Raw genomic sequence first — 115343 nt, 5'->3', positions numbered from 1 at the left:
ACCTACCCACAAATCCGTCATTCATCATTTGTAATTCTTCTTTCGTAATTATCTATTTAACCTGTAACAGGTCCGTTAAACTAACTTTGAAGGCATCCGCATAACGCAGCAGCATCTTTTGGGGAAGCCGTTTAAAAACACCGGGCTTCATGTGTCTTTTTACCTGCCACTGGAATTTTCCTACATAACTTGCCAGTAAGGGCAGGTCCATGAGGGTCTTTTCCATATAGTAGGCTACAGGACTTATTTCCCCGGCTTCTACGCGGGCCCGTGCCGCTTTCACCCTTTCATTTACTTCCTCCCAGGCCTGATCCAGTGCAATGTTTTCCGGTTCCCAGCCAGCACTCTGCACCTGCACATAATTGCCGGAGTTATCCACCGCATACATAATCTGCTTGAATGTACCTTCATGCAGGTTATCACTATCCTGCGGTACTTCCTCTTTTTTCATGATAGCAGTTTTTAGAAGTTACAGCCTATACCACCGTAATATGTGCATAAGCATAAGAAAAACGTGCGCTTTCCGGAACCATTAACACCACCTTCTGCCCTTTCTTAAAGCGGCCGGTATTCATCAGCTCCTCCAGCATCAGGTAAGGAGATGCGGTACCTACGTTACCCACATTGGCCAGATTGGTAAACCATTTTTCCAACTTAACGGGAACCCCTAAACGGGTAATTTCTTCGTCTATCTTTAACCTGAAAAACTCAGAGGAAAGATGCGGCAGGAAAAAGTCCAGCTCATCAAGATTGATGTTATGGCGCTCTACCAGCTCTTTCCACATTTTTGCTCCGGAAGGAACTATATTTTTACCCAGTAAGCGGGTATCTTGTTTAAAGGAGAAAACACTATGCTGTGCCCATTCTTCCGGCGTCATATCCACCCAGCCGGTGGTGCTGCCATCCGGTTGTTTGATCGCACCTGCATACATACAGGTTTCCAGTTCGTTGGCGTAAGATAAAATCTCCACCCAGTCTACCCGCAGCGATAAACCATCTTCATTGGGCTTATCCTGGAATAACGCGGCACTGGCTCCATCGGACAACATCCACCGGAGGAAATCTTTTTCAAAAGCGATGATCGGATTTTCATCCAGGCTTTTCAGGTTTTCTGCTTCAGGCTGGAATTTCTGTGCCAGCATCCAGGCAGAAAATTTTTCTGATCCTGTACTTACGGCATTGGAAGTATTGCCGCAGCGGATCGACATCCAGGCGTATTTAAACGCCTGCATCCCTGCTGCACAGGCGCCGGTGGCTGCGATGAGCTCCACTGGCTGGCATTTCAGGAGACCATGTACCATGGCCGCATGATTGGGTAACAACTGATCCGGAGAGGTAGTGCCGCAAGCCAGTAATTCTAATTTGCTGATTGGAAATTTCTCATCAAACAATTGTTCCACTGCTGTTGCCGTCATCTCTGCATTGGAATGGGTCGAATTTCCTTCCTTGTCCAAAGAGTAGTAACGCGTCTTGATTTTATTGTTACCCAGAATCTTCAAACGTGCACGGGAAGCCTTTCCATCTACCATGCCGAGAATACTCTCCATTTCATCATTTTCAACAGGCTTGTTAGGTAAAAATTTAGACAGCCTGGTAATATAAACTTCCTTCATTTGAATATTATTCGTCTTTTAAGGCTACATGTAAAACCTGGTCTGAACTGCCTTGCCTTACCAGCCAGCTCACAGTGATAAACATATTTATATTTAATATACGTTGTATACAGACGTAAATATAGAATTCTAATTGCAATTACAACTATTACGCCATAGCGCAAAGCTACTACAATGTGTGTTACCTCAGGGAAATACCCTTGTAGTAATCCACCTCACGACGCAGCTGGTTCTTTTTAAGGTTTAGCTGTATAAGAGAAGTGATCAGGGAGATGGGCGTTAAAACAAAAATACCCAGCAACAGCAGTCCCCGGTACATAGATACACGTCCCTGCCGGGAAGCGGCGCCCGGTCCGCCCTTGGCGCTGATGAATTTTGCCCAGAAACGGAATGCCTTTATGCCCTTGCCTTCTAACACCACCAGGTTGGGTAACAACTCCACCGCATCCAGGGATAACAGTTGCGGATGCAGGTCGTCCCAGCGGCGTTGTTGCAATGCACTCTCAATAGGAGCCGCAAAACGGCTGGAAGTAATGATCTCATTTTCCTGGACACCCGCCTGTGGTAAAAAGCGCGTAGCTTCCTTCTTTCCCTTAAATGCCCAACGGAGAATGGTGATAACGGATATCAGGTTGGGAGATTTATCCACCAACACAATATTACCCACTAAATCCGCTCCCGCCTGATGCAGGTAATTTTTTACTTTCTCCTGTGCATTCAGCCACATGTTCCTGCTACCCAGCAGGGTAAGCACCTTTTTACCCTTCAGTAACTGCCTGGCAGCCTCACTTTGCAGGAAGGCAGCCGTAGGCTGTGAAGGAGATAAAAACCAGGGCTGATAAGCCAGGATCACCAGGTCGAAAGAGGCATTCACATCCACTTTTATTGGCTGGATGCCCCGGGGAGTGGACTGAACAGTTTCGGGCATAGTATCATAAAACTGCTGTTTCCCCCAGGGAAATGGGAACGGTGTTACAGGCACCAATTGCTCGAACGTAATATCTGCTTTACCTTCCAATGGTGCCAGCACATGATCAATAATCCTTTTCAGTTGTCCGGTCTGGGTATAATATACCACCAGGATCTTCGGTCTTTCGTTCATAAAAGGAATAGGAGTTCAACAATTCAAAACGTAAATCAACAATTCAAATGGCAAAATCTACAATTCAAGCTGTAAACATACAAAAAAACAGCCATCATTCATGTCATTTAATGATAATTTGACGCGAAGTGTTGATAAGATGGGGTGTGAATAAAAGGGGTAAACACTTGTGCCCCAGCCAGGTACAGCATCAACCTATATAAACCAGCGAATGCTGTACCTGGACTCAAGGACTTGTTATGTTTTATTAAAACATTCTATAAACAGAAAACCAGGACTAAATATGATATCTGATTTGTTAAAAAAATGCAAATATTCATATCTATTTTTTCTGTATAGAACCAGAACCAGCTACAGAAGAAGAAATTTGCGGCGTGCCTTTATATCTCACATCTCCGGACCCCGCAATTTTTGCATTGAGTTTTACACTGGCATATACATCCGCATTGCCGCTGCCGGCAATATTAATTTCCGCATTTTCAGAAAGCAACTCGTCGCACCTGAAATTGCCGCTGCCGGCAATAGACAGGTTCACATCTTTGGTTTCGCCCTTCAGGATCATGTCGCCTGATCCGGAAATCGACGCCTTTACCACCGGCGCATTTATTTCTCCCTTCACATTTCCGGAACCGGATAAGGAAACCTTTACATCAGCGCCGGAGGTAAATTTATTTGTCAGCCTGATATCTCCCGAACCCGACAACGCCACCTCGCTGAGTTCAGGCATAGTCAGGTAAACACTCATATCTTTATGGGTGCTCACAGAAACGCCCCTTTTCAGCCTGACAATCAGCCGGCCCTCTTCTTCAACCATCTCTATCAGGGGAATAATATTGTCCTCTGCCTCAATAACAGCAGCTTTGGAAGGGCCCTGCTCCAGGTACACATTCATGCTGCCTTCCACCTTTACCCGGCGGAAAGTCCCTATCTGGCGGTCTTCTTTGATAACATGACCGCTCCCTTTCACACGATTCTGACCGATTACATCACAGGAATTTAAAAAAAAGGTTGCTACAAAGGCCACCATGGCCTGACATAGGAGTGATTTTGTTGATTTCATGGGTCTAAATTATAGCAGGAAGGTACACCAGTTTTCCGAAATTCGAATTTCAAAATCCGAAATTGACATAAGGACTTTATCTTTGCACCACCATGACAGAAAAGATACTCATCCTCGATTTCGGTTCACAGTATACACAGCTGATTGCACGCAGCATCCGTGAACTGAATGTTTATTGCGAAATTAAACCTTGTCTTCAGCCCATTACCTGGGACGAAACCATCAAAGGTGTTATATTATCCGGCAGCCCGTTTTCGGTGAATGACGAAAACGCGCCTATCATTGATATCGCCGCTATCGCCGCAAAAGTTCCTGTACTCGGCATCTGCTACGGTGCACAAATGATGGCCAAAGTGTTTGGCGGTGAAGTAGCTAAAAGCAATCTCCGCGAATACGGCCGCGCCTTTATGGAGCACAATGATAAAGAGGAAAAATTACTATATGATATCTCTGCAAAAAGCCAGGTATGGATGAGCCACGCAGATAGCATTAAACGTATTCCTGAAGCATTTGAAATCATTGCCACTACCGAAAATATCCCGGTAGCCGCATTTAAAAATACCACCCTGGCCGCTCACCCGATGTTCGGCTTACAGTTCCACCCGGAAGTAACACACTCCCTGGAAGGTAAACTGATCCTTCGCAACTTCCTGTTACATATCTGTAACTGCAGCCAGGACTGGACACCAGCCGCTTTTGTTCATGAAACGGTAGAAAGGATTAAAACACAGGTGGGCGATAAAAGAGTGGTAATGGCACTGAGCGGCGGCGTTGATTCCACCGTTGCGGCTGAACTGATCCACAAAGCTATCGGCAAAAACCTGTTCTGCATATTTGTGGATAACGGCCTGTTAAGAAAAGACGAATACGAAACCGTACTGGAATCGTATAAACATATGGGACTGAATGTAAAAGGGATCAATGCAAAAGACCTCTTCTACGGAAAACTGGCAGGCGTATCCGATCCGGAACAAAAACGCAAAATCATCGGTGGCCTGTTCATCGATGTTTTCCAACAGGAAGCCACCCACCTTACCGATATCTCCTTCCTGGGCCAGGGTACCATTTACCCCGATGTAATTGAATCCGTTTCTGTTAACGGGCCTTCTGTTACCATCAAATCCCATCACAACGTAGGCGGATTACCTGAAAAGATGAACATGCAGCTGGTAGAACCACTGCGCTTCCTCTTTAAAGATGAAGTACGCCGCGTAGGCCGCGAAATAGGTATCAGCGATATCTTCCTGGGCCGTCATCCTTTCCCGGGTCCTGGTCTGGCTATACGTATCCTCGGCGCCATCACCCCGGAAAAAGTACACATGCTGCAGGAAGCAGATAATGTATATATAGAAGGACTGAAAGAAGCCGGCTTATACGACAAGGTATGGCAGGCCGGTACCATCCTTCTCCCGGTACAAAGCGTTGGCGTAATGGGCGATGAACGTACCTACGAATTCACCGTTGCCCTGAGGGCGGTAACCTCGGTTGATGGCATGACGGCAGACTGGGCACATCTGCCTTATGAATTCCTCGCTAAAATGTCGAACGACATTATCAATAAAGTAAAAGGAATTAACCGCGTAGTATACGACATCAGCTCCAAACCTCCTGCTACCATTGAGTGGGAGTAAATAAAGAGCATTAAAAAATACTGAGCTATAGTTACGGAGTTGTGGATAGATAGATTTTTTTAATCTATCCATAACTCCGTAATGCTTTATTTCACATTCCCCGGAATGATTTTTGTAAATTAGCGCCAATTATGAACCATTTAGTTGCAATAAAACACCTGATATCCGGATTGGCTTTATTGGTATTGATCAGCTCCTGCTCATCATCCAGGAAAAGTACCAAACGGGTAGACGGACCACCGCCATCTTTGAGCAAACCTGCACCGGCCAAAAAACCGGAAGAAAAGACAAAAGAAGCTGCAAAAGCACCCTTTAACGTGCCGGCATTTGGTAAAGAAGTAAAGAAAGCTACTTATAACATCGCCTTCTTTGCCCCCTTATACCTGGATTCCGTTTTCGCCTCCTCCAACGATATTCCCGGCCGCACTATGCCAAGATATGTGTTACCCGGACTGGAATTCTACGAAGGCGCACAACTGGCTTTTGATACCCTGCAGCAACAGGGCTATAACCTCAAGGTGACGGTGTACGACAGCAAAGCCAAACAAAGCATACCTTCCCTGATCCGCAGCAAAGCACTGGAAGGCACTGATCTTATCATTGGTGCTGTCAGCAACCCTGAACTAAAAGAACTGAGCGACTTTGCAAAGGAAAAAGAAATAAACCTCGTTTCCGGTACCTTCCCTAACGACGCAGGTATCAGCGACAACCCGTTTTTATATATTTCCAACAGCACGCTGAAAACGCACTGCGACGCCATACAAACCTATGTACAGGACGCCTTTGCCAATAAAAACATTGTGCTGCTCCGCAGGAACACTACTTTTGAATCCAGACTGGCAGCAGATTTCAAGGCTTCCTATGAAAAAATGGAGAGCACCAAAAAGGTAAGGATTAAAGAAGTAGTATGGAACGACGCTACCACCACAGAGGAAATTTCCAAATACCTGCTGACAGACCGCACCAACGTTGTAATCGTAACTGCATTGGATGAAAACGGCGCCAAAAGCCTGCTGCGTAAGCTCAGCGTTTCTGCCACCACCTATCCTTTACAGATATTCGGAATGCCTACCTGGGATGTGATTAAACTAAAAGAGCCTGAGTTTAAAGGTTTACAGGTGTATTACTCCTCGCCTTACTATAACGACAAAACAGACGCCTACAGCCGGTATATAAGCGATTACTTCCGCAAAACATACAAAGCGCGTCCGTCTGATATGGCTTATAAAGGTTTTGACCTGACCTACTACTTTGTAAAACTGCTGCATACCAACGGTGTTTACTTTAACGGTATGGTAAGCGAATCTCCTAAAGTGATTACCAGCTATAACTTCCTGCCGGTATACCTGAAAGAAGGAGAAAAAACACCTTCCTACTTTGAAAATAAAAATATCTATATCATCCAGAAAGGGGATAGCGTAGATATAAAGATGAATAAATAGTTTCATCAGCACCTCTTTTGTATCGTGCCATGGCTCTTGTCATGGCACGATTTTTTTTGTGTATATTCAGTGATATGAATGTGTTGCAATTCACCGACAACGGCATCTACTGCCCCGCAGGCGATTTCTACATAGATCCCTGGAAACCTGTTAAGCGGGCAGTGATCACACATGCCCACGCTGATCACGCACGTTGGGGAAATGAATACTACTTATGTGAAAACGCCAGCGTTCCCTTGCTACGCCTCAGGCTGGGCAACGATATATCCGTACAGGGTGTTGCCTATGGCGAAACAATTTTTTTTAACGGCGTAAAAGTATCACTGCATCCCGCCGGACATATGATCGGCTCGGCACAGATACGGGTAGAGCAAAACGGGGAAGTATGGGTAGCAAGCGGAGATTATAAACCGGAGCATGATGGACTATCGGCCCCCTTTGAACCACTGCGTTGCCACACCTTCATCACAGAATCAACGTTTGGTTTACCCATCTATCGCTGGGCGCCCCAGCAACAACTATTCGACAACATTACCCAATGGATATACGAAAATCAGCAGGCCGGCAAAGCCAGTGTCCTCCTGGCTTACAGCCTGGGCAAAGCCCAGCGCCTGTTATATCACCTGAAAGATAAAGCGGACCATTTCCTGGTACATGGCGCCATTGCCATTCCGCATGATGTATTACTGCAGGAGGGCTGGCCATTACCACCCGTAGAAAGGATCACACCGGAAACGCCTAAGTCTGCCTTTAAAAATGCAGTAATTATAGCACCGCCTTCGGCGGAAGATAATGCCTGGATGCGCCGTTTTCATCCATACGCACTGGGCATTTGCAGCGGCTGGATGCAGGTGCGGGGAAATATGCGCCGGCGTAATGCCGATGCCGGCTTTGCGCTATCTGACCATGCCGACTGGCCGGGGCTGCTCGAAGCAGTCACCGCCACCGGCGCAGAACAGGTATATGTTACGCATGGTTTCAGCAGTGTTTTTGCCCGTTATCTTTCAGAAAAAGGCATCAATGCCAGGGAGGTAACCACCTCCTATGGCGATGAAGAAATGATTACTAATCCTGAAAATTAGCTCGTGCAACAATTTGCTCAATTGGTAAAATTATTAAGCAACAGCACCAAAACCAACGAGAAGCTGGAGGCGCTGAGCCGGTATTTTGCCACAGCCCCGGCTAAAGATAAAAGCTGGGTGCTGGCACTGTTTTCCGGCCGCCGCCCCAAACGAACGGTCAACAGCACACAGCTGAAAAACTGGTGCATGCAGGCCACCGCTATCTCCGGCTGGCTGTTTGACGAATGTTATCATACCGTTGGCGACCTGGCAGAAACCATTGCATTGCTATTACCTCCCGGTACCACTCCTCTTGCAGCACCGCTGCATTACTGGCTCGAACAATTGCAACAGCTGGAAAAAGCAGACGAAAGCACCAAACAATCTTTCATACTCAACGCCTGGAATGCCCTGGATAGCGGCGAAAGATTTGTATTTAATAAGCTCATCACCGGCGGGTTTCGCATAGGTTTATCACAGAAAATGATGGTAAATGCACTGGCAAAAACATATGATATTGAGCCAGCCACACTTTCCCATATGATCAGTGGTAACTGGGATCCCCGCAATGTAACAATAGAAGCATTACTGCATCAGCATACCACCGGCGCCGATGCTTCAAGACCCTATCCATTTTATCTCGCATATGCACTCGAAGGCGCGCCGGATGCGCTGGGCGCAGAGAAAGACTGGCAGGCGGAATGGAAGTGGGATGGCATCCGCGGACAAATCATCAAGCGGGAAAGACAACTGTTTGTATGGTCCCGGGGCGACGAACTGATCACAGAAAAATTCCCGGAATTCACCCCATTGCTGGCTATGCTGCCGGATGGCACTGTATTGGACGGAGAAATACTAACCTTTGCCAATGGTTTACCACTGCCCTTTCAAACACTACAAACAAGAATCGGCAGAAAAAATGTTACCCGCAAACAATTACAGGAAGCACCGGTGATCTTTCTCAGCTATGACCTGCTGGAATGGGAAGGCGCCGACATCCGTGAAAAGCCGCTGGCAGAGCGCCGCGCCTTACTGATACAATTGGTACAGCAAACCGGTATGTCGGTATTGCAATTATCACCGGAAATTGATTTTGATAACTGGGAACAGCTGACCCTATTACGTGGCCAATCACGTGATAAAGGCAGCGAAGGCCTGATGCTGAAAAAAAAGAGCGCCCCTTACCAGGTAGGCCGTAAACGAGGCGATTGGTGGAAATGGAAAATCGATCCGCTCACGATCGACGCAGTGATGATTTATGCACAAAAAGGCCATGGCCGCCGCTCCAATCTATATACAGACTATACCTTTGCTGTAAAGGACGGTGAACAACTGGTGCCCTTTACAAAAGCTTATTCCGGTCTTACAGACAAAGAAATAACCGAAGTGGACAACTGGATCAAACGGCACTCCCTGGAAAAATTTGGCCCGGTAAGAACAGTGCAACCGGAACTCGTATTTGAAATTGCATTTGAAGGAATTGCCAGCTCCAATCGTCACAAATCCGGTGTGGCACTTCGTTTTCCGCGTATCAACCGTTGGAGGAAAGATAAACCAGCAGCAGAAATAAATACACTTGAAGATCTGAAGGAATTATTGCGCATTAACGGCAACAACCCCGGCGCCTGATTTACCACGCCAATAAAATACCAGCAGCTGCCCAATCGCACCCAAAGCCAGTAACGCCAATACACCCAGTCCGGCGCCATACACACTCCATCCTTTTGTGGTAGCCACCTGCATCACCAAACTCACCAACGACAAGCCCAAACCACCACCCAGCGCATTGGCGGTACCATTTATACCCGAAGCCAGCCCTTGCTGCCGCTCAGGCACGGCCTGTACTGCCAGGATCGTTACGCAGGGAAAGCTAATCGCCATACCAAATGAATTGATACAGGCTATGGCGCATAAAATAAAGAAAAGTGTATAGCTGGTAAAGTAACTGCCTATAAAAAAAAGGATGCCGCAAAGCATACAGCTATTACCCAGCACACCCGTTTTTATCACGCCCAGTTTCTCAAATAAATGTGGTAATGCAAATTTGGAAATAACACCCGACAGTATGCTGAAAGGAAACAGCAGCAGCCCTGCCTGTGAAGAACTGAAATGAAGATCACGTTGCAGGTATAACGTTAACAAAAATACGTAACTGAGAAAGATGCTGCCCAGCATGAAGGCACCCATGTTTCCGGTAATAACACCGCGCAGCCTGAACAAACGGAAGTCAACTAACGGTGACGTATGTACGCGTTCACGACGTACAAAAAATACCGCCGCGCCGATAAACAAAATCAACAGGAAAAAATATTTCGTATAGTGTTGCCCGATATCACCCAGATCATGTATAAGCCAGGCTGCCAGCATCATGAGTCCGGTGATCAACAAGGCACTCAGGGTATTATTCACCTGCTTCACGGCATGCGCTTCATCGGCGGGAATATATAACGCTGCCAGCATCACAGCCAATCCTATTACAGGTACATTTATAAAAAATACCCATTGCCAGCCGAAATAATTGCTGATCAACCCGCCTATAGCAAGCCCTGTGGCAAAACCAATACCTGCCATGGCGCCAAAGATGCCCAGGGCACGGTTTCTTTCCGCTGGTATAGTAAAGGTGCAGGTAATGATAGCCATTGCGGCAGGAATGGCCAGCGCAACGCCGGCGCCCTGTAATGCCCTGCATACCAGCAACCATCCGAAAGAGCGGGAAAATCCGGCTGCCAGCGAGGCCAACACAAACATGATGGCTCCGGTCATAAACATTTTCTTTCTCCCAAGGGTATCAGCCAATCGCCCACCCAGTAATACAAGTCCTGCATAAAACAACACGTATACCGTTTGAACCCACTGAATGGCATCCGGCCCGAAATGAAAAAATAATTCCATTTGTGGAATGGCCATGTTAAGCACAGATACATCCAATGCTTCAAAGAATATCGCCATACAGGCTACCGTCAAAATAATTCGTTGCTGCTTCACGCCACAAACATATAAAATCACTCCAATAGTAATTTATTTCGAAAAAATTTGGAACAAACAGCCATTTTCAGGTAATAAAATAGAAATTTGTTCCAAATTAAGCCGACATGATCAGCAAAAAAGAACATCATACGGATACACCCCTGCATCTCGATGAAAAGGATATGGGTATCCTCCGCCTGTTGCAACAGGATGCTAAAATGACGATCCGTGATATTGCAGGTCAGCTCAACCTCAGCACCACACCGGTATATGAACGCATCCGGAAAATGGAACAGGCTGGCGTGATTAAACAATATGCCGCTATTGTTGACCCCAGGAAAATAGATAAAAGCCTCACAGTATTATGTTACATCACCCTTAAAGAGCACAATAAAAAATGCGGCAAAAAATTTATCCAGGAAATTTTAAACTTTACAGAGGTAACGGAATGTCTGAACATCTCGGGGGAATTCGACTTCATGATAAAAGTACAGGTAAAGGATATGGATGAATACCGTGAATTTTATGTAAATAAACTGGGAGAATTAGATAATCTGAGTCATACACAAAGTATATTTGTTATTTCTGTTATTAAAGCTACCCACCAGGTAGTTTTCTAGCTGATTATCTCTAAACCCTTTCTATACCTATGTTCAGGCTATACGCATTACTGTGTGCAGGATGCTGGCTGCTTTTACAAACACGTGGCAACGCTCAATCCCGGCTGTTCTCGCAGGCCATAGGCGGAGGATTGTTTGCAGGCAGCAACTACCTTGGCGGAGGACTGGTGTACTCGCCCCGGCTTAACTTTTTCTGCTTTTCTGATCATTCTGCGCTTTCAATAGGCGCCAATATTGGCCTGGGTACCACCATTAATGATAATTACAACAGTAACACCGGGGGCAATTCCACCAGTATTTTTATGACAAACGTACCATTCCTCTTAACCTGGAATTTTGGCAATGCAGCTACCAATAAGGCCTGTACAAAATGGGGATGCTTTGCAGGAGCCGGGTACGGATTTCAAAACGCTTCCCGCGGTGTGGAATATATCGACGATGAGGAAACAACCACCAACCAGGTGCATGTATCCGGACTGGTACTGAGCGCAGGGTTCCGGTTACCTGTTGAAAACCACTCATTGGGCATACGCGTTACTTACCTGTTTAATAACAACCGGTACAACCCCGACATAACTGGCATTACCGGTATTGGCATTGACTATAACATTGGCGTAAAGATCCATTGCGCCAGGTGAGCCGGCTGATAAAAATGATGGAATTTATTTTTCTGCCGGCTCCATCATATCAAATCCCACATGAAAATCCAGGTAGCCGGCTGCAGATTCCCCCGGATCAAAAATCACTACCATAGAGCAAACAGGGCGCTTGCTGCGTGTATTGGATGTTTCAAAGGCAATACCTGCTTTGGTATCTTCATATACGGCTATACGTCTTGCTTTGTTGGCAGACAGGTACGTTTGTACCAACCTTGCATCCGGATAAGCCTTCCTGATGGCCAACATGGAACTACCAGCGCCTACTCCCTTAACAGTTCTGAATCGTGGCGAATTTACACGGATCTGCTTTACGTATTGGGTATCCTGTGTGCGCATCGCCGTAAACACCGCCAGCAGATGTAAGGAATCAATCGTCTTATCTTTCTTTCTGCTATACCAGATACGCCAGGCCTTCATCATTGCTGCATCTCCTCCATCCGGCTTGCCTAATACTGCCAGGCTCTGCGCAGGCGCCTCCAGCTTGATTTGACCGATTGATTTACCGGGAACTATTAACCACGCAGTTTTCTGAGCATAGCCTGCCGATGCCAGCAGCAATGTAAAAAGGAGTATCGTGAGGTAACGCATATAACAACAATTTAAAACGTAGCGACAAAAATGCTGCCACTGTCACAGTAAAACTTCCCTGATCCGGGCCAAAAAATACTTTAATTTTGATAACATGTTACTCAAATTTCCAAAAGATCAGGACGGGCAACAGATCCTTAAAGCAGGCAATATGCACTTTGCCATGCTGAAGCAGCGCGGCATGGCCAGCAAACGCACCATTTTCCTGAAAGAAAACGTCATGATCTTTGTATTGTCGGGACACAAACTTTTGCATTTCGACCGCCATACGGCTAAAGTAGAGGCAGGTTCCCTGCTGCTGATGAAACGGGGCTTCTACGTTATGTCCGATTTTGTGGAAGGAGGACCGAATTTTAAAAGCCTGCTGATTTATTTTTCAGACGAACAACTGCGCAGATTTCTTCACAAATTCAATTATACCACACCCGCAAAAACAACAGCGGGCGATCATCTCACCTTACCCATCAATCCACTGCTGGAAGCATTCCGGGAGCAGTACCTGGCCTATTTTTCGCAGGAGCCATCCAACCTCGCGGCCTTGCTATCTGTAAAGCTGTACGAGGTATTTCTTTTATTACTGGCAACTCCGCAACAGGCATCCGTACTGGCTTTCATGCAACAGATCGTGTATGCGCAACCTTCCGATATTGCTTTTGTGGTGAAACAGCATCTATTCCAGCCACTCACATTACCTGAAATGGCGCGACTCTCCGGTCGCAGCCTGGCTTCTTTTAAACGCGACTTTCAGCAACAATACCAGATGGCTCCCCGGCGATGGATCAATGAACAAAGACTGGCTTTTGCGCAAACACTGTTGCAATCCACACAGAAACAGGTAGCCGAAATAGCCCAGGAATGCGGGTTTGAAAGCCCCTCTCATTTTATCCGCATTTTCAAACAGGTCTACGGCATCACCCCCAATAGCGAAAGAGCCAAAAAGGCTATTATCTGAGCCGTTTGCGTTATTCATGTACCTTGCCCCGGATGTAATTTTGTTGCATAAAAAAATATAGCATGCAAACATTACAGGAAAAGAATAAAGCGGTTGTAAAACGTTTCAACGAAGCATTTATCGTCAATGGCGACCTGCAGGCTTTTGCCGAAGTAGTAGCACCCGATTTTATTAACCACACCGGACCAGTGGGTAATAATGACGCCAATGCCACCCGCGATTTCATCATCAAACTACTGCGCCCTGCTTTTCCCGATATTCAGCTGGACATCTTTGACATGATTGCGGAAGATGATAAAGTGGTCACCTACAAATCCTTTACAGGCACTTTCAGTGCGCCTCTCCTTGGACAGGAACCTACCGGTAAAAAAGCTACTCTCCGGATTATCGATATTGTACAGTTAAAAGATGAGAAATACATCGCTCACTGGTCAGTACGCGATTTAATTACCACAAAATGATTTGCCAAAATATGCTTATTTTAAGCGTATGAACCGCAAACATTTTTTGTCGGCCCTCGTTACCGCAGGCGCAGGACTCCCGGCGCTGCAAACGCTTGCCGGCATAGGATCCACCGTTGTTTCAGATAAGAAAGAACCGCAGGTTCCTGCTTATCTGAAACCAGGTGACATTATCGGCATTACCTGCCCGGCCGGATATATCAGGAGAGATGAAATACAACCCGCTATCCGCATTATGGAAAGCTGGGGATTTAATATTCGTATAGGCAAAACCGTTGGTGCACGCGACTATAGTTTCGGAGGCACCGATGCGGAAAGACTGGCAGACCTCCAGGCCATGCTCAATGATGATAATATTAAAGCCATTATGTGCGGCCGCGGCGGGTACGGTACTGCGCGCATCATTGACCAGCTCGACTTTTCCAGGTTTCAGCGCAAACCCAAATGGGTGATCGGCTTTAGCGACGCCACGGTATTACATTGTCACATAGGCAGGCACTTTGGCATCGCCTCCCTCCATGCTAAAATGTGTAACAGTTTTCCCGACGATTTCAGCAGGGCCGAACCTGTTATCCAGGATACCATCATGTCTATTTACCAGGCACTCACCGGTAAAAAAATGCAGTATAGCACGGCTCCGGACAACCGCAACAGGAAGGGAAAAGCAAGAGGTATGCTCATCGGTGGCAACCTGTCTATCATCCAGAGCATGTCGGCCACTGATTCCGAAATTGATACCAATGGAAAAATATTATTCCTGGAAGAAGTAGGTGAATATCCGTATAGTCTTGACCGTATGTTGGGCACACTACAACGCTCCCATAAGCTGGATAATCTCGCCGGGCTTATCATCGGCGGGTTTAACCGTATCAAACCAGACGACCCCGGCGAAGAATTCGGCAGAACTGTGTACGATATGGTGCTGGAAAAAGTAAAGGATTTCAGCTACCCGGTTTGCTTCAACTTCCCGGTAGGACACCAGAAAAACAACTACGCCCTCAAGTGTGGTATGATGCATACCCTGAGCGTAGGCGATGATACTGTTACCCTGAAAGAATAATTACTTCACGAGGAAAGTAATGATAAATAACACCGACAGCACATACATCACAGGGCTGATACTTTTATATTGCCCTGTCAGCACTTTCAGCAATACATAGGACAACATACCAAACACGATACCTTCTGCGATACTATAACTATAGGGCATCATTACAATAGCCAGGAAAGCGGGAATGGCTTCCGTTACATCGTTAAAGTCTATTTTAGTCACCGCCCCCATCATAAGCATTCCAACAATGATAAGAGCCGGTGCAGTAGCTGCCTGCGGGATCATGGCAAACACCGGTGCAAAAAACAGGGATAACAAAAACATGATGGCAACAGTCAGCGCCGTCAACCCGGTTTTACCACCTGCTGCGATACCACTGGCACTTTCCACGTAAGCAGTTACCACGCTGGTACCCAGCAGTCCGGCTGCGGTAGTACCCACTGCGTCAGCCATCAATGCCTGCTTGGCCCGTGGCAACCGGCCATTCTCATCCAGTAAACCTGCTTTATTACATAACCCGATCAGCGTACCTACCGTATCAAAAAGATTAACCATCAATAGCGTAAACAGGATCATCACCATGTCCAGCGTAAATATTTTATCAAACTCCAGTTTAAAAGCCACCGGCGCCAGGGAGGGCGGCAAACTCACCAGGTGCCCGCTGGCCGGGAAATGCGTAATCCCCAATGGAATACCAACCACTGTAGCCGCCAGGATACCGATCAGCAAAGCGGCGTTTACATTTTTATACATCAGCACGGCACTTACAATCAAGCCTATCAGCGCAATAAGCGGCCCTATGCTGGTGATATTACCCATTTTCAGGATCACGCCATCCAGCTTCCCATCGCCTACATGATGCATCCCCGTTTCTATAATACCCGCATTGGCCATACCGATCAGCGCTATCAACAATCCAATACCCACCGAAATGGCATGTTTCAGGTTTTCCGGGATGCTGTTGATGATGGCCTCCCTTATCCTGAACATAGACAGGAAAATAAAAATGATCCCTTCCAGGAAAACTGCCGTAAGTGCAAACTGCCAGCTATATCCCATAGACGAAACAATGGTATAGGCAAAAAAAGCATTCAGGCCCATGCCGGGCGCCACGCCAATCGGCAACCTGGCATACAACGCCATCACCAGCGTGCCTATGGCCGCCGCCAGCGCAGTGGCGGTAATCAGCGCGTTGAAATCCATTCCCGTCCGGGAAAGGATGCTGGGATTCACCGCCAGTATATACGCCATCGTGGAAAAGGTTGTTAACCCTGCCAGTACTTCTTTCTTAACAGTCGTGTTGTGTTCGGAGAGCCGGAAATATTTTGCGAGCATGCTGCAAAAATAAGCGTTTCACGATTTATCATTTTATGCTAATTTCATCCCTATGCAACAACGTTCGGGTGGATGGAAAGTGATCAACAAATGGTTGGGCGAAAAAGAATTAAAGCCCTTTAAATTCCAGGAAGATGCCTGGAAAGCATACCTGCAGGGTAAATCAGGCATTGTAAACGCACCTACCGGTTTCGGCAAAACGTTTTCCCTGTTCCTCGGAACCGTGATCGCCTGGATAGATGCCCACCCGAAAGACTATACCAGCAAAACAAAAAATGGTTTACAGTTATTGTGGGTAACACCGCTCCGCGCGCTGGCCAAAGATCTGGGCAGGGCTATGGAAACTGCGTTACAGGAACTGGGCATACCCTGGCAGGTAGGCATCCGCAGCGGAGATACACCTGTGGCGCTGCGCGCCGCACAGAAAAAGCAAATGCCGGAAGTACTGATCATTACCCCGGAAAGCCTGCATTTGCTGCTGGCCCAAAAGGAATATCCCAAAGTATTTACCCACATGCACACCGTGGTGGTGGATGAGTGGCATGAGCTGATGGGCAGTAAACGCGGCGTAATGGTGGAACTGGCCCTCAGCCGCCTCAGAGGCTTGCGGAAAGAACACCTGAAAGTATGGGGTATTTCCGCTACCATCGGCAATCTCGATGAAGCCCTGGAAGTATTGCTGGGTCCTTATCATAACAACGGCATCATTATCAGGGCGCAGCTAAAAAAGAAAATTGCCCTGAAAAGCGTGATCCCGCATGAAATAGAAAACTATCCCTGGGCAGGACACCTGGGTATCAAAATGCTGCCACAGTCACTGCCCATTATCAATGATAGTCAAACCACGCTGATCTTTACCAACACCCGCTCACAATCCGAACTCTGGTACCAGGCACTGCTGCGGGAAGATCCTATGCTGGCGGGCGCACTGGCATTGCACCACGGTTCTATAGATATGGAACTGCGTATATGGGTCGAAGAAGCCTTACATAACGGTATTTTAAAAGCCGTTGTTTGTACGGCCAGCCTCGATCTGGGAGTGGATTTCCGGCCGGTCGACAGTGTTATCCAGGTAGGCAGCCCGAAAGGGGTAGCCCGTTTCCTGCAGCGGGCGGGCCGTAGCGGACATCAGCCCGGCGCCGTGAGCAAAATATTCTTTCTGCCAACACACGCCCTGGAGCTGGTGGAAGCCGCTGCCCTGAAAGCGGCGATGGAACAGGATCTTATCGAAAGCAAAATGCCGGTACTACTGGCTTACGATGTATTACTGCAATACCTGATGACACTCGCAGTATCCGATGGTTTCCATGGCAGTGAAATATGGGAAGAAGTAAGGCTGACCTTTTGTTTTCAGCATATTACGGAAGAAGACTGGCAATGGCTGCTCGCCTTCCTCACTACCGGCGGCGATGCGCTGGCCAGCTACGATGAATTCAAAAAAATAGAGCGGGAAGGTGATTTCTATATCTGCCGCAGCCGCATGATGGCCATGCGCCATCGTTTGCACATCGGCACGATTGTAAGCGATGCCATGCTGAAAGTAAAATTCATGAGCGGTGGTTATATTGGGGTTATTGAAGAAGGCTTTATTTCCCGGCTGCAACCCGGCGACTCCTTTACCCTGGCCGGCCGCAACCTGGAATATGTGCTGATAAAAGACATGACGGTACTGGTGCGTAAATCAACTTCAAAAAGATCTATTGTACCCAGTTACCAGGGCGGACGTATCCCGTTATCATCTAACCTGGGCCGCATGCTGCGGGAAAAATTCAATGAAGCGCTGTCGCGCAATACCAAAGATCCGGAACTGCTGGCATTACAACCGCTGTTTAATCTCCAGGAAGAACTATCCCATATTCCCAAAGCCAATGAGTTACTGATCGAACAGATACAGACCAAAGACGGCTATCATCTCTTTGTATATCCTTTTGAAGGACGGCTGGTACATGAAGTAATGGCGGCCCTGCTGGCCTACCGGATCAGCCGTATACAGCCCATTACATTTTCTATTGCCATGAACGACTACGGCTTTGAATTACTGTCTGATCAGCCCATCCCGCTGACCCTGGAAAATGCCAAACAGTTGTTCACCACCGAAAACCTGTTATGGGAATTGCAAACCAGCGTTAACGCCACCGAAATGGCCAGGCGCAAGTTTCGCGATATTGCCGTGATAGCCGGGCTTATATTCCAGGGCTATCCCGGGAAACACAAGGCCAACCGGCACTTGCAATCATCCGCTTCCCTGCTGTTTAATGTATTTGGCGATTATGATCCTCAAAACCTGCTGTTGAAACAAGCCTTCAATGAAGCCTTTTTTTACCAGATGGAAGAAGCCCGTTTGCGCGAAACACTGGAGCGCATTGCCATCAGCAAAATCATTATCACCTCCCCCCAGCGGCTAACGCCGTTCTGCTTCCCGATTAAAGTCGATAGTCTCCGTGATACGATGACCAGCGAAAAGCTGGAAGACCGCATCAAAAAATTGATCGTGAACGGTTAAGAATTCAATAATTTGCAGGGCATTAAAAAACAGTTGATCCAGTGGTCGGGGAAATATTTCACTTTCAGCAACAGCATTGGCACCTATTGCCCGAGCGGGCAATTTTTTGGGAAGAAGAAAAAGCGCTGATCCTTTCAGATCTGCACCTTGGGAAGGCTGCCCACTTTCGTAAGGCCGGCATTGCAGTGCCTGCAGGCATTGTACAGGAAGATCTTTTCCGTTTACAACAACTGATCACCCGTTACCTGCCCGTAAGGATCATCATTGTAGGAGATATGTTCCACAGCCGGGAAAACAATGAAGTGCAATATTTCAAAATATGGCGGCAGCAATTTGCCCATATTATCATAGACCTGGTAAAGGGTAATCACGATATTATGCCGGATACCGTGTATGAGCAATTGCAGATCGCGGTACATGATACCCTTACCCTTCGCAATATTCATTTTATCCATGAACCTTGTGAAGATAATAATGGCTATCAATACACTTTTTCCGGTCACCTGCACCCCGCCTTCGTGATGCATGGCGCCGGAAAACAACGGCTGCGTTTACCCTGCTTTTATTTTGGCCGGCATTGCGGCATTTTACCCGCTTTTGGACACTTTACCGGTTCCGCCAGTCTTGACCCCGCAGAAACAGAACCGGTGTTTGTAATCGCCGGAAAATCGATTATCCGGGCACAATGATGTTTTAGGAAGATGACCATTGCGGATCTTTTTTCCGGAGAGATGACCATCCGTCTTTTTAACAGCAGCCTGTAGCGAAACATTATTTATGAAGATTGCCTATCACGATATATATGCCCATCCTTTGCCGGAAGATCACCGTTTTCCGATGCTCAAATACGAGTTGATTCCGGCTCAGTTGTTACGGGAAGAGGTTATTATTCCCGAACAATTGTTTGCACCCGCCCCGGCCGAAGCAGCTGCTATCCTGCTAACACATACGGCCGGATACTGGCAACAGCTCACCGACCAGACCCTGTCTCCCCGCGAACAACGTAAAATCGGCTTTCCCCAATCGCCGGCGCTTACCTTACGGGAAATTGTAATTACGCAGGGCACCATCAACGTGGCGCTGCATGCGCTGGAACATGGTCTTGGTTTCAATGTGGCAGGCGGCACACATCATGCCTTTGCGGATCATGGGGAAGGGTTTTGCCTGCTGAACGATTTTGCGGTGGCTGCCAACTACCTGTTGCATCACCGGAAAATCAGCCAGGCGCTGGTGATAGATCTGGATGTACATCAGGGCAATGGCACGGCATCGCTGTTTGCCAATAACCCGCATGTATATACGTTCAGTATGCATGGCGCGCACAACTACCCCTTTCATAAAGAAGTTTCTGACTGGGATATTCCTCTCGCCGATGGCATGGATACCGCCACCTACCTCCGGCTGCTGGAACATGCGCTACCGGTACTGATTAACCGGGTAAGGCCCGACATCGTCTTTTACCTGTCTGGTGTCGACATATTGTCGACCGATAAGTTCGGCAAGCTGAAAGTAACGCAGCAGGGCTGCCGGGAGCGGGATGAGATGGTGTTCCAGGCGCTGAAAAAACATGACATCCCCTGTGCTGTAGCTATGGGAGGTGGTTACTCCACGCATATCCGCGACATCGTAAATGCACACTGCAACACGTTCAAAGCGGGGATAAGCATCTACGGGCATTAGGCCCGGGGCTAAATAATCCTGCCGTCCTTCATCACCAGTTGCCGGTCGCTCATAGGCGCCAGCTCTTCGTTATGCGTAACGATGATAAAGGTTTGCTGCAGTTTATCGCGAAGCTCCAGGAAAAGGTGGTGCAGTTCCCGGGCATTCCTGGAATCGAGGTTTCCCGTAGGCTCATCTGCCATCACTACATCCGGATCATTGATCAGGGCGCGGGCAACGGCCACTCGTTGTTGCTCACCACCGGAGAGGGCATTGGGTTTGTGTTCCAACCGCTCTTTCAGCCCCAGGGTTTCCAGCAGGAAATGAGCTTTCTCCCTGACCTGTGCTTTCCGGGCGCCGGCGATATAGCCAGGTATACATACGTTTTCAAGTGCAGTGAATTCCGGCAGCAGGTGATGGAACTGAAAAATAAAGCCAATATGACGGTTCCTGAAATCAGCCAGCGCGTTCCCTTTTAAACCCGTCAGATTGACATTATTAAGCCACACTTCACCGGCAGTAGGCGTATCAAGCGTTCCAAGGATATGCAGCAAGGTGCTTTTGCCGGCTCCGGAAGAGCCTACAATCGTAACAATCTCTCCCTTACTGACAGTAATGTCTACCCCTTTTAATATGGGTAAATTGGAATAATTTTTGGTAACATTGCGGGCGGTTAGCATAACCCAAAGAAAAGTAATTAACCGATAAAATAGTAAAAGTTGTTTATTTCAAATTAAATAATACTTTTGCGAAAAATTAAAAAGTAAAAATTTTAATAAGATGTACTGGACATTAGAATTAGCTTCATACCTGGAGGACGCTCCATGGCCAGCTACTAAAGACGAACTTATCGACTACGCCATTCGTTCCGGTGCACCGATCGAAGTAATCGAGAACCTTCAAGAGCTGGAGGATGAGGGAGAAATTTACGAGGGAATTGAAGATATCTGGTCTGATTATCCGTCGCAGGACGACTTCTTCTTTAATGAAGATGAGTATTAGCCAGCGTCGCAGCGCGCCTCCCGTTCATACTATGACAAAATATTTCTAAGCCACTTCTAGTTCGGAAGGGGCTTTTTTTTTGAGCTGCAGGCAAAAGGATAAAGCAAAAAGCTATTGAAGCGAATCACCAAAGCGATTTTATCTGCTTTAATCATTCGCTTCAATAGCTTTTTGCTTTATCCTTTCAGCTTTACGCCTATTTTTCCATCTGATCGATCACCGGTTTGGAAACGCCGGTAAAGGAGAATCCTCCATCATGAAACAGGTTCTGCATAGTCACCATCCTGGTGAGGTCTGAGAACATGGCTACTGCGTAGTTAGCGCATTCGTCTGCAGTGGCATTACCCAACGGGCTCATTTTTTCTGCATAAGACATAAAGCCATCGAAACCTTTAACACCGCCACCTGCTGTTGTTTTAACGGGAGACTGGGAGATCGTGTTTATACGTACGTGTTTGTGTGTACCATAGTGGTAACCGAAGCTGCGGGCAATTGATTCCAGCAGTGCTTTTGCATCTGCCATTTCACCGTAGTCAGGGAATACCCGCTGTGATGCGATATAAGACAATGCAATTACAGATGCCCACTCGTTCAGTGCATCCAGCTTGTAAGCTGTTTGCAGTACGCGGTGCAATGACATCGCAGAGATATCAAATGTTTTGTGATTGAAATCGTAATCCAGGTCGGTATAGCTTCTGCCCTTACGGATATTCATACCCATAGCCACAGAGTGGAGAACGAAGTCGATCTTACCGCCAAAGTGCTCCATGGATTTGTTGAACAGGTTAGTCAGATCATCCATGTTGGTAACATCCGCCGGAATTACAGGTGCTTTACAGGTTTCCGCCAGTTTGTTGATCTCACCCATACGCAGGGCAATAGGGGCGTTGGTAAGCACAATTTCAGCGCCTTCTTCCACACAACGCAGTGCAGTTCTCCAGGCAATGGACTTGTCGTCCAATGCGCCGAAGATGATACCTTTTTTCCCTTTTAATAAGTTATGAGCCATTTGGTCAAAAATTAATTTCGGCAAAAATAGTCGTTATAGTTGAAAAAAAAAGCTGTTAGCTATCAGCGATGCGCTTTTAGCAGGTGTTTACCCGCTAAAAGCCCGTCACCGAAGGCTAACAGCTGAAATCTGTGTACGGCCCCAATCGCTATATGCTGACTGCCAGCATTTCCCTGGCATTTTCCAGGGCGGCAGCAGTAGGTTTCTCTCCACTTAGCATTTGTGCAATCTTGTTCACCCTTTCTTCTTTCGACAGCAAACGCACACTGGTAGTCACTTTATCCGCTTTTGCGTCTTTATATACAAAATAATGGGCATCTGCCTTACCTGCAATCTGAGGCTGATGCGTAATACAAATGATCTGGTGGGATTTGGCCAGATCCTTCAGGATAATGCCTACCTGCCGGGCGGCTTCTCCTGAAATACCGGTATCTATCTCATCAAAGATCAGCGTTGGTAACGATACTGATTGCGCCACCAGCGATTTGATGCAAAGCATCAAACGGCTTAATTCGCCACCGGAGGCTACTTTCCCCACCGGCGCAAACTGGTTGCTCTTATTGGCATCAAATAAAAAATCAATGGTGTCCTGCCCGTAAGCATTCAGCTCTCCGGTTACAATAGCCACCTTTAACCGGGCATTGGGCATTCCCACCTGCGCCAACAGCGTATTCACATGCTTTTCAAAAGGAGCCGCCTGTTCCTGCCGCTGTGCAGTGATAACAGCCGCGGTCTTCTGCAGACTTTCTTTCAACCGGGTTTGCTCCAGTTCCAGCGCCGCCAGTTGTTCATCCAGGTTCAGCACATCTTCCACTTTAACTGCCAGCGCCTCTTTGATGGCGATCAGCTCAGCGGTGGTTTGAACACCATGTTTCTTAAACAACCGGTATCCCAATGCCATCCTTTCGTTTACGGTTTCAATGCGCTGCGCATCATACTGCACCTGGTCGTTGATACTTTCTACCTCTCCTGCGATATCCTGTAACTCCACGTAAGTAGACAACAGCCGCTCTGCGACGGCAGGCATCTCTTTATGGAAGCCTGCCAGCGCCTGCAGGGATGACTGCAGTTGTTTCAACTGTTGTAAAATAGGCTGTTCATCCTCCTTCAGCTGAAAGTAAACCCTGTTCAGCGTATTCTTAATCTCTTCCGCATGACTCAGGGTTTGCAGCTCAATTTCAAGGTCTTCTATTTCATTGGGGCTAAAACCTGCGTCAGACAGCTCATCCAGCAGGAAACGGTTATAGTCCAGTTCCTTATTGGCGCTGTCGCGGCTGTCAAACAACTGTTTGTATTTCTTTTGTACCTGTACATACTGTACAAATACCTGGTGATATTGCTGTAATACTGCCGGCTTGTTGACCAGCGCATCGATCACCTCACGCTGAAAGTCTGCATTGCCCAGGGCCAGTGTATCAAACTGCTGGTGCAGGTCTACCAGGTAGGTACTCAGTTCCGACAGCTGGGAAATATTTACCGGCGTATCATTTACAAAAGCCCTTGATTTACCCGCAGCGCTCACTTCCCTTCGTATAATGAGCTGATCTTCCAGGTCAAGTTCATGCTGCTCAAAAAAAGCCGCTACCTGGGATTTTTTCACTTTAAAAAAGCCCTCGATAATACATTTACCCGTTTTATCGAACAGCACCCCGGGATCTGCCCTTTCTCCCAGTATCAGGGAGATGGCTCCCAGGAGAATAGATTTACCGGCGCCGGTTTCACCGGTGATAACGTTGAGGTTTCCTGAAAAGTCTACTTCCAGGTGATCGATAATTGCGTAATTCTTGATCGTTAGTCGCTGTAACATAAGTAAGGAAATTCCTTTATGATGTTGAAAGCTTAGGTTCCGTTTACCCGCTGCATGCCTGCTTTGGCCCGCTGGTCAAGGGAATTCTTATAATCATGGCCTTTCATGCTCAGGCAACGCTGATAGCATTCAATGGCCTTGGCTTTTTCATTTCTCTTTTCATAAATGTAACCCATTTGAAGGGAAGCTCTTGCGGCATAATATTCCGGCCGGCTGCTCCCTACTTTAACGGTTACCTCATACATGGCAATCGCCTGGTCGTCTTGTCCGCTTTCATCATAAATACGTCCCAGGCGATAGGCATATTCCAGTTTATCTTCCATGGCCGGGAAATCGGCTGCCTTTTTTGTCAGCAGCATACTCAACGCTTTAGGAAAGTACCCGCCATCACTCAGCAGTCTTACCCTCAATAAAAAAGGATTGGGCCACTTTCCAGCTTTAGCTTCTTTCAGCGCCTGTTTATCCGCATCCGTTTCAAGGCCCCCTTTCGTCATAATCATTTCCCGGTATTTATCTGCCGCGGCCTGATTACCCTCCAGGTAATAATACCAGCTCAATCGCTGTAAACATTCCTTTACATAAAACTTGCCCTTGAAATTATTGACAAACCGCTCGAGGTAAATATGTGCATCCGGGTCCAGTTTTGTTAGTTTTAATAAGCCCATTACATAATTGTAATACTGGATATCCGCATATTCAGCAGTGTCGTTCCGCTCCTGTAGTACCTTTAAGCCAACGGCCGCCTTCTGGTTATTCAGCGACAGGTTCGCCACCATCAGGGCAAACAGGTAGTTGTTTTTGGTGTCCAGCTGTTTGCGCTGCAGGAATTCCCAGGTTTCTTCCGGTTTGTTCACAATAAACAGCATCAGGTAGCAATAATAGTAATAGGACTCCTCCCTGAACATTTTTGCTTCCGGCGCATTGCTCTCAATGAACTTATTCACATTCGCCATCCCTTCCTTCATACTGCCTTTCAGTCCCAGGATATTGGTAATCCACTTATACCCTTCGGGAATGGTGCCAAATACTGTTTGCATAGCACCCAGTAAAAGGTTGTTGGGCACAAAATTGGGAAAACGCTGTTGGTTCTCTTTCAGTATCATATAAGCTTTCCTGATCTCCCAGGTAGCATCCCACTTTTCATCAAACTTTATCTTTACCAACGCCCACTGGAATTTGATAGCAGCCTGCGTATACAGGTAATAAGGCGAATCAGGCGAGCCTTCCGCCATCTTATTCAGCCGGAAAGAACGCAGGCTCCTTTTCCGGGAGTATTCCGCAGGATCTTCATTAAAGAAGAGCGGGAAAAAATCCGCATAGTTATCCAGAAAATAAGGCGCCAGGTTATCCGGATGCTCTTTCTTTTCCGCTTCCAGTAAAGCCCTCCCGGTGTTAAGCCGCAACTGCATAATCGCGTCATATGCCTGCTCACAACGGGCGTTAAAATCATATACTTTCTGCCTGGCACTCACACTCCAACTTACACTCAGCAAAAACAACAAAGAAAAAATAATACGCATACGGGGAAAAATTCCAGAATTAAAGGCCAAATCTCACATATCATCTTCCAAATCCCAAATAACAATTCACATTTTTTAAAGTTGCATTGCCCCATCCAATTCCCTGCCACAAAATAAAAGAACTACTACGCAAAGTACCTGCGCAACGGCATCGCTCACAAAGCTAATATAATTAGTAAAACAAAACTAAATAAATTAGTATATTTTTTACGGCTATGCCTACACGAAAAAAGGACATCCGAAGATGTCCTTTAATGTCTTATACCTGTCGATCGTTCTTTTTAGATAGTCACAGTCGCTTCCAGGTCGTTGTCTACCAGGATACGGCCGCAATGCTCACAAACGATAATCTTTTTGTGCTGACGGATTTCCGCCTGACGCTGAGGAGGGATCGCATTGAAGCAACCACCGCAGGAATCACGCTCTACTGTTACCACAGCCAGACCGTTACGGTAGTTTTTACGGATCTTTTCGTAAGCCTGGAGTAAACGCGGGTCTACTTTTGCTTTTGCCTCTTCGCTCTCTTTACGGAAAGCTTTCTCTTCTTTATCTGTTTCAGCAATGATCTTTTCCAGTTCGCCTTTCTTGTGCTTCAGGTTTGCTTCTTTATCAGCAACTGCCTTCTTGGCAACTTCCAGGACACGGCTTTTCTCTTTAATCTCTTCGTTGGCATCCTTGATATGCTTTTCTGCCAGCTTGATTTCGAGCGCCTGCATCTCCATTTCCTTGGTGATCGCCTCAAACTCACGGTTATTCTTCACGTTGTCCTGCTGCTTCTCGTACTTCTTGATCAGCGCTTCGGCCTCTTTGATAGCGTTCTTCTTGCTGGCAACGAAGTCCTGTATACCTTTCATCTCATTTTCGATGTGAGACTGACGGGTGTTCAATCCTTCGATCTCGTCTTCCAGGTCCTTTACCTCCATCGGCAACTCCCCTTTCAGCACCTGGATCCCATCCAGTTTGGAATCAATCTTCTGTAATCTGAGTACAGACGCTAATTTTTCTTCAACGGAGTATTCTTTTACGGTTGCCATGTATTATAAATAATTTACCGGGTTTGTTTTAATCGTAGATTTAAGAGGCGCAAAATTACGGAATTTTTCAGTCAATATATGATAAAATAATTCCACTGTGAACTGCTCGCTCTCAAAATGTCCAATATCTGCTATAATTAATTGATTATCAGCATCAAAAAATTCATGATATTTAAAATCTGATGATATGTAGGCATCCGCCCCGGCCGCTATCGCCTGCTTTAACAGGAAACTTCCCGCCCCTCCACACAACGCCACCTTCTTTACGGCCTTCCCCCTCAATGGGGTGTATTTCACACAACCTGTTCGGAACTGATCCTTCACATATTGCAAAAATTGCATTTCTTCCATGGCCTCGGGCAAAATACCCAGCAACCCCGAACCTACCTGCTGGTATGCATTATCCAGACTCACAATGTCGTACGCCACCTCTTCATATGGATGGCTGTTCTGCAAAGCCTGCAAAATTTTACCTTCCAAATATACCGGAAAAATTACTTCCAACTTTATTTCTGCCTCAAAATGTCTTTTTCCCGGTGTTCCTACATAGGGGTCCGTTCCCTCGGCACCCTTAAAAGTACCCTGGCCGGCGCCGTTAAAACTACATTCGCTATAATTTCCGATATGCCCCGCACCCGCCTCAAACAAAGCCGCCCTTACCGCTTCTATATTCGCTTCAGGCACAAATGTGTATAACTTCTTTAACAACCCCCGCTTCGGCTGCAGTACCCGGCACTGCTCTAAACCCAGTTTGGCCGCCATCTGCGCACAAACGCCGTTCCTCACATTATCAAGGTTGGTATGTGCGGCATATACCGCTATATCGTGTTTGATAGCCTTTATAGCCACCCTTTCCACATAATTATTCCCATTGATCTTCTTAAGTCCTCCAAAAACGATCGGATGATGCGCAATCACCAGGTTACACCCTTTCGCAATTGCCTCATCTATCACCTCCTCCGTTGCATCCAATGTCAGCAAAGCGTTGGTTACCTCCTGGTCCGCCCTCCCAAATATAAGCCCGGCATTATCATAACTCTCCTGGTACTGCACAGGAGCAAACTGCTCAATAACCTGTATGATCTCTTTTATTTTCATATCTGCAAAAATTAATGGTTCATTCCCGGCATCAACTAAATTTGCAAAAAAATAAGTTTTATGCCCGGAAGCAAATCTACAGCAGAACTATATGCGGATTACAAAATAAAAATGCAAAAAATTGCAGATGTAAAAAATGCACTCGCAGTACTGGGATGGGATCAGGAAACCTACCTGCCGGAAAAAGGAGCCGGGTTCCGTGGTCAGCAAATTACCACCCTCAGTACCATCGCTCACGAACTATTCACCGCCCCGGAACTGGATGCCGTTTTACAGGCACTGAAAGGAAATACTGCCGGCGACGCCGTAGCACAGAAAAACATCCTGCTCTCCACCGAAGATTTTGAGAAAAATAAAAAATACCCGGCCGCTTTCGTCGCTGAAATGTCGACCGTTACCAACGAAAGTTATCATGCCTGGATAAAAGCCCGCAAAGCCAACGACTACAACCTCTTTGCGCCCGCCCTCTCCCGGATGATTGCCCTCAAAAAACAGGAAACAGATATCCTGGGCTATGAAGGCCACCCCTACAACGCCCTCCTTAATGAATACGAAAAAGGTGCTACCACGAATATGCTGGACACCATTTTCAACGAAGTGAAAACAGCGTTATCGCCACTGCTCACGCAAATATCGGAACAACCGGCCGTCGGTAAAGACTTCCTCCACCTCCGGTATAACCGCGACGCACAATGGAAATTCGGTATCACGCTGCTGGGAAACATGGGCTACGATATGAAAGCAGGTCGCCAGGATATTTCCGAACATCCGTTTACTACCAGCTTCAGCCCCCTGGATGTGAGAGTAACCACCCGCATCGATGAAAATGATTTTGGGAACATGACCTGGAGCTGCATCCACGAAGGCGGACATGCACTCTATGAACAGGGCCTGCCCACAGAACAATACGGGCTCCCTTGCGGAGAAGCCACCAGCCTGGGTATCCATGAATCACAATCCCGGCTGTGGGAAAACAACGTGGGCCGCAGCCTCCTTTTCTGGCAGCATCACTATCCGCGCCTGCAACAACTCTTCCCGGAAAACCTCGGCAATGTATCCCTGCAGGACTTCTACAAAGCTATCAATAAAGTACAGCCATCACTGATCCGCACCGAAGCCGATGAACTGACGTATCATTTCCACATCATGATCCGTTACGAAATTGAAAAAGGACTCATCGATGGCAGCATCGATGTAAAAGATCTGAAACATACCTGGAATGAATACTATCGTCAATACCTGCACGTAGAGGTGCCGGACGATGTACAGGGCGTACTGCAGGATATCCATTGGTCACATGGCAGCTTCGGCTACTTCCCCACCTATTCCCTCGGCAGCTTCTATGCAGCACAATTTTTTACCGCTGCGCAAAAACAGGTGCCCGGGTTAGATAACAACATCGCCGCCGGTAACTACCAGCCTTTGCTGGAATGGCTGCGTCATAACATCCATCCCTTTGGCAGATTTTATACGTCCAATGAATTATGTGAAAAAGTAACGGGGAAACAATTGGTATTTGGGGACTTCCTGGATTACGCGAAGAAAAAATATGGCGGAATTTATGGCCTTTAACAGTTTTTTTGTCTTGCCCAGGATTAACAGTGATTATGATGATTTTCAAGATTTTTTTCTTGTGATTATAACTTGATTTTAAAAGATTCGGGAAGATCTAAGCGAATTTATCAGCTTTAGATCTTCCCGAATCTTTTAAAATCAAAAAAGAAAAAATCTTGAAAATCATCATAATCACTGTTAATCCTGGGCAAGAAAAAAATCACAGTCCCGATAATTTCTCCAGTTCCGTCAATTCCATCACCCCTTGTTTCCTCCACACCTCCTTTCCATCTTTATAAAAAATAAAAGTTGGTAACGCCGCTGCATCTATGGCCTTCATTACGTCGAGGTCCTTCCCGCCATCCACAAATACTTTTTTCACCTGTGTATGCTTCCGGAAGAAGTTGGCCAGCACCGGTTCCATCTGCTTACACGGCGGACACCACGCGGCGCCAACATCTGTCAGTACCATTCCTTTTCCGCTAACCGCATTGTTATAATCTGTAAGGTTAAGCTGGGGTTGTTTTTCTCCGGCGCCTTCCAAAGGTTTACCGGCCTGTTTCCAGGCATTAATTCCGCCTTCCAGCTCCACTACCCGGCTAAATCCGTTTTCCCGCATCCATTTAGCAGCAGCACTGCTGCGACCTCCACTCAGACAATAAACATATACCGGCTTCTTTTTATCCAGGTATTGCACCCTGTCTTTGAACTCTGCTTTCCTGGTATAATCAGCCTGTAAAGCATTGGGTAAATGCCCTGTATTAAATTCGCCGGCTGTACGTACGTCAAATACCTGGATGCCAGGCTGTTGAATATCTTTGTCAAACGCCGCCGCATCTTCAGCCTGCTTTTGCTGCGCCATCAACGAAGATCCTGCAAACAACAGGGTAATGGTTAATAAGAATCTGCACATAGTCTTTTGAGTTTCGGCATAAAATTAATAAACAACTCACAACCTTGTCTGGCCGGATGAGAATTATAACAGGGATACAATGTTTTTATATCGAAATATGGTGTAAACAATTCCCGGTACTCCGCTTCCGAACCACCAAAGGGAGGTCCGGTTCTTTCAAAACTCCTGTTAAACAATACCCCGGCCAGGTGACCTCCCGGCTTGATCAGCGAATGCATATGCTTCACATAATCTGCTCTGCGTGAAGGATCTATGGCACAAAAAAATGTTTGCTCCAATATAAGATCATAAGTGCCGGTATGTGAAAAAAAGTCTCCCTCCAATACCTTCACACGGGTACGGGCAAACGTTTTTTTTAGTTGTTCCACCAATACCGGTGCAATATCAAGCACCGTTACGTCGCTGAAAGCCTGTCCCGCCAGGTAAGTCGCTTCATAACTGTTACCCCCACCCGGAATGAGTATACGAACATCCCGGTTATGTACCTGGTCAATATACTCCTTCAACGGGGGCGACACTGCTCCCATATCCCAACCGGTATCTCCATTTACATACCTGTTACTCCAGTATTGACTATCCATATCCAATATTCTTTTATGCTAAGTTACGGCCATTCAGCCACATACATAAAACCATCGCTATTCCAAACATTATTGCTATTTTTATACTTTGATTATACCTATGTCCGGCCCTTAACGCCAACCTATGCCATGAAAAGCCTACACTACTATTTACGGATTGTCATAAGACATATTTTCTATAGTCTGCTGCCTGTGATAACCATGGCGGTAACCGTCCATGCGCAATCAGTATCCATTAAGGCGGATAAGCTGGCTGGCTGTCCCCCGTTCCTGGTAAATTTCACTGCCACAGCGGACCCCGGCTATCAAAATATTGAATGGGACTTCGGCTTAGGCGCCAACGTAACCAACGATCTCACCCCATCAAAAACTTTTCAGAATCCCGGCATCTATCACGTTAAATTAACGACGACCTACGGGCCTTCGAATGTAATCGTCAAACAACTTGATATCCAGGTATATAATAAACCTAACGCCAAATTCACCACCACCAACCTCTCAGGATGTACGCCTTATATGGCTACTTTCCGGGATCAGTCAACACCCGGCGATGGCGTCATTTCAGATATCATCTGGGATTTTGGAGACGGTGGCGGCGCCACAGGAGCCAATGCCACCCATTCCTATACGCAGGCAGGTACCTACAATGTGATCACCGCCGTAACCAACAGCATGGGATGCTCTTCCACCGGCGGCCCCGTATCGATAAAGGTACAGAGTGCCCCTGCACCGGTATTTACGGCCGACAAAACACAAAGTTGTACTACGCCATTTACCGTTAATTTCTTTAACAACACAGTTAGTAACTCCCCCGATCCGGTTACCTACTCCTGGGACTATGGCGATGGCACCACCGGTACCAGTAACCAGCACACCTATACGAAAGAAGGAAAATATACGGTAAAGCTCACCTCCCTCACCAGCGGCAACTGCCCCGCTTCGCTGACCAAAACGGATTATATTGTTATCGCCAAAGTAAAACCTGCTTTTACTTTTTCCGCGCTCTGCGCGGGGCAGAATGTAACATTCAAAAATACCACACAACCAACGCCGGACCAGGTCACCTGGGCATTTCCGGACGGCACCACACAAACCACCACTGATGCCGTAAAACAATTTACAGCAGCAGGCGACTATATCATAAAAATGCAGGCTACGCTGGGTAGCTGCATGGAAGAAATACAACAAACCATCCATGTAAACCCGGCGCCGCAAATCGATCCGGTGGCAACGCCCATCAGTGCCTGTAACACACCTTTTACCACGCAGTTTAATGCACAGTATTCCAACGCCACCACCTGGAGCTGGACCTTTGGTGACGGCGCCACTGCCACCACAGAAAACCCTTCGCATACCTATACACAGGAAGGAAATTACACGGTGAGTCTCACCGCCACCAACGCGCTGGGTTGCACTAAAACAGTTACCAAACCGGATTATATTAAAATCGTAAAACCGGACCTTTCTATTTACCGCAGTGTAGCCGAAGGTTGTGTGCCTTTACCGGTTGATTTTTATGCAGAAGTAAATATACCGGACCCCATTGTAAGCTATCAGTGGGATTTTGGAGATGGAACTACTTCCACCGCAGCAAAACCTAACCATGTTTTTACGAAAGAAGGTATCTTCTTTGTCAACCTGAAAGTTACAACGGCAGGTGGTTGCGTGGCAAGCGGCCAAACGGTGATTACAGCGGGCATTAAACCGGTGGTAGATTTCAGCGCCACCCCGCTGAAATCCTGCGCAAAGGATCCGGTACAGTTTACCAACCTGTCTGTTCCGCGCGGCACTTCCTGGAACTGGACCTTTGTACAGGATAACAGCAACAGCGCCGACGAAAATCCCAGCCATCAGTTCAATGAAATTGGTTATCATGATGTGATCCTCGAAGTGAACAATAACGGCTGCCGCGTGCAACTGATCAAACAGAAATATATCCAGATTATACCACCCATCGCGAGATTTACTACTGCACCGGATTGTATCGATCCGTATCATCGTAAGTTTACCGATAATTCTACTTTTGGCCCTATTCCCACTGCAGTAAAAACCTGGTTCTGGGAGTTTGGTGAAAACGGCGCTACCTCCACCGATCAGCATCCGGATTTCAAATACCAGACCACCGGTATTAAACAGGTAAAACTTACGATCGATAACGGTATCTGTACCAATACCTATAACCTGTCGGTAAATATTATAGATGAAAAACCCGTTATCACTACTGATAAGCCACGAATATGTAAGGGGGAAAAAATAAACGTAACCCTGGGACCGCTGAACAATGATAATATTAATGAGTATAAATGGGATTGGGGAGATGGAAGCCCGGTACAGGCCATACCTGCCTATAACTTCGACCCGGCAAAAGGAATTGCGCACCAGTACAACAAAACCGGTACATTCAATATCAAACTGACGATTACCGATAAGAATGGTTGTATAAAAGATGCTCCTGTTGTATCGATAGATGTAAACGGTACTGATCCTGATTTTAGCTACACCGGTAAACGCTGCAAGGATGAAATCTTTTCTTTTACAGATAAATCAACCGCCAATGCCGGTAACCAGGTACTCAACTGGGAATGGGATTTCGGCGACGGCAGCACGAAAGAAAACTATACCGTACAACCGGTAGACATTAAACACACGTATACCAACGCAAATGACTATACGGTAATACTAACGGTAACCGACAAGTTCAGCTGCGTGTCAAAAACGCAGCAGGTAATTCGCTTCGACAGGGTAAAGGCCGACTTCATGGTGCCGTCTAACATTGCGTGTCTCGACAAATCCTTCACCTTTGTGGATCAGTCGCAGGGCAATGTGCAAAGCTACGCCTGGGATTTTGGGGACAACACCACAGGTACCGGCAACAGACCTACGAAAATATATAATGCGCCTGGTACCTACAACGTGGTGTTAAAAGTAACCACCCCCGCCGGATGTACGGATGAAATCATCAAAACCAATGTGATCCGGGTCCCCAATCCAAAAGCATCCTTCACCATTCCTGGTAACCTTGATTTATGTCCGCCGGTGAAAGTGTTATTCACCAATACATCTACCGATTTTAAAACTTCCGCCTGGGATTTCGGGGATAATGGTACTTCTACCAAAAATGATCCTGACGTGCACATTTATGTGCGCGCCAAAACCTACAATGTAGTTTTAACAGTATATTCCGAAGGCGGTTGTTCAAGTACTGCTACGTTACCTATTACCATCAAAGGTCCCGACGGAGAAATGAAAACCACGCCCACACAGGGTTGTGTACCACTGGCAGTTAGTATCACCGCTACTTCTTCAAAAACGGACAGCTATATGTGGGACTTTGATGATGGCACAGTACTTACGTCCACAACCCCGGTTTCACCGGCGCATACCTATGTTAAATCAGGCATCTATTATCCGCGCGTATCATTGCTGGATAACCAGGGCTGCGTAGTAAAAGCCCAGGGTAATGATAAAATCATTGTAGATAAAACAGTGGCAGATTTCAGCACCAACGATTTCCAGGTTTGTGGCGGAGGGGTGGTCACCTTTACCAATAAGAGCAAAACATTGACAAAAGATTCGCTGGCACTGGATTTCACAAATGCGTGGAATTTCGGCGTACCTGGTAATCCCGCGAATACCGCCACCACCCTAAATGGCTCGTTTGATTATCCGCAGCCAGGCACTACAAATGTAAAACTGGTGGTAACCAGTGCCTATGGTTGCATCGACGAAAAAACATTGCCGGTGGTTATTCCACCTCAACCGGTAGCCGTCATCGCACCTATATCGCCACTCTGCGTATCAGGAAAAATTCAGTTATCAGGTAGCGATACTAAAAATATACCCGGCACAAAATGGTTATGGCAGGTTGGCTCCGACAAAACATTCGACCAGCAGGTACCGCCGGAAATTGCATTAAACAGTCCGGGTACCATTCCTGTGGTGCTGACAATCACCAATAGTGATGGCTCCTGCCCGGCTTCCACTACCACGAATATGGTCGTAAATCCGTCGCCGGTGCTGAATCCGTCCCCCGGTTCTGCCGCCATATGCCGCGGTAAAACGCTTCAATTGCAAGCCAACACTACTGCCAATGTTACCGTACAGTGGACCAACTATAATATTTCAGATGCTACCAATGTTGCCCCGATGGTAAAGCCGGATATCGATACCGTGTACCATATCCTGGCTACTAACGAATACGGTTGCACGAACAAAGGAGAAATCCCGGTAACAGTTACACAGCCTTTTCGCATTTACGCCCAGGACGTAGAAATATGCGCGGGTGAAAGCGTTCAAATGCAGGCAGGCGGTGCATTACGTTACCAGTGGATTCCGGCGAGAGGGCTTAACCGTACTGATATTCCCAACCCGGTAGCCAGCCCCGATGGTAATATCACCTACCAGGTGGTAGGCTATAATAACAGTACCTGTTTTACAGATACTGCACTGGCAAAAGTATATGTTCGCAGCGCGCCGGTGGTAAATGCGGGTCCGGATATCGTAACCGCTACCGGCTCCATCATCCCGCTGCCGGTAAAAGGCAGCGATGATATTATCAGGATAGAATGGACGCCGGTAAAAGGACTCAACTGTTATGATTGTTTAACTCCTACCGCTACGCCAACAGATGACATCACCTATCATGTAAAGGTGACTAACCGGTTTGGCTGCATAGGTACCGACGATATTGCATTAAAATTGGTGTGCAGCGAAGGCAACATCTTCATTCCTAATACCTTCTCGCCCAATGACGACGGGCAAAACGATGTGTTTTATGTACGTGGACAGGGAATGCAAACCATTCGGCTTTTCAGGATCTTTAACCGCTGGGGCCAGCTCGTGTTTGAGCGTACCGGCGTTAATACCAACGACCCCTCCAAGGGCTGGGATGGTACCTATAAAGGTGTGAAACTCAATCCTGATGTATTTGTGTATTATGTTGAAGTGATTTGCGATAAAGGCGCGGTGAATCTGTTAAAAGGCAATATTACCCTGCTTCGCTGATGAGGCCGTTTAAACTCCCATATCACCCCCGTTTTATGCCGCTATGGCGGTATAGAGCGGATCTAATATCAAAAAATCCGAAAATCAAAAAATTTATATATGTAATTTTTGTTAATTTGTGGAGCTATTCAGTTAATGGAAAACCTGTGTACCCTATGAAATACCTGCAGGCAAAGTGTTTATGTACATTACTGCTCCTGATATCCCTATTACAGGCAAATTGCTTACTGGCACAGCAGGCAAACTTTACCTATACGGCTTCGCCTGGCAGTTTATGCACACCCGTAACCTTCACTTTGACGAATACCAGCACCGGTACGCCTATTGCCTATAACTGGGACTTTGGAGATGGCCGGACCTCTCACGAGGTAAATCCACAGGTAACCTATACCTCCGGGGGACCTGCAAAAATTACGCTGGAAGCACAGTACCGGGTATCCGGAGGCACCAATACCAGCACTTATTTCCGGACAATGGTGATAGGAAGCACCCCTCAGATCTCCTTTTCAGCCGACGTTACCAAAAGCTGCAAACTATACAGCGCCAATTTTACAGATGGCACTGCCGGAGCGGCCAGCCGCACCTGGGATTTTGGTGATGGCACCATTGTTACCACCAGTAATGCCTTTATTGCACATAATTATACGAGCGCCGGAAAATTTGATGTAACCCTCACCGTTACTAACAGCAACGGGTGTACGGCTACATTAAAAAAGGCAGCTTATATAGATATATCTCTCCCGGATATTATCCTATCGGCACCTTTGTCGGGCTGTGTGCCCTATACAGCAGCCTTTACGGCTACCTCTGCCAACGGTGTTAACGACCCTGTTATTTCCTGGGGCTGGAATTTCGGAGACGGTAATTCACAAACAACCGTTAATGGAAATGTCAGTCACGCCTATACGCAAACAGGTACTTATAATATAGGCGTTACCGTTACCACACAAAACCAATGCGTTGTCACAAAATCATTCGACAAACATATACATACCGGCAACCCGCCTTCTAATGTAAGCTTCAGCGTATCACCTGCCAGCACCTGTGCGGGAGACCCTGTAAGACTGCTGGCCAATGCCAGTTTTGCAGATACCTATAGCTGGGATTTTGGCGACGGTACTACCGGTGAGGGGAGCAACAACGATATCAGGCACTCATTCAATGCCAATGGTACGCTGACTATACAAATGAAAGCCGGCAGCAACGGTTGCTTCACCGCTGCAGCTCCTGCTACAGTAGTGGTAACCGGCCCGGTATCGCAATTTCATGTAGTGCGCGACTGTAACGATAAAAGCAGGTTTACATTCACCAACCAATCCATCGGAATTAACGCCAATACTACCTATCAATGGGATTTCGGCGATAACAGCCCCGTCGTAACTACCAAAGATGCTGTTCACAACTATACCACCCCTGGTAATTATACCGTTCGGCTTACCATCGGCGAAAACGGTAATAACTGCCAGCACAGCAGCTTTCAAACGATATATTATTTCAGGGCCGATTTTACTGCCGGTGTAAGCGCAATCTGTCGCGGCAGTAAAGCCACCTACGAAGTGCTGAATGTACCTTTGGGACTGGTAGCCGATTATACCTGGCAATTTGGTGACGGGGAGATATATACCACCACCAACCAAACGTATGTAAAAACCTGGGCGGCCACCGGCAGTTACAGTAATCAGCTGACTATTCATTATAAAGATGCGGCCTATTGCGACGACATTGTAACAAAACCGGATGATATCAGCATCCTGGCGCCACAAGCGGGATTCACCACCGGGCCGGTTACCTGCGCAGGACAGCCGTTGTCGTTTATCAATACTACCGTCACATCGCCCAATATCCCAATCACCGACTGGTACTGGGATCTGGGCAACGGCCAAAAATCTTCAGCACAAACGCCGCCAGCTGTAAAATATACGGTATCGGGTGGTCAGGCCGTAAAACTGGTGGTAACGGATGCGCGTAACTGCAGGGATTCCCTGAGTCAAACAATTAATATCCACCCTACACCTTTTGTAAAAGCATCGGCCAAACAGGCTAAAATATGCGAAGGTAACAGCGTTGATCTCAACGCATTATCAGACGGTACCGTACAATGGCTTTCCGGCGGTAATCTGAGTTGCATTTTCTGTAATGATCCTGTAGCCACCCCGGTTGTCAGCACGCGCTACCAGGTACAATCAACTAACCAGTACGGCTGTACGGTTTTTGATTCTACTGATATTGTGGTAGTGCCAAAGGTAAATCTCACTGTTAGTAAGGATACCATAGTATGTTATGGTTCTTCAGTACAGCTGAATGCCACCGGCGCTGCTATTTACAACTGGACACCGGTAACAGGCTTAACAAATAACAACATTGCCAACCCCTTTGCAACACCGGAAACGGATATTACTTACCAGGTCACAGGCACCAACGATGCTATCTGCCCGATGAGCACACCACTTGCTGTAAAAGTAACGGTGAAGCCCGTTCCCGATGTCAGCGCCGGAAAAGATCAGACAGTAACGGTAGGCGAGGTCGTAAAACTGATGGCCAGTGGTACCGCCGATGTTGTTAGCTGGAAATGGAGCCCTGATGATTACCTGGATAATACAACCTCTCCTTATGTCACCGCCGCTATACGTAAACCCATTACCTACAGCATTACAGGCACCAATCAATATGGTTGTAAAAAAACGGATGTGGTGAATATAGATCTGATTTGCAATACGGATGTAGTATTTATACCGAATACATTCAGTCCGAATGGCGATGGACAGAATGATATTTTCTATCCGCGTGGAAAGGGCATCAACTTTATTAAATCGTTCCGCATTTTCAATCGCTGGGGACAGGAAGTATTTCATCGCGAGAAGATTAATATCGACGATATCAGCGCAGGGTGGAATGGTTCTTTCAACGGGCAGCCGCAGGCTGCTGATGTATACATTTATTTCATCGAGGCATATTGCGATACCAATGAATTTTTTCAGTTGAAAGGCAATGTAACCTTACTAAGATAATTATTTAACCTGGCTACCATGAAAATCGTATTCCGCATATTACTGACAATAGTTTGCATAACCGGTGCAACACCATTGTATGCGCAGGATATACACCTGTCACAGTTCTATGAAACACCTATTCTGCGCAACCCTGCGCTGATAGGCATTTTCAATGGGGACGTGCGCGTTCAGGCTGTATATCGCAATCAATGGAACAGCGTTACTATTCCTTACCAGACAGGTACGGTGAGCGGCGAAATCAAGTTTCCCATTGGCCGTGGTAACGACTATATCACTACCGGGCTTCAACTCACCTACGACCGCGCTGGTACTTCTAAACTCCAGTCTACACAGATCTTTCCGGCGATCAACTATCATAAATCGCTGAACGAAGATAAGAGCAGCTTCCTCTCGCTCGGTTTTATGGGAGGACTTGTACAACGCCAGTTTGATCCGGCCAACATGACGTTTAACAACCAGTATACCAACGGCCGCTTCGATCCTGCGATGCCCAGCGGAGAAGAAGGCAAACTGGCATTTAAAGGTTACAGCTACCTAGATGCAGGAGTAGGCCTGAGTTACAACAGTGTGATCGGGGAAGATGTGAATTACTTTATTGGCGCCGGGTATTTTCATTTTAACCGGGCGAAGATCTCTTTCTATCGTGATCAGAATATTGAACTGCAACCGAAACTGACATTTAATGCAGGTATTACCATACCCGTAGATGAAAGGGTAAAAGTGATTGCCCATTACAACCAGCTTCACCAGGGTACCTATTCTGAATACATTGGTGGGGCACTAATCGGGTATGGCTTAATGGACCAGGGACTGGAATCAACAAGGGCCATCTATGGCGGACTCTTCCTTAGATGGAATGATGCTATTATCCCCACTATTAAAATAGATATGGATAAATATGAGATAGCGATGAGTTATGATACCAATATTTCGAAACTAAGAACAGCCAGCCAGACCTTTGGCGGCTTCGAAATATCCCTGGTTTTCAAAGGTTTTTTGAACAGCCGGAACTCGACACTGGAAAGTGTGAATTGTCCGAGATTTTAAATAGTTAAAAATCAATTGTTTATAAAAAAGCTTGTCAAGCGTTAAAATTTAGATAAAAATGGATAAAAAGCTAACAAAATGGCGTGTGGTTTGTTATTTTTATGTAGAAGACAGGGCTTGAATCAGCTGAATTTATCAAACAAAAATTAGGAAATATTTGAAAAAAACTTTATTTTTATAACACTATGTGGAAAACCTCTACCCTCATTTTCATAATGGTTTTCAGCTTGCTATCCATTACCGGCAAGGCTCAAAGCGATAGATCCCAACCTGCACAGGACGGGGGTAATAAAAACGTGAGCAAAATTGTGAAGCTGTACCCCAATCCCGCTACTACGATCATAAACTTTGAAATTCAACAACATAATAACGACCAACTATACGATCTTATTGTATATAACTTCCTCGGAAAAAAAATAGATCAGTTAAAGGGCATTGGTACACGTACCACTATGAGCCTGGATAATTACTACAATGGTATTTATATCTTCCAGTTGCGTGATCAGCGCGGCAACCTGGTGGAGTCGGGGAAATTCAATGTCGTCAAATAGTTTACACCTGGCACCAAAATAAAAAGAAAAGTCACGATTCACATCGTGACTTTTTTCTTTTTATATTATTCGTACTGATCAGGAAACCTCCACGATCAGGAACTTCAGGTAAGTTGTATTCTCAATATTTCTAAGGATGGGGTGATCCTGTGCCTGGGTTTGGAATGTTACCTGGCGTAATTTCTTTTTCGCGTCTTTGGCAGCGGCATCAATGGTTTGCAGGAACAGCTCCGGTGATACCAGGTTGGTACAGGAAGCTGTAACCAGAAACCCGCCCGGTTTCAGCAGCTTCATACCACGCAGGTTGATCTCTTTATAGCCGGTAACCGCTTTCTGGATATTTTCGCGGCTTTTGGTAAACGCCGGCGGATCCAATATTACCACATCAAACTTCTTTTCTTCTTTTGTCCACTGTTTCAGCTGATCAAACGCATTAACCGCCTGGAATTTACAGATATCCTGCAGGTTATTTAACTCCGCATTTTTACGGGCCGTAGCAACAGCCGTTTCTGAAATATCCAGTCCCAATACGCTCTTAGCGCCGTAAAAACCAGCATGACAGGAGAAAGTACCGGTATAGCAAAATGCTTCCATGACATCTGCTCCTTTTACAAGATGTTTGATTTCGCGACGGTTGTCCTGCTGATCCAGGAAATAGCCGGTTTTCTGGCCATTTACAACATCCACATGGAATTTAAGCCCATTTTCATTGATGACCAAGTTGGTGTCGAAAGCCGCACTCAGGAAGCCTTTCTGTTGGATCATGCCTTCCAGTTCCCTTACCGGCACATCATTCCTTTCGTATATTCCCTTTGGTGAAAAAATGCGATTGAGCGCGTCTACAATGGCGCCCTTCCACTTCTCAATACCCAGGGCCAGTGTTTGTATAACGAAGTAATCGTTGAATTTATCAATCACCAGCGCAGGCAAGTCATCGGCTTCTCCGAATACCAGGCGGCAGTTTTCCACATAGCCCAGCTTTTGCCGGTATTCCCAGCATTTCAGGAGGCGGCGGTAAAAAAATTCGGGGTTTATTTCCTCATTTTTGTCGCGGGTCAGGAGGCGCACCAGGATCTGGGATTGAGGATTTATATAACCACGTCCCAGGAAAAAACCCTTATGTGTGTATACATCTACAATATCACCGGCATTTACATCTCCTTTAATTTCGGCTACTTCATTGCCAAAAATCCAGGGATGCCCTTGTAATACCCTGTTTTGTATCTGTTTCTTTAAAAAAACTTTAGTCATTTATTGTATTTCGAGGGGCAAAGGTACTGAATAGGAATTACGAATCAGGAATTACGAATAACGGATTTATAGGAAGATATGGGCAAATACAGCTCTTTTCGCTGGTATCCGGGCGCAAATCCGTCATTCGTAATTCATCATCCGTAATTCTCACTTTTTCTGACTTTTTGTCGCCTAAACCGCTGTTGGCAAAGAAATTGACTGGTTACCTTCGCAGACAATTATTACTTATTATGACAGAAAACGAAAAAGACATGCAGACAAACGGACATGCTAACACTGGTAGCGAAAACGAAAAAGGCATGCCAGAAGAAAATATAAGCGATAGTTCAAATACGAATAATGAGTCAGATGAAGTAACGGAACTTGAAAAAAAGGAACAGGAAGTAAACGAAATACGCGATAAATATCTCAGGCTGCAGGCGGAATTTGACAATTACCGCAAACGCACTGCCAGGGAACGTATAGAGCTGATGCAAACTGCCAGTAAAGAAGTTATCATATCTTTGCTGGATGTACTGGACGATAGCGACAGGGCAGCCAAACAGCTGGAAAACACCACGGATGTAGCCGCCATCAAAGACGGCGTAATGCTGGTGTTTAACAAACTGAGAAGTACCCTGCAGGCAAAAGGGCTGAAGCAAATGGAGAGCATTAACACCCCGTTTGATCCTGATTTACAGGAGGCTATTACCGAAATACCAGCACCCACACCGGACCTGGCAGGAAAAGTAGTAGACGTATTACAGCCGGGTTATTACCTGAGTGACAAGTTGATTCGTCATGCCAAGGTAATTGTCGGCAAATAAAATGACGATGTGGCATAATCTCTAATGATTGCCTATGCTATGCTGACGTAAAACAATTTTTTTACCGAACAAAAGCTGATGCCTGCATCAGCATTAAGTGATTACTAGAATGTCTACCAAAAGAGATTATTACGAAATACTGGTTGTTGCCAAATCTGCTTCCCAGGATGAAATCAAAAAGGCCTACCGTAAGGTAGCCATGCAGTTTCACCCTGACCGCAACCCGAATAACAAAGAAGCAGAAGATAAATTCAAAGAAGCAGCTGAAGCTTATGAAGTATTAAGCGACCCTGATAAAAGGGCGCAATACGACCGTTTTGGCCATGCAGGCATGAATGGCAACCGTGGCGGTGGATTTGGTGGTGGTGGAATGAACATGGATGACATCTTCTCCAACTTTGGTGACATATTTGGTAACGATGATATTTTCGGAAGCTTTTTTGGCGGCGGTGGCGGCCGTGGTGGTGGAAACCGCCGTGGACGCGGTACCCGTGGTTCCAATCTCCGGGTAAAGATCCGTCTTACCTACGAGGAAATTGCAAAAGGCGCCAACAAGAAAATAAAAGTAAAAAAATATGTACCCTGCCAGCACTGTGGTGGCCTGGGTGCTAAAGATAAAAACGCATTCCAGTCATGTAATACCTGCGGTGGTTCCGGCCAGGTAAGGAAAGTAACGCAAACTTTCCTCGGACAAATGCAAACCGTTACCACCTGCCCCACCTGTCATGGTGAAGGCCAGATCATTACCAGCAAATGCGGCCACTGTAAAGGAGAAGGCCGTATGTATGGTGAAGAAATGGTAAGCATCGACATCCCGGCAGGCGTACAGGAAGGTATGCAGCTGAGCATGAGCGGAAAAGGTAATGCAGGTGAAAGAGGCGGCGCCCCCGGTGATCTGCTCATCCTCATCGAGGAAGAACCACATGCAGAACTGCAGCGCGACGGACTCAATGTTGCCTACGACCTCTACATCTCTTTCCCCGATGCTGTATATGGTACCTCCCTGGAAGTGCCCACCATCGATGGTAAAGCCAAAATAAAAATCCCTGCAGGTACACAAAGCGGCAAAATATTCCGCCTGAAAGGCAAAGGGTTCCCTTCTGTTAATTCATACGAAAAAGGCGACCAGCTGATCCATGTAAATGTATGGACACCGCAAACCGTATCAGCAGAAGAAAAAGAAATGCTCGACAGATTACAATCGTCCGATAACTTTAAACCCAATCCCGAAAAGTCTGAAAAAGGATTTTTTGAGAAAGTAAGGGATATTTTTAGTTGAGCGGAAGACTGAAAGCATAAAGCTAAAAGCTATTATAGCGAAGATAGAAGCGGATAAAAATTTGGGTATACGCTTTTAGCTTCGCTATAATAGCTTTTAGCTTTATGCCTTCAGCTTTATGCTCTCATTCAAATGAAGCAATGGACTCTAAACTGCAGATGTTCGAAAACCGGCTCACGAAAGTATTCCGGCATATTTCCAAACTGGCCCGCCGGCAAAATATCACCTGCTACCGGGTGTATGACGATGATATTCCTGAATTCCCTTTCAGCATTGAAATGTATGAAGATCATGTATACATCGCTGAATATAACCGTAAACATGGTATGGAAGAAGATGCCCACGAAGAATGGCTCGATACCTGCCTGGAACTGATCAGCAAAGTACTCGGCGTACCACCCGGCAAGATTTGGGTAAAACAACGGCAGCGCAAGGAAAACAGGCAAAGCCAGTACGAAAAGCTCAGTCTCGAAAGCCATATTATGACGGCCCACGAAGCCGGACTGCAGTTTAAAGTAAATCTCTCCGATTACCTGGATACCGGTTTATTCCTCGATCACCGCATTACACGCAGCATGGTAAGGGAAGAAGTAAAAGATAAAAAAGTACTCAATCTCTTTTGTTATACAGGCTCCTTTTCCGTTTATGCCGCAGCCGGCGGCGCCGCAGAAGTAACCTCCGTTGATCTCTCTAAAACCTACCTGGCATGGGCGGAAGAAAATATGCAGCTCAATGGATTCAACAGCCCCGCCTATACGTTTGTTCACGCGGATGTATTACAGTATCTCGATACACTAAAACTGAATACCTACGATGTGGTGATCATCGATCCTCCTACCTTCTCCAACAGCAAGCGGATGAAGGATTTCCTCGATATTCAGCGGGATCATGCCGATATGCTTAATAAAGTATTGCTGGCTACCAAAAAAGACGGTGTAGTGTATTTCAGCAACAACTATCGCAGGTTTGTACTGGAATCCGATAAAATCAATGCTGCCAGCATAAAAGATATTACCAAACAAACGCTCCCTTTTGATTTTCAACAGAAGCTGATCAGGAAGTGCTACCGGCTCACCAAGTAAAGCCTAATGCTTTGCTTTGCGTACCATTTTTATCATCTTTAAAAACTCGTGCCGGTAATACCCGTTATCATTCCCCAGGGCATTCCGGGCTATCTGCATCACCATATCCATATTGCCGTCACCGCAATACGACGACTTACGCAGCAGCATACCAAACAGTGCTACTGCCGCTGCAAAGCGGCAATCATCGGAGGCTTTGTCAAAGCTTTTCAAGCCGGGCGCCATATCACCTGCCAGGTATTGTACAGTAGTATCCTGCGGCAAACGATAGGCAATACGCACGCGTGCCAGCAATGTATCAGCGGGGTTTTGCACCGCTGTGGGCACAATTTCGTATAATGCCACCGAACAGTGGCCACTGCCAATTATCCCGCCACTGTATTCGCTTTTAATGGAAGTATCTGCAGGCAGTATTTTATTTTCATAACCAATAAGCCTATACGATTTTACCAATGCCGGGTTAAACCATACTTCCGATTGCACATCGCGGGCAATTGTGAACAGGGTGCTGCCAAATTCACGGGCAAATATTTTATTGGCTTCTTCCAGGTCATCTATATACGCGAAATTACCATTTCCTTTGCTGGACAAGGATTGCAACTTGGAATCCTTATAATTTTTCATGCCAAATCCCAGGCAGGTAAGTAATACGCCACTTTCCTTCTGTTGAAGGATCAGCTGCTCCATTTCTTCGTCGCTGCTGAGGCCCACGTTAAAATCGCCGTCTGTAGCCAGTATCACCCGGTTGTTGCCGCCGGGGATGAATGCTGCTGTTGCAATATGATAAGCCATTTTAATCGCTGCCTCTCCTGCCGTAGCGCCACCGGCATTGAGATTATCAATAGCATTGAGGATCTTTTCTTTCTGATCACCGGCGGTTGCCGGCAACATAACACCCGGCTCACCGGCATAAGCTACAATCGCTACTTTATCGGCCGGGCGCAGGTTATTCACGAGTATACGAAAGGCTGCCTGTAACAGCGGCAGCTTGTTGGAAGTACCCATGGAACCGGAAACATCTATCAGGAAAACAAGATTGCTGGGAGGAAAGCTATCCGCTTCCAGGGCCCGCGCCCGGATGGCAATCTGCAACAGGCGATGATTATTTTCCCAGGGACAGGAAGTATAGTTGCTGTACAATGCCATTGTATTACCCGCTAACGGTAACGGGTAATCGTAATGAAAATAATTAATCATTTCCTCGATGCGTACGGCATCTGTGGGAACCGGTTCTTTCAGGCGCAGAAAACGACGGATATTGCTGTAGGCCGCCCTGTCCACATCTATGGCAAATGTGGAAGAAGGATGATTATCCGTACGCATAAATTTATTCTCGTAAGTGGCGCCATAAGTTTCATTGTAAAAAGAGTGGATACCCATCCCTGTATTGCCGTAATTGGGGTTACTGCTGTGCAGCATTTTTGACCTGGCTTTGGCCATGGCAATAGGGTCCGTATCTTTTCGTACAGGCGATAACGTTATTAAAAGTCTGTCGGATTTATTAACCGTTACCTGTTTGGGGAGATAACCGTTTTGCGTAAACAACAGTGTGGCAGTAGCCCCGGGGATGACAATTTTAAAAAGACCGAAAGCGTTCGTGAGCACATTAGTTGTGTCGTCTGTCACCTTCACCTGTACACCGGAAATGGGGCGGTGTGATATGCTGTCTTCTACCGCTCCCGACACCCAGCCTGTTTGCGCTTGCAGCCCTCCACCCCAAAGGAATAAGAGTAAAAGGAACTTCCGCATGTATTAAGTTAAGATTTTTTCCGGGCAAGCGCCCGGAAAAAATAGTTACTTCTCAGATTCCACCAGTTGATATATTTCGGGCAGATTCCGGCCCAGGCCATCATAGTCGAGGCCATAGCCCAACAGGAACTTATCCGGAACGGAAAAGCCCAGGTAGTCGATTTGGATAGGATGTACCATGGCTTCCGGTTTGGTGAGCAGGGAAGCTACAATCAGTTTTTTAGGTTGCTGGTGTTCCAGTTGCGGCAGGAACTGGCTCATGGTTTTACCGGTATCCACAATATCTTCCAGGATCACCACTGTACGGCCAAAAAGATCTTCATCCAGGCCAATGGCCTGCACTACATTACCGGTAGATTTGGTGCCCTTATAAGAAGCCAGCTTTATAAAAGAGATTTCCGCCTCAATAGTGAGGTGTTTAAACATATCTGCGGCAAACATAAATGAGCCGTTCAGAATGGCAATAAATAAAGGGCGTTCTCCCGCCAGATCTTTGTTAATCTGTTCCGCCATTTCCTTAATACGCTGCTGCAATTCTACAGCACCGATATACGGCTGGAACTGTTTGTCATGCACCTTAATTACGGACATAATACTTCTACATTTCCTTATTTAACAATCATAAGCGCAAAAAGATCACTGCTTATTTATTTACCAGGAGTCGCTGACCTATTTTTATATCAGCACCCTGCAAATTATTCCATTCCTGTAACTGTGTAACAGATCTGTTGTACATTTTAGCGATACCATACAGTGTTTCTTTGGGTTGCACTTCATGATAGCGGTTGCCTGCCTTCTGCACCGGCGTGGGGGCAGGTTTGGGAGGGGCAGGTGAAGGCTGTGCAGCTGGTTGCGGAGCAGCTGTTCCGGATCCGGCGGTAGTTGTTACCTGACCTGTTTTTTTCAGGTCCTCGATCATGGCTACCGGAACACCACCTGCAGGCCGGGAGGCCGGTTGAGCGTCCGGCACCGTAGTTGCAGCACCGGTATTTTTAGCTACTTCCTCTTTAATATCTTCCACGGCCTTACGTGGGGAGAAGTCTTCCGGTGGTTCCTGGTCTTCTTCCTTCAATACCCGGGTATTTTTTGCCAAACGGGGAGCGCTGTTAGCGAAACCGTCCAATGTTAACCGCTGGCCGGCAGCCGGTTCTTCCCCTTCGTTCATTTTGTTACGGCGGCGCAGCCATCTTAGCTGTACCCCTTCGGCCTGGGCCACATCGTGCATGGTTTCACCATTCACTACCGCATGAAATTCTTTGCCTCCTCTCTTACTTTTCTTTTGTAAGAAGACAATCATATCTTTTTTGGGCGGGTTATCATTTTCCAGGTCGTTAAAGCGTACCAGCTTACGTAGACGCATATTGCGCTGATCGGCCAGCTGGATAAGGGAAGTACCCGCCTTTACAAAAACCGCCTTGCGGCCGTTGATTTCAAATATACCTTTTGGATAGTTAGCGGTAGCGGGTTTGGAGCGGTTGTGATTATTTTTTCCGGGAGAAGTTCTGGCCTCTTCCTTTGGAATTACTTCTGCATACTGCGTTCCGTCGGTTTCGATGCCGCCACTGCCCGGATCTTTACCCATGGCAATCAGGGTATACCGTTGCAGGTCATAGTCTTCAATAACCTTGATCAACTGCTGCGGATAAGTTTTGTTGGTGGCATATCCCGCCTGTTTCAAACCAAATGCCCAGGATTTATAATCATCCCCGTCAAACTGGAACAGGAAGGCATAACGCGGATTGCTATGTAAAAAATCGGAATGATCCCTGTAGGAATCGCGGGCGGTTTCATATACCCGGAAGCACTCCTGTGCGGCATCATCATCGTACTTAATGGTTTTCCCGGTCCAGGTATTTTTACATTTGATACCAAAGTGATTATTTGACTGTAAGCACAGCGTACCGTTGCCAGACTGTGTTTCAACAATCCCCTGCGCCAGTTTAATGGCGGCGGGCACACCTGAGCGGCGCATTTCCTCAATGGCTAAGTTTTTATAGGTGGCAATATACTGCTGGGTGCTCATTGTTTGAGCCTGCAGTATGGTAACGAAGCCAATAAGAAAACTGACTACCAACAAGAATTTTCTTACTTGCATGTATTTTCGGATTTAATGGGCGTTTTATTTTTTCCTGATCAACAGTACACCATCGCGGATGGTGAGTAATACCTGTTCGGCACGATCATCTGCCAATACCTTCTCACAAAAACTAATCATAGCCTTTGCCTGACGGCCCTGCTCATTTTCAGGCAACAACACCTGTCCATGATACAACACGTTATCTGCCAGGATAAAGCCCCCAGGACGTAACTTATCCCATACCAGGTCGTAATACTGCTCATATCCTGACTTGTCTGCATCAATAAACACCAGGTCAAATTCTTCGTCCAGTTGTTCAATGATTTCAGCAGCCTTGCCTATGTGCATCTTAATTTTATCTGCTTGTCCGCTGGCCTCGAAATACCGCTGACAAAGGGTTTCCAGCTCTTCGTTGATATCCACGGTATGCAACAGACCGTCTGCCGTTAGCCCTGCAGCCAGGTAAATGGCCGAATACCCGGTATATGTACCCAGTTCAAGAATACGGCGTGGACGAATCATATGACTCACCATGCTCAGGAACTGTCCCTGTACCTGCCCGCTCAACATATGCGGAAGCTCCACTTTCAGATGTGTTTCCCGGTTCAACTGATACATTAGTTCAGTTTCCGGGCTGGTATATTTCTCTGAATAGGCCTCTACTGCTGCCGGTATGAGCATATATTAAAATTTCTGCAAAGCTACGGAAAAACCGTAAAGCAGAAAGCAGAAAGCAAAAAGCGATTACAGGGAATGAATATAGCGGCCAACTGCCATTTAATATATTCATAAACGTTATTTGCGGGTATTTTATTCTCCTTGAAATAACCGCATTCGTTCGCTGTAATTGCTTTTGCTTTCCGCTTTTAGCTTTAGCCTCCTTAGAAATTAGGCCTTAATTTATTGGTGGTATAGAACACCCGGAAGTATTCCACTACTTCATCAGCCGTATCAAACAGCTGTAACAGGTCGAGATCCTGCGGGTTAATATTGCTTTCTTTTTCCATCATCACATTACGGATCCAGTCCAGTAAACCACTCCAGTATTCACGACCCACCAGTACCATGGGCGTTTCCTCCATTTTTTTGGTTTGAATAAGGGTGGCTACTTCAAAAAACTCATCCATGGTGCCAAATCCGCCGGGCATCATCACAAAACCCTGGGAATATTTGGTGAACATCACTTTGCGCACAAAGAAATAGTCAAAATTCAAGCTGTTTTCCGGATCAATAAAAACGTTGGGATGCTGTTCGTGTGGCAAAGTAATATTGGCTCCTACCGATTTACCATGTGCTGCCTGTGCGCCTTTATTCGCTGCTTCCATCACGCCCGGGCCGCCACCCGTGATAATACCAAAGCCTTCTTCCGCCAGTTTGGTGGATATTTCCTGGGCCAGGTCATAGTAACGATTGCCCGGCTTTGTACGCGCCGAACCAAATATAGATATACAGGGTCCTATTTTAGCCAGCTTTTCAAAGCCTTCAACAAACTCCGCCATAATCTTGAATATCTGCCAGCTGGAATGCGCTCTTGTTTCTGTCCAGTCCCTTTCTTTCAGGTTCTTTATACTACTGTTCATGCGATTGCTTTTTGTTATACCATAAAACACTTTCCGCCTGCATGCACGCGGAACAATGTAATTTATATAATAATTGGCTTATCGCCGCTGCACCAAAAACAAAAAAGCAGGTAACTATAAAGAAACCTGCTTTACATTTAACACGTTATGAACGTGCAGCGTCGTTTATTAAACATCGCTGCAGAAACGTTGCTAATGCTGGCAATTAAAAAGTAAATATTGTTGAAAATGATTCGAATGCTACTATCGTTTTAATCAACAGGTGTTTTCATAACGCTTAATCTGAATTTAATTTATCGATTATTTAAGCAATAACCTAATTTAAATTTATCGAGATTACGCAAAGGGTAAAACCTTGCTGTCAGCAGCGTGCAGAGAAAGCAAACGTTTTCCAAAAAACACCCTTGTACCACCTATTTCACCAGTTCTTCCGCCAACCCAAATGACAGCGTCATTCCGGCCCCACCCATTCCATTTACGATGGTTACATTTTTCTCCGGAGAAAATACCAGGTCTGTTTCTCCGTTGGTCAGTTTAGGATAGATGCCATGCCACTGTTCCTGTATGGTATATTCCGGCGCCTGCAGAAAAGTATGCATATACTTCAGAATAAGCTCATTGATGCATGCTTTATCAAATGGTTCGAAATCCGGACCATATTCATGCGAGTCCCCAATGGTGAGTTCTCCGGCCCCATTCTGTGAAATGAGCAAATGAATGCCCCATTTCACATAGTCGGGCATTTCAGCGGCAAAACGATCTTTCAGCGGGGCCAGGGTTTTACAGCTTTCGAATGCGGCGTAATGTGCCAGGGTTAAACCGGCACATAATGCAGGTCCCAGCTGCCAGTTGCCTGGTTGCGGGATAGTACGCATCATCTGCAGCTTGCATTTTTTTAATGGCGCAGCCGCAAACTGTGCAGGATAAAGCGTTTCGAAGTCGGCGCCACTACATACATACACTTCATCTACTTTCCATTGCTCATCTTTTGTTTCAATATGCGGTAAACTGATGCCATTCACCGCAGTGCCAAAACGCACCGTAACATTCATCTTTTCTTCGAGGTGTTTTGCGATGGCTGCGCTGGCCTGTCGGGGGTTTACTGTCATTTCGGTAGGACTCCATAACGCACCCTTCAGTCCGGCTGTTTTTATTGCCTGGGTATACTTACCTATTTGTGCCGCCGGAATCAGTTCGCAGTCATATCCATTACCGGGAGCTGCCTGCGCAAATTCTTCCAGTACCGCCAGCTCATCTTTTTCGTATGCCAGGTGCAGGGAGCCGGTTTCCTGGCATTGCAAACCGGTAGCAGCAGCCAGCTCTTTCCAGGTACGACGGCTGCGCATAGCGCGATCATACATTTTACCAGCGGTTTGTCCTACCGGCCACACCAGCCCGAAATTGCGGATAGATGCACTAATCGCTTTGCTGTTCCGCTCAAATAAAACTACCTTCTTTCCTTTGGATGCCAGATGATAAGCCATGGCTAAACCCACAATACCAGCGCCTATTACAGCTACATCCGCCTGTTGTTGTTGCATGATCCGAATAATGTATTGTAGTTAAAGAATAGAAAGCAGTTCGTCTAAGGTGGCTACCAGGTGGGTATGCGGACCTTTCTCCAGCTCTTCGCGCGTGTAAGCCCCGGTAGTTACACCGATTACATAACGGCAGCCTGCATTGGTACCTTCTTCCAGGTCCGAAATAGTATCCCCTGCCTTTGCCACCGACTGTATACTGCGGATCTCCAGTTCTTCCATAATATTATAGATCATATAAGGATAAGGACGTCCAAAAGGCACCTGGTCGCTGGTGGCTACCGCATCAATCAATCCCTGTTGTTGCCAGCCTACCCTTTCCAGGATCACATTGGTAATGGCACGATCAAAACCTGTATCCAGCGCCACTTTGATGCCCTTCGCCTTTAATGCGGCAAATACAGCCGATACTCCTTCTTTTTCCCTTACTGCCGGATGCGTGGCATAATAGGTTTTCATGTCTTCCACAAAACGGTCGTGCAGTTGCGTAATAAAAACCTGGTCACTGTAACGGTTATCCTGCTTTTGCTGCAACAGGTAACGGATCGCATAAGGTTTGGCGTATCCCATTACTTCATTTACTTCTTCTACTGTTACCGACACACCCGCCAGCTGAATGGTTTGCTGCAGCACTTTTGCCACATTGGATTCATCATGTAGTGTAGTACCTGCAATATCAAAAACAACTAATTCTATTCCCACCTTTACTGATTATTAATGTTCCGCAAAGATAGGTACTGGTTAAAATAAAGTTTAGCCTTTATATACATTTAACATGCGGATAATATTGGGGGCGTGTACAATCCGCAGGTATTCAAAAAGAAAACCGGATCAACTATTAAATAGCTGATCCGGCCTGCGAATAAAATATCTTACAAAAATCAGAAACCTAAACCGGCGCCCACCCTGTATACCAAACTATTCCGATAGGGGGAGCGATTGTCCTGTATCACATCATACAACACGGAAATGCCGATCCCTACTCTTCCGCCCACACTTTGTGTATACCCGGCACCCAGCAGCAAGCTAGGTACACCATAGTTGGTTTTAATAGTTTGTTTTACATTGTCATTCTGATAGTAGGTAGAAGTCTGGCTTATAAAATTATACTCCGGCTGAATATGTATAAACACCATCGGAAGCGGGTATACACGCCCCCATACCCCACCGCCGAAAATGGTATACTTATCGCGCCGGATCGTGTTCCCGGTGTAAAAATCGCGGGATTTGAACTGTCCGTACTGCGCATTCAGGTTGATACCCGCGGCTATATAGTCAGAAAAACGGTAACCTACCAGCGGGGAAATATCCACATTCGTATAATCGCCAAAAACCATTCCCAGCGATCCTCCCAGCACCAGGCGCGAAGGATCAAACCCCTTACGCGTCAGCGTATCTGTTTTGTAATACTGGGCATTCGCCAGCTGTACACCCGCCAGGAAGAAAAAGCATATCAATAAGCGTTTCATGTTCAGATTTATTAAGTTTAACTATTTACCCGGAGAAAGGTTTAACAATCAAAAATTTTACCCCGGTTGAGGATGTTTTTCGGATCAAATATCTGCTTTATTTGCTTCATCAGCTGCATGGAAGTCTGATCAAAAATAATATCCATATAGCTCTTTTGCACCAAACCAATACCATGCTCACCGGAGATGGTACCGCCCAGTTTTTTCACCAGCTGAAATATTTCCCGTATTCCTTCCGTGAGTGTACCATTCCACTGTTCTTCCGTAAGCGTACCCCTGATAATGTTTACGTGTAAATTACCATCGCCGGCATGCCCATAGCACACAGAATGAAAGCCATAGCGCTGTCCTATTTCCTTTACGCCCTTCAGCAACACGGGCAGCTCCGCCCTTGGCACCACCGTGTCTTCTTCCTTATACACCGAATTTGCTTTTACCGCCTCAGCTACCCGTCGGCGCAGCCTCCAGAGTTCTTCTTTTTGCTGGGCATCTTCTGCAAACAGTATTTCTCCGATATCGAAAGCTTCCACCACTCCCGCTATTCCTTCCATTTCCTGCATCAGTACCTCTGGGTGATTTCCGTCTACTTCTATCAGCAAATGGGCCTGTACATCATCTTCAATTTTAATCGCGCTGCTCTGTACATATTGGGTTACCCATTCAAGGGCATCCCTTTCCATGAACTCCATCGCGGAAGGGGTATACCCTGCCCTGAAAATCGCGCTCACCGCGGCACAGGCGCTTTCTGCCGAACGGAAAGGCACCAGCATCAGCAGGTCTGTTTTAGGCAATGGAATAAGCCGTAGTACTATTTTGGTCACAATACCCAGCGTTCCTTCACTACCTACTACCAACTGGGTGAGATTATAACCAGTGGCATTCTTCAGTACATTGGCGCCTGTCCAGATCACTTCCCCATTGGGCAGCACCATTTCGAGGTTAAGCACATAATCCTTTACCACACCATATTTCACGGCTTTTGGGCCACCGGAATTTTCCGCAATATTCCCCCCGATAAAACAAGTGCCCCGGCTGCTTGGATCCGGTGGATAAAACAACCCTCTTTCCTTTACGGCATTCTGCAATTCTTCCGTAATAACGCCGGGTTCAGTGATCACCTGTAAATTCCTTTCATCGATCAGGGTGATGCGGTTAAACCGCTCCATAGAAATCAATACTCCGCCATACTGCGCCAAAGCGCCCCCACTAAGCCCGGTTCCGCCACCACGGGGCGTTACCGGCAACAGTTCTTCATTACACAAACGCATGATGCGACTTACCTGTTCTGTGGTATCCGGTTTCACCACCACTTCCGGCAGGTAATGGAGATCTTCCGTTTCATCCTGTGCGTACCGGCTCATACCTTCTTCGTCGGCCAATACATATTGCGCTCCGGCTATTTCGCGTAACGCCGCTATGTGGGCAGCCGTTACTTTATTGAACGTTGTCATGTAACAAAAATAATCATAATGCCGGTTAGGTGGTAATATCCGGCGGGTTAAAAAGAAGGGCAAATAGTAGATCGCCTTGCATTACTAAAGGTACGGTTGGTATATAAACCGGTAAATACAACTCCAAGTTCATAGGCTCCCCGCCGGTTATTGGCGGCAGATAATCCGGAGGTTGTAATGTCATAGTTAAACATCAGCTTTATGCCGTTTAGCTGGTAGCCTACCAGGAAAATGGCAGCGTCATTGGCGCGGTAATACAGGCCTCCGAACAACTGTTGCACACCGTCTCCGGAAAGATTATACGCCGCATTGCCGCCCACCATCAGCTCCCTGGCGCCCGCCTGGGTAGCATAGTATGCCGCAGGATTCAGAATTACCTTATCACTCATTTTGATACTTGCATTCAGGAAACCAATATATCTGCGCGGAATCACATTGTTTCCGTCATAAAATGTTTCCCTTGGCGTATTGATATGCTGCACGGAAAAACCGGCGTTAACATATATGTTTTCAGTAGGGAAATAAGCGTAGTTCATGCCCGCCTGCAGGTCAAAATAACTAACGCTGGACTGGGTAATAGGCTCACCGGTCGGGATCTGCGAATCAAAGAATTTTCCATTCCACTGATCACCAAAAGTCAGCTTGGTAATATCTACCCGCTTACCGGCAGAACCGGCGTTAAAACCCAATGATAACAAACTGCTTTGTCCAAGCAGCTGGTGGTAAGCTATAGACGCATATCCTTTGGTAGAAGTGAGATTACCGGCGCCTGCCACATCGCGGAGCAACACTCCGCCAATACCTACCCAGCCATATTCCAGCCGGTCGCGGAATAACTGGAAATCGCCGTATGCCGACATTGTTTTATAAGGCACCGGGATACTGGTCCACTGATCGCGGTAATTGATACCGATACGGTAGTTACCATCGGGAATGAAACCTGTATTGGCAGGATTAGTCGTCAATGGCGAATTGAAAAATTGTGAAAAGTGAAGGTCCTGTGTATAACCTCCCATAGCAACAATTAACAATATTGCCAGGCATGTTGATAATTTAACAATCTGATTCATGGCTCATCATCTTAACAAGGTTACACTTCCAGATCGGCTGCCTTTTGTGCCATCCGTAAACTCAAGGTTTACAATATAGGCGTAAGCATCCATGGGTTGAATATTTCCTTTAAACCGGCCATCCCAGCCAATTCGGGGATCCGAACTTTCAAATACCAATTGTCCCCAGCGATTAAATATTTTAAGATTGAATTTAACAGCGCCAAATGCTTTTACATAGAAAATATTATTTTTTCCACCGGGTGCGAAGGCATTCGGCACATCGAACAACGGTACCACTATAGCGCTGATTTCCTTACAGGTAGTTTCTGTACAACCTTCCCTGTTAGCCGCGGTCAAACAAACATTATAAGTGCCTGTTCTCAGGTATTGATGTGATGGATTCATAACCGAGGTGGTATCTCCATCTCCAAAATTCCAGAGGTAGTGCGTAGCATCGGGCGATGATGTATTCACAAACTGCACCGGGGTATTTTCCATTGGTTTAACCGGCGAAAATTCGAAATCAGCTTTTGGCGGATCAGCCACCAGTATATATTTAGAGCTGCTGTCTTTTTTATTACAGGTGTTTGGATCCAGCACCAGCAGGGATACTTTCCATCTGCCGGATTTCTTGAAAGTATGCAGTGGATAAGGATCAGAAGAAGTAGTGTTATCGTCCTCAAACGTCCAGGTAAATGCTTCACCCCCCTGTGTGGTATTATCCATTTTCAATTCTGTACCGGCGCAAATGGTATCAGGCAGGTTAAATGCCGCCACCACGTTAATGGCTACACGCAAAGCCTTGGTTTGCGTTTGCGGTGCATTACAGAAGTTGGTATCCACCAGTGTCAGTGTGGCGTTATAGATACCTGCTGCCTTGTAGTAATGGATCAGCGGGAAAGTATCCAGCCCTGTATAGAAAGGAGGCGTACCGTCACCATAGTCCATGATAAAGGAACTATCTCTGAACTGATTAGCCGGTGTAACCGAGGTATTGGTAAAAAGGTATTTCAGGCTGTCGCAAGGATCCTGTCTTCTTGCGTCAAAATTGAAGTCGGCCTTATTATCGCCCAGCTTTACAATCACATAGGCGGTATCAGACACATTACAGCTTTCCGGATCAATCTTCACCAGTCTCACCCGGTAAGTACCCAGCTTTGTAAACGTATGTGACACGGTATCCAGTTCTGCTCCTCCTGATACTTCGGCGGAGCCGTCACCAAAGAGCCATTTATATGTTTTACCCGGCCGGCCGGTAGTGTCTACAAAGGTGATGGTTTCCGGTACGCAGTAGTTCTGCCGCCGGTCCAGTGTTTTAGCGCCGGCCCTGATACCATCCAGGTTAAAGGCAATTTTCAGCGCACCATAGTTGCAACCTCTTGGCGGGGTACTGGAGTAGGCCCCCGGGGTGGTTGGGTATTTGGGTTTGAAGCCATTGGCATTTACGCTACACCAGGCGCAGATGCCCTGGTAAATAATCCCATTTCTGTCAAAGCGGCTGGTACCGCCATCCACGTGTTCAAAAAGCCCGTTTCCTCCGAAAAAGCTGCCATACAGCTGTTGGGTACCATCCCGTTTCATGACGAAGAAATAAAAATCCATCCCGTCGGTAGTGCGCTGTAATGCATCGGGTGTGGTACGCAAACCACCGGTACCTGAATTGGGATATTTCAGGCTGATATTGATACCGCCACCCCAGCCGGAAACATATACGTTTTCACAGCGGTCTACCAGGAATGCGGTGGGCGAAATATTCGGTGCTGTAATCACGGTTCTGCTGCGACCAAAAGTGGTAGAATATATAAATGCGGAAAGGTCCGGTTGTAGTTTACAGATGAACTGCAGGCCGTTATCGTTGTAGTTACCCGGCGCCAGCAGTTTAATGGGCCAGGCTCCTTCTGTGGTACCCATTGCATATACAAAGCCATTTTTATCGAGCTGTATACCATACACCTGGTCGGCGGATGCATTGTCTGACCCCAGGTAAGTGCTTTGCAGCATTGTTTTGCCGTCGTTGGAAATATGGGCAATAAAACCATCGCATACGCCATTGCGGTAATTAGGGTACAACGGGGCCGTTCCCTTAATCGGGAAATCGTTGCTGGCGGTTCCGCCGGCAACATACAAGGTATTCAAACCATTTAGTGCAAGTACATAGGCAGCATCTTCTTTTGAGCCACCCAGGTAGCTGGCCCATACAATGTCACCACACATTGGATTTATTTTCATTACCACGCCATCCTGTGAACCCGCGTTGTTAGGTTGGAAAACGCCTGACGTTACCGGAAAATCGGTAGAGCGGGTACAGCTGGCCACATAAATGTAACCGGCATCATCTATCACCACTTCGCTGCGTGCGTCGTCGCCATAGTTACGTAATAATACAGATGGTCCCTGGAAACGGTCGGCTCTTATATTCACGCCATCGTCAGCAGCACCGCCAATTACCAGTGAGCCAATAATGGCAGTGGCAGTGGCATTTAGCTTAGTGATGGCAATATCCCATCCTCCGCCGTTACCTTTCTTGTTGGTGGAAGGATAGTCCGCGGAATTGGTTCTACCGGAAATAACCAGGTTACCCTGCGGATCCACGAATAAACTATGCGGCTGATCCAGTCCGTTGCCGCCTACATAGGTAGCATAGATCAGCCTGTTACCATTTGGATTGAACTTGGAGATACCGATATCGAATGAGGTACCGTTATCAGCAGGTCCATGGAACACGCTTCCTACCACGCCGGGTGTTACCGGGTATCCACTTCCGAATACGATACCGCCCCCGTAAAAGTTGCCTGCATCATCGTAAGTAGCGGTAAAGCCCCAGTTATCAGAGCGGGAACCGGATACTGTAGAAAACACGTACACCGGGTCTATCACCAGCGGATATGCGTTGTTATATTCTCCTGATACTTTAAATCCGATTTTATTACCCGTAAGCCGGTAAGCTACCTTTACGGATACACGTTGATTGTTAATGTACTGATAAGCAAAGGGCAATTGTTCGATGACGTCTCCTACAGAAGTATGCACATACAGCTGTCCTTTTTTCAGTTCAAGCCCGGTAGTACCCACATACTCCAGTTGTATATCGTTAGGATTGGCGCCGGGGTGAATAATGAGATCATATTTTAGCTGGGAGGCATCGGAATACACGTGCGCATCTATTCCGCTGTAGATGCCGTTGTAGTTAACGCCCTGGAAGGTTTTAACGTCAGCGGCCCATTTGCTGGGATCGTTTCCGATAAAATAACTGGATTTTGCTTCCTGTTCTTTTTCAGGAATGATGTCCACGTTTTCCCGGGCATTGAGAAAGTTCACATTATAGGCATGTCCTCTTACATCGGGAAATCTGCCCGGCCTGGGAGGTGGTTGTTGCCCGCCGGGTGTTACCGCTGCGTTAACGGCTACTGTGCTGCCTCTGGGAGAAAGAATGGTATCGGCGGGATTAGGATGGCCATGTACGGCATCATCCAGCGCAATCATATCTTCTTTGTTATACACCAGGAAAGTGAAGCCGGTTTTTTTCAGGAAAACGGAGGCTCCATCCAGTTCAGATTTATAAATAACATCTTTATTCCATTGACCTTTATTCTGAATAAAATTCAGTGGCGAATAGTTCACATACTGCTGCTGCGCCCGGGCTGTTAGTCCTGGAACTAAAAGGCAAATCATCCATCCAATAAGGCCGGTCGGGAAGGTAAATTTCAACGGGATTAGATTTATTTTATACTGAATAACTAATATAATACTATAAACGCAGAAGCCTGTCAAATTGTTACGGTCGGGAAAAACACAAAACTTCTGATGCGAAGAAAACAGGTTAAATGGGACTTAGGCGACGTCTCTGCTTCAGAAGCTGCTGGCGTTACTCCTTTATTAATTAATAAACGTTAAAATCCTCAGGAAATTTTACTCCAGATAGATTTACTTCGCTGGGCTGCCAAAAATTCTTTTAGTGCCTGATTCTCAGGCAACAGTAAATCGGTATCTTCTGCGAGGATCTTTTCTGCGCTGGCACGGGCGGCATCCAGGATGGGTTTATCGGCGATAATGTCGGCCAGTTTAAAGTCGAGCACACCGCTTTGCCGGGTGCCTTCGATATCGCCGGGCCCCCTGAGTTCCATGTCTTTTTCAGAAATCAGGAAGCCGTCGTTGGTTTGCACCATTACATTGATCCGTTCTTTGGAATCCTGGCTCAGTTTATTGCCGGTCATGAGTATGCAAAAAGATTGTTCTGCGCCGCGGCCTACCCTGCCCCTCAACTGGTGAAGCTGCGACAGTCCGAACCGCTCAGTACTTTCTATCACCATTACAGAGGCGTTGGGTACATTTACCCCTACTTCAATTACCGTGGTGGCCACCATGATCTGCGTATCACCGGAAACAAAACGCTGCATATTGGTTTGCCGCTGTTCTGCCGGCTGACGGCCGTGCACCATACTGATATAGAACCGCGGTTCCGGGAAAAAGGCCTTCACCTCTTCATAGCCTTTCATCAGGTTTTCGTAGTCCAGCTTCTCTGAGTCTTCGATCAACGGGTAAACGATATAGGCCTGCCGGCCCTTCCTGACTTCTTCCTTTATAAAATCCATGACCTGCGGCCGCTGATATTCGGTGCGGTGTACAGTGGTAATGGGTTTACGCCCCGGTGGCATTTCATCGATAACCGATACATCGAGGTCGCCGTAGATGGTCATTGCCAGTGTTCTTGGTATAGGCGTTGCCGTCATGACCAGGATATGCGGCGGTATATTATTTTTTTCCCATAGCCGTGCCCGTTGTGCCACCCCGAAACGGTGCTGCTCATCCACGATGGCCAGGCCCAGGTTTTTAAACTGTACCTCTTTCTCCAGCAGTGCATGGGTACCCACCAGGATATCGATGCTGCCATCCAGCGCTCCTTCCAGTATCTGCCGCCGCGCTTTGCCTTTGATGCTGCCGGTGAGCAGTGCCACCTTTACATTCATGCGCTCGAGCAATTCGGCGATACCTTTAAAGTGTTGCTGCGACAGGATTTCAGTAGGCGCCATCAAACAGGCCTGGAAACCATTGTCTTTCGCCAGCAGCATGGATAGCAATGCTACCATGGTTTTTCCGCTACCAACATCGCCCTGCAGCAAACGGTTCATCTGGCGTCCGTGTATGGTATCTGTCCTGATTTCCTTCAGTACTCTTTTTTGTGCACCTGTTAAAGAAAAGGGGAGATGGTGATTATAGAATTCATTAAATGATTCACCCACTGCGCCAAACACATAGCCATGCGACTGCTTGTGTCTTTTTAATTTCAAACGGCAGATGCGTATCTGCACGATAAACAATTCTTCAAATTTCAGTCGCCGCTGCGCCAGTCTTGCATCATCTTCATTAACAGGCTGGTGTATCCTGAAATAAGCCATGGACCGGGGCATGAGACGATACTGCTGCAATACTTCCAATGGAATATTTTCCCTGATTTCCAGCGGAGATAATTGCTCCAGTAAATTCTTAGTCAGTTTTCCTATAGCCTTTGCCGTTAGTCCGCGGGCTTTCAGTTTTTCGGTCGTATAATATACCGGTTCGAGGAATTGTTTACCGGTAGCAATTTCTTCGGTGAGCAGATCCAGTTCAGGGTGCGCCAACTGGGAAACGCCATTGAATACGGAGATGCGGCCAAATACCAGGTAGCCTACATTTTCACGCAGCGATTTCTGCATCCACTGCCAGCCCTGAAACCATACCAGGTCGATGGTTCCCGTTTCATCTTTAAACGTGGCCACCAGTCTTTTCGCCCTGTTTTCGCCCATTACCACCATGTTCACGATCTTGCCCCTGATCTGCACAAAATCTTCGTACCCGCTCAGCGAAGCAATCTTATCTATCCGGCTGCGGTCTACATAACGGAAAGGAAAATACTGCAACAGGTCTCCAAAGGTATATACCTTGATTTCCTTACGGAGCAGTTCTCCTTTCTGGGGTCCTACACCTTTCAGGTATTCTATCGGGTTGGATAATATGGCGGTAAAAGTAGAAATGGCAATGTTGTTTTTATGAGCAACAAAAATAAAAAAGGCAAATGGTAAAAATTCACCACTTGCCTCTTTTAGTAAAAAACAATTATAACTATTCGGCTATTGCATCCACTTTACCTTCCACAAACTGTTTCATCCACTCGGTAGTAACAGATTTTGGTCTTTCCAGGGAAAGGCCCAAAGCTCTGTCCCAGCAGAGGGAAGCCAGTACGCCCAGTGCGCGGGAAACGCCAAACAATACAGTGTAGAATTCATATTCTACCAAACCGTAGTGTACCAGCAATGCACCGGAATGCGCATCTACGTTAGGCCATGGGTTCTTTACTTTACCCAGGTCCTGCAAAATTGGCGGAACGGCTTCGTATACCATCCACACAATTTTCACGAGTTCGTCGTTCGGGAGATGTTTTTTTGCAAACTCCATCTGCGCAGTAAAGCGGGGATCGGTTTTGCGTAATACGGCGTGACCGTAGCCAGGTACCACTTTACCTTCAGACAGGGTTTTGCGTACGTAGGCTTCGATTTGTTCTTTGGTTGGTACACCACCACCCAATTCTTCACGCATTTGCAGGATCCACTTGATCACTTCCTGGTTAGCAAGACCGTGCAGCGGACCAGCTAAACCATTCATACCTGCAGCGAAAGAGAGGTAAGCATCGCTTAATGCGGAACCTACCAGGTGCGTAGTGTGTGCGCTCACGTTACCACCTTCGTGGTCGGCGTGAATAACCATGTAAAGGCGCATCAGTTCCTTGAATCCTTCATCAGAATAACCCAGCATATGTGCGAAGTTACCTGCCCAGTCCAGCATGCCGTTAGGTTGTATATGCTGACCGCCTTTATATTTACGGCGATATACATACGCAGCAATACGCGGCAGGCGGGCTATCAGGTTCATGGTATCCTCATAGGTGTAGCTCCAGTAATCTTTCTTATTCATTCCTTCTGCATAAGCATGTGCAAAAGAAGATTCAGTTTGCAGTGCCATGATACCCACATTGAACATGGTCATGGGGTGGGCAGTAATAGGCAAGGCTTCAATAGCATCAAATACGTGATTGGGTACATGAGAACGGCGACCCCACATGCTGGACAGGTATTGTACATCTGCTTCTGTAGGCAATTCTCCTATCAGCATCAGGTAAAATAAACCTTCCGGCAGTGGTTCTGCACCTCCCGGCGCTTTTGGCAAATGATCTCTCAGTTCCGGAATAGAATATCCGCGAAAACGAATCCCTTCATTGGCATCCAGTAAGGATGTTTCAGTTACCAGACCGGTAATACCACGCATACCCTGGTAAACCTGTGCCAGTGTTACATCTTCAATTTTTTTAGTACCATGATTCTTTACCAGGTCTTTTACTTCAATGTTAAGTTCATCTGCTTTAACCTTGAATTTCTCTTTTATGTACCCCATTTTACTGCTATTGTTATTAATGAAAACAAAATCGATCAATAGTCAAAAGTAATGATTTGTTAACGAAGTTACCACCATTTCATGGTATTTAATGCCAAATTAACAACGATCCGCCCTGCCATAACTACGGAAATATAGCCGCAGTTTACCAGTATAATTATCTCACTTAAAATTTATTAAATAGTGTAAATAATAAATATATATACAGACGTTAAAGAAATGTAAAATTTTCAGAATGAATTGAAAATATTGAAAGAAAAATCTGCGGAAAAATAATTATCCGGGGTAAAAAACGGGCGGGAAAAAGCGTAAAATGGGAGTGTACAGTAAAAAAGGCTGCACCACCAGCGTGATACAGCCTTTCCAATTATTTTTCCCGGGGTATCATTTTGGTGCGCGACGGTACAGGTAAAACGCCAGGCCACCAAACAAAATATTGGGAATCCACACAGCCAGCAAGGGATTCAGGTCGGCCTTCACCGAAAATACCGTGGCAAACTGCAGGAAGATAATATAGCTTGCACTGATCACAATCCCTACCGCCAGGTGTAAACCGCTTCCGCCCCTTACCTTTTTAGCGGCAATGATGCCACCAATCAGCGTGAGGATCACCACAGCAAATGCCGCCGCCGTTCTGCGATAATATTCCACCCAATAGGTATTCAATCCTTCTGATCCACGGATACTTTCACGGTTGATAAATCGCCGCAGATCCGGTGTGGTCATAGCTTCCTGCAGATTCTTTTCATCTACCAGGTCTTTAGGTAACAAGGCCAGTTTCATCAGGGTATCCTGTTTGCTGCTCCAGGTTTCCTTTAAACCATGCATAGTGCGTAGTGTCACGTAATCCAGCCGCCACTTTTTGGTGGTGGAATCCCAGGTGATACGGTCGGCCTTCAGTTTGAAGGTCATGTCCTGTTTATCGATGCTGGACAGGGTAAAGTTGCTGCCACTCTTATAATTGGGATCGTAGGTACCGAAGGTAACGTAGGTGAAGCTGTCTATTCGGGTAGTACGGTTGTATTGTGATTTTTCATCGTCATGACTGTGCAGGTACTTGTTTTCAAAGCTGGTACGGATGCGGTTTGCATTGGGAACCACCCAGTAGTTGGCCAGCCAGAGAATACCCCCGAACAGGAAAGCCCCCATCCAGTAGGGACGCAGGAACCGGCGGAAACTCACGCCCGCGGCAAGGATAGCAATAATCTCTGAACGATACGCCATCTTGGAAGTGAAAAATATAACAGACAGGAAGATGAATAAAGGAAACAATAACGCCAGGATATGCGGAATAAAACCGAAGTAATAGTCTACAATGATTTCATGCAGCGACAGATGATGTTTCATAAAATCATCTACCTTTTCTGTTGTGTCGATCACAACAGAAATCAATAGGAATATCATCAGGGAGTAAATGAAAGTACCTATGAGCTTGCGTAAAATGTACCAGTCAATCTTAGTCATGACCCCAAAGATATTAGTTTATTTTATAGTCCGAACTTTTACAGGCGTGTTTTCAACTGATTGACCATACCGGTTTTCCAGGTGGCAAAAGTGCCGGCCAGTATTTGTTTACGGGCTTCCTGTACCAATTCCAGGTAAAATGCCAGGTTGTGGATACTGGCCAATGTCATGCCTAAAATTTCGCCGGCCACAAAAAGGTGGCGCAGGTAGGCTCTTGAATATTGGCTGGTGGCAAAGCAGGGGCTATTTTCATCTACCGGGCTAAAATCAGTAGCCCATTTTTTATTGCGGATGTTCATCACCCCGTTCCAGGTAAACAGCATACCGTTACGGCCATTACGGGTAGGCATCACACAATCGAACATATCTACTCCCAGTGCGATATTTTCGAGGATATTCCAGGGCGTACCCACCCCCATGAGGTAGCGGGGCTTATCGACCGGCAGCACTTCGCATACCAGTCCGCACATTTCATACATCTCATTTTCCGGCTCTCCTACACTCAATCCCCCAATCGCATTACCGGCGCAGTTGCGGGAAGCAATGAATTCGGCGGAAGCCTTGCGGAGATCCTTATAGGTACTCCCCTGTACAATAGGAAATAACGTTTGTTCGTGACCGTAGGCCGGCTGCGTATCCCCGAGGCGTTGAATACAGCGGTCGAGCCAGCGATGTGTCAGCTCCATCGATTTACGCGCATACCTGTATTCAGATGGGTATGGCGGACACTCGTCAAAGGCCATAATGATATCTGCACCGATGGTGCGCTGTATATCCATCACATTTTCCGGTGTAAAAAGGTGACGGGAACCGTCGATATGGGATTGGAACACCACCCCTTCTTCCTTGATCTTACGGTTGGCTGCCAGGGAAAACACCTGGTACCCGCCGCTGTCGGTCAGGATAGGACGATCCCAACCATTAAACTTATGCAGTCCGCCGGCAAGAGACAATACTTCCAGGCCTGGCCTTAAATATAAATGATAGGTATTACCAAGAATAATCTGCGCCTGCACAGCCTCCTTCAGTTGTTCCTGTGTTACAGCCTTTACGCTGCCAACAGTACCAACCGGCATAAAAATGGGCGTTTCTATTTCCCCGTGGGCGGTAGTAATTTTCCCGGCCCTGGCATTACTGCCGCTATCTGTAGTTATCAGTTCAAAATTCACTCAGCTGTATTTGAGGCGCGAAGATAAGCAGAAAGCATAAAGCGGAAAGCATAAAGCTATTGAAGCGGGTGGCTAATTCGCTAAGATCATCCGCTACAATAGCTTTTTGCTTTCTGCTTTCTCCTTTCTGCCTAAACAATAATTATTCTTTTACAGATAATAAAAATATTATATTTTTGCGGGCATTATGCTGGACCATCTAGGTGAAATTGCCTTATACTTTTTTGCTGCCATCGCGGGGATACAGATCATTTATTTTCTTTTTATCTTCTCCAGGGTAGCTTTTTATAGACGTAAATTTGACCTGGACCATACACCGGACGGGCCTTTTTCAGTCATCATCTGTGCCAAGGATGAAGAATTAAACCTGCAGAAGAATCTGCCGGGTGTATTGCAGCAGCGCTATCATGACCACATGAAGCCCGAATACGAGGTAATTGTGGTGAACGATAACTCTGAAGACGATACGAAATACTACCTCCGCTCCATAGAACCGGGTTATCCACATTACCGTCATATTGAAATTAAACAGGCTGCGAAATTTATTCCCGGTAAAAAATATCCTTTGTCGATCGGTTTAAAAGGCGCCCAATATGAAACGGTATTGCTCACCGATGCTGATTGCAAACCCGGCAGCACCTATTGGTTATCCTTTATGAGCCAGGGCTTTACTGATCAAAAAGAAATTGTGCTTGGCTACGGCGCCTATCATAAAAAGCCCGGTTTCCTGAATAAGATCATCCGGTATGAAACCTTTTTCAGCGCCCTGCAGCACCTGTCGTTTGCCATGAGCGGTATGCCTTATATGGGCGTAGGCCGTAACCTGGCCTATAAAAGAGAGCTTTTCTTTAAACATAAAGGCTTTACCAGCCATCAGCACATTGCCAGTGGCGATGATGACCTGTTTATCAACGTTGCCGCCACCCGGAAAAATGTAGGTGTGGTAATTGACAAACAGGCATTTACCTACTCCGAGCCCAAACTGAGCTGGAATAGCTGGTTCAGACAGAAAACCAGGCATATGTCGACCGGCAAACATTACCGTTTCGGGCATAAGTTTGTACTGGGACTGTTTTCGCTGACACATTTCCTTTTCTATCCTGCCTTCATTTTCGCACTGTTTTTCCCGCCGCCGATCCTCTGGTATGTGCTGGGCATTTTTGGGCTTAAAGTATTGGTACAATCTGTCATCACCTATTCAGCCATGCGCAGGCTCGATGAAAGCGACCTGTTTAAATTCAGCTGGCTGATGGATATATTTATGGTGTTGTACTATATTATATTCACGCCTGCACTACTGTTTAAGTCGAAGACGAATAGATGGTGACAGCAGCTTTTAGCCTTTAGCTTTTAGCAAAATGCAGCGGATTTTTTCTTGCCCAGGATTAGACTGATTTTGAAGATTTATAGGATTTTATTTTTTTGATTTTAAAAGATTTTGGCAGATATGAGCGGAAAAAAATTCGCTGATATCTGCCAAAATCTTTTAAAATCAATTAGATCATCAGAAATAAAATCCTATAAATCTTCAAAATCAGTCTAATCCTGGGCAAGAAAAAATTCGCGGTAATCCGTTTAATCCTGGGTATTTTTGCGGCATGGAAATTATTTTAAAGTATTTCAGCGACTTCACACCGGAGCAGTTGTCGCAGTTCGAGGCATTGAAGGGACTGTACGAGGAGTGGAATGAAAAGATCAACGTGATATCCCGTAAAGATATTGATGCCTTGTATGAAAAACACGTATTACATTCTCTCAGCATAGCCGCCATTGCGGATTTTCAGCCAGGTACGCAAATCCTGGACCTCGGCACCGGCGGTGGCTTTCCCGGTATCCCCCTGGCCATTTTCTTTCCTGAAGTACAGTTTCACCTTGTAGACTCTATTGGCAAAAAAATTAAGGTAGTGCAGGGCGTGGCAGAAGCGTTGCAGCTAAAAAATGTAACCGCAGCCCACAGCCGTGTGGAAGATATAAAGAACCGGAAGTTTGATATTGTGGTATCCCGGGCGGTAGCTCCCCTGGGGGACCTCTGGCGCTGGAGCAAGCCGGTATTGAAAAAATCGACTGTTCCGGGCAAGCAATTCGAAAAGGGCCTGATTTGCCTGAAAGGCGGCGACCTGGCGCAGGAAATATCCGATAGTGGGCTGAAACCAAGGCTGCTGAAAGTATACGATATTTTCCCGGAGGAAAGTTTCCAGGAGAAGTTCGTGGTACTGGCCAAAAGCTAGCCGCAAACATGGGATCCGCCCCCGTTTAAGGGCCAAGCTTATCAGGTATCCGTAATAGGGGATATCCGGGCGCCCGCAATAAAGATTTAAGAGGAGGATCCTGCCTCCTGTCGATCCCTGCCACCCGTCAATAACAGCATCCTGTTAAAGAGGGAAATAAGTATTGTATTTTTGCTGTAGCTGTAAGTGTACCCGGTGTTGGAAGTTTTTTTCCGTAATCGTAAAATATCCGCAGCCTTGTTTCGTCATCCTTATTAAGATGAAACAACTGGTCCTTACAAATAACATCATGGCCATAGAGCAAAACGAACGCATACAGGCAACTGTGAAGCAGGAACGCAAGCGGCTGCTTCATTTTATCCGGCAACGGGTAAATAATGCGTCCGATGCTGAGGACATTTTACAGGATGTTTTCTATCAGTTTACCGAATACCTTAGACTGGGAAGCCAGGTGGATTCTATCACGGGCTGGTTATTTGCTGTGACCCGTAATAAAATTACCGACTGGTTCCGTAAAAAGAAAGAAACTCCTTTTTCTGACTACACGCGCGAGATAGAAGGCGAAGAAGTGCTATTTCTTCCTGAATTACTTTCCGATAAAAACCAGGAGGCCGATACGCCCATGATGCAAAAAATCATGTCTGAAGCTATTATGCAGGCCATAGACGAGTTGCCGGCAGACCAGCGGCAGGTATTTCTGCAGCATGAACTGGAAGGAAAATCCTTTAAAGAAATGAGCGAAGAAACGGGCGTGGGCGTAAATACCCTGCTGTCGCGTAAACGCTATGCAGTACTCTTTCTGCGGGAACGCCTGGCAGAACTGTACAACGAATTATTAAACGACTAAGTTAAATTATTAAAGATATGAGAAACGAATATGGCAGAAGAAAAGGTTGGCATGTAGCCAAGTTCCTTGTTTTGGGAGTGGTATTTATCACTGCCATAGGATTTGCCACCATGACGTTATGGAATTGCCTGATCCCTGAATTATTCCATGGCCCCATCATTACTTTCTGGCAGGCCATAGGCCTCCTGTTACTGGGAAAATTACTTTTTGGTTGGCATAACCACCACAAAAGCTGGGACGATAAATGGGCCCGCGGCCGGGAATGGAAAGCCAAACTACGTGAAAAAATGGCCCATATGACGCCGGAAGAGCAGGCCAGGATGAGAGAACAACTGCGTAACCGCTGCAGACCCGGATTTGGCAGAGACAGACGTGAAGCCTGGGAAAGATACTGGGATAATCCTTCTGCGAAAGACACTGACCAGGACGATCCTAAAAATGAAGAAAAAGAATCACACTAAAAATTCCGTGCGATGATAGGTATATTCAAAACCAATATAGGCAGCCTGGAAGAACGCCAGCAAATGATCCAGGCTATAGCGTCCAGCTTCTCCGTTGGGTCCTGTCATGTAGACCTGGACGATTGCGATAAAGTGCTCCGTATCGCAGACCTCCAGGTGGAAGAGAATATTATTATAGAATTTGTACAAAAACAAGGGTTTGAATGCCAGGTACTGGAATAATTTAAGTTTTTATTAACAGTACATCAATATTCCCGGGCTAACAGGTCAAATTATTATACATGTAATTCTTTTATATGCAAAATGCTATTGGCCGCCTCGCAAATCTAACGTAACTTCAAAGAGAATGCAGTGGCCCGGGTATATTGAATAAAACGCCAGGTAATGTGTTTTTGAACCCTCTAAATTTCATTTCCTATGTACCTGAACCAGCACGAGATCAAGTCTCTCCTTAACAAAAGCTTTGACAACTTTGTGGATTTTGTCAACACGTTACCGGATATACGTTTTACCGCATCCCCGTACGGTAAGTGGTCCGCTGGTCAGCAACTCGATCATCTTACCAAATCCATCAGACCCATCAGCAGTGCACTGGGATTTCCAAAAGTAACCCTGCGCTATTTTGGCATCAGTCAAAGACCTTCGCGCTCCTTTGATCAACTGGTAACAGACTATCAGCGGGTATTGAATGGCGGCTTTAAAACTACCAGGGCCTATATGCCCGGTGTGATCTATCCTTCGCAGCGGCCGGCACTACTACAGAATTTCCTTCTTCAGAAAAATAAATTAACCGTAAAACTGCTTGGCTGGTCAGAAAAGGACCTGGATAAATATCGTTTGCCACATCCGCTGTTGGGGAAAATTACCGTCAGGGAAATGTTGTATTACATTGCACATCATAACGAACATCACCTGGCAAAATTAAAGGACCAGGAATTGCAGGGCTATACCTGGCAAAATCAATTACAACAACTGATCTTCTAACTGGTATTAAAGCATTAATCCGACATAGCTATGCCATAAAAAAGGCTGACCACTTGGTCAGCCTTTAAAATCTTATCAGGAAACAGCTTTGTTGTTACTTCTGTCCACATCTGCCATTCGCTGGCTGGGATCTATTTCCAGCTCTTTAACATCCGATAACGGAATATCCAGCTCTACCTCGTATACCGGGTTAGTCCAATACCAAACGCTGTTGACTATACGTTTTACACCGGGATATTCGTTCGGCTTTTCACCATACATGATGGACAGCGGGATATAATGCAACACTTTATTCCCGTTTTTATCCGTCACCATAAAATCAACGGGCATAGGCATATAACCTACCCTGCGCAGGCGCACCACCGTTTTATTACCACGCTCACACACACTGTCGATACCATAGTCAATATGCTTGGTTGAATTGATAAAGTACTGTTTATACCAGTCCAGCTCAATACCGCTTTCTTTTTCCATTACGCGGATAAAATCGTTCACATTCGGGTGCTTGAAACGCCATTCGTTGTAATAGCGTAACAGGCCAGCATCGCGGTTGGCAGCTCCAATCACATAGCCCAGCTGCTCCAGGAATACAGCGCCTTTTGAATAAGCAGTAAGACTATACCCGTAGTTGGTGTTATAGTGATCAGCATGCGTAGTGGCTGGCTCTTCGAAAGGACTTCTGGCCAGGGCAAAATAGCCGGCATAGGAATCCTCCAGCGCATTGCGTCCTTTCAGCGAATCGATGGTATTATGGATCACATTTCCTTCGGCGAAGGTGGTAAAACCTTCATCCATCCATGGATACAGGCTTTCATTGGTAGCCAGCATTCCCTGGTACCAGCTGTGCATCCATTCGTGCATAGCTACACCGTATAAACCATCCATTTTCCCATTACCCATAATCAGCGTGCCCATAGGGTATTCCATACCGCCGTCGCCCCCCTGTATAAAGGAATATTGCTCATACGGATAAGCGCCATAGTGTGCTTTGATATAGGCATAGGCAGCAGGGATCATTTTAGCCAGCTGAGGCCAGGTATTGTGCGTGTATTCATTATCGATATAGAAGAAGTGTGCGGTAAAGCCATCAACTTTCTGTGTAATGTGCTTGTAGTCCGGATCTGCCGCCCACATAAAGTCGTGCACATTGGGAGCAATAAAATGCCAGGTAAGCATTTCACCTGCAGGCTTGTTCACCTTAGCGCCAGGTGCTTCATAACCATGCCCAACCTGGTTGGGATTCTGCAGGTACCCAGTACCGCCGATCACGTACTTTTTATCGATGGTGATTTTTACATCATAGTCGCCCCAAACACCGTAAAACTCACGGGCAATATAGGGGGTGGCATGCCATCCTTCGTAATCGTATTCGCACATTTTAGGATACCACTGCGACATGGAAAAATCCACTCCTTCGGCGTTATTGCGGCCACTGCGGCGTATCTGTACCGGCACCTGCGACGCAAATTCCATATCAAATACTGCTTTGGAATGAGGCAGGATAGGTTTATCCAACGGCACTTCCAGGATGGTTTCCACTACTTTGAAAGTCTGCGGCTGCCCGTCCCGTTTCAGGGAAATAATTTTCTGATAGCCAATTTCATCCGGCTTCAGCTGGGAAATACGATCGCGTACGCGGTTATCCCAGTCACGGCGTTCGTTGCCTTTCCGGTCCTTCCCAATCACTACTTTGCCCAGTTCCCGGCTGCGGACATCCATCATGCTGTTTGGCTGAAACGCATTCCAGTAAAGGTGATAAAAGACTTTCTTTAATGTATCGGGGGAGTTGTTGTAGTATTCAAGATGTTGCTGACCTTTGAACTGGTTGGCTGGCGCATCTACCTTCACATCCATCGTATATTTCACTCTCTGCTGCCAGCGATCTGATTGTGCGCTTAGCTGTAACCAGCTGCCTGCCAGCATAGCAATGGCCAGACAGCATCCTGTTGTAACCCGGTACTTCATTCCGTTTCTTTTTGTTTAAACAGCTAAAATAAACATCATTTGGATATTTTGATGTTTTGGCAACCGTTATTTCCCTTCTTTGATCAGCTGAACGCAGCGAGCGTAAGACCGGTGAAATCGGCATATTGTTGCGCCGCCGGCTCAAAGGCTTTAAGATCAGCCTTCTTGAGGGGTTTAAATGATTCGGTGACAATGGTAACGCTGTCTTTCTTAAACGTCCGTTTCCAGGTACCGATCACCTGCCCGTTGCGTACCATTATAGGATTGAAGATACCGTTGACCGTCATTACCTTTTTGGCAAATGCCATGTCTATCAGCATGCTGCGATCTTTGTAGCCAATAAAGTATTCATCAAAGGCAGGTAATAGCAGATGGGTATCCGGCACGGCTTTTTTCTTTCCCGGCGCCATCCAGTAAGTACTATCATTGATTTCCAGTGCCTGTAAATGTGGCTGTGCGCCCGTGAGTCCTGTTTTGGCCTCCGTGATAGACAACCCTGACCACTGGGCAAAATCGTGTATGGTAGCGGGGCCATGACTGGTAAAATAACGTTGGGCCAGCGTAGTTAGGGCGGTTTCCCTGCTGAGTGTTGCCGACGATGGTAACCATTCATCCAGCAGGGTATAGGTAAACAGTTTGCCGCTGAGAGGGCCATTACAAATGATACCGTCTACCGCAGCATGATAAATGATATGGTTCATGCGATGATCATCTGTGGCAATTCCTTTTTCCTCCAGGTGGGTGGTGAGTGCCTTGCGGGTAAGGTGATTACCTCCTTTCAGCGCTTTGATGATGAGCTGATTGGTTTTGGCGAGCAATGCATCGTCCATACCCATTTTCTTTTTCATGCTGTTCATGCGGGTCTTCACCGTGGGTGCAACGAGTTGGAGCATCCATCGGATATCTGCTGCGGCTACGAGATGCAGCGTTCCCCGGAATACGGTGGTACGGATAAGGGATTTATTGCTGATGGCTTTTTCTATGTCGGCGTCTTTGATGCCGGGCAGCCGTACGCCAATGCCCCATTTGCTGTTGGCATGTTCCTGCGCCTGCATGGCGCCAAAGAAGGCCACTATTTCAGCAGGTTTTTTAAAAGAGGTTTTGATCAGTTGCTGATGGAGTAAGCGCTGGGTGGCAAGATCAGGGAGCATAGCTTTTAGCAGTTAGCTTTTATAGATCGGGTTAGCGGTGGACTTTCACCTGTAGGTCGCGTGCTTTCGGCCAGGCAGCGCTTAGGCTACGCCCTGCACTACTACCACAATTTCTCCTTTAACACCTTTTTCGGCGTAGTAATCGTGCACTTCCTGCAGGGTGCCCCGTTTATTTTCCTCGAACATTTTAGTGAGTTCGCGGCTTACGCAGCAGGGGCGGGCCGGGCCAAAGTACTGGATCAGGTCGGACAGGGTGCGTACCAGTCTCATGGGCGACTCATAAAAAACGATGGTCCGTTCTTCCGTGGCCAGTTGTGTAAAAAGTGTATGGCGGCCTTTTTTCAGTGGAAGGAAACCTTCAAAGGCAAAGCGGTTCATGGGGATACCGCTGTTTACCAGCGCTGGCACAAAGGCGGTGGCGCCGGGCAGGCATTCTACCGGTACGCCGGCCCGGCTGCATTCTCTTACCAGTAAAAATCCGGGATCAGACACACCGGGAGTTCCGGCATCGGTGAGCAGTGCCATGGTTTTACCACCCTGCAGCTGTTGCAGCAGGTGTTGTACAATCTTATGCTCATTGTGCTGATGATAGGCGGTAACTGGCTTGCTGATCTGGTAGTGCTTCAGGAGCACGCTGGAAGTACGGGTATCTTCCGCCAGGATCAGGTCTGCTTCTTCGAGTACTTTTACAGCCCTATAGGTGATATCGGCCAGGTTGCCGATAGGAGATGGAACGAGATATAATTTCATAATTTAATTACGAATTACGAATTACGAATTACGGACCAGCGGGAGATGATGGAAGATAATATCGTTTTACCATCTCCGACCAATCCGTAATTCCTACCTCGTAATTCGTAATTAATTATTGTATTTGTACTTCAAAAGATTCCATTACCTGGTTTGCCAACAGTTTCTGGCAAGCGGTTTCAGCGATCTGCCTTGCTTCTTCCTGGCTGGCGGCTTCAATTTGCAGAGTAATGTGTTTACCAATACGTACATCTTGTACCTGGCCCAGGCCAAGGTTCTTGAGACCACCCATTACCGCTTTTCCTTGCGGATCTAATAATTCTTTCAGTGGCATCACATTGATATGTGCAGTAAAAGTCATTGTGCTAGAAATTTTGCCGCAAACCTACATCAAAAATTACGAATTAAGAATTACGAATTGCGGATTTATGGGAAGCCAGGCTTAAACTCCCTACAGGTCCGTAATTCGTAATTCTTAATTTGCAATTTTAGGCGGTACTGCCACTGATAATATTACGTAACAAATAAATATAAACGGAACGGCTGCAAATTTCAGGAAAGGTATGCTTAGTATGGTTAATCCGATCAACAGGAAGCGCGTCCAGTTGTCGGCCAGCCGTTTGGTTTTAAATTTCAGGCTGATCATGGGAATTTCTGCTATCATGAGGTAACAGAGCACCGCAATGGTGATATAGAGTACCCAGATATTCTGGAACCAATGTGCCAGGTTAAAAGGGTTGAATAGCAGGATTAATGGGAAAGATGCCACCAGCAGGGCTACCGCAGGGGTAGGCACACCGATGAAATTTTCCGACTGCCGGGTATCAATATTGAATTTAGCCAGGCGGTAAGCGGCAAAACAAGGTACCAGCAAGGCCGGCGCAAGGTTTATGATAGAAACGTCAAATACATCCGGTTGCTGAAAATAAGCGCTGCGAAGGAGTCTGTACAGCATCATACCGGGTACTACGCCAAAAGTTACCACATCAGCGAGGGAGTCCAGTTCCTTACCCATTGGCCCGGAAACACCCAGCAGACGGGCTACCATACCATCAAAAAAATCAAAGATACCTGCCAGCACTACCAATGCGGAAGCCCAGTAAACCGGTTCCGGTGTAATAATCGTATAGTCGGTGCCGTTAATTTCTGCACGGTATTCAGGAGCATGCAGTATGCAGATAATGGCCAGTGCACCACAAAAGAGGTTACATAGGGTAAGAATATTGGGTAATTGCTTCATGTACTGTGATTAATATGATTACGATGATTATCCTGATGAGCGAAGATAGAATATTGATAATTATGTTATATCAACTATATGATAATCTTCTATATTTCATCTTCGCTCATCAGGATAATCATCGTAATCATATTAATCATAGTTAAATCAATGTCCCATCAATGCTTCGATTTCATCGGCGGTGATCGGAATATTCTTCATCAGGTCTATATTACCGGCGGCAGTGATCCAGATATTGTTTTCAATGCGTACCCCCATTTTTTCTTCTTCAATATAAATACCCGGTTCAACGGTCATCACCGCACCCTCCGGAATAGGCTGATGGAAAGAAGGGCCCAGGTCATGCACATCCACACCAAGATGATGGGAAATACCATGATACAGGTATCTGCGATAGGCCGGTGTTTCCGGATCCTGGTTTTTTACTTCTTCTTCTGTCAGCAAACCAAGTTTTATAAACTCTTTTGTTGCTTCCAAACCTACCATTTCATGGTATTTGGCGATAGTGATACCCGGACGGAGGATGGTTTTCGCATAATTATGCAAATGCAGACAGGCATCATATACCTGGCGCTGACGCGCAGAAAACTTACCATTTACCGGTACGGTACGGGTAAGATCTGCATTATAACCGCCGTATTCCGCACCAAAGTCCATGAGGATCAGCTCTCCATCTTTACATTCCTGGTTATTGGATACATAATGCAGGGTACGGGCACGATCGCCGGAAGCGATGATAGAGCCATAAGCCTCTCCAGCAGAGCGGTTGCGCAGGAATTCATGCATAATTTCCGCATGAATTTCGTGTTCCCATACAGCAGGCTTAATGAATGTGAGTAAGCGACGGAAAGTTTTTTCTGTGATATCAATTGCTTCCTGTATCACTTTGACTTCTTCCGCTGTTTTCACTGCGCGCAATTCCTTGAAGATAACTGCCGCACGCAGGTAGTTGTGCAGCGGATAACGCTCCTTCATTTCCTGTGCATAGCGGTAATCCCTTACCGGCACCAGGTTGGCCTTGCGGTTATTTTCGTTGGTATTCAGGTAGATGTTGGCCGCATCGTTTATCCATTGCTGTAATACGGCATCAAGGCTATCCAGCCATACTACGGTTGACATACCGGAAACAGCAAATGCTTCATCTTTACGCAACCTGTGACCATCCCATTTTTCCTTTAACTCGTTAGGGCGCACCAGCACCAGTACCTCACGGTACTTGGGATCCGGGTTATCTGGAAACAGTACCACCATCGTATCCTCCTGGTCAATACCTGTGAGCCAATACAGATCTGAATTCTGTTTGAACTTGTGCAAGGCGTCGCCATTGGTGGGCAGTTCATCATTGGAGTTGATAATAGCTATAGACTGTGGCTTCATTTTAGCCACAAAACGCTGGCGGTTGTTTATAAACAGCTGCGGATCTAAGGGCAGATTCTTCATATCTCTAAATTTCAAATAAGGCTTCAAACCTATGTAAAATTTCGGAGGTAGAAATACCCGGATCGCGTTGAATTCACAAATTGGTTAATATCTGCAGTGTTAAATGACAAAATCATACTAATATTTCCTTGCAAATAATCAATATTATATTATCCTGATTTTAGTTTGATAATACTGCAAGGAAATCCGCTCATATTGAAGATATCGCAATAATCACCCTAAAAGCGGTGACCAATTTCTAAATTTCAATGGTATAACACCTATAAAATTTGACAATATCAAAAAATCGCTAGTTTTGCTTTTACACCAAAACAATCTTGCTTTTATGCAAATGAGTAGCGTAAGGAATCCTGTTGCTGACTTACGGGAACTTGGCATAGAGAACGTATCTAACGTCTACTACCAACTTTCACCGGAGAAGCTGGCGGAACAAACCATCGCCCGTAAACAAGGGGAATATGCGGACACAGGGGCATTGGCCGTCAACACAGGCGAATATACAGGTCGCTCCCCCAAAGACAAATTCATTGTAAAAGACAACATCACAACGGACACTGTTAACTGGAACGATTTTAACCTCCCCATTTCTGCAGAAAATTTTGATCGTTTATACAGCAGGATCACCCGTTATTTCAGTGGTAAAGATGTATGGGTACGTGATTGCTATGCATGTGCTGACCAGGACTACCGGGTCAACATTAAGGTGATCAGCGAACTGCCGTGGGCCAGTTTGTTTGCGTATAACATGTTTCTGCGTCCTACCGAAGAAGAGCTGGAATACATGCACACCGACTGGACGGTAATTCAGGCGCCTGGCTGCCTGGCAGATCCGGCTACTGATGGCACCCGGCAGCAAAATTTCTCGGTGGTAAACTTCACCAAAAAAATGATCATCATCGGTGGCAGCGCCTATACCGGTGAAATCAAAAAAGGCATCTTCACCATTCTGAACTTCGTTTTACCGCACGATAAAAATGTGCTGAGCATGCACTGTTCTTCCAACATCGGTGAAAAAGGCGATACTGCTGTTTTCTTTGGACTGAGCGGTACCGGTAAAACCACGCTGAGCGCAGATCCTGCCCGTAAACTGATTGGAGATGATGAGCATGGATGGACTTCCACCGGCGTATTCAATTTTGAGGGTGGTTGTTATGCAAAATGTATTGATCTTTCCGAAGAAAAAGAACCGCAGATATTTCATGCCGTACGCGAAGGTGCACTGCTGGAAAATATTAAATTCTTTCCCGGTACCCATACGGTGAATTATGCAGATTGCTCTATTACAGAAAATACCCGCGTATCCTACCCGCTGTACCACATTGATAATGCGCAGGAACCTTCTGTAGGAGGTATTCCAAAAAATATATTTTTCCTGACCTGCGATGCTTACGGTGTATTGCCCCCTATTTCCAGGCTTAGCCCCGGACAGGCGATGTACCAGTTTATTTCCGGGTACACCGCGAAAGTAGCCGGCACCGAAGCGGGCATTACTGAACCTAAATCCACTTTCAGCGCATGTTTTGGCGCACCTTTCCTTCCGCTGCATCCGGCACAATATGCACAAATGCTGGGAGAAAGAATGCGTAAATACAACGTGAACGTGTGGCTGATCAACACCGGCTGGACAGGCGGCGCCTATGGTACCGGTAATCGTATTAAGCTGAGTTATACACGCACCATGATATCTGCTGCCCTGAATGGTCAGCTGGATAAGGCTGCTTTCCATGCGCATCCTGTATTTGGATTTCAAATCCCGGATAATTGTCCTGGTATACCGGATCATATCCTGGATCCGCGGAATACCTGGGAAAACAAAGCTGCCTATGATGCGCAGTTAAATGATCTTGCCGGACAATTTATCCGCAATTTTGAAAAATATGCCGGTGCTGCGGATAAAGAAATACTGGATGCCGCACCAAAAATCTGATAAAAGTACTGTGATCTGATGCTTCCGCCATACACATTAGCAGGAAGTTTTATATTTGAGTTTTGCCTTATAATTTCCACTGATCAATACGTACGTTCCTGGCAGGCGCAATGCCTGAGCAAAGCAAGTTCCTTTACCGGAACTTGTTTTGCGGGGACTATGAAACTATGATTATATAATTTTTTATGATGTCCCTGAAATGGGGAAACAGGCACTGTCAGGAAATTACCCCATGAAAATCCGGGTTTTCCTTACCTTTGCACATGCAAATTTTAGACGGTAAACTAGTTTCTGAGGCTATCAAAGCCCAATTGGCCGCTCAGGTGGCTGAATTAAAGGCCGCCGGTAAAAAAGTCCCTCACCTGGCAGCCATATTGGTAGGTAACAATCCGGCAAGTGAAACCTACGTAGCATCCAAAGTAAAATCATGTGCTGAATGCGGGTATAATTCTACCCTGCTTCGCTTTGATGCACAGATCTCCGAAAAACATCTGCTGGACCAGATCACCCTGCTGAATGAAAATCCGGATGTAGATGGCATTCTTGTTCAGTTACCTTTACCAAAACATATCAACGAAGAACTGGTCATCAACACTATTGATCCCAGTAAAGATGTAGATGGTTTTCATCCGATGAATGTGGGTAAAATGGTAAGCGGCTTACCCGCTTTTATTCCGGCCACGCCTTATGGCATTATGCTGTTGCTGGAACATTATAATATTCCTACCAAAGGCAAACACGCCGTGGTCATTGGCCGCAGCCATATTGTGGGTACTCCTATGAGTATTTTACTGAGCCGGAACACTAACCCGGGCAATTGCACTGTTACGCTCACCCATTCGCATACCCATAACCTGTCAGAGATCTGCCGTGAGGCCGACATCATTATCGCAGCTATCGGCAAACCCGATTTTGTGACTGCGGATATGGTAAAAGAAGGTGCTGTCATCGTGGATGTAGGCATTAACCGTGTGGAAGATGCCAGCAAGAAAAGCGGTTTCCGCCTGAAAGGAGATGTGAAATTTGATGAAGTAGCACCGAAATGCAGCTACATCAGCCCGGTTCCGGGAGGTGTGGGTCCGATGACGATAGCGGCGTTGCTTAAAAACACCTATCACGCCACCATTGGCCTGAAAGGAAGTATGAACTGAACCAGTTGTTAGCGGTTAGCTACCAGCTTTTAGCAAGCGAAGGGAGAAAGTTGTTATAAGCGTTTTTTTGTTTTTTGCTTTTTTGAAGGAGTGAGTATGGAAGAAACATATTGCTTTTTGCTTTCAGCCTTTAGCTTTCCGTTCAAAAAGCGGATCTTTGTAAATATATCATGTCTGTAATAACTACAAATATTAATACTATTACGCTTCCGCTGATGGAACGCTTTTACACTATACAGGGTGAGGGCTTCCATCAGGGCAGGGCTGCGTATTTCATCAGACTTGGCGGCTGCGATGTTGGCTGCGTATGGTGTGATGTAAAAGATAGCTGGGATGCCGACAGGCACCCACAGGTAGCTGTGAATGAAATCGTCACCGAAGCGGCTGCTCATCCGGGCCGCATTGCGGTAGTTACGGGAGGAGAGCCACTGCTCCATAACCTGGACGCATTGACAAAATCACTGCATAAGCAAGGCTTTCAAACCCATATAGAAACATCCGGCTCCTCCCCGCTTAGCGGAAAATGGGACTGGATTACTTTATCTCCCAAAAAATTCAAAGCGCCATTACCGGAAATCTGTAAAGCAGCGCATGAACTCAAAGTGGTCATCTTCAACAAAACTGATTTTGCCTGGGCAGAAAAGTATGCAGCACTTGCCGGCAAACACTGTAAACTATACCTGCAACCCGAATGGGAACGCAGCGCTGAAATGACACCGCTCATCACAGATTATATCAAGGATCACCCGCAGTGGACAATGTCGCTGCAGATCCATAAATACATCAACGTTCCCTGATGCGGATTTTTTCTTGCCCAGGATTAAACTGATTTTGAGGATTTGCAGGATTTTTCTATTTTGATTTTAAAAGATTTGGGAAGATAGAAGCGAACCGCTTTCATCTTCCCAAATCTTTTAAAATCAATTTATCACAAGAAAAAAAATCTTGCAAATCCTCAAAATCAGTTTAATCCTGGGCAAGAAAAAATCCGCTGCACTATTTCTGGCAGGAAATTCGTTAATTAGAGAACGAATACATTCTATGAAAAAAACCGTTCTGTTAATACTGGTTTGCCTGTCAGGCTGCTGGCTGCATATGCAGGCCCAGACAGTTACCTATGAAACCGCTCCTAAAAAGGCCAAAGCCAGTTTCGACCGTGCTATAGATGCCGTAAGAGTGTACCAAACGCAAAACGCTATTGGGTTTCTCCAGGAAGCCATCAAAGCTGCCCCCAACTTTACAGATGCGTACGGACAATTAGGATTGTGCTATGTGGAACTGAAAAACTACGCTGCTGCCATTACTGCTTTCGAAAAATTAAAGCAACTCGATAGTAGTGGTCTCCGGCCTGTAATGGTTCCTTATTCCAGGGCAATGGCCGGCACTGGTAACTTCGTAGGCGCGTTACAGTTAATCAATGAATACCTTGCCATAAAATCAAAAAGCACTGCCGCTGAAAAGTTGAAAGCCAATTATGAATTTGCAGTAAATAACAAACGCCAATCCGTACCCTTTCACCCGGAAAACCTGGGCGATCCTATCAACAGTAAAGATCCTGAATACTTTCCGTCCCTCACCATTGACAGCAAAACATTGATTTTTACCAGACGGGTAAACGGTCGCAATGAAGACTTTTATATTACGTACCGCGGCGATGACAATAAATGGTCAGCGGCACAAAACATGGGTGAACCCGTAAACTCCTCTTTCAATGAAGGCGCACAAAACATTTCACAAGATGGTACCATGCTGGTATTCACAGGCTGCGAATTTCCAGAAGGCAAAGGCAGCTGCGATCTGTATTACTCGGAAAAAACACCACAGGGCTGGACACCACCAAAAAATTTCGGATCACCTGTCAACACACGTGACTGGGAATCACAACCCTGCCTCAGCACCGATAAACAAACACTTTATTTTGCACGTGAAACACCAGATAATGGTGCAGATATATTTGTAACCAATCGTTTGCCCAACGGGCAATGGAGCATTCCGCAACGGCTTGGCCCCAATATTAACACCTCCGGCAGGGAAACAACCCCTTTTATTCACGCCGACGGACAAACGCTTTACTTTGCCTCTAACGGCCATCCCGGCTATGGCGGACTGGATATCTTTTATTCCAGGCGACAACCGGACGGCAGCTGGGGGCCTGCCACCAACTTGGGTTACCCGATCAACACCATCGATGAAGATGCCTCCCTCGTAGTGGAAGCAGACGGTAAAACCGCCTATTTTGCCTCTGATCGTTCAGATACCCGTGGCAGTCTTGACATCTACAGGTTTGAACTGTACCCGGAAGCAAGGCCGCTGCAAACACTCTATGTGAAAGGCTACGTATACGATAGCACCACGCATGCCCGGTTGGCTACCAGCATTGATGTAATAGACCTGCAGGGCGGGTATAATATTGCTACCGTTAAAACAAATGATAACGGTGACTACCTTGCTCCTTTGCCGGTGGGAAAAGATTATGCACTGCATGTAAACAGGAAAGGTTATCTCTTTTATTCAGATAATTTTTCACTGAAAGATCATAATCCGGGCGTACCGTTTGAAAAAAACATTCCACTGCAACCTCTTGCTGCCAATGCCAGCATCGTATTGCATAATATATTCTTCGACAGCAAACAGTATACACTGAAACCGGAGTCTGTTACAGAACTCAATAAGCTGGTAAACCTGCTGCAGGATAATCCGGCTATAAAAATTGAGATCGCCGGGTATACGGATAATGTGGGTACTGATAAGGATAATCAGCTCTTATCTCAAAACCGTGCGAAGTCGGTGGTGAGCTATCTGACAGAAAAAGGTATTGCGGCCAATCGCCTTACTGCAAAGGGATACGGAGAAAATGACCCGGTAGCTTCCAACGATACAGAAGAAGGGAAAGCAGCCAACAGACGTACTGTATTCCGCATAGTAAGTCTATAGTTATTTAAGCAGCTATTATTGTAACAGTAACAACATAAAAAAAGGGAAGACTTGCGGTCTTCCCTTTTTTGGTGATTCTATTTAGTAATTACGTAGTCTGCTTTTCATGATTGAATCTTTCTGCTGATCCGACAGCTTATACTGAAAATTATACAATGCTCCTTCCCAGTCGCCATACATCGGATTTGGCAAAACGATGAACCGGCTACCGAAACTGGCCGCAGATTGCAGCACTGCGGCATTTCTTTCGCCGACCGGCTTTTTATCGAAGATGGCAGCAAAATCGCCCAGGTTATCACCGAAAAGCATCACGATCTCATATTGCTGCAATACCTGCTGGCGGCGGGGTTCTTTGCCGGAAGTGGTTGTTTTCAGGAACAGGTGCTGATCATCTGCATCGGGAAACTGATAACGCTGTAAATTTTGCAGGGTAACAGCTCTTTCACGCTCATCCCTGTTGGTGATATAAAATACTTTTACCCCCCTGGCGGCTGCGTATTTAAAAAAGGACGGCGCCCCGGGAACCGTATCTGCCGCCACTTTAGCGGTCCAATCCATCCAGCTTTTGTCATCATACCCTTTGCCTGCCAACGCCTGGTGTACGGAGTAAGGACTGTTATCCAACACCGTTTCATCGATATCGGTTACCACTGCCAGTGGCTTACTGCCTTTGGCGGCGAGGTATTGATCGAGTCGTAATGCCGCCAGCTGATAGGCCTGCAGGCACAGTGCTTTATATTCGCCGGATTGCTGTTGCCACAAGGCGGCCCAGGCCGGACCACCGGGAATCAGCGTGGTAGCAGTATTTTTTTCTGCCACGGGGCGGGTTGTTTTACAGGCAAACAAACCTATTATCAATGCTGCTGTGAATATCCTTTTCATCTTCATAAATTATCCGTTAATGGCTGCAAAAATAATTCATGCGGGCCACAAAAAGTGCCGCAGGAAAATTGTAAATTATGCGGAAATATTGTTTGTTATGCCCCAGGAATTAATGTATCAGATTGCATTAACCCGGATCCCCCTGATCGGTGATGTTATCGTAAAAAAACTGCTGGAACATTTCGGCAGTGCAGGAGATATATTCAGCGCCAAAAAACATGCGCTGGAGAAAATAGAAACAGTGGGTACAGTGAGAGCAGCCGCGCTTTGCAGCTTTCGTGATTTCGGCCCGATTTCCGAAGAAATAGCTTTCATGGAAAAATACAGGATTCAGCCGTTATTCTGTACAGATCCTGCGTATCCGCAACGGCTGCTTCATTGCTACGACAGCCCAGCTATGCTCTACTATAAAGGCAATACTACCCTTAATCCTGCCAGGATAGTGAACATCGTGGGCACGCGGCACCCTACCGCCTACGGACGGTCGGTATGCGAAACGCTGGTAAAGGAACTTGCCGCGGCCAATATTACGATTGTGAGTGGTCTTGCTTACGGCATCGACATTATCGCCCATAAAACCGCCTTAAAAGCACAAACGCCCACCATTGGCGTACTGGCACATGGCCTCGACCGAATTTACCCGCCGGCACACAAGCAGATCGCAGCAGATATGCTGGAACAGGGCGGTCTCCTGACGGATTTTACCAGTCAAACCCAGCCTGACAGGCAAAACTTTCCCAAGCGCAACCGGATTGTGGCGGGCATCTGCGATGCCACCATTGTAATTGAAAGTGGTGACCGGGGTGGCTCTCTTATTACAGCTGACCTTGCAAATGGCTACAACCGGGATGTGATGTGTATTCCGGGGCGGTTACACGATCCCCAGTCGGCCGGCTGCAACGCCCTGATCAGGCAAAACAAGGCTGTACTGCTCACAGGAGCGGGCGACTTGCTGGAGCTGATGGGCTGGCAGGAAAAAAACGGCGCGGAAGCGGCGCCGGTGGCGCAAACCGGGTTGTTCCCGGTATTGACTGCTGAAGAAGAACTGATTATGGCGCTTTTCCGGGAAAAATCGCGGCGGCACCTGGAAGAATTGTACCTGCAAACACGGCTGTCCGGCAGCCAGGTGGCTACGGCCGTGTTTAACCTGGAAATGCAGAGTGTGCTGAGGAGTTTGCCGGGGCAGTTATATGAATTGGTTTAGCGGTTAGCTGTTAGCTTTTAGCTTTTAGCAAGCGGAGGGAGGGACTGTTTTGTTGGGTCGATTTTGGGGTGGGTTAATTGTCAGGGTTTTGTTAGACGTTTTGCTGACATTGGGTTCGCTCTGTGCTTTGCCTGCCTGGTTTTTCAGCGATTGATATTACATTTTCTGCTGGTTGTTAATGTTATATTAACAAAATGTACACTTAAGCTAGCAGCGAAAAGCGGTAGTGTCTCAGTTTGAATAGGCCACTATTTTGATATTTAGGAATTATTTAATAAAAGTAGTATTCTTTTGAATCAATTAAGAAAGGGAAAACAACATAGCCTAACAGATTCTATTAAAATACATAACCGTTCTGATCTATTCCAATCATTTCACGGCCCCCTGCGTAGCAGGTATTTTAGCTTTAATCTTGGCTATGTTGCTTTCCCTTTTAAGTTATTTTTAGGCGTCAATCATATAATCAGAAAATAAATATGAAATGCCGAAATATTTAAAGAGAAAAGTTAAATGGAAAACAAAGAAAAGGAATTACAGTCTGAGATTTTAAAATTATGGAATGAATTATATTCAGATTTTCTTGAAAAGGCGAAAACTCTTAATGCAAAATATGAAGCAGAAAGTAGTGGTGGATATAATATACGCATACGTGATGAAATCAACCGTTGTATAGGTTTAACAGGACTTCGATTAAGGATTGAAGAAGATCATCCGCAGGAATATTACTTATGAGCTATTTTTCATAAGGTTTTCCTACTACTGCTTCCCAATTACTACTTAACTCATTTGCAAACATTCTTTCGATTTTTGCATAACACTTTTTTGCAACATCGAACAGATCATTTTGGGCTTTTAAGGGTTCCGTATCAGGTTTCCAAAGAGTAGTATTAGGTAAATAATAGACCGTATCTTGATATACAAAATGATCATCATAGCCCAAAGTCTTCATACCATTCTTTACTTCATCATTTTTAGGGTTAAGGGGATTGTATTCAACATCATAAGTAATAATAGCATCCATAGTATAAGTGTTGAGGTTAATAATAAATGAATTTAGTGATTTAATGACTAAAGATTGTTAATTCAGGATAGAATATTGGGTAGGGAGATTAGCAATATCCTGAATTTTCCATGGCTTTTTTGATAGTTTAGCTTCCATTGCAGGCGTAACCCTTAAAGTTGAATGGATTCTAGCAAAGTTATAATATACAAAGTGAAGGGCTACAGCAAAACAGTGATTTTCCACCTTTTTTGAGAATCCGTTAGTTTTTCTAGTAAACCTCTTGATTCCTGTTCTCATAGTTAAATTCTGCCTTTCAACATGGCTAGTAGTCACTTTCGCTAAATCTGGTTTTCCAGAAATTACCCTTTTTTCTGCACCGATATACCGTTCTCTTTTATCTGGTTTACCATCTTTATTTAGTGATTCCGTGCTGTATTGCTTCACTAATTGAGCAAAATGAACCTTACCCCCAAAAGAATCTGCAACAGCTTCTATATAGGGCTTAAAACCATCCGTAGTAAGTTGTGTAATGGATTTAAGACGGCTCCATAAATCATTCATAAATAGGTTTGTTGATGTTTGATTTCTCAGCCCTACAAGAAAAGATATTATAAGTTTGGTATCGGGATCAATTGCGGTAAAAGTCCACACATCGCCAGAATAGCCATTGACGTGAGTTTTGTTTCTTTCTTTGGCATATACGAAAGACCAAATTTCATCGCATTGAACACGTTTGCATTTGAGATTGACTACAGTTTCGCTATGGAATTTGTAACAAGCTTTACCAACATCTACAAGCAATTTTGTTACGGTATTAATTGAAACATCTGCTATTCTGGAACATGCTCTAAGGCTATTTCCTTCAACAAGTAATTGAAGGATATGACAACGTTTTTGGAGGGGTAATTTATTCAATCATTGAGGTCGTTTGATACATGTAAAATTACCGATTCATAAGCAAACTAATTATCATATTTCTTCAATAAAAACGGCTCTTTGAATTGTTTCTTTGGCTATTTTCTGAAAGGGATAAAAATTTCAATTCATTTATCCCTATTTAAAGAATATAAAGTTAATAACAATGGAAGATAATTCTAGTATATACATTCAGGGTAGATTATACAATCCTCTTGCATTAAATGACGAGAAAGATATACTTGTTATCAATACTCCAAATGGGGAAGCTAGATTCACACTACAAAGGTTAATAATTCTGGCAAAAAGATATGGAGATTCTTTCCATTCCTCTTTGGTAATTAATGGTGAAAATGTTTTAATCAGTAAAATTTAATTCGATGGATGCAAAAGTTGAAATGCAAAAGCACTTAATTGATGTTGCTATAAGACTATTAGAAAAAGGGTATTGGCACACAAAAGAAGATGGTATTACATACAAACTCAACTTATCGGTACCTAATATTGCCTTTCTTTATGAATTTTTAAGAACAGAAATTAGATTAGAGGAACTACTATCAGGAATCTGAAGCCAGAGTGAGTTTATCTTCAGAATAGTCTGTAACATCACCATTGGGAAGTTCGCAGTCATAGGAATACCTTAGAAACACATGCCTATTTTTCTGAATTGAAAATTGCATATCTCTACGTACTTTCTTTACAATCATAATATTCTCGTTTTTCACAAAGGTTGATTTAACCTTTTGTCCAACCTTATATTTAGGTTCATGAGTACTGATTATGAGAACTTGTTTATCAGGTCTAGTAGAGTAATTAACATAAATAGGAAAGTCGGGGTCATCATCAATTTCAATTGTTACATTTTCAAAATTGTCATAAGGGGTAGGTAATTGTTTGTCAAATTTCCTATAATTTGATAAAATTATTTTGAAATGTTTTGGAAGTGTATCTGATTCAATAATATAATCAGCAACAATATCATTCTCATTATAAATCACACTATCTATAAAACGAAAATCATAAGGTCCAAATGGCGGTTGTACTGTGAATTTAAACTTAGATTCCAGTTTTTCCTTTAGCTGTTCAGGGGTCATAAAATCAATTTAGGAATGTTTTGTTTTTTGGGGTGTTACAAAGAAATGTCAGGGAATCCAGAAGCATTCCAATTAGTAATAGTTGAACGTCTTATAACATTAACATCTGTACGTTCACGATCAGCATAGTGAACATCATAAACTTCGAAAACATAGCCTATTCCATCAATATCAAGAACCACCTTATCTCCTTTTGTAGGAATTGATGATAGTTCAAGTGATTGAAGAAATCGAAAATGCCGCTTATCTTCATCAAACTCCATTATTGCTACCTTTGCCATTTTACTGGTTTTTTAGTGGATTAAAATAATATTGTATTAAGTAATTTAATAAATTTTTTTCAAAAAAAAAGCCGTTAAATTAATAACGGCTTGAATATTCACATCATTAATTAAGCCTAAAAAAGGAGCATGACGTACAAAGCTCTCATGCTCCTTTATCGTTAAGCCTTATTATATTGCAATTCATCAGCTTCGTCAGAAAGCTTTTTGTACCTATTCCACGAATATACACCTATAGCTATCCAAAATATTACAGAAAGAGAGGCTAAATATTCACCAGATATTAACGCTATCACTGGAACCAAGCAAAGAAGAAAACAGAAATAACTAAACTGCTTCCAATTTTTAGCTTTTCTTATTAGTTTGTCATAACGTGCTTGCCTTAGTAATTGTTTTCGGATATTAGAATTTGAGTTGGTTATTTTTGATTGTTTTTGGGTAATGCCATTCTTAATTTCTGTTTCATAATTAGCGACACTATCCTTAAAGTTATTCAATTCGGAATGGCTTTGAATAAATAAAAGGACATGAGTTTTTATCTGCTCAATCAATACTAAAATATATTGTTCATTAGAATCTATTTTTTCGTTGTCGGAGAAATAATAGGCATGAAGAATATGGATCATTTCTAAACTTTTCCTCAAAACAAAATCATCTACATCAATAGGTGTTTCACGATTACCTTCTTTAGCTCTTTTAAAACAATCAAAAATTTGATCAATAGTCAAATCTGAATTAAATAATAAAAGCCTATATTTTACTAAACCTAAACCACACCAAGCTGTAGAAGAATTTGGATATTCTTGAAGTATAGAAATATATTTACTTTCAGCAGCAGTATAATGTTTATCCAAAAATTCCAAATGTGCTGATTCCAATTCAGAGAACAGATTATCATTCATAAATAAAGGGTTGAACTAAAAATGAGAAAAAAATAGCCGGGATGTAACTCCCGGCCCCTATTTAATTAACCTTTGAAACAGTTCTAACACTAGCATCGGGGTATTGGGCTTCTGCAATCCTTCGGGCTTCTGTGTCGGTTGAGGCTTCAATGATTGGCGTAATAGTACGAGAAGCACCGTGTTTGTCCTTAATCACTACCATTACGGAGAATTTGTGTGTTTGCGCCATAGATATTGAGGTTTTTATTTCTACAATAATACGACTGTTGTCTTAAAAGACAACAATTGAGACGGAAAATTATCACAATTTTCTGCCTATGGTGCCAGAGGACGACAAAAAAGTATTTATTGAAATAGGAAAACGTGTAAAATCTCTTAGAGAATCTAAGGGGTTAAGCCTACGCCAATTAGCAGCTATATGTGATGTAGATCATGCTAAAATACACGCTCTTGAAGCTGGAAAACTCAATTTCACCTTCTCTACCCTTATCAAGATAGCTAAAGGACTAGAAACACAAGTTGGCGATTTTATTAAATCTTAGTATTAAAATGAACTTACCAATGACTTTCATTAAATACCCCTATTTAAAGTTGGTAGAAATAAAAAAAAATACTAATTTTATTAGCAATAATTCAAATTTATAAATCTAATTAACATATAATATAATGCCAAATGAAGTTAACATAACAGATTATTCAAATTTTGTTATTTACTTTTTGAATGCAAAAGGAGTTGAAATAACCCCTTTAAAACTTCAAAAGGTATTGTACTATACTCAAGCATGGCATTTAGTCTTTTTTGATAAACATCCACTTTTCAACGAAGTGCCAGAAGCATGGGTCAATGGTCCAGTTTATCGCACCATTTATACTAAATATTCAAAGAGTTGGTTCAAGAACAATGCCCTGATTCCGGAACTTCCTGAAGGTGCGAAATTTCTTGATGTTGCCAATGAAATGTTAGATACTTTACACTTAGATGAGAAACAAACGTCCTTCGTGAATGCAATACTTACCAAATATGGTTTTATGGAGCCGGAAAGGCTTGTATATTTAACTCATGCCGAATTACCGTGGAATGAAGCAAGAAGTGGTGTTGGCTTATTGGAGCGAAGCAATAAGGAAATCTCTTTAGATACAATGTATTCCTATTATAAATCAAGAGTAGAAAAAAATGGATGATTTTTTTCGTTCAATTATTGAAGATATTAATGAAGAAGAACTATCTCTTAAATTTAAGGTCGGCCAATTTGATCCTCAATTAATAAAAATTTCAACTGATCAAACGCCATTCTTTGCCTATGACTATTTGAATTTTAAAATTGAAGAATTTAGTTTTCATCATCTTGATTTTCTCCATGAGGATTACAAAATCTATTTTTCCCAAGTTAAAAAAATATCTAAAATTCCTTTGAATGATTTGATTAATTATCACAAGCATTCAGAGCATTTTCATATTAGCCCACCTAATTCTAGGATGAGAGAACTTTTAAAGGAAATTTTTAATAAAAGCAGATTAAGGCCAGAGGAAACACCTGATGTTGGTCAATTTCATTTGTATACTCCTAATGATGGAAGTAATAAGGCTCCACGAATCCACTTTTTTGTTGGACCGTTAGCTGTTTTTTATATTATACTTTATGATCCATATCATCAGATCTACCCAATAAAGAAGGTTTAGCAAATGTAATTACTGGTAATTTTAATTAATTAACCTTCTTTTTTGAAGGCTTTTTTACAGGAACGGGTTTTTCAATAGCTTTTTCTTGATCTGTAGCTTTATCTACAATCATTTTGGCTATCTGGTTTATATCCATTTTTGATACTGTTTTCTTTCTCACTCCCAAATTTAAGAAATTTTGCTCAAATCAAAGCCTCTGCTGGACTTGATTTGAAACTGAGACACTACCCGAAAAGCTAATATTTTTTCTAATCGCTAAAAAGGTGTACATTTGCGTGCAATTATTTTTTAACTGATTAATAGTTGCATCATGCCTTCGGGAAAATCTAAACCCAAATTTGTAGCTGACGGACTTACATTTGATGATGTGCTCCTGGTACCGGCCTACTCTGAAGTTCTGCCTAAAGAAGTAAATCTCTCTACGCAATTAACAAAAAACATACGTCTGAATATACCAATGGTATCTGCAGCGATGGATACTGTTACAGAAGCCACGCTGGCGATTGCATTAGCGAGAGAGGGTGGAATAGGTATTCTCCACAAGAACATGAGCATCGAACGCCAGGCCGAGATGGTAAGACGTGTGAAGCGTAGCGAAAGTGGTATGATCATGGATCCCGTTACCCTTAAAGGGGACGCCACTATTGGTGAAGCGCTGAGGCTCATGAAGGAAAACGGCATCGGTGGTATTCCCATTATCGACGATCACACCAAGCTTGTAGGCATTCTCACCAACAGGGACTTACGGTTTGAAAAGAATAAAAAGCGCCTGGTAAAAGACGTGATGACCAGTGAAAACCTGATCACCGCTCCGGAAGGCACCGACCTCAAAAAGGCGGAAAAAATTCTCCAGCAATATAAGATTGAAAAATTACCGGTTGTTAACAAACAGGGTAAACTGGCGGGGCTGATCACTTATCGTGATATCCTCCAGCTGACCAGCTATCCAAACGCGGTAAAGGACGAATTTGGTCGTTTACTTGTTGGGGCAGCACTCGGTATCACCGCAGATCTGCTGGATCGGGCACAGGCACTTATCAATGTAGGTGTGGATGTAGTTTGCCTGGACAGCTCCCATGGTCATTCCATCGCTGTATTAAACAACCTGAAGAAATTAAAGAAAGCATTTCCAAAACTGCAGGTGATTGCCGGTAACGTAGCTACCGCAGAAGGTGCGCTGGCACTGGCGCAGGCGGGTGCAGATGCTGTAAAGGTGGGTGTAGGACCAGGTTCAATCTGTACCACCCGTATCGTAACAGGTGCTGGTTTTCCACAGTTATCCGCTGTAATGGAAGCTGCTGACGCATTGAAGAAACTGGGTATCCCGGTAATTGCTGATGGTGGTATCCGCTATACCGGGGATATGGTAAAGGCCCTCGCCGCGGGTGCATCTACCATTATGGCCGGATCTATCTTTGCCGGTGTGGAAGAAAGCCCCGGGGAAACCATCATCTACGAAGGACGTAAATTTAAATCCTATCGTGGTATGGGTTCTATTGAAGCGATGCAGGAAGGTAGTAAAGACCGTTACTTCCAGGATGAAGATGATATTAAGAAATTGGTTCCGGAAGGTATCGTTGGCCGTGTTCCTTACAAAGGTATGTTGTCTGAAATAGTACAGCAATTTGTAGGCGGTTTACGCGCTGGTATGGGTCTTACCGGTTCTAAAGATATCAAAGCACTGCAGGGTGCGCAGTTTGTAAAAATCACAGCTGCTACTGTAAAGGAAAACCACCCGCACGATGTGGTGATCACCAAGGAAGCACCCAACTATAGCAGATAAAAAAATTACGAATTAGGAATTACGAATTACGTGTAAAAGTGAAGTTGTAATAATAATTCTAAATTAACGCCTGGTACTTTGGTGCCGGGCGTTTTTGTTTTCAGGTATTACGCGCTTATCTTCGCTATGTTCCGTAATTCGTAATTTGTAATTCGTAATTTTTAAATGAAGAAGCCTTACCTGTTGTTAAGTATGCTGAGTGGCCTGATACTCTGGCTTTCCTGGCCCACCATGCCGCTTACGCCGCTTATTTTCATTGCACTTACACCATTGCTGTATATCAGTGAAAAGGTGCAAAACCGCTGGAAATATTTTGGTCTTATCTTCGGAACTTTCCTGGTATGGAATGTGGCTTCCACCTGGTGGGTGGGTAATACCACGCTGCCGCTAAGCGGCGTATTTGCCAACTGTTTCAACGCCCTGCTCATGAGTATTCCATGGCTGGCATTTAAAAATAGCCGGAGAAAATTGCCGGAACCCGTCGCTTATTTTGCCCTCATCGTATATTGGTTAACGTTTGAATATATTCACCAGACCTGGGAATTCAGCTGGCCCTGGCTGGTGCTCGGCCATGCCTTTGCCCTGCGGCCGGGATGGATACAATGGTATGAATTTACCGGCACCAGTGGCGGCACCTGCTGGGTGCTGTGCGCCAACATCCTGATTTACAATGTGTGGAAACGTGCCAGGCTATACGATTTTTCATGGAAACAGGTACTGCGTGAAATCTGGAAACCGGCATTGGTAATAGGCGTACCGCTGATCATCTCCGCGTTTACCAGCCCCACTCCGGATGATCCCGCACGCAAAACGGAAGTAGTGATTGTGCAGCCCAATATAGATCCGTATGATGAAAAGTTCAGCGCCGGATCCGCCATGGAACAACTGGGCAAATTGCTGCGCCTTACACAGGAAAAAGCGGACAGCAACACCCGTTATATCATCTGGCCGGAAACTGCATTGTTTCCGCAGGGCGCCTGGGAACATGAACTAAACTATCAACCGGAAGTAATGGCCATCCGGGACATGCTCCGCAAATGTCCCAAAGCCAGATTAATCAGCGGCGCCGCTACCATGAAACTTTACAACGGCACCGACGAAATACCTCCAACCGCCAGAACATTGAATGATGGCAGTCGCTGGGATGCCTATAACAGCGCTATACAGATAGATACTTCTCACAGCATACAGATATACCATAAGTATGAACTGGTGCCCGGTGCAGAACTGGTGCCCTATGTGCGCTACTTATCGTTTATGCAAAGTGTGGCGCTGGATTTCGGCGGTATTTCGGGCAGCTACGGACGTATGCCTGGTGTGGAACTGTTTACCAACCCGGCAGACAGCATCAATGTATTCCCCGTAATATGCTATGAGTCAGTATTCAGTAACTATATGGCCACGCATATTAAACCTGGTGCTAATCTATTAGTCATTATTACCAATGACGGGTGGTGGGGAAATACAGAAGGGCACCGGCAGCACCTGCAATACGCCAGGATACGGGCAATTGAAACCCGCCGCTGGATTGCCCGCTGCGCAAATACCGGAATATCAGCCGTTATTGACCCCGCAGGCAATATTTATCAGCCGCAACCCTACTGGCAGGAAGCTGTTTTTAAAGCAAGTGTAACACCAAGGACCGGGAATACGTTCTATGTAAAAAATGGCGACCTCGTGTCGAAAGCAGCATTAATATTTTGTATCTTGTTTCTGGTACATGCTTTTATTTCACGATTTATTCCCGGTTTAAAACATGCGGAAATCAATCAATAACGGAAACATCACCTGGCTGGATGAAGGGCAAGGTGCAACGATAGTATTTATTCATGGCTTTGCAGAAAATTCAGGCATCTGGGATCAACAGGCAACACAACTGAAAACAAGTTACCACGTTATCATTCCAGACTTACCGGGAACAGCAGCGACACCACTTTCTACGCCACTCACCATCGAATCTATGGCGGAGTACGTATATGCCATACTGTTAGCCGAAAACATCAGTAATGCAGTAATTATAGGCCACTCTATGGGAGGCTACATTGCATTGGCGCTGGCGGAAAAATATCCCTCCCTGATAAAAGGCCTGGGACTTTTCCATTCCACCGCCAAAGCAGACAGCGAAGAGAAAAAAGAAGGCCGGCGCAAATCCATTAAACTGATGGAACAATACGGTGCTGAAACATTTTTAAGGCAAACATTGCCTAATATGTTCAGTCCCGTTACCAAAAGTAAACTGCCTGCAGCAGTAGATGCATATGTAAAAATGGGCATGCAGTGCGAGCTTCCGGCGCTGATAGCCTATTACGAAGCAATGGCTGCCAGACCGGACAGAACAGCCGTACTGAAAACAATACAGGTACCCGTGTTATTCATGATCGGGAAAGACGATAATGCAGTACCGTTAGATAACGTGTTACCGCAGATAACTTTACCCCGCGTCAGCAGCATACATATTTTTGAAAATGTGGGTCATATGGGTATGTGGGAAATACCAACTGAGAGTAATGTGATATTGGAACAGTTTATAGCCTTTTGTCAACTATAATCAAAAAAAACCGCTTGTTGTGAAAAAACTGCTTGTCATCCTGCTATGCATGGTGTGCGCCCTGGCGGCGCAAGCCAGCCATATCATAGGCGGACAGGTATATTACAAGTTCGTAAGCCGTACTGGCAACTCGCTCACCTACACCATCTCCCTCAAACTATACCGTATTTGCACAAACGGACCCAGGATCGCCAAAATGCCTGATGCCGTATACCTCTCCGCTTTCGACAAAAGCAATTATGGCAAACTGGCCGATTATAAAATAAGCCGTACTTCATTTGAGGAAAAAAACCTGGGACAGATAGATCCCTGTATTATGAATCCTCCAACCATCTGTTACCAGATAGGCACCTATACCACCACCGTTACCATACCCGCTAACAACGAAGGCTACACCATCGCCTTTCAAAGCTGCTGCCGTGATCCGTTCATGCTGAATGTAGTGGCAGAACCCATTCCTGATGGCAGCGGAGACCTTGGTACCGGCGCTACCTATTATATCGACATTCCCGGGCAAAATGTAAACGCACAGCAAAACTCCAGCCCGATGTTTAATAAAGAAGAAGCTACACTGGTATGCGCCGATAAAAAGTTCACCTACGATTTTTCCGCTTCAGATGCCGACGGCGATTCCCTTGCCTACGAGTTTTGCGACGCCTACAAAGGCGGGCGCCTTACCGGGGAAGACAATGTTCCACCGGCAGCATCGAACCCTCCGTATAATTTTGTGGTGTATAAATCGCCGTTCGACGGGCAACATCCGCTGGGCGCCAATGTGACCATTAACCCGAAAACAGGTATCATTTCAGGTATTGCGCCCGCAGCCGGAAAATACGTAGTGACGGTATGTGTTAAGGAATACCGCAAAGGAGTACAAATAAGTACGCTGCGTAAAGACTTCCATATCAATGTTACCACCTGCGTAAAACAGGTTACGGCAGCTATGCCGGATAAGTATAATGACTGTTCCAGTTTGACCATCACCTTTACCAATAACAGCACACTGGGAAAACCTTATTACTGGGAATTTGGAGATGGCACCTCGTTCAGCACCAACAGCACCGCGCCCTTCACCCACACCTATGCAAAACAGGGCCTGTACACCGTAAAAATGTGGGTTGATAAGAATAGCAATTGCGGCGATAGTGCTACGGCACTCGTATATGCCTACCCGGTATTTAAAGCAGCGTTTACCGCTGCAGGTCTTTGTTCGAATAAGGAAACAAAATTTAATTCCGGTGCTACCCGCTCGGATGCCGGTGGCATTGAATATTATAAATGGGATTTTAATACCGGTAACGCCGGCGACACTTCCAATGCTGCCAATCCCAACTGGTCCTACAAAACAGCAGGCACCTATAATGTAAAACTTTACATGCGGAACAATAAGGGCTGTGAGCAAACAATTACCAATGCCATCACCATTTATGACAAACCACCATTTACGGCTACAGCAGATACGTTGCTCTGTATAAAAGACAGCTTGCACATGTGGGCCAACAGCCCCTTACCCGGTAAATTTAACTGGACACCGGACAACTACTTCATCCTGAATCCCAACACACCGGATCCCATTGTATTTCCCCCACGCAAAACTACTTACAAGGTAACTTTTGTTGATAACCAGGGCTGTATCAATGATAAAGATATTTTGGTAGATGTAAGAGATACCATCCACGTAAAAACCATTGCCGACAGCACGGTATGTACCGGTGATGAAGTTCATTTAGGAACTGAAGCAGATGGCTTATATACCTATCGCTGGACCGACCTCGATCAGGGCACGGTGATCTCTTTTAACCCGGATGTATATGTGATACCGCCGCCACCGAAACGTTCTTACGAGGTGCAGGTGGCGCTTGGTAAATGTCGTTCGACCGACACCGTTAGTCTTAAAGTGGTAGACCCTCCCAAACCAACTGCTGCGCCAGACACCACTGTTTGTTTTGGTGTTCCGCTGACATTAAGAGCTACAGGAGGCGCCTATTACCGCTGGTCACCGACGTTTTATGTAGACAATGCGTCGGCGCCGGTTACATTGGCCCGTCCTCCGGATACCACTTTGTTTACCGTAACTGTAACGGATACATTGGGATGTCCTAAACCGGTAACAGCTACCGCACTGGTAAAAGTGGTACCCAAAGTGAACGCTTTTGCCGGAAATGACACCATTATCATGTTGAACACGCCTTTCCAGCTCAATGCTACAGGAGGGGTGCGCTATTCCTGGTCGCCGCCCGACGGACTTAACAACCGGAATATCTACAACCCGGTGACGACCTATAATCATGACATTACGTATACCGTTACCGCCTATACGCAGGAAGGTTGCCCCGGTACCGACAACATTTTTGTTCGCTTTATTAAAGGCCCGGATATTTATATACCTAACGCATTCTCTCCCAATGGCGATGGCCTGAACGATATTTTCCGTCCCTTACCGGTAGGTATTGTAACGATGGAATTTTTCCGGGTGTTTGACCGGTGGGGCAAGCTGGTGTATGCTACCACCGCCTATCTCAAAGGATGGGATGGTACCGTAAATGGTCAGAATGCCGCAGTAGGTACCTATGTTTGGGTAGTCCAGGGAAAGGATGTTAACAACAATACCGTTCAGCGTAAAGGCACTGTAACACTCGTAAGATAAAGTTGTCCCGATTGAACCGTATCTGCTCTTTTTGTGTTAACTTAATAGAGCAGTCCCCCTATCATGAAGAGAGCAGCATTACTGGTGTTGAGCTGTTGCCTTTTCCCTATTTTCGCAGCTGGATACCATATCATTGGTGGCGAAATTTTTTATAAAACATTAGGAATGAGTGGAGATAACACACGCTACCGTTATCTCATCACCCTCAAGTTATACCGCGACGCAGATTTCACCTGTGGCGAACGTCAAGGTTGTATCGACAGATTTGAGAACCCGGTTACAGCTAACGTATTTACTTCCAATGGTTCCAAAGTTTTATCTTCTGTATACCTCTATATTTCCCAAACCCGCCCGCTTATCGATACACTTAAAAATCCTTGTCTGGCGCCAAAATCGCAACACCTGGAAGTTGCTTTTTATACCGCTGAGATAGAGCTGGCGCCGGTAGCGGGAGGTTATTATGTGGCCTCTCAACGTTGCTGCCGCGGTGAAAGCCTGAGCAATATCTATGATTCAGAACATGAAGGATCTACTTATTACACCGTGATTCCCGGCACGGAATCAAGACCTAATAATAACAGCGCCTATTTTAATAAAGATACCGCCATTATTATTTGCAATGCAATGCCTTTTACGCTCAATTATGCCGCCTATGATGAGGATGGAGATAGTCTTACCTATAATCTCTGCAGCGCATTAACGGATGGTTCCAACGCCAACGAAAGCAATTCTACTACTCCACCTCCTTATAATTCTACGGTACGGTATATTCCGCCTTATTCCGGCAACAATCCGCTGGGAGGCAACCCGGGCATCTTCATTTCCGACAAAGGCATGATTACCTGTACCCCTAACCTGCCAGGCCGTTATGTGGTAACGGTGTGCGTGAATGAGTATGATCCGGTTACCAAACAATTCCTCGGTACGCATAGCAAGGATATACTGCTGACCGTATATAACTGTCAGACGAAAATTACCGCCACCTTCCCATCTGTGTTGAACAACTGTACAGATGATCCGGCCCTGCAGGTTCCGATCACTAACTCCAGCGTAGCCGGCTTCACGTCTACCTATTACTGGACCTTTGGCGATGGATCCGATACATTAACCAACAGCAAAACCATGTTTTACCACCAGTATCCGGATACCGGCGTATACAAAGTTAAAATGGTGGTTAACCCGGGGCTTGCCTGTACGGACAGCGCAGTGGGTGAAATACGTAATTATCCCGGGTTAAAAGTAGGCTTTACCTCCTCGGGAATTTGTAAAGGGGACCCTATACAGTTTAATGATACGTCTTCCTACCGGTATGGAAATATTACTTCGCACGTATGGGACCTGGGTACAACCGACAGTGTGGTTACCCCCGGCATACAACGATCGCTGCAGCATACCTTTACTAAAGGCGACGTATATACGATTTCACTGACGGTACAAACGGATAAGGAATGCGAAAAAACCGTCACCAAAAATATAAGGGTATATGAAGTAAACCCTTACGCCGGTAACGATACCATACTCGCCCGGGGACAGCCATTGGAGATGCAGGGAAGTGGTGGTGAGTTTTATTCCTGGAGTCCGTCAGACGGATTGAGCAATCCTTCCATTGCCAACCCGGTATTGCGCTACAACCGTGATATTGCTTTCAGGTTACGGGTATCCAATCAGCAGGGATGTTTTGGTTATGCTACCATCAGTGTGAAATATTACACCGGGCCCGAAATGTATATCCCTAATGCCTTTACACCAAACGGCGATGGCCAGAACGATCGTTTCCGCTTTATCCCCGTGGGTATTACGACTTATAAATTCTTCCGCATATTTAACCGCTGGGGCGTGGAAATATATTCCTCCACCGACTTCCGGAATGGGTGGGACGGCACTTTCAAAGGAGCGCCTGCTCCTGTAGACACCTATATCTGGATATTACAGGGTACCGATTTTAACGGTCAGGAAATCATGAAAAAAGGAACCGTTACGCTGATCCGCTGATCCTTTGTAAATTGCACAAAAAAATTACATCTCATGGGTATTGTTCTTATCACCGGCGCAACAGCCGGTTTTGGTCAGGCTTGCGCTACTACGTATGCGGGTAAGGGTTATGATGTGATTATAACCGGAAGGCGGAAAGACAGACTGGATGCGTTTCAAACACAACTTACACAGGAATTCGGCGTCAATGTACTCGCCCTGAATTTTGATGTAAGAAAAGAAGAAGAAGTAAAAGCGGTATTAGGTACCATTCCGGAAGAATGGAGAAAAATCGATATCCTTGTCAACAATGCAGGGCTTGCCGCGGGGTTAAGTACCATCGATGAAGGCAGCACCAGCGACTGGGATGCCATGATAGACACCAATGTAAAAGGGCTGCTGTATGTATCACGCACCGTGATTCCCTGGATGCGTTCCCGTACCATGGGGCATATTATCAATATTGGCTCCACGGCTGCAAAACTCGTATACGCCAAAGGCAATGTATACTGTGCTACCAAAGCCGCTGTTGACGCTATTTCGCAGGGTATGCGGATCGACCTGTTACCTTATCGTATAAAGGTGACAGCTATTCATCCCGGCGCTGCAGAAACAGAATTTTCACTGGTGAGATTTAAGGGAGATGAAGATAAAGCCAAAGAAGTATATAAAGGATTTATTCCCTTAACAGCACAGGATGTAGCGGATGTAGTATATTATTGTACAACACTTCCGCCACACGTTTGCATTAATGACCTGGTAATGACGCCATTACAACAGGCCAATGCTTATTACATAGATAAAAAATAACACATAGGTGTGATTTCATGTCCAGGAGATAGTCTTTATATTTGGAAACATTTATATATTTTCTGCCTATATACTTGTTATGCCGGCAAAAAATCTATGCCAATGCAACTAAACTGACTAACTATCCTAAACTTGAAACCATATCCCTATGCTTACATTTATTACTATGTACTTGCTACGCCTGTACTATCCCTCGTGGAAAGAAGGATGGCGCCTTTATTTTGGCAGCTCCCGGAAGAGTAACTATGGTCGTTGGGCAACAACCCATAAAGATTGGGCCGGACAAAAAGGCTTTTCTTTGGGCTACAGCTGAGAAATTTTTTGATGTTGGGAGATAACTATTTTTTGAGACTATCCTTTCCAAAAAATAGTTACCTCCCAATTTTTTTCCGCTATTTCAAATTCAGTTGATCCACTACTACTTCGCTCCTGCTCCCATTCCGCCGCTTATAAGCCAGCAATGCCTTATCACCTTTCAACGCACTGATCACCGGAAAATTTGCATAGCTACTATCGTTAGTAAGAACACCTGCCTGTAAAGTTTTACCATCAGCCGCTTTATACTGAAATCCAACCCTGCTGTTAAAATCGGTCTTCCATTTTACCGGTTCATCCCATACTATCAACACCTGATCATTTACCGTAGTCATCTGCGGGTGCTTTGCCATTGGCGCTTTGCTTAATGGTTCCTTTTGCGTATAGGTGTTTCCGTTATCAACAGACCGGCAGTAAAAAGCCCCTTGCCCGCCACCCATGGTGAACCATGCAAAATGCAACCCGGTACTGTTGGCGGTCAGTGTTGGCCCGGTATGCGGACAGCCGTTCACCACCCAGTTATCGGCGCTGATACGGACGGGCGCAGAAAATGATTTACCTCCATCTGTGGAAACCTGGTGCACCATATCGCGGATAGAATCGTTAATGATATCCCGGTAAGCCAGGTGAATATCGCCGTTGCCAGCCACATATATTTTTGTACGGCAACACTGGCAGATAGTGGTGGCCACCGGCATAGCTGTCCCAAAACCTTCACGCTTCCTTGTAGCAGCAAAATACAACGTTGATCCTTCCTCGTTAGTTGTCTTCCGGTTATCCAGCCATATTGCCGCGGCCTCGCCACCAGGCAGCAAAGCCATATCAAAATAACGCTGATCATAACCGGCTGTATCTGTAACCAGCGGTATCGCTGCCTGCCAGGTTTTTCCGTTATCGAATGATTGGGTGTACATCACCTTACCGGCATATTTGTTTCGCGGATCATTGGCCTCCACACCGAATAACGCAATCACCATTCCGCCCGGTTTGAAGAGCAGCTTGGGTAGGTTTTCATCATGTGGAAAAACTCCTGCCGAAGCAGAAATAGCCAATGGTTTAGAAAACGTATGTCCGTTATCGTTAGATACAGCATAATACATCAAACCAGTGTCAGCGCTGCTATCTCTTTCTATCCAGCTAACTACGGGATTCCCCTGCTCATCCCTGGTAATAAAGGGACAGGATGCATCCTTTCCCGCCTCTGATATTACTATCGCTTCACCGGCCTGTAATTTGCCCTGACGGCAGGACAACATCATCATTAGCAGCATGGTTATTACTATACCTTTCATCCTTTTAATTTTTTCCGGTAAATGTATAAGCCACTCCAAAATTGAATGTTTGTCGCGGCCCTACCCTGTATGTTTTTCCATAGGCAGATTTTTCCGCTGTAGTTGCATACAGCTGATCGCCTATGTTCATGCAATTCAGCCAGCATTCAAATCCTTTAAATGCATAACCTGCTCTTGCATTAAACAGATCGTATCCATTATATATCGCGGTATTGGCGGCATCCATAAAATATTTACCGATATGCTGCCATTCCGCACCTATCCTGAAACCTTTTAGCACAACAGGTTTCCAGGTAACTTCTGTATTGGATATCCATTTAGGTGCACCATTCATCTGGCTGTTGGTGTATACTTTATTACCATCTTCATAAGCTTTAAAAATATGTGCTGCATAAGTACCGCTGGTGCGCAGTAACAAACCGGCAACAGGTTCATACTTAACGGTCCACTCTATTCCGCTATGTGTGGTGGCGCCGGTATTGCGGTTTTCATATACGCCATCTGCATTTCTCACACTGATAATTTCGTTAGTACCATTCATTCGGTAAACACTCAGGTCTGCATATCCTCTATGGTTGGCGAATCCAAACCATCCACCTGCTTCATAATTTTGATAGGTAGCCGATTTCAACACCGGCACTTTCACACCGGTATATAGTTCTGAAATGTTGGGTGGTGCAAACCCTACGCTATAGTTGGCGTACAGACCACGATTGTTGCCAAGGTTATAAGTAAGTCCCAATTTGGGTGTAAGCGCATTAAAATTATTACGTTCAGTGGGAGCGCCGGTGTAAGCTGATGAGGTAAGATGATTTTCAAAATTATAATCCATCCGGTCGTAGCGCAGCGCGGCTATCACTCTCATTTTATTGACGGGTGAAAATTCGAATTGCGTATATACGGCACTGTTAAGTAAACCCACACGATAATCTGTTAACACGGAATCAGTTTCCCGGTAACTGGCATAATAGCCACCTGCATTTTTTGTGATGGCAATATAATCAGCTATATAGGTAGCAGGACTGTAATCAGCGCTGACGCCGGCTATCAGCGCAGCATCCTTCCAGTTAAACTGTTTTTTATGTTGTACAATAATGCCATAGCTGTTAAACCCATCGCTGTTGATCTGCCCGTTTGCATTCTGTGTGCCTTTTACATCCTTAATAGCATAAAAAGGATTTTGTGCAATAGTATTATTACGGAAGAAGGCAGTAAAAGTAGTATGGTTGCTGCTGCTCCATTCATGATCCAATGTGCTGCGTACACGTAAGGCTTTTACTTCCCGGTAAGTGAACGTCTGGAAGTTACGGTAGTCTTTTGCAAAGAAATGAGTGCTGTCAAGCCCGCCGGTCTGATCTGTTTTATAATTGATCAGTGTAGCGGCATTGGTCCATTTGGTTTTCTCATTCAACTGGTAGTCAACTTTTGCGGTCAGCGCAAGTTTATGAAAGTCGCTGTGATCCATGTACCCATTACTTTGGTTGGCATAGTAACCGCTCACCGCAAAACCCACTTTTTTAACGGTATTGGATACACTAAAATCAGCTCTTTTGTATCCCCAGTTGCTGCCTTCCAGCTGCACTTTAGCGGTAGGTACCAGTGTGGGCGATGCGGTAATAAAATTAACGGCGCCCCCCACCGCTTCACTGCCGTATAAAGAAGAGGCCGGCCCCCGGATCACTTCTATATTGCGTAAAGCAGCCATATTAATTTCTATCAACGCATTGTGATTGAAGTCGCCGATGGTTCTGATAGGAATACCATCTTCCAGATATAAAAACAGGCTTTTATAACCTATCGGCTGACGGATGGCCATGGTATGCTGTTCGTTACCCAGGTCCACCATGTACACACCGCTTACCTTATTCAATACCTGGTCGAGGGTGGTGGCTTTGGTATCGTTTAATGTTTGCGGAGAAATGGTGCTGATGGCTATAGGCGCCTCTGTGCGCTGTTGCTTATCGCGGGAAGAAGAAACGATAATTTCGTTCAGATTAGCAGTTCGTGGCTCGAGATAAATCACAGGCATATGAGCCGCCGCATGAGCGGCTACCTGCCGGGTGATATAACCCATATATGATATTTCTATTGAGTCGGTAGCAGTAACAGGTAAGTCGTACCGGCCCTGTGCATTGGTGTTACATCCCGCTGCGGTATGCAGCAGTCTTACGTTCACGCCCGGTAATGCTTCTTTGGTTTGCGCATCTGCCACACGCCCATGTAATTGCTGTGCATAACTGCTATACACAGCCATACACGCAATGATGAGTAAACAACATTGTTTCATGTAAATAAACGGTTTACTGTTCGCTGTAAGCAAACAGAGTTAGTCAGGTAGAATAAGGAGATATCAGGAAACTACTGACTGCGGCGGGTGAAAAACGGAAGATACGGGTGCATCCAGACTGGGAGCTTTATAAAAAGAAATAAAAGTGATCTGGTCAGGTTGTGTTGTTGTATGAAACGATTGTATTGCTTCTACAAACATCACTTCATATTTATCTTTGCCGTTATTGTTATTTTTCTCCTGTTGTGCATCCCGGTCCAGTTCCTTTTTGAGATGACAACGGCCATTACAATGCATCTGGGGTTTATTCCTGTTTTCGCAAAGTTCACTGGCGATAAAAGACTGGTTCACCTTGAACTGCATGACAATCAGGCTTTTGCTGAAATTCTGCAGCAATAACCCCATCAATATGCATATGATCGCGAACCCTTTCACGGCGCAAACCTAGTAAATAATTACGAATTACGAATTTCAAATTACGGGACTTGTGTATTGATATTCGTGTCGCGAAAAAATAATTATGGATTTTTTTCTTGCCCAGGATTAGACTGATTTTGATGATTTATAGGATTTTTCTTTAATAATTTTTTGATTTGAAAAGATTCGGGGAGATACGAGCGGATAAATTCGCTTATATCTCCCCGAATCTTTTCAAATCAAAAAATTATTAAAGAAAAATCCTATAAATCATCAAAATCAGTCTAATCCTGGGCAAGAAAAAACCTCCATAATTCGCTATTCGTTCTACTGCGACAATACAAATCTGAACGTAATACCTCCGCTCGTACTGGTTATTGGGTATGCGGTGGATATAACCGGTATGGTTTGTCGCCGGTCATAGAAGAAACGAAGGTTCAAACGGTTGTTGACCACGTAGTCGATAGATGGTGAAATGCCTATCACCTTCTGACCGCTGGTTGGGATCGACAAGTCGGCATCCAACCGGTTATTGGCGGTTTTATCGTCACGGAAGCTCAGATCCAGTCTGAAGTTCATATCGTTCTGTATTTTCTTACCCCCATTTTTGCTGAAAGAGAAAGGCATCTGCACTCCTCTCACGCGGTATCCCGCACCTATAATAATTTCGCTGGAGCGTATTTCTGTTAACTGGTAATCAATCAGGCTCAAACTGAGGGATCGGCTTTTCCTGAATTCCACCCTGGCATTCAGGCTGTTCACAAAAGTGAGGTCCACACCCAGTAACGGAGAAAACGATTCCGTCAGTGTAAGGTTAGGTACCAGGAAGTAAGGGAAGTAGTTCCCTGATACTGTGTCTCTGAATGCCGGGAAGCCTGTCAGCCGCGGATCTTCAAAGTACATGGAGGTATTATAGGAGTTCATGCTGAGTGAACCCGTATACGCATGCCTGATGGTAAAGTTGGTCAGGAAAGAACGGAATGGTTCCAGCTTGGTCAACCCGTTATAGGTAAGGCTCCAGTTAGGTTTGGGTATATAGTTGCTGAAAGGATTACTTTTCACGTTATCATTACCTTGTTTCAGCAACGCTACCTTATCTGGCGTAGTACCGGTATATGCTGCCAGGAAGGCCGGTATCAGTACATCCTGTGCATACCGGGTATAGCCGTAAGCATAGGTTGGATCTTTCGGATCGCCGGAAGGCACGCCCGGATCTTTGTTATATGGATTGACGGCGCCCAGTCTTTTTGAAATGGCGTTCCGGTAAGTCTCAAAGTTGCGGAAGGTTTGTGAAACGCCATCTGCCGTATTGATTTTACCAAACATGGTTTTAATGGCGATGTAGGTAATCTCAAACCCACCAGCGTCATAAGGGCTGAGGTGCTGGAAGTTCGAAGGATCGGTCAGGTTCTTGAACAGTTCTGTATGCGTTTTGGTAAATGACTTGGTCATGGTCAGATCTATACGCAGGTCATTGAACGGTTCCAGCTGGGCCTGTAAATCCCACCTTTGTGTAAACTGTTGCTGGGCCTGTATATTAAACAGGGTATCCGGTGTAATCAGTCCTTTCTGCGCAAATTTGTCCAGCCACTTTCTATCCGGTTGGTAGCCAAATACGAAGTTCAGTCCTGGCGCCATGGTAGCCCAATTCATACCAATAATTTTGGTACTGTCGATATAACCAGGCAGGCGCGTACCTGCATTCTCATTATAGTTGAAACCAATCCGTTTCAGCATCATCAGCGGTTTCAGCAAACCTTTCACCCATGGTGATATTTCATCGGCGGCAGGTTGGTTTTGATTCTGCTGATTGTTACCGGCGGTTTTGTTATTCTGGTTATTATTGTTGTTATTGTTATTATTCTGCGGCTTACGGGTATTGATCGTCCTGAGGAATTTCGATTTGTTATAGAGCTCCGTAAATTTAAATTCTGCCGTCAGCGTTTTCTGCTGGGAATTTTCTATCGCGTTACCCAGGTATAGCGCCAGCTGTGAAGCGCCTGTCCACCGATATTCTGTACTATATCCAAATGCAATGTTGGTCCAGCTCAGTGCCGGGAATTTGGATGTAGGCAGTGTATAGGTGAAGTTGGCGTTATGCATGTAATTGGTATTACGCCCGCCTTTGAAGAAATTCCTCCGCACGGTATCTTTCTTCGAGGCATCGTCGATACGGCCGTTGGGCTCATCGATGCGTGCGTTGTTTACCGCATTAAATTCAAAGTTAATGCTACGGGTAAGATCCCATTTCACAGTGTAGTAACGATCGAACGTAAAGTATTTATTATAGGTTTCCGGCAGCTGGTATTTCACATCACCGCCCACGTTACGTACCCTGGTAACGCCGAACTGCCTGGATATATCTGCCCTGAAACTCAGGATAGACGGTACATAGTTGATATTGAAATCACGGATCAGATCGAGCCAGTGCGTTTTACTTTTAATCAGCTTTTTAAACGGTTCCAGGTAATGCGGTTGCCCGGCGTAATTATAGCCGAGTCCTCCCCTATGCTTGGTAAGCATATCATTCTGGATAAGCGGGTTATGCCGCAATATCTGCGAGAAGGAGTAGCTGAGGTCAAAGTTCTCCAGGTCCCAGAGATGCCGTTTTCCACCGCCGCCCAGGTTCAGCTTCCGGACATTGGTAAAGTTCAGGCTTTTGATAGAGGTGAAATCCTGTGCATTCCTGCGGATCGAATCTCTTTCTGCGCGGCTTCTGGCCAACGCCATCTTATCTTTCAATTTAATATCCAGGTCGTAGGGATCATATTCCGGGTTACTGACCGACTGTGAATAACCTGCATATACCGGTATGGAGATAGCCAGTTTCTTTGGCAACAGTTTACCCAGATCCAGGTTAGCGGCCGCATCATATTGCAGGAAGTTATCCCTGAACCGCTCATTTACGCGTTGATCAATATTTCCGAAACCTGCCGTGTGCATGTTACCGGAAACCGAAATGGTACCGAGGTCGGAAAGTTGTACATCCACCCTGGCCAATGCGGCGTAGCCTCCTTTTTCATCAAAATCAGAAAGCCGCAGCTCATCCAGCCAAACTTCAGCGCAGCGGGGTTGGCCGTCGTCTTTGGGATTCTGGATACCTATCATCATGGTGCGGGCATCTCCCAAACTTGGGTTACCTACTACCTGCATGAAGTTACCATACTGGTCGGCCACCGGTACCTGCGGGTATGGCAGCAGCGGAGAACAGGAGTCGCACATATTGCGCTTTTGTTTCAGGGCGCTCAGCTGTGACATTACCAGCTCCATATTGTTACGTTCAGGCCAGATGTCTAATGCTGTCTTCGGGCCGTTCCAATCTGTTACTTTTAACGGGATACGGTATTCGTAGTAGTTGCTTACAAAGTCGCTACCAATACGTATTACCGCCTGGATCTGTCCGTCTTTCAATGCCGTGGCGGCGCCTACTGCCTCTGCGTGGATATACATCTGCAGTTTTTTGTACTGGCGCAAATCCATGTTCAGCGTTTTGTACAGGGCCCGTATCTCACCATCTTTCAGGTTACAGAGCTGTACGGACAAGGACTGCTCATTTAATTGCAGCGTGGTATTATTGGTGCTGATCGTATTTTGTCTTACTACTCCCGGAGGCAGCACATAAGGAATAGGCGTACGGGAAGAGTTTTCTTCAATATTTACCGCAGAAGAATTGAAGGACGTAGAATTATCCAAAGGAATCGGATCACCTGGGCGCAGTTCATACATATACCGGCGCCACTGATTGCGTACCAGTTCCAATTTTGCAAAACGTACTACCACAGAATCAGTAAAGTTGGTGAGGAACATACGCATGAAGCGGATCGATTTAAAATCCGGTATGTTACCTACTTTGGCATTATACTGATTCAGAGGCACCTTAAACTGGTACCAGGTTTCTGTTGTTTTCTGATTATTGGGCAGGGTCACATCAGCCTGTATCTTATCTACGATAAAATTGGTACCTACCTGCATATTAGGTTTCAGGTCTACCCGGTATTGAAAATACTCCTCTGTTTCATTCATGGTATTATCCCTGTTCAGGTCTTCCGACTCAGGAATATTCGTTGCAGCGGAAGAAAACGTCGATTTGGGATCAGATACCGGCGAGTTTCCTTCCGGATTGCTATAGCTTTTATAGCGTTGCAGGATGTTCATGCCATTATACGTTGGATCACGATAATGTTTGTAATCATCATTGGCCGGATCTTTTACGGCCTGGTTATATACCGGGCTTCCGCCATAGTTCATACGCAGTGTATCCATGTATGTTTTGAAGAAGGCGCCTTCATCCTGTGACTTTAACCCGTCGTAACCCACATCCTGGTAGCTGCGGATATTGGGGTCATTATCGAATGCCTGTGTGATCTGCTGTTGGAACTTCGGTAAGCGGCCCCATTTGGAAGAATCGATCTTATTGGGATTCTGGTTAGGATCAGGCATACCATTTTCAAAGAATTTCTTGGAATCTTTGAGGATATCTTCTGATACGTTACCGAGGTTAAAGTAGAGGGAACCGCCGGCGCTGTTGCCCTGTTTAATAAACGGATCCTGTATCCAGAATTCGATATATTCTATGTTAGCCGTTTCAAAATCGCTGTTGTCGATTGCCCTCATAATACCGCCCCACCTGGTTTGCGGCCTGGCGAGTTTACCATCCCGGTCCATCATGAGCGGGTTGTTGGTAAAGTTGTAAGGGCCTCTTTCAACGGGGTAGTAGGCCAGATCGAGTGTGCTGAGCTGGCTTTGTCCGAAGTCGGTTGACCTGTTTTTAAATACTTCTTTCTGATATACCAACCTGCTGCGGGGATCGGACTGATCGTCCACGGAAATTCCCGGGGGCAGGTTAGGAGATTTGGGTAACTGCAGGGTAGGTTCAATGATATACCAGGCCAGTTTTGCCCTGTTTTTTCCGTAATCCAATATATTATTCAGTTCTGCTTCCGGGAACATTACCCGGCCGGAGGCATCGGTAGCGCCTTTGGGGGTAGAAGCCAGTGCCCAGCTGGTAGCCGGGAACTTGAGATCATACCCGCTTTTCACGCCTTCAAAGTCGTCGATATAAGCAGTACCTTCTCTGCTACCGGGTTGATTCACCAGTTTACTATGGCCGGGGAATAACCGGGCCACCTCACCGGTAAACAATATATTGGATGGCGAAGTGCTGGTATAGTTGGGTAATTTATCGAGGAATCGGTTCAGTCCTTTCCATTCGGAAGCGTAGTTTGCGTCCAGTCCTACCATGGTGTTCTTGATAGGATCTTCCCCATAATTCACTTTCTGGTAATAGGGTCTTTCACTCATCCGCACGATAGTACCACCCAGGCTTAACTTATCGTTCACCATATAATCGAGGCGGGTACCGAAATAATTTCTGACCTGCTGCCCGAAAAGCGCGTTGTTTTCAAACTGTACATTGATAGGTACGCCGGAGTTCAACACCCCGCCGTTAATAATTTTCAGTCTGCCGAGGTTGTAATCAATGATATAATCCACGTTCTCCCGGAGTTGTTGTCCGCCGGCGGTTACCGTAACGGATCCTGGCGGAATGGTGGTGCCGGAGCCCAGGTTTATTTCCGAGGAGCTGGCCGATTTATAAGAGCCACGTATTACATACCGGTTAAGTTGCGGGAACTGCTGGGCAACTACTTTGATGGAGTCGTACAGCACATTATAGAGGTATTGCTTTTCGAGTGTGGCATCTCCACCGAAGGCTTTTTTCAGACCGCCGGAAAAAGGTTCCAGTACGGGGAACATGATTTTACCGGTGAGAGAGTTTATCGTATAGCCTTCCACGTAATCGAAAACACCATCCGGTTGCGGATCCAGTTGATTATTTAAACGGTCCAGGCTGAGAATGGTAATGATCGGAGCGCCGGCAAAATCGCCCTTGGCATCCGGGATATACCGTTTATCGCTGGGGGGACGCCCTTCCGCACCGGGATCTTTATAGTATACATCCATCCGGAAATCTTCCTTGTTTACCTGGAACGCGCCGGTGGCATAAATATTTTTCATCATCAGGTCCCAGATGGGCAGGGTAGGACGGGCAGAAGTGGCTTTCAGCAATTTGAGGAACAATACCGGCTGGTTGGCACTATTGTTCTGGTCTGGTGGCACATCCTGCGAAAACTCTCCTACCTGGTATACCCTTCCATTGTAGGTGTACTGATAGGCTACTGCCAGTACTTCATCGGCCTGTAATTGCTGATTAAGGGAGATGAAACCCAGTTGTCTGTTATAGGTGTATTCGGTAGAATCGAGTTTACGGGCAAATGTTTTCTCAAATTCCGACACCGGTTGCAGACCCAGTGAGAGCAACCGGCTTACGACCGTCCCCGTGTTCCGGCTCATCGGGTCGCGGATGAGGTTTGAATAAAGGTCATTCGTTCCTCTGTCTGGCAGTTTAGAGGAAGTATTAACATGAATGGCTGTTTTATTGAACGGGTTTTGTTCGGCCAGGTCCATCAACCCTACAATATCGCGGGTTTGTGTGGTAGCCCCGGTTTTATTGGTGACCCATACTTCCAGCCTGGTAATATTTGTGAGCGACCTGATAACCGGCAGGTTGGACATCGCATAGTTGAAGGTATCCCGGAAGTACTGCGCCAGCAGGAAGTGGCGGTTATCTTCGTATTCATCTGCTCTCAGGTTGTAGTCCTGTACCTGGGTACCGCCTTTGAGCATGAGGTTTTGTTTCTGTGACTTCTGGTTGGAGAGGACGCTGGTAACGGTTAAGCGGCCAAACTGCAGTTGGGTTTTTACCCCGAAGAGCGACTGGATCCCGGAAATGAGGGAGCTGCGCAGGGGGAAGCTAACATTACCTGCTTCTATTTTCTTGATTATTTCGTCGGCATAGCCGGTATATTCCAGCTTTACCTGGTTTTCAAAATCGAACTGGGACTGGGTATTATAGTTGGTGATCAGCTTCAGTTTGTCGCCGATCTTACCTACCACGTTCATGTTGATGCCCATATCAAAGTTAAAGCCGCCGTTTTTCCTGGCTTGTTCCACCAGAACGGGGTTCTTGATATTTTGTCCCTGGTAACCAAAGGTGAGATCCAGGCTTCCCTGCGGGCGTATATCAACTTTACTGCCTCCGAAGATGCGGTCAAAAAGGTTATTACCGTTGTATAGTGCGGGACCGTTGGCGCGTTGGTTCAGGTTACCAAGTGCGCTGGCTCTTTTTTGCCAGTAATCCTGTTCGCTTTGTTTGGACTGCAGTTTATAGAACTCGTCGAAGCTCATATAGGTAGGGTTACGATAATACTGGTTACCGATTTTTTCGGTAACAGTGTATTGTTTCGTAACGGGGTCGTATTCCACAGTTTTGTTGATGTTCGCCGGGTCCTTCAGATCAATAGCGCCTTTCGACCCCGGATCCGTTATTTTGGGGCCGCGTCTGTCCTGAAGGGGGTATTTCAAGGTATCTTTTTTTCCGGTAGTATCGATTTTGGTTTGACCTGTTATGGTGGTATCCGGCTTCCAGCTCTTTCTCGATAATTTCAGATTCCCAGAACGATCCCTAGCGGCAGTATCAACAATGATAAAGGATACAATTGCTATCACGGCAAAAGCACCATAGTATGTTTTTCTTGCCAAGAAAAATAGGTTTTATAGAGGATTTTATTTATTTATTATAAACTTTTCAGGGCCTTCTTTATGAGCTCTTCCAAGTTTTGCAATAGTGGCTCATTTTTCATAACTCTCTGGATTGCCGATTCTGCCATGTTCCGGGCTATACCCAGGGTTATCAGAGCATTTAACGCATCTTCGTGCATTGTATTGTTTACAGTAGCAGATAAATGTGTTCCGGTATCCTTGTGCTTCGTAATCTTATCTTTCAGTTCCAGTATAATCCTTTTGGCTGTTTTCGCACCGATGCCCTTTACACTTTCCAGCATCCGCTCATTTTCCATCATAATAGCACGTTGCACATCTTCTGGTTGTAAGGAAGATAACATCATCCTGGCCGTACTGGCGCCCACACCTGAAACGCTGATCAACAGGAGAAAAAGGCTTCTTTCTGCCTCTTCAAAAAAGCCGTACAGTGTATGTGCGTCTTCTTTAATCTGGAGGAAGGTTAACAGCTTGCAACTTTCCATATGCTGTATACGGGAATAAGTGTTAAGGCTGATCTGTACTTCATAACCGATTCCATTCACATCCAGATGAACAAGAGCAGGTGACTTATACGCTAATTTTCCATTCAGATACGCAATCATACGAGGTAAAGGTTCGGTAATTTAATTAAACTTTTGGAAATAGATTAATAATGTATTCCGGGTAAACCGGGGCAAAGATGCTAACTTTTAACGGATTGTCAATCCTTAAAGTGCTTCATATTCGACTTTTTTAGGAAATATACGTTTATATCGTATTTTTACGCCTCGTTTTAAACACATATTTAGTTTATATGAATAAAATAACGGCCGCTATTACAGCGGTGGGTGGGTATGTTCCCGATTACGTGCTAACCAACCAGGAATTAGAAAAATTAGTAGATACAACAAACGACTGGATAATAACCCGGACGGGTATTTCAGAAAGAAGGATATTGAAGGGAGAAGGGAAAGGGACGTCTGATCTGTGCGTACCTGTAGCGCTGGAAATCTGTAAAAAGCGGGGTATTTCACCGGAAGAAATTGATCTGCTGATTGTGGCTACCGTAACTCCGGACATGACTTTTCCGGCTACCGCCAACGTGGTAACGGACAAAATCGGGGCAAAAAATGCTTTTGGTTTTGACATCAGCGCAGCCTGTTCCGGCTTTTTGTACGCGCTGGATACCGGCGCCCGCTTCATTGAAAGTGGCCGTTATCAGAAGGTAATGGTAATCGGAGCCGATAAAATGAGTTCCATTATCGATTATACCGACCGAACCACCTGCATTATTTTTGGCGATGGCGCCGGCGGCGTGCTGCTGGAAGCCAATACGGAAGGATACGGCTTAATCGACAGTCTCCTCAAAAGTGACGGTCATGGCCGCGAATACCTCCACATGAAGGCCGGCGGTTCTGTTAAACCGGCTACCCTTGAAACAGTGAATAACCGTGAACACTATGTATACCAGGAAGGTAAAATGGTGTTTAAATACGCGGTAGCGAATATGGCTGGTGCAGCAAAAGACGTTATGGAACGTAATAACCTCACAGCAGACCATATTGCATGGCTGGTACCACACCAGGCTAACAAACGTATTATTTCAGCCACCTCCCAGTATATCAACGTACCCGATGAAAAGGTAATGATGAATATTCACCGCTATGGTAACACCACCGCCGGTACTATTCCTTTATGCCTGTGGGACTATGAAAAACACCTCAAAAAAGGCGACAACATTATGATGGCGGCCTTCGGAGGCGGATTTACCTGGGGTGCCAACTACATTAAGTGGGCATACGACGGTGATCAATACGGCAAATAAAAATCATTTCCCGGATACAGCTGCCTAAAGCACCTGTATCCGGGTTTATACTATCCTTCCAGCATTATCGTAAATACCAGGTATCGTCCTTCACTTCCTGATACCTGTACCCCTCCTTTCATTTTATCAATAAAGTCGCTCGTAATGGCGTAACTGAGCGCATACATATCATGTTGCCAGTCCGATAAATTTTTTATCACCATGGTGGTATCCTGCCCGGTATCTGCAATAACTCGGGCATAAGCCATTCCCTCATGCTTCCAGGCAGTAAAGATCACCAGGCTTCCATGTTGTGCATAATGGGTACACAGCCGCGACAAGTGCTGATATACCATCCGCAGCATATCTGCATCGGCGGGCAGGATAAAGTCGCCCGGCACCAGGTTCACCACAACTAATGATTTCTCTTCCACTGCAGCTTCCGTTGACTTTAAGGCTGCCGTTATGGTGTCATACAACTTACAGGGCGCCGGTTGATAGGAAAATCCGGCCAGCTGCAACCGTATCCATTTCAGGATATTATCAAAAACAGAAAGCGTATTCCCCGACACATCTGCTATCCTTTTTATAAGGACAGCC

Annotated in this window: 95 protein-coding genes (1 of these 95 cut by a window edge); 45 read left to right on the top strand and 50 right to left on the bottom strand. The window is 45.6% G+C overall.

The genetic code is table 11. The features are described 5' to 3' along the window. Window positions 1-52 precede the first annotated feature (52 nt). The 4 genes from DarG to KE626_RS19635 form a co-directional block, all read right to left on the bottom strand. Complete coding sequence (gene DarG, locus KE626_RS19650) at window positions 53-451, bottom strand: flexirubin biosynthesis protein DarG (RefSeq protein ID WP_211974631.1); 399 nt, start codon at window positions 449-451, stop codon at window positions 53-55. A 25-nt stretch (window positions 452-476) separates the two neighbouring features. Then, complete coding sequence (darB, locus tag KE626_RS19645) at window positions 477-1613, bottom strand: dialkylresorcinol biosynthesis protein DarB (protein WP_211974630.1); 1137 nt, start codon at window positions 1611-1613, stop codon at window positions 477-479. A gap of 181 nt (window positions 1614-1794) precedes the next feature. After that, a complete protein-coding gene (locus tag KE626_RS19640) occupies window positions 1795-2715 on the bottom strand; it encodes a hypothetical protein (protein ID WP_211974629.1) in 921 nt (306 codons plus the stop codon). A gap of 322 nt (window positions 2716-3037) precedes the next feature. After that, complete coding sequence (locus KE626_RS19635) at window positions 3038-3775, bottom strand: head GIN domain-containing protein (RefSeq protein WP_211974628.1); 738 nt, start codon at window positions 3773-3775, stop codon at window positions 3038-3040. Window positions 3776-3867: 92 nt separating this feature from the next. Between KE626_RS19635 and guaA the strand changes: the two genes are divergently transcribed. From guaA to KE626_RS19615, 4 genes are all read left to right on the top strand, one after another. Then, window positions 3868-5406 (top strand): glutamine-hydrolyzing GMP synthase, encoded by a 1539-nt coding sequence (gene guaA, locus KE626_RS19630; RefSeq protein WP_211974627.1) that lies wholly within the window; start codon window positions 3868-3870, stop codon window positions 5404-5406. 131 nt (window positions 5407-5537) lie between these two features. Next, window positions 5538-6848 (top strand): ABC transporter substrate-binding protein, encoded by a 1311-nt coding sequence (locus KE626_RS19625; protein WP_211974626.1) that lies wholly within the window; start codon window positions 5538-5540, stop codon window positions 6846-6848. Window positions 6849-6922: 74 nt separating this feature from the next. Continuing rightward, entirely contained in the window at window positions 6923-7930 is a 1008-nt protein-coding gene (locus tag KE626_RS19620; protein WP_211974625.1) for a ligase-associated DNA damage response exonuclease, read from the top strand. A 3-nt stretch (window positions 7931-7933) separates the two neighbouring features. Beyond that, window positions 7934-9538 (top strand): ATP-dependent DNA ligase, encoded by a 1605-nt coding sequence (locus tag KE626_RS19615; protein WP_211974624.1) that lies wholly within the window; start codon window positions 7934-7936, stop codon window positions 9536-9538. Here KE626_RS19615 and KE626_RS19610 read toward each other — a convergent pair. Further along, on the bottom strand, window positions 9503-10894 hold the full coding sequence (locus KE626_RS19610) for an MFS transporter (RefSeq protein WP_211974623.1): 1392 nt from the start codon (window positions 10892-10894) through the stop codon (window positions 9503-9505). The genes KE626_RS19615 and KE626_RS19610 overlap by 36 nt on opposite strands. A 107-nt stretch (window positions 10895-11001) precedes the next feature. Here KE626_RS19610 and KE626_RS19605 point away from each other — a divergent pair, with 107 nt between their 5' ends. Both KE626_RS19605 and KE626_RS19600 read left to right on the top strand, forming a co-directional pair. Then, window positions 11002-11496 (top strand): Lrp/AsnC family transcriptional regulator, encoded by a 495-nt coding sequence (locus KE626_RS19605; protein WP_211974622.1) that lies wholly within the window; start codon window positions 11002-11004, stop codon window positions 11494-11496. A gap of 29 nt (window positions 11497-11525) precedes the next feature. After that, on the top strand, window positions 11526-12134 hold the full coding sequence (locus KE626_RS19600; RefSeq protein WP_211974621.1) for a hypothetical protein: 609 nt from the start codon (window positions 11526-11528) through the stop codon (window positions 12132-12134). 24 nt (window positions 12135-12158) lie between these two features. Here KE626_RS19600 and KE626_RS19595 read toward each other — a convergent pair whose 3' ends face one another. Next, window positions 12159-12743 (bottom strand): hypothetical protein, encoded by a 585-nt coding sequence (locus KE626_RS19595; protein WP_211974620.1) that lies wholly within the window; start codon window positions 12741-12743, stop codon window positions 12159-12161. Between the two features lie 94 nt (window positions 12744-12837). On the opposite strand from KE626_RS19595, the gene KE626_RS19590 reads away from it, so the two are divergent. The 3 genes from KE626_RS19590 to KE626_RS19580 all read left to right on the top strand — a co-directional run bounded on the left by KE626_RS19590 (window position 12838) and on the right by KE626_RS19580 (window position 15216). Beyond that, window positions 12838-13695, top strand: a complete 858-nt coding sequence (locus tag KE626_RS19590) for an AraC family transcriptional regulator (RefSeq protein ID WP_211974619.1) — start codon at window positions 12838-12840, stop codon at window positions 13693-13695. 62 nt (window positions 13696-13757) lie between these two features. Then, window positions 13758-14156 (top strand): ester cyclase, encoded by a 399-nt coding sequence (locus KE626_RS19585; RefSeq protein WP_211974618.1) that lies wholly within the window; start codon window positions 13758-13760, stop codon window positions 14154-14156. A 28-nt stretch (window positions 14157-14184) separates the two neighbouring features. Next, window positions 14185-15216, top strand: coding sequence for a S66 peptidase family protein (locus KE626_RS19580; protein ID WP_211974617.1), 1032 nt, complete (start codon window positions 14185-14187; stop codon window positions 15214-15216). Here the strand turns inward: KE626_RS19580 and KE626_RS19575 are convergent, their stop codons facing one another. After that, complete coding sequence (locus tag KE626_RS19575) at window positions 15217-16542, bottom strand: NCS2 family permease (protein ID WP_211974616.1); 1326 nt, start codon at window positions 16540-16542, stop codon at window positions 15217-15219. It lies immediately after the preceding gene. Between the two features lie 52 nt (window positions 16543-16594). Here KE626_RS19575 and KE626_RS19570 point away from each other — a divergent pair, with 52 nt between their 5' ends. The 3 genes from KE626_RS19570 to KE626_RS19560 all read left to right on the top strand — a co-directional run bounded on the left by KE626_RS19570 (window position 16595) and on the right by KE626_RS19560 (window position 20725). Further along, a complete protein-coding gene (locus KE626_RS19570; RefSeq protein WP_211974615.1) occupies window positions 16595-19045 on the top strand; it encodes a ligase-associated DNA damage response DEXH box helicase in 2451 nt (816 codons plus the stop codon). Window positions 19046-19086: 41 nt separating this feature from the next. Continuing rightward, the gene (pdeM, locus tag KE626_RS19565; protein WP_211974614.1) at window positions 19087-19734 is read left to right on the top strand and encodes a ligase-associated DNA damage response endonuclease PdeM; all 648 of its coding nucleotides are present in this window, start codon (window positions 19087-19089) and stop codon (window positions 19732-19734) included. Between the two features lie 88 nt (window positions 19735-19822). Next, on the top strand, window positions 19823-20725 hold the full coding sequence (locus KE626_RS19560) for a histone deacetylase family protein (RefSeq protein ID WP_211974613.1): 903 nt from the start codon (window positions 19823-19825) through the stop codon (window positions 20723-20725). 8 nt (window positions 20726-20733) lie between these two features. Here the strand turns inward: KE626_RS19560 and KE626_RS19555 are convergent, their stop codons facing one another. Then, a complete protein-coding gene (locus KE626_RS19555) occupies window positions 20734-21384 on the bottom strand; it encodes an ABC transporter ATP-binding protein (RefSeq protein WP_211974612.1) in 651 nt (216 codons plus the stop codon). A 100-nt stretch (window positions 21385-21484) separates the two neighbouring features. Between KE626_RS19555 and KE626_RS19550 the strand changes: the two genes are divergently transcribed. Then, complete coding sequence (locus tag KE626_RS19550) at window positions 21485-21706, top strand: DUF2795 domain-containing protein (protein WP_012794455.1); 222 nt, start codon at window positions 21485-21487, stop codon at window positions 21704-21706. A gap of 196 nt (window positions 21707-21902) precedes the next feature. Here KE626_RS19550 and KE626_RS19545 read toward each other — a convergent pair whose 3' ends face one another. The 5 genes from KE626_RS19545 to KE626_RS19525 all read right to left on the bottom strand — a co-directional run bounded on the left by KE626_RS19545 (window position 21903) and on the right by KE626_RS19525 (window position 28174). Then, on the bottom strand, window positions 21903-22715 hold the full coding sequence (locus tag KE626_RS19545) for an enoyl-ACP reductase FabI (protein WP_211974611.1): 813 nt from the start codon (window positions 22713-22715) through the stop codon (window positions 21903-21905). Window positions 22716-22863: 148 nt separating this feature from the next. Further along, window positions 22864-24522: a DNA repair protein RecN gene (gene recN / locus KE626_RS19540; RefSeq protein WP_211974610.1), complete on the bottom strand. Its 1659-nt coding sequence runs from the start codon at window positions 24520-24522 to the stop codon at window positions 22864-22866. Between the two features lie 32 nt (window positions 24523-24554). Next, a complete protein-coding gene (locus tag KE626_RS19535) occupies window positions 24555-26042 on the bottom strand; it encodes a tetratricopeptide repeat protein (RefSeq protein WP_211974609.1) in 1488 nt (495 codons plus the stop codon). A gap of 281 nt (window positions 26043-26323) precedes the next feature. Further along, window positions 26324-27076, bottom strand: a complete 753-nt coding sequence (locus KE626_RS19530) for a zinc ribbon domain-containing protein (protein WP_211974608.1) — start codon at window positions 27074-27076, stop codon at window positions 26324-26326. 3 nt (window positions 27077-27079) lie between these two features. Beyond that, window positions 27080-28174: a Nif3-like dinuclear metal center hexameric protein gene (locus KE626_RS19525; RefSeq protein WP_211974607.1), complete on the bottom strand. Its 1095-nt coding sequence runs from the start codon at window positions 28172-28174 to the stop codon at window positions 27080-27082. A gap of 60 nt (window positions 28175-28234) precedes the next feature. Here KE626_RS19525 and KE626_RS19520 point away from each other — a divergent pair, with 60 nt between their 5' ends. After that, complete coding sequence (locus tag KE626_RS19520; RefSeq protein WP_211974606.1) at window positions 28235-29746, top strand: carboxypeptidase M32; 1512 nt, start codon at window positions 28235-28237, stop codon at window positions 29744-29746. Window positions 29747-29948: 202 nt separating this feature from the next. Here KE626_RS19520 and KE626_RS19515 read toward each other — a convergent pair whose 3' ends face one another. Next, on the bottom strand, window positions 29949-30641 hold the full coding sequence (locus KE626_RS19515; protein WP_211974605.1) for a rhodanese-like domain-containing protein: 693 nt from the start codon (window positions 30639-30641) through the stop codon (window positions 29949-29951). Beyond that, on the bottom strand, window positions 30623-31222 hold the full coding sequence (locus KE626_RS19510; protein ID WP_211974604.1) for a methyltransferase domain-containing protein: 600 nt from the start codon (window positions 31220-31222) through the stop codon (window positions 30623-30625). The genes KE626_RS19515 and KE626_RS19510 overlap by 19 nt, the downstream gene beginning before the upstream one ends. Before the next feature lie 129 nt (window positions 31223-31351). Between KE626_RS19510 and KE626_RS19505 the strand changes: the two genes are divergently transcribed. The 4 genes from KE626_RS19505 (at window position 31352) to KE626_RS19490 (ending at window position 40835) form a co-directional block, all read left to right on the top strand. After that, entirely contained in the window at window positions 31352-36226 is a 4875-nt protein-coding gene (locus KE626_RS19505; RefSeq protein WP_211974603.1) for a PKD domain-containing protein, read from the top strand. A 155-nt stretch (window positions 36227-36381) separates the two neighbouring features. Continuing rightward, the gene (locus KE626_RS19500; protein ID WP_211974602.1) at window positions 36382-39234 is read left to right on the top strand and encodes a PKD domain-containing protein; all 2853 of its coding nucleotides are present in this window, start codon (window positions 36382-36384) and stop codon (window positions 39232-39234) included. An 18-nt stretch (window positions 39235-39252) separates the two neighbouring features. After that, window positions 39253-40284 (top strand): PorP/SprF family type IX secretion system membrane protein, encoded by a 1032-nt coding sequence (locus KE626_RS19495; RefSeq protein WP_211974601.1) that lies wholly within the window; start codon window positions 39253-39255, stop codon window positions 40282-40284. 185 nt (window positions 40285-40469) lie between these two features. Next, window positions 40470-40835: a T9SS type A sorting domain-containing protein gene (locus tag KE626_RS19490; RefSeq protein WP_211974600.1), complete on the top strand. Its 366-nt coding sequence runs from the start codon at window positions 40470-40472 to the stop codon at window positions 40833-40835. A 78-nt stretch (window positions 40836-40913) separates the two neighbouring features. Here KE626_RS19490 and KE626_RS19485 read toward each other — a convergent pair whose 3' ends face one another. After that, entirely contained in the window at window positions 40914-42086 is a 1173-nt protein-coding gene (locus KE626_RS19485; RefSeq protein WP_211974599.1) for a class I SAM-dependent rRNA methyltransferase, read from the bottom strand. Between the two features lie 233 nt (window positions 42087-42319). Here KE626_RS19485 and KE626_RS19480 point away from each other — a divergent pair, with 233 nt between their 5' ends. The 3 genes from KE626_RS19480 to KE626_RS19470 all read left to right on the top strand — a co-directional run bounded on the left by KE626_RS19480 (window position 42320) and on the right by KE626_RS19470 (window position 45256). Next, entirely contained in the window at window positions 42320-42895 is a 576-nt protein-coding gene (locus tag KE626_RS19480) for a nucleotide exchange factor GrpE (RefSeq protein ID WP_249207572.1), read from the top strand. Between the two features lie 109 nt (window positions 42896-43004). Further along, window positions 43005-44174 (top strand): molecular chaperone DnaJ, encoded by a 1170-nt coding sequence (dnaJ, locus tag KE626_RS19475; RefSeq protein WP_211974598.1) that lies wholly within the window; start codon window positions 43005-43007, stop codon window positions 44172-44174. A gap of 140 nt (window positions 44175-44314) precedes the next feature. Next, window positions 44315-45256 carry a class I SAM-dependent methyltransferase gene (locus KE626_RS19470; RefSeq protein WP_249207571.1) on the top strand — a complete coding sequence of 314 codons (942 nt, stop codon included), beginning with the start codon at window positions 44315-44317 and terminating at the stop codon, window positions 45254-45256. Between the two features lie 3 nt (window positions 45257-45259). Here KE626_RS19470 and KE626_RS19465 read toward each other — a convergent pair whose 3' ends face one another. The 15 genes from KE626_RS19465 to tgt all read right to left on the bottom strand — a co-directional run bounded on the left by KE626_RS19465 (window position 45260) and on the right by tgt (window position 66230). After that, on the bottom strand, window positions 45260-47005 hold the full coding sequence (locus KE626_RS19465) for a YfbK domain-containing protein (protein WP_211974597.1): 1746 nt from the start codon (window positions 47003-47005) through the stop codon (window positions 45260-45262). A 45-nt stretch (window positions 47006-47050) separates the two neighbouring features. Then, window positions 47051-47596 carry a hypoxanthine phosphoribosyltransferase gene (gene hpt, locus KE626_RS19460; RefSeq protein WP_211974596.1) on the bottom strand — a complete coding sequence of 182 codons (546 nt, stop codon included), beginning with the start codon at window positions 47594-47596 and terminating at the stop codon, window positions 47051-47053. A gap of 52 nt (window positions 47597-47648) precedes the next feature. After that, on the bottom strand, window positions 47649-49100 hold the full coding sequence (locus KE626_RS19455) for a glucosaminidase domain-containing protein (protein ID WP_211974595.1): 1452 nt from the start codon (window positions 49098-49100) through the stop codon (window positions 47649-47651). A gap of 24 nt (window positions 49101-49124) precedes the next feature. Next, entirely contained in the window at window positions 49125-49763 is a 639-nt protein-coding gene (locus tag KE626_RS19450) for an O-methyltransferase (RefSeq protein ID WP_211974594.1), read from the bottom strand. A 200-nt stretch (window positions 49764-49963) separates the two neighbouring features. Then, entirely contained in the window at window positions 49964-50662 is a 699-nt protein-coding gene (locus tag KE626_RS19445) for an LOG family protein (protein ID WP_211974593.1), read from the bottom strand. A gap of 413 nt (window positions 50663-51075) precedes the next feature. Next, window positions 51076-52203 (bottom strand): TIGR03364 family FAD-dependent oxidoreductase, encoded by a 1128-nt coding sequence (locus KE626_RS19440; RefSeq protein WP_211974592.1) that lies wholly within the window; start codon window positions 52201-52203, stop codon window positions 51076-51078. A gap of 21 nt (window positions 52204-52224) precedes the next feature. Continuing rightward, window positions 52225-52902 (bottom strand): phosphonatase-like hydrolase, encoded by a 678-nt coding sequence (locus KE626_RS19435; protein WP_211974591.1) that lies wholly within the window; start codon window positions 52900-52902, stop codon window positions 52225-52227. 179 nt (window positions 52903-53081) lie between these two features. Then, window positions 53082-53669, bottom strand: a complete 588-nt coding sequence (locus KE626_RS19430) for a hypothetical protein (protein ID WP_211974590.1) — start codon at window positions 53667-53669, stop codon at window positions 53082-53084. A 41-nt stretch (window positions 53670-53710) separates the two neighbouring features. Then, complete coding sequence (locus KE626_RS19425; protein WP_211974589.1) at window positions 53711-55120, bottom strand: FAD-binding oxidoreductase; 1410 nt, start codon at window positions 55118-55120, stop codon at window positions 53711-53713. 47 nt (window positions 55121-55167) lie between these two features. Then, the gene (locus KE626_RS19420; RefSeq protein WP_211974588.1) at window positions 55168-56190 is read right to left on the bottom strand and encodes a PorP/SprF family type IX secretion system membrane protein; all 1023 of its coding nucleotides are present in this window, start codon (window positions 56188-56190) and stop codon (window positions 55168-55170) included. 6 nt (window positions 56191-56196) lie between these two features. Beyond that, window positions 56197-59880: a DUF7948 domain-containing protein gene (locus tag KE626_RS19415; protein ID WP_211974587.1), complete on the bottom strand. Its 3684-nt coding sequence runs from the start codon at window positions 59878-59880 to the stop codon at window positions 56197-56199. Window positions 59881-60071: 191 nt separating this feature from the next. After that, window positions 60072-62165 carry an ATP-dependent DNA helicase RecG gene (gene recG / locus KE626_RS19410; RefSeq protein WP_211974656.1) on the bottom strand — a complete coding sequence of 698 codons (2094 nt, stop codon included), beginning with the start codon at window positions 62163-62165 and terminating at the stop codon, window positions 60072-60074. Between the two features lie 106 nt (window positions 62166-62271). Then, entirely contained in the window at window positions 62272-63597 is a 1326-nt protein-coding gene (locus KE626_RS19405; protein ID WP_211974586.1) for a citrate (Si)-synthase, eukaryotic, read from the bottom strand. A gap of 384 nt (window positions 63598-63981) precedes the next feature. Next, window positions 63982-65061: an LptF/LptG family permease gene (locus KE626_RS19400; RefSeq protein ID WP_211974585.1), complete on the bottom strand. Its 1080-nt coding sequence runs from the start codon at window positions 65059-65061 to the stop codon at window positions 63982-63984. A gap of 38 nt (window positions 65062-65099) precedes the next feature. Then, window positions 65100-66230, bottom strand: coding sequence for a tRNA guanosine(34) transglycosylase Tgt (tgt, locus tag KE626_RS19395; protein WP_211974584.1), 1131 nt, complete (start codon window positions 66228-66230; stop codon window positions 65100-65102). 187 nt (window positions 66231-66417) lie between these two features. On the opposite strand from tgt, the gene KE626_RS19390 reads away from it, so the two are divergent. From KE626_RS19390 to KE626_RS19365, 6 genes are all read left to right on the top strand, one after another. Then, window positions 66418-67557 carry a glycosyltransferase gene (locus tag KE626_RS19390; protein WP_211974583.1) on the top strand — a complete coding sequence of 380 codons (1140 nt, stop codon included), beginning with the start codon at window positions 66418-66420 and terminating at the stop codon, window positions 67555-67557. A gap of 271 nt (window positions 67558-67828) precedes the next feature. Continuing rightward, window positions 67829-68458 carry a 16S rRNA (guanine(527)-N(7))-methyltransferase RsmG gene (rsmG, locus tag KE626_RS19385; protein ID WP_211974582.1) on the top strand — a complete coding sequence of 210 codons (630 nt, stop codon included), beginning with the start codon at window positions 67829-67831 and terminating at the stop codon, window positions 68456-68458. Window positions 68459-68717: 259 nt separating this feature from the next. Continuing rightward, window positions 68718-69305 (top strand): RNA polymerase sigma factor, encoded by a 588-nt coding sequence (locus tag KE626_RS19380; protein ID WP_249207570.1) that lies wholly within the window; start codon window positions 68718-68720, stop codon window positions 69303-69305. 17 nt (window positions 69306-69322) lie between these two features. Continuing rightward, on the top strand, window positions 69323-69766 hold the full coding sequence (locus KE626_RS19375) for a hypothetical protein (protein ID WP_211974581.1): 444 nt from the start codon (window positions 69323-69325) through the stop codon (window positions 69764-69766). A gap of 12 nt (window positions 69767-69778) precedes the next feature. Next, on the top strand, window positions 69779-69988 hold the full coding sequence (locus tag KE626_RS19370; protein WP_211974580.1) for a hypothetical protein: 210 nt from the start codon (window positions 69779-69781) through the stop codon (window positions 69986-69988). A gap of 195 nt (window positions 69989-70183) precedes the next feature. Beyond that, the gene (locus tag KE626_RS19365) at window positions 70184-70750 is read left to right on the top strand and encodes a DinB family protein (RefSeq protein ID WP_211974579.1); all 567 of its coding nucleotides are present in this window, start codon (window positions 70184-70186) and stop codon (window positions 70748-70750) included. 75 nt (window positions 70751-70825) lie between these two features. Here KE626_RS19365 and KE626_RS19360 read toward each other — a convergent pair whose 3' ends face one another. The 6 genes from KE626_RS19360 to KE626_RS19335 form a co-directional block, all read right to left on the bottom strand. Continuing rightward, window positions 70826-72715 carry a M1 family metallopeptidase gene (locus KE626_RS19360; RefSeq protein WP_211974578.1) on the bottom strand — a complete coding sequence of 630 codons (1890 nt, stop codon included), beginning with the start codon at window positions 72713-72715 and terminating at the stop codon, window positions 70826-70828. A gap of 83 nt (window positions 72716-72798) precedes the next feature. Further along, window positions 72799-73866: a winged helix DNA-binding domain-containing protein gene (locus KE626_RS19355; protein ID WP_211974577.1), complete on the bottom strand. Its 1068-nt coding sequence runs from the start codon at window positions 73864-73866 to the stop codon at window positions 72799-72801. 81 nt (window positions 73867-73947) lie between these two features. Then, complete coding sequence (gene rsmI, locus KE626_RS19350) at window positions 73948-74616, bottom strand: 16S rRNA (cytidine(1402)-2'-O)-methyltransferase (RefSeq protein ID WP_211974576.1); 669 nt, start codon at window positions 74614-74616, stop codon at window positions 73948-73950. 115 nt (window positions 74617-74731) lie between these two features. Then, complete coding sequence (gene purS / locus KE626_RS19345; RefSeq protein ID WP_211974575.1) at window positions 74732-74977, bottom strand: phosphoribosylformylglycinamidine synthase subunit PurS; 246 nt, start codon at window positions 74975-74977, stop codon at window positions 74732-74734. Window positions 74978-75091: 114 nt separating this feature from the next. Then, on the bottom strand, window positions 75092-75856 hold the full coding sequence (pssA, locus tag KE626_RS19340) for a CDP-diacylglycerol--serine O-phosphatidyltransferase (RefSeq protein WP_211974574.1): 765 nt from the start codon (window positions 75854-75856) through the stop codon (window positions 75092-75094). A gap of 147 nt (window positions 75857-76003) precedes the next feature. Then, window positions 76004-77296 (bottom strand): aminopeptidase P N-terminal domain-containing protein, encoded by a 1293-nt coding sequence (locus tag KE626_RS19335; protein ID WP_211974573.1) that lies wholly within the window; start codon window positions 77294-77296, stop codon window positions 76004-76006. 325 nt (window positions 77297-77621) lie between these two features. Here KE626_RS19335 and pckA point away from each other — a divergent pair, with 325 nt between their 5' ends. The 4 genes from pckA to KE626_RS19315 all read left to right on the top strand — a co-directional run bounded on the left by pckA (window position 77622) and on the right by KE626_RS19315 (window position 83308). Then, a complete protein-coding gene (gene pckA / locus KE626_RS19330) occupies window positions 77622-79223 on the top strand; it encodes a phosphoenolpyruvate carboxykinase (ATP) (protein ID WP_211974572.1) in 1602 nt (533 codons plus the stop codon). 263 nt (window positions 79224-79486) lie between these two features. Then, complete coding sequence (gene folD / locus KE626_RS19325; RefSeq protein ID WP_211974571.1) at window positions 79487-80374, top strand: bifunctional methylenetetrahydrofolate dehydrogenase/methenyltetrahydrofolate cyclohydrolase FolD; 888 nt, start codon at window positions 79487-79489, stop codon at window positions 80372-80374. Window positions 80375-80544: 170 nt separating this feature from the next. After that, window positions 80545-81171 (top strand): 7-carboxy-7-deazaguanine synthase QueE, encoded by a 627-nt coding sequence (locus KE626_RS19320; RefSeq protein ID WP_211974570.1) that lies wholly within the window; start codon window positions 80545-80547, stop codon window positions 81169-81171. Window positions 81172-81415: 244 nt separating this feature from the next. Beyond that, window positions 81416-83308, top strand: coding sequence for an OmpA family protein (locus tag KE626_RS19315; protein WP_211974569.1), 1893 nt, complete (start codon window positions 81416-81418; stop codon window positions 83306-83308). Window positions 83309-83389: 81 nt separating this feature from the next. Here KE626_RS19315 and KE626_RS19310 read toward each other — a convergent pair whose 3' ends face one another. Further along, entirely contained in the window at window positions 83390-84190 is an 801-nt protein-coding gene (locus tag KE626_RS19310; protein ID WP_249207568.1) for a 5'-nucleotidase, lipoprotein e(P4) family, read from the bottom strand. Window positions 84191-84287: 97 nt separating this feature from the next. On the opposite strand from KE626_RS19310, the gene dprA reads away from it, so the two are divergent. Continuing rightward, window positions 84288-85394 (top strand): DNA-processing protein DprA, encoded by a 1107-nt coding sequence (dprA, locus tag KE626_RS19305; protein WP_211974567.1) that lies wholly within the window; start codon window positions 84288-84290, stop codon window positions 85392-85394. A 510-nt stretch (window positions 85395-85904) separates the two neighbouring features. Then, a complete protein-coding gene (locus KE626_RS19300; RefSeq protein ID WP_211974566.1) occupies window positions 85905-86126 on the top strand; it encodes a hypothetical protein in 222 nt (73 codons plus the stop codon). Window position 86127: 1 nt separating this feature from the next. On the opposite strand, the gene KE626_RS19295 is transcribed toward KE626_RS19300, so the two are convergent. Both KE626_RS19295 and KE626_RS19290 read right to left on the bottom strand, forming a co-directional pair. Beyond that, window positions 86128-86415, bottom strand: coding sequence for a hypothetical protein (locus tag KE626_RS19295; RefSeq protein ID WP_211974565.1), 288 nt, complete (start codon window positions 86413-86415; stop codon window positions 86128-86130). Between the two features lie 57 nt (window positions 86416-86472). Next, entirely contained in the window at window positions 86473-87312 is an 840-nt protein-coding gene (locus KE626_RS19290; protein WP_249207566.1) for an IS1 family transposase, read from the bottom strand. Window positions 87313-87692: 380 nt separating this feature from the next. Between KE626_RS19290 and KE626_RS19285 the strand changes: the two genes are divergently transcribed. Continuing rightward, window positions 87693-87881 (top strand): hypothetical protein, encoded by a 189-nt coding sequence (locus tag KE626_RS19285; RefSeq protein ID WP_211974564.1) that lies wholly within the window; start codon window positions 87693-87695, stop codon window positions 87879-87881. On the opposite strand, the gene KE626_RS19280 is transcribed toward KE626_RS19285, so the two are convergent. The 3 genes from KE626_RS19280 to KE626_RS19270 form a co-directional block, all read right to left on the bottom strand. Then, window positions 87870-88406: a hypothetical protein gene (locus KE626_RS19280; RefSeq protein ID WP_211974563.1), complete on the bottom strand. Its 537-nt coding sequence runs from the start codon at window positions 88404-88406 to the stop codon at window positions 87870-87872. The two genes, KE626_RS19285 and KE626_RS19280, sit on opposite strands and share 12 nt — an antisense overlap. A gap of 35 nt (window positions 88407-88441) precedes the next feature. Further along, the gene (locus tag KE626_RS19275) at window positions 88442-88687 is read right to left on the bottom strand and encodes a sortase family protein (RefSeq protein ID WP_211974562.1); all 246 of its coding nucleotides are present in this window, start codon (window positions 88685-88687) and stop codon (window positions 88442-88444) included. Between the two features lie 161 nt (window positions 88688-88848). Next, entirely contained in the window at window positions 88849-89589 is a 741-nt protein-coding gene (locus KE626_RS19270; RefSeq protein ID WP_211974561.1) for a hypothetical protein, read from the bottom strand. A 317-nt stretch (window positions 89590-89906) separates the two neighbouring features. Here KE626_RS19270 and KE626_RS19265 point away from each other — a divergent pair, with 317 nt between their 5' ends. From KE626_RS19265 to KE626_RS19255, 3 genes are all read left to right on the top strand, one after another. Further along, window positions 89907-90131 carry a helix-turn-helix domain-containing protein gene (locus KE626_RS19265; protein ID WP_211974560.1) on the top strand — a complete coding sequence of 75 codons (225 nt, stop codon included), beginning with the start codon at window positions 89907-89909 and terminating at the stop codon, window positions 90129-90131. 124 nt (window positions 90132-90255) lie between these two features. Next, a complete protein-coding gene (locus tag KE626_RS19260; RefSeq protein WP_211974559.1) occupies window positions 90256-90771 on the top strand; it encodes a Panacea domain-containing protein in 516 nt (171 codons plus the stop codon). Continuing rightward, a complete protein-coding gene (locus KE626_RS19255; RefSeq protein WP_211974558.1) occupies window positions 90764-91270 on the top strand; it encodes a hypothetical protein in 507 nt (168 codons plus the stop codon). Before KE626_RS19260 ends, KE626_RS19255 begins: the two co-directional genes overlap by 8 nt. A gap of 25 nt (window positions 91271-91295) precedes the next feature. On the opposite strand, the gene KE626_RS34905 is transcribed toward KE626_RS19255, so the two are convergent. After that, on the bottom strand, window positions 91296-91430 hold the full coding sequence (locus tag KE626_RS34905) for a hypothetical protein (protein ID WP_283093165.1): 135 nt from the start codon (window positions 91428-91430) through the stop codon (window positions 91296-91298). Between the two features lie 150 nt (window positions 91431-91580). On the opposite strand from KE626_RS34905, the gene guaB reads away from it, so the two are divergent. From guaB to KE626_RS19220, 7 genes are all read left to right on the top strand, one after another. Next, complete coding sequence (guaB, locus tag KE626_RS19250) at window positions 91581-93053, top strand: IMP dehydrogenase (RefSeq protein ID WP_211974557.1); 1473 nt, start codon at window positions 91581-91583, stop codon at window positions 93051-93053. Between the two features lie 165 nt (window positions 93054-93218). Beyond that, window positions 93219-94829, top strand: coding sequence for an apolipoprotein N-acyltransferase (gene lnt / locus KE626_RS19245; protein ID WP_211974556.1), 1611 nt, complete (start codon window positions 93219-93221; stop codon window positions 94827-94829). Continuing rightward, entirely contained in the window at window positions 94810-95601 is a 792-nt protein-coding gene (locus KE626_RS19240; RefSeq protein WP_211974555.1) for an alpha/beta fold hydrolase, read from the top strand. Before lnt ends, KE626_RS19240 begins: the two co-directional genes overlap by 20 nt. A 19-nt stretch (window positions 95602-95620) precedes the next feature. Further along, window positions 95621-98248, top strand: coding sequence for a PKD domain-containing protein (locus KE626_RS19235; protein WP_211974554.1), 2628 nt, complete (start codon window positions 95621-95623; stop codon window positions 98246-98248). A 165-nt stretch (window positions 98249-98413) separates the two neighbouring features. Beyond that, on the top strand, window positions 98414-100240 hold the full coding sequence (locus tag KE626_RS19230) for a T9SS type B sorting domain-containing protein (RefSeq protein WP_211974553.1): 1827 nt from the start codon (window positions 98414-98416) through the stop codon (window positions 100238-100240). Window positions 100241-100273: 33 nt separating this feature from the next. After that, window positions 100274-101029, top strand: coding sequence for an SDR family NAD(P)-dependent oxidoreductase (locus KE626_RS19225; RefSeq protein ID WP_211974552.1), 756 nt, complete (start codon window positions 100274-100276; stop codon window positions 101027-101029). Window positions 101030-101177: 148 nt separating this feature from the next. Then, complete coding sequence (locus KE626_RS19220) at window positions 101178-101342, top strand: hypothetical protein (RefSeq protein ID WP_211974551.1); 165 nt, start codon at window positions 101178-101180, stop codon at window positions 101340-101342. A 79-nt stretch (window positions 101343-101421) separates the two neighbouring features. Here KE626_RS19220 and KE626_RS19215 read toward each other — a convergent pair whose 3' ends face one another. The 5 genes from KE626_RS19215 to ruvA form a co-directional block, all read right to left on the bottom strand. Beyond that, window positions 101422-102636, bottom strand: coding sequence for a sialidase family protein (locus KE626_RS19215; RefSeq protein ID WP_211974550.1), 1215 nt, complete (start codon window positions 102634-102636; stop codon window positions 101422-101424). Window positions 102637-102640: 4 nt separating this feature from the next. Then, window positions 102641-104923: a TonB-dependent receptor gene (locus KE626_RS19210; protein ID WP_211974549.1), complete on the bottom strand. Its 2283-nt coding sequence runs from the start codon at window positions 104921-104923 to the stop codon at window positions 102641-102643. A gap of 63 nt (window positions 104924-104986) precedes the next feature. Then, a complete protein-coding gene (locus tag KE626_RS19205) occupies window positions 104987-105328 on the bottom strand; it encodes a hypothetical protein (protein WP_211974548.1) in 342 nt (113 codons plus the stop codon). Window positions 105329-105667: 339 nt separating this feature from the next. Continuing rightward, the gene (gene sov, locus KE626_RS19200; RefSeq protein ID WP_211974547.1) at window positions 105668-112939 is read right to left on the bottom strand and encodes a T9SS outer membrane translocon Sov/SprA; all 7272 of its coding nucleotides are present in this window, start codon (window positions 112937-112939) and stop codon (window positions 105668-105670) included. Window positions 112940-112974: 35 nt separating this feature from the next. Then, window positions 112975-113562, bottom strand: a complete 588-nt coding sequence (gene ruvA / locus KE626_RS19195) for a Holliday junction branch migration protein RuvA (protein ID WP_211974546.1) — start codon at window positions 113560-113562, stop codon at window positions 112975-112977. A 191-nt stretch (window positions 113563-113753) separates the two neighbouring features. Between ruvA and KE626_RS19190 the strand changes: the two genes are divergently transcribed. Beyond that, window positions 113754-114764, top strand: a complete 1011-nt coding sequence (locus KE626_RS19190) for a beta-ketoacyl-ACP synthase III (protein ID WP_211974545.1) — start codon at window positions 113754-113756, stop codon at window positions 114762-114764. 50 nt (window positions 114765-114814) lie between these two features. On the opposite strand, the gene KE626_RS19185 is transcribed toward KE626_RS19190, so the two are convergent. Beyond that, on the bottom strand, window positions 114815-115343 hold the 3' end of the coding sequence (locus tag KE626_RS19185; RefSeq protein ID WP_211974544.1) for a sensor histidine kinase. 1391 nt of this gene lie beyond the right edge of the window; the window shows 529 of its 1920 coding nt (coding positions 1392-1920); its start codon lies off the right edge, out of view; it ends in the stop codon at window positions 114815-114817.

Source organism: Chitinophaga hostae (assembly GCF_018224885.1).
Lineage (GTDB): Bacteria > Bacteroidota > Bacteroidia > Chitinophagales > Chitinophagaceae > Chitinophaga > Chitinophaga hostae.
This window is presented reverse-complemented; position numbering and strand designations above follow the sequence as displayed.

Excerpts from the sequence above, each read along its gene's own strand:
- DarG (WP_211974631.1), bottom strand. The coding sequence starts at position 451 with ATGAAAAAAGAGGAAGTACCGCAGGATAGTGATAACCTGCATGAAGGT.
- darB (WP_211974630.1), bottom strand. The coding sequence starts at position 1,613 with ATGAAGGAAGTTTATATTACCAGGCTGTCTAAATTTTTACCTAACAAG.
- KE626_RS19640 (WP_211974629.1), bottom strand. The coding sequence starts at position 2,715 with ATGAACGAAAGACCGAAGATCCTGGTGGTATATTATACCCAGACCGGA.
- KE626_RS19635 (WP_211974628.1), bottom strand. The coding sequence starts at position 3,775 with ATGAAATCAACAAAATCACTCCTATGTCAGGCCATGGTGGCCTTTGTA.
- guaA (WP_211974627.1), top strand. The coding sequence starts at position 3,868 with ATGACAGAAAAGATACTCATCCTCGATTTCGGTTCACAGTATACACAG.
- KE626_RS19625 (WP_211974626.1), top strand. The coding sequence starts at position 5,538 with ATGAACCATTTAGTTGCAATAAAACACCTGATATCCGGATTGGCTTTA.
- KE626_RS19620 (WP_211974625.1), top strand. The coding sequence starts at position 6,923 with ATGAATGTGTTGCAATTCACCGACAACGGCATCTACTGCCCCGCAGGC.
- KE626_RS19605 (WP_211974622.1), top strand. The coding sequence starts at position 11,002 with ATGATCAGCAAAAAAGAACATCATACGGATACACCCCTGCATCTCGAT.
- KE626_RS19600 (WP_211974621.1), top strand. The coding sequence starts at position 11,526 with ATGTTCAGGCTATACGCATTACTGTGTGCAGGATGCTGGCTGCTTTTA.
- KE626_RS19595 (WP_211974620.1), bottom strand. The coding sequence starts at position 12,743 with ATGCGTTACCTCACGATACTCCTTTTTACATTGCTGCTGGCATCGGCA.
- KE626_RS19590 (WP_211974619.1), top strand. The coding sequence starts at position 12,838 with ATGTTACTCAAATTTCCAAAAGATCAGGACGGGCAACAGATCCTTAAA.
- KE626_RS19585 (WP_211974618.1), top strand. The coding sequence starts at position 13,758 with ATGCAAACATTACAGGAAAAGAATAAAGCGGTTGTAAAACGTTTCAAC.
- KE626_RS19580 (WP_211974617.1), top strand. The coding sequence starts at position 14,185 with ATGAACCGCAAACATTTTTTGTCGGCCCTCGTTACCGCAGGCGCAGGA.
- KE626_RS19575 (WP_211974616.1), bottom strand. The coding sequence starts at position 16,542 with ATGCTCGCAAAATATTTCCGGCTCTCCGAACACAACACGACTGTTAAG.
- KE626_RS19570 (WP_211974615.1), top strand. The coding sequence starts at position 16,595 with ATGCAACAACGTTCGGGTGGATGGAAAGTGATCAACAAATGGTTGGGC.
- KE626_RS19560 (WP_211974613.1), top strand. The coding sequence starts at position 19,823 with ATGAAGATTGCCTATCACGATATATATGCCCATCCTTTGCCGGAAGAT.
- KE626_RS19555 (WP_211974612.1), bottom strand. The coding sequence starts at position 21,384 with ATGCTAACCGCCCGCAATGTTACCAAAAATTATTCCAATTTACCCATA.
- KE626_RS19550 (WP_012794455.1), top strand. The coding sequence starts at position 21,485 with ATGTACTGGACATTAGAATTAGCTTCATACCTGGAGGACGCTCCATGG.
- KE626_RS19545 (WP_211974611.1), bottom strand. The coding sequence starts at position 22,715 with ATGGCTCATAACTTATTAAAAGGGAAAAAAGGTATCATCTTCGGCGCA.
- recN (WP_211974610.1), bottom strand. The coding sequence starts at position 24,522 with ATGTTACAGCGACTAACGATCAAGAATTACGCAATTATCGATCACCTG.
- KE626_RS19535 (WP_211974609.1), bottom strand. The coding sequence starts at position 26,042 with ATGCGTATTATTTTTTCTTTGTTGTTTTTGCTGAGTGTAAGTTGGAGT.
- KE626_RS19530 (WP_211974608.1), bottom strand. The coding sequence starts at position 27,076 with ATGGCAACCGTAAAAGAATACTCCGTTGAAGAAAAATTAGCGTCTGTA.
- KE626_RS19525 (WP_211974607.1), bottom strand. The coding sequence starts at position 28,174 with ATGAAAATAAAAGAGATCATACAGGTTATTGAGCAGTTTGCTCCTGTG.
- KE626_RS19520 (WP_211974606.1), top strand. The coding sequence starts at position 28,235 with ATGCCCGGAAGCAAATCTACAGCAGAACTATATGCGGATTACAAAATA.
- KE626_RS19515 (WP_211974605.1), bottom strand. The coding sequence starts at position 30,641 with ATGTGCAGATTCTTATTAACCATTACCCTGTTGTTTGCAGGATCTTCG.
- KE626_RS19510 (WP_211974604.1), bottom strand. The coding sequence starts at position 31,222 with ATGGATAGTCAATACTGGAGTAACAGGTATGTAAATGGAGATACCGGT.
- KE626_RS19505 (WP_211974603.1), top strand. The coding sequence starts at position 31,352 with ATGAAAAGCCTACACTACTATTTACGGATTGTCATAAGACATATTTTC.
- KE626_RS19500 (WP_211974602.1), top strand. The coding sequence starts at position 36,382 with ATGAAATACCTGCAGGCAAAGTGTTTATGTACATTACTGCTCCTGATA.
- KE626_RS19495 (WP_211974601.1), top strand. The coding sequence starts at position 39,253 with ATGAAAATCGTATTCCGCATATTACTGACAATAGTTTGCATAACCGGT.
- KE626_RS19490 (WP_211974600.1), top strand. The coding sequence starts at position 40,470 with ATGTGGAAAACCTCTACCCTCATTTTCATAATGGTTTTCAGCTTGCTA.
- KE626_RS19485 (WP_211974599.1), bottom strand. The coding sequence starts at position 42,086 with ATGACTAAAGTTTTTTTAAAGAAACAGATACAAAACAGGGTATTACAA.
- KE626_RS19480 (WP_249207572.1), top strand. The coding sequence starts at position 42,320 with ATGACAGAAAACGAAAAAGACATGCAGACAAACGGACATGCTAACACT.
- dnaJ (WP_211974598.1), top strand. The coding sequence starts at position 43,005 with ATGTCTACCAAAAGAGATTATTACGAAATACTGGTTGTTGCCAAATCT.
- KE626_RS19470 (WP_249207571.1), top strand. The coding sequence starts at position 44,315 with ATGGACTCTAAACTGCAGATGTTCGAAAACCGGCTCACGAAAGTATTC.
- KE626_RS19465 (WP_211974597.1), bottom strand. The coding sequence starts at position 47,005 with ATGCGGAAGTTCCTTTTACTCTTATTCCTTTGGGGTGGAGGGCTGCAA.
- hpt (WP_211974596.1), bottom strand. The coding sequence starts at position 47,596 with ATGTCCGTAATTAAGGTGCATGACAAACAGTTCCAGCCGTATATCGGT.
- KE626_RS19455 (WP_211974595.1), bottom strand. The coding sequence starts at position 49,100 with ATGCAAGTAAGAAAATTCTTGTTGGTAGTCAGTTTTCTTATTGGCTTC.
- KE626_RS19450 (WP_211974594.1), bottom strand. The coding sequence starts at position 49,763 with ATGCTCATACCGGCAGCAGTAGAGGCCTATTCAGAGAAATATACCAGC.
- KE626_RS19445 (WP_211974593.1), bottom strand. The coding sequence starts at position 50,662 with ATGAACAGTAGTATAAAGAACCTGAAAGAAAGGGACTGGACAGAAACA.
- KE626_RS19440 (WP_211974592.1), bottom strand. The coding sequence starts at position 52,203 with ATGCAACAACAACAGGCGGATGTAGCTGTAATAGGCGCTGGTATTGTG.
- KE626_RS19430 (WP_211974590.1), bottom strand. The coding sequence starts at position 53,669 with ATGAAACGCTTATTGATATGCTTTTTCTTCCTGGCGGGTGTACAGCTG.
- KE626_RS19425 (WP_211974589.1), bottom strand. The coding sequence starts at position 55,120 with ATGACAACGTTCAATAAAGTAACGGCTGCCCACATAGCGGCGTTACGC.
- KE626_RS19420 (WP_211974588.1), bottom strand. The coding sequence starts at position 56,190 with ATGAATCAGATTGTTAAATTATCAACATGCCTGGCAATATTGTTAATT.
- KE626_RS19405 (WP_211974586.1), bottom strand. The coding sequence starts at position 63,597 with ATGGGGTACATAAAAGAGAAATTCAAGGTTAAAGCAGATGAACTTAAC.
- KE626_RS19400 (WP_211974585.1), bottom strand. The coding sequence starts at position 65,061 with ATGACTAAGATTGACTGGTACATTTTACGCAAGCTCATAGGTACTTTC.
- KE626_RS19390 (WP_211974583.1), top strand. The coding sequence starts at position 66,418 with ATGCTGGACCATCTAGGTGAAATTGCCTTATACTTTTTTGCTGCCATC.
- rsmG (WP_211974582.1), top strand. The coding sequence starts at position 67,829 with ATGGAAATTATTTTAAAGTATTTCAGCGACTTCACACCGGAGCAGTTG.
- KE626_RS19380 (WP_249207570.1), top strand. The coding sequence starts at position 68,718 with ATGAAACAACTGGTCCTTACAAATAACATCATGGCCATAGAGCAAAAC.
- KE626_RS19375 (WP_211974581.1), top strand. The coding sequence starts at position 69,323 with ATGAGAAACGAATATGGCAGAAGAAAAGGTTGGCATGTAGCCAAGTTC.
- KE626_RS19370 (WP_211974580.1), top strand. The coding sequence starts at position 69,779 with ATGATAGGTATATTCAAAACCAATATAGGCAGCCTGGAAGAACGCCAG.
- KE626_RS19365 (WP_211974579.1), top strand. The coding sequence starts at position 70,184 with ATGTACCTGAACCAGCACGAGATCAAGTCTCTCCTTAACAAAAGCTTT.
- KE626_RS19360 (WP_211974578.1), bottom strand. The coding sequence starts at position 72,715 with ATGAAGTACCGGGTTACAACAGGATGCTGTCTGGCCATTGCTATGCTG.
- KE626_RS19355 (WP_211974577.1), bottom strand. The coding sequence starts at position 73,866 with ATGCTCCCTGATCTTGCCACCCAGCGCTTACTCCATCAGCAACTGATC.
- rsmI (WP_211974576.1), bottom strand. The coding sequence starts at position 74,616 with ATGAAATTATATCTCGTTCCATCTCCTATCGGCAACCTGGCCGATATC.
- purS (WP_211974575.1), bottom strand. The coding sequence starts at position 74,977 with ATGACTTTTACTGCACATATCAATGTGATGCCACTGAAAGAATTATTA.
- pssA (WP_211974574.1), bottom strand. The coding sequence starts at position 75,856 with ATGAAGCAATTACCCAATATTCTTACCCTATGTAACCTCTTTTGTGGT.
- KE626_RS19335 (WP_211974573.1), bottom strand. The coding sequence starts at position 77,296 with ATGAAGAATCTGCCCTTAGATCCGCAGCTGTTTATAAACAACCGCCAG.
- pckA (WP_211974572.1), top strand. The coding sequence starts at position 77,622 with ATGCAAATGAGTAGCGTAAGGAATCCTGTTGCTGACTTACGGGAACTT.
- folD (WP_211974571.1), top strand. The coding sequence starts at position 79,487 with ATGCAAATTTTAGACGGTAAACTAGTTTCTGAGGCTATCAAAGCCCAA.
- KE626_RS19320 (WP_211974570.1), top strand. The coding sequence starts at position 80,545 with ATGTCTGTAATAACTACAAATATTAATACTATTACGCTTCCGCTGATG.
- KE626_RS19315 (WP_211974569.1), top strand. The coding sequence starts at position 81,416 with ATGAAAAAAACCGTTCTGTTAATACTGGTTTGCCTGTCAGGCTGCTGG.
- KE626_RS19310 (WP_249207568.1), bottom strand. The coding sequence starts at position 84,190 with ATGAAAAGGATATTCACAGCAGCATTGATAATAGGTTTGTTTGCCTGT.
- dprA (WP_211974567.1), top strand. The coding sequence starts at position 84,288 with ATGCCCCAGGAATTAATGTATCAGATTGCATTAACCCGGATCCCCCTG.
- KE626_RS19300 (WP_211974566.1), top strand. The coding sequence starts at position 85,905 with ATGGAAAACAAAGAAAAGGAATTACAGTCTGAGATTTTAAAATTATGG.
- KE626_RS19295 (WP_211974565.1), bottom strand. The coding sequence starts at position 86,415 with ATGGATGCTATTATTACTTATGATGTTGAATACAATCCCCTTAACCCT.
- KE626_RS19285 (WP_211974564.1), top strand. The coding sequence starts at position 87,693 with ATGGATGCAAAAGTTGAAATGCAAAAGCACTTAATTGATGTTGCTATA.
- KE626_RS19280 (WP_211974563.1), bottom strand. The coding sequence starts at position 88,406 with ATGACCCCTGAACAGCTAAAGGAAAAACTGGAATCTAAGTTTAAATTC.
- KE626_RS19275 (WP_211974562.1), bottom strand. The coding sequence starts at position 88,687 with ATGGCAAAGGTAGCAATAATGGAGTTTGATGAAGATAAGCGGCATTTT.
- KE626_RS19270 (WP_211974561.1), bottom strand. The coding sequence starts at position 89,589 with ATGAATGATAATCTGTTCTCTGAATTGGAATCAGCACATTTGGAATTT.
- KE626_RS19265 (WP_211974560.1), top strand. The coding sequence starts at position 89,907 with ATGGTGCCAGAGGACGACAAAAAAGTATTTATTGAAATAGGAAAACGT.
- KE626_RS19260 (WP_211974559.1), top strand. The coding sequence starts at position 90,256 with ATGCCAAATGAAGTTAACATAACAGATTATTCAAATTTTGTTATTTAC.
- KE626_RS19255 (WP_211974558.1), top strand. The coding sequence starts at position 90,764 with ATGGATGATTTTTTTCGTTCAATTATTGAAGATATTAATGAAGAAGAA.
- guaB (WP_211974557.1), top strand. The coding sequence starts at position 91,581 with ATGCCTTCGGGAAAATCTAAACCCAAATTTGTAGCTGACGGACTTACA.
- lnt (WP_211974556.1), top strand. The coding sequence starts at position 93,219 with ATGAAGAAGCCTTACCTGTTGTTAAGTATGCTGAGTGGCCTGATACTC.
- KE626_RS19240 (WP_211974555.1), top strand. The coding sequence starts at position 94,810 with ATGCGGAAATCAATCAATAACGGAAACATCACCTGGCTGGATGAAGGG.
- KE626_RS19230 (WP_211974553.1), top strand. The coding sequence starts at position 98,414 with ATGAGTGGAGATAACACACGCTACCGTTATCTCATCACCCTCAAGTTA.
- KE626_RS19225 (WP_211974552.1), top strand. The coding sequence starts at position 100,274 with ATGGGTATTGTTCTTATCACCGGCGCAACAGCCGGTTTTGGTCAGGCT.
- KE626_RS19220 (WP_211974551.1), top strand. The coding sequence starts at position 101,178 with ATGCTTACATTTATTACTATGTACTTGCTACGCCTGTACTATCCCTCG.
- KE626_RS19215 (WP_211974550.1), bottom strand. The coding sequence starts at position 102,636 with ATGAAAGGTATAGTAATAACCATGCTGCTAATGATGATGTTGTCCTGC.
- KE626_RS19210 (WP_211974549.1), bottom strand. The coding sequence starts at position 104,923 with ATGAAACAATGTTGTTTACTCATCATTGCGTGTATGGCTGTGTATAGC.
- KE626_RS19205 (WP_211974548.1), bottom strand. The coding sequence starts at position 105,328 with ATGGGGTTATTGCTGCAGAATTTCAGCAAAAGCCTGATTGTCATGCAG.
- ruvA (WP_211974546.1), bottom strand. The coding sequence starts at position 113,562 with ATGATTGCGTATCTGAATGGAAAATTAGCGTATAAGTCACCTGCTCTT.
- KE626_RS19190 (WP_211974545.1), top strand. The coding sequence starts at position 113,754 with ATGAATAAAATAACGGCCGCTATTACAGCGGTGGGTGGGTATGTTCCC.